Origin of the sequence: Halorubrum ruber, assembly GCF_018228765.1 — an archaeon.
GTDB lineage: Archaea > Halobacteriota > Halobacteria > Halobacteriales > Haloferacaceae > Halorubrum > Halorubrum ruber.
In genome coordinates, this window is the sequence record NZ_CP073695.1 from 339078 (window position 1) to 452803 (window position 113726).

Annotated in this window: 99 protein-coding genes, 2 tRNA genes and 7 pseudogenes (2 of these 108 cut by a window edge); 52 read left to right on the forward strand and 56 right to left on the reverse strand. The window is 66.6% G+C overall.

The features are described 5' to 3' along the window. The 5 genes from rio1 to J7656_RS01640 form a co-directional block, all read left to right on the forward strand. Positions 1-174: the final stretch of a serine/threonine-protein kinase Rio1 gene (gene rio1, locus J7656_RS01620; RefSeq protein ID WP_017343572.1), read on the forward strand. Its footprint begins 804 nt before the window's first position; only the last 174 of its 978 coding nucleotides appear in the window; its start codon lies beyond the left edge, outside the window; it ends in the stop codon at positions 172-174. Positions 175-277: 103 nt separating this feature from the next. Further along, entirely contained in the window at positions 278-820 is a 543-nt protein-coding gene (locus J7656_RS01625; RefSeq protein WP_017343573.1) for a KH domain-containing protein, read from the forward strand. A gap of 513 nt (positions 821-1333) precedes the next feature. Beyond that, entirely contained in the window at positions 1334-2986 is a 1653-nt protein-coding gene (gene thsA / locus J7656_RS01630) for a thermosome subunit alpha (protein WP_017343574.1), read from the forward strand. A 313-nt stretch (positions 2987-3299) separates the two neighbouring features. Beyond that, positions 3300-3956 (forward strand): lactate utilization protein, encoded by a 657-nt coding sequence (locus tag J7656_RS01635; RefSeq protein WP_211553874.1) that lies wholly within the window; start codon positions 3300-3302, stop codon positions 3954-3956. Positions 3957-4102: 146 nt separating this feature from the next. After that, a complete protein-coding gene (locus J7656_RS01640) occupies positions 4103-4924 on the forward strand; it encodes an alpha/beta fold hydrolase (RefSeq protein WP_211553875.1) in 822 nt (273 codons plus the stop codon). A gap of 321 nt (positions 4925-5245) precedes the next feature. Here J7656_RS01640 and J7656_RS01645 read toward each other — a convergent pair. After that, positions 5246-5319: transfer RNA gene (locus J7656_RS01645), tRNA-Lys, on the reverse strand. 105 nt (positions 5320-5424) lie between these two features. Between J7656_RS01645 and J7656_RS01650 the strand changes: the two genes are divergently transcribed. Then, entirely contained in the window at positions 5425-6774 is a 1350-nt protein-coding gene (locus J7656_RS01650; RefSeq protein ID WP_211553876.1) for a M20/M25/M40 family metallo-hydrolase, read from the forward strand. 14 nt (positions 6775-6788) lie between these two features. On the opposite strand, the gene J7656_RS01655 is transcribed toward J7656_RS01650, so the two are convergent. Further along, positions 6789-7457, reverse strand: coding sequence for a DUF7119 family protein (locus tag J7656_RS01655; protein WP_017343577.1), 669 nt, complete (start codon positions 7455-7457; stop codon positions 6789-6791). A gap of 90 nt (positions 7458-7547) precedes the next feature. Further along, entirely contained in the window at positions 7548-8252 is a 705-nt protein-coding gene (locus J7656_RS01660) for an SdpI family protein (RefSeq protein ID WP_211553877.1), read from the reverse strand. Positions 8253-8361: 109 nt separating this feature from the next. On the opposite strand from J7656_RS01660, the pseudogene J7656_RS01665 reads away from it, so the two are divergent. The 3 genes and pseudogenes from J7656_RS01665 (at position 8362) to J7656_RS01675 (ending at position 9926) form a co-directional block, all read left to right on the forward strand. Continuing rightward, positions 8362-9284 (forward strand): annotated as a pseudogene (locus J7656_RS01665) (tetratricopeptide repeat protein). Beyond that, positions 9285-9584 (forward strand): DUF424 domain-containing protein, encoded by a 300-nt coding sequence (locus J7656_RS01670; protein ID WP_211553879.1) that lies wholly within the window; start codon positions 9285-9287, stop codon positions 9582-9584. A 60-nt stretch (positions 9585-9644) separates the two neighbouring features. Continuing rightward, complete coding sequence (locus tag J7656_RS01675) at positions 9645-9926, forward strand: hypothetical protein (RefSeq protein WP_017343581.1); 282 nt, start codon at positions 9645-9647, stop codon at positions 9924-9926. A gap of 31 nt (positions 9927-9957) precedes the next feature. On the opposite strand, the gene J7656_RS01680 is transcribed toward J7656_RS01675, so the two are convergent. Then, positions 9958-11067 (reverse strand): pyridoxal-phosphate-dependent aminotransferase family protein, encoded by a 1110-nt coding sequence (locus tag J7656_RS01680; RefSeq protein ID WP_026046243.1) that lies wholly within the window; start codon positions 11065-11067, stop codon positions 9958-9960. 192 nt (positions 11068-11259) lie between these two features. On the opposite strand from J7656_RS01680, the gene J7656_RS01685 reads away from it, so the two are divergent. After that, positions 11260-13656 carry an amino acid permease gene (locus J7656_RS01685; RefSeq protein ID WP_211553881.1) on the forward strand — a complete coding sequence of 799 codons (2397 nt, stop codon included), beginning with the start codon at positions 11260-11262 and terminating at the stop codon, positions 13654-13656. Positions 13657-13720: 64 nt separating this feature from the next. Here J7656_RS01685 and J7656_RS01690 read toward each other — a convergent pair whose 3' ends face one another. From J7656_RS01690 to J7656_RS01705, 4 genes are all read right to left on the reverse strand, one after another. Next, on the reverse strand, positions 13721-13978 hold the full coding sequence (locus J7656_RS01690; RefSeq protein ID WP_017343584.1) for a DUF7561 family protein: 258 nt from the start codon (positions 13976-13978) through the stop codon (positions 13721-13723). Between the two features lie 514 nt (positions 13979-14492). Next, positions 14493-15677: an ABC transporter ATP-binding protein gene (locus tag J7656_RS01695; RefSeq protein WP_425490618.1), complete on the reverse strand. Its 1185-nt coding sequence runs from the start codon at positions 15675-15677 to the stop codon at positions 14493-14495. Further along, a complete protein-coding gene (locus J7656_RS01700; RefSeq protein ID WP_211553885.1) occupies positions 15658-17457 on the reverse strand; it encodes an ABC transporter permease in 1800 nt (599 codons plus the stop codon). Before J7656_RS01700 ends, J7656_RS01695 begins: the two co-directional genes overlap by 20 nt. 27 nt (positions 17458-17484) lie before the next feature. Further along, positions 17485-18732 carry a thiamine ABC transporter substrate-binding protein gene (locus J7656_RS01705; RefSeq protein ID WP_211553887.1) on the reverse strand — a complete coding sequence of 416 codons (1248 nt, stop codon included), beginning with the start codon at positions 18730-18732 and terminating at the stop codon, positions 17485-17487. Between the two features lie 111 nt (positions 18733-18843). Here J7656_RS01705 and J7656_RS01710 point away from each other — a divergent pair, with 111 nt between their 5' ends. The 4 genes from J7656_RS01710 (at position 18844) to J7656_RS01725 (ending at position 23261) form a co-directional block, all read left to right on the forward strand. Further along, positions 18844-19662 carry a DUF6517 family protein gene (locus J7656_RS01710; protein WP_211553888.1) on the forward strand — a complete coding sequence of 273 codons (819 nt, stop codon included), beginning with the start codon at positions 18844-18846 and terminating at the stop codon, positions 19660-19662. 781 nt (positions 19663-20443) lie between these two features. Continuing rightward, positions 20444-21184, forward strand: coding sequence for a 1-(5-phosphoribosyl)-5-[(5-phosphoribosylamino)methylideneamino]imidazole-4-carboxamide isomerase (hisA, locus tag J7656_RS01715; protein WP_017343589.1), 741 nt, complete (start codon positions 20444-20446; stop codon positions 21182-21184). A gap of 502 nt (positions 21185-21686) precedes the next feature. Continuing rightward, complete coding sequence (gene hisB, locus J7656_RS01720) at positions 21687-22283, forward strand: imidazoleglycerol-phosphate dehydratase HisB (protein WP_017343590.1); 597 nt, start codon at positions 21687-21689, stop codon at positions 22281-22283. A gap of 81 nt (positions 22284-22364) precedes the next feature. Continuing rightward, on the forward strand, positions 22365-23261 hold the full coding sequence (locus tag J7656_RS01725) for a YkgJ family cysteine cluster protein (RefSeq protein WP_017343591.1): 897 nt from the start codon (positions 22365-22367) through the stop codon (positions 23259-23261). A 58-nt stretch (positions 23262-23319) separates the two neighbouring features. Here the strand turns inward: J7656_RS01725 and J7656_RS01730 are convergent, their stop codons facing one another. The 7 genes and pseudogenes from J7656_RS01730 to larE form a co-directional block, all read right to left on the reverse strand. Beyond that, positions 23320-23619, reverse strand: a complete 300-nt coding sequence (locus tag J7656_RS01730; RefSeq protein WP_017343592.1) for a DUF7861 family protein — start codon at positions 23617-23619, stop codon at positions 23320-23322. Beyond that, entirely contained in the window at positions 23616-24266 is a 651-nt protein-coding gene (locus J7656_RS01735; RefSeq protein ID WP_017343593.1) for a GNAT family N-acetyltransferase, read from the reverse strand. The genes J7656_RS01730 and J7656_RS01735 overlap by 4 nt, the downstream gene beginning before the upstream one ends. Positions 24267-24334: 68 nt before the next feature. Next, on the reverse strand, positions 24335-25549 hold the full coding sequence (locus tag J7656_RS01740) for a Brp/Blh family beta-carotene 15,15'-dioxygenase (RefSeq protein WP_017343594.1): 1215 nt from the start codon (positions 25547-25549) through the stop codon (positions 24335-24337). Then, positions 25542-26380: pseudogene (locus J7656_RS01745) on the reverse strand (lycopene cyclase domain-containing protein). Before J7656_RS01745 ends, J7656_RS01740 begins: the two are co-directional and overlap by 8 nt. A gap of 105 nt (positions 26381-26485) precedes the next feature. After that, positions 26486-27136, reverse strand: a complete 651-nt coding sequence (gene serB, locus J7656_RS01750) for a phosphoserine phosphatase SerB (protein WP_211553890.1) — start codon at positions 27134-27136, stop codon at positions 26486-26488. Between the two features lie 64 nt (positions 27137-27200). Continuing rightward, complete coding sequence (locus J7656_RS01755; protein ID WP_017343597.1) at positions 27201-27404, reverse strand: hypothetical protein; 204 nt, start codon at positions 27402-27404, stop codon at positions 27201-27203. Positions 27405-27499: 95 nt separating this feature from the next. Further along, positions 27500-28483, reverse strand: a complete 984-nt coding sequence (larE, locus tag J7656_RS01760; RefSeq protein ID WP_211553892.1) for an ATP-dependent sacrificial sulfur transferase LarE — start codon at positions 28481-28483, stop codon at positions 27500-27502. A 132-nt stretch (positions 28484-28615) separates the two neighbouring features. Here larE and J7656_RS01765 point away from each other — a divergent pair. Then, a pseudogene (locus J7656_RS01765) lies at positions 28616-30654 on the forward strand (MutS-related protein). A 74-nt stretch (positions 30655-30728) separates the two neighbouring features. Here the strand turns inward: J7656_RS01765 and J7656_RS01770 are convergent. Next, a complete protein-coding gene (locus J7656_RS01770; protein WP_211553894.1) occupies positions 30729-31109 on the reverse strand; it encodes a RidA family protein in 381 nt (126 codons plus the stop codon). A gap of 118 nt (positions 31110-31227) precedes the next feature. Here J7656_RS01770 and J7656_RS01775 point away from each other — a divergent pair, with 118 nt between their 5' ends. Then, a complete protein-coding gene (locus J7656_RS01775) occupies positions 31228-31476 on the forward strand; it encodes a hypothetical protein (protein ID WP_004599322.1) in 249 nt (82 codons plus the stop codon). A 579-nt stretch (positions 31477-32055) separates the two neighbouring features. On the opposite strand, the gene uvrA is transcribed toward J7656_RS01775, so the two are convergent. Beyond that, a complete protein-coding gene (gene uvrA / locus J7656_RS01780) occupies positions 32056-35007 on the reverse strand; it encodes an excinuclease ABC subunit UvrA (RefSeq protein WP_211553895.1) in 2952 nt (983 codons plus the stop codon). 120 nt (positions 35008-35127) lie between these two features. Beyond that, positions 35128-37356: a twin-arginine translocase subunit TatC gene (gene tatC / locus J7656_RS01785; protein WP_211553897.1), complete on the reverse strand. Its 2229-nt coding sequence runs from the start codon at positions 37354-37356 to the stop codon at positions 35128-35130. Between the two features lie 202 nt (positions 37357-37558). Here tatC (J7656_RS01785) and tatC (J7656_RS01790) point away from each other — a divergent pair, with 202 nt between their 5' ends. Next, positions 37559-38896, forward strand: coding sequence for a twin-arginine translocase subunit TatC (gene tatC / locus J7656_RS01790; RefSeq protein WP_211553898.1), 1338 nt, complete (start codon positions 37559-37561; stop codon positions 38894-38896). A gap of 1067 nt (positions 38897-39963) precedes the next feature. After that, positions 39964-40119 carry a hypothetical protein gene (locus J7656_RS01795; protein WP_017343605.1) on the forward strand — a complete coding sequence of 52 codons (156 nt, stop codon included), beginning with the start codon at positions 39964-39966 and terminating at the stop codon, positions 40117-40119. Positions 40120-40170: 51 nt separating this feature from the next. Here the strand turns inward: J7656_RS01795 and argF are convergent, their stop codons facing one another. The 14 genes from argF to J7656_RS01865 all read right to left on the reverse strand — a co-directional run bounded on the left by argF (position 40171) and on the right by J7656_RS01865 (position 56356). Continuing rightward, positions 40171-41070, reverse strand: coding sequence for an ornithine carbamoyltransferase (gene argF / locus J7656_RS01800; protein ID WP_211553899.1), 900 nt, complete (start codon positions 41068-41070; stop codon positions 40171-40173). A gap of 71 nt (positions 41071-41141) precedes the next feature. After that, positions 41142-42305 (reverse strand): [LysW]-lysine hydrolase, encoded by a 1164-nt coding sequence (locus tag J7656_RS01805; RefSeq protein WP_211553900.1) that lies wholly within the window; start codon positions 42303-42305, stop codon positions 41142-41144. After that, positions 42305-43432: an aspartate aminotransferase family protein gene (locus tag J7656_RS01810; RefSeq protein WP_017343608.1), complete on the reverse strand. Its 1128-nt coding sequence runs from the start codon at positions 43430-43432 to the stop codon at positions 42305-42307. The genes J7656_RS01805 and J7656_RS01810 overlap by 1 nt, the downstream gene beginning before the upstream one ends. Beyond that, the gene (locus J7656_RS01815) at positions 43429-44382 is read right to left on the reverse strand and encodes an acetylglutamate/acetylaminoadipate kinase (RefSeq protein ID WP_017343609.1); all 954 of its coding nucleotides are present in this window, start codon (positions 44380-44382) and stop codon (positions 43429-43431) included. The genes J7656_RS01810 and J7656_RS01815 overlap by 4 nt, the downstream gene beginning before the upstream one ends. After that, a complete protein-coding gene (gene argC, locus J7656_RS01820) occupies positions 44379-45428 on the reverse strand; it encodes an N-acetyl-gamma-glutamyl-phosphate reductase (protein WP_017343610.1) in 1050 nt (349 codons plus the stop codon). Before argC ends, J7656_RS01815 begins: the two co-directional genes overlap by 4 nt. Next, complete coding sequence (gene lysX, locus J7656_RS01825) at positions 45425-46354, reverse strand: lysine biosynthesis protein LysX (protein ID WP_017343611.1); 930 nt, start codon at positions 46352-46354, stop codon at positions 45425-45427. Before lysX ends, argC begins: the two co-directional genes overlap by 4 nt. Before the next feature lie 78 nt (positions 46355-46432). Then, a complete protein-coding gene (lysW, locus tag J7656_RS01830) occupies positions 46433-46621 on the reverse strand; it encodes a lysine biosynthesis protein LysW (protein ID WP_004599337.1) in 189 nt (62 codons plus the stop codon). Between the two features lie 222 nt (positions 46622-46843). Then, entirely contained in the window at positions 46844-48367 is a 1524-nt protein-coding gene (gene argH, locus J7656_RS01835) for an argininosuccinate lyase (RefSeq protein WP_017343612.1), read from the reverse strand. Then, entirely contained in the window at positions 48368-49597 is a 1230-nt protein-coding gene (locus tag J7656_RS01840) for an argininosuccinate synthase (RefSeq protein ID WP_211553901.1), read from the reverse strand. Positions 49598-50392: 795 nt separating this feature from the next. Then, positions 50393-51730 carry a glutamate-1-semialdehyde 2,1-aminomutase gene (gene hemL / locus J7656_RS01845; protein ID WP_211553902.1) on the reverse strand — a complete coding sequence of 446 codons (1338 nt, stop codon included), beginning with the start codon at positions 51728-51730 and terminating at the stop codon, positions 50393-50395. Between the two features lie 146 nt (positions 51731-51876). Further along, positions 51877-53604, reverse strand: coding sequence for an ammonium transporter (locus tag J7656_RS01850; protein ID WP_017343615.1), 1728 nt, complete (start codon positions 53602-53604; stop codon positions 51877-51879). Positions 53605-54101: 497 nt separating this feature from the next. Beyond that, a complete protein-coding gene (radA, locus tag J7656_RS01855; protein WP_017343617.1) occupies positions 54102-55133 on the reverse strand; it encodes a DNA repair and recombination protein RadA in 1032 nt (343 codons plus the stop codon). A gap of 194 nt (positions 55134-55327) precedes the next feature. After that, positions 55328-55828, reverse strand: coding sequence for a TrpY family transcription regulator (gene trpY, locus J7656_RS01860; protein WP_017343618.1), 501 nt, complete (start codon positions 55826-55828; stop codon positions 55328-55330). Positions 55829-55882: 54 nt separating this feature from the next. Then, the gene (locus J7656_RS01865; protein WP_017343619.1) at positions 55883-56356 is read right to left on the reverse strand and encodes a histidine kinase; all 474 of its coding nucleotides are present in this window, start codon (positions 56354-56356) and stop codon (positions 55883-55885) included. A gap of 181 nt (positions 56357-56537) precedes the next feature. On the opposite strand from J7656_RS01865, the gene J7656_RS01870 reads away from it, so the two are divergent. Then, positions 56538-58763, forward strand: coding sequence for an ATP-dependent DNA helicase (locus J7656_RS01870; protein WP_211553903.1), 2226 nt, complete (start codon positions 56538-56540; stop codon positions 58761-58763). A 70-nt stretch (positions 58764-58833) separates the two neighbouring features. On the opposite strand, the gene J7656_RS01875 is transcribed toward J7656_RS01870, so the two are convergent. Together J7656_RS01875 and J7656_RS01880 are read right to left on the reverse strand one after the other, a co-directional pair. Continuing rightward, positions 58834-59193, reverse strand: a complete 360-nt coding sequence (locus J7656_RS01875; RefSeq protein WP_017343621.1) for a DUF7473 family protein — start codon at positions 59191-59193, stop codon at positions 58834-58836. A gap of 81 nt (positions 59194-59274) precedes the next feature. Continuing rightward, positions 59275-59835 (reverse strand): TATA-box-binding protein, encoded by a 561-nt coding sequence (locus tag J7656_RS01880; protein WP_017343622.1) that lies wholly within the window; start codon positions 59833-59835, stop codon positions 59275-59277. Positions 59836-59919: 84 nt separating this feature from the next. Here J7656_RS01880 and J7656_RS01885 point away from each other — a divergent pair, with 84 nt between their 5' ends. From J7656_RS01885 to rpiA, 3 genes are all read left to right on the forward strand, one after another. After that, the gene (locus J7656_RS01885) at positions 59920-61011 is read left to right on the forward strand and encodes a methyltransferase domain-containing protein (protein ID WP_211553905.1); all 1092 of its coding nucleotides are present in this window, start codon (positions 59920-59922) and stop codon (positions 61009-61011) included. A gap of 105 nt (positions 61012-61116) precedes the next feature. Then, on the forward strand, positions 61117-62241 hold the full coding sequence (locus J7656_RS01890; protein WP_211553907.1) for an ORC1-type DNA replication protein: 1125 nt from the start codon (positions 61117-61119) through the stop codon (positions 62239-62241). A 98-nt stretch (positions 62242-62339) separates the two neighbouring features. Further along, entirely contained in the window at positions 62340-63125 is a 786-nt protein-coding gene (rpiA, locus tag J7656_RS01895) for a ribose 5-phosphate isomerase A (RefSeq protein ID WP_211553909.1), read from the forward strand. Positions 63126-63211: 86 nt separating this feature from the next. On the opposite strand, the gene J7656_RS01900 is transcribed toward rpiA, so the two are convergent. Further along, complete coding sequence (locus J7656_RS01900; protein WP_004047560.1) at positions 63212-63379, reverse strand: DUF1931 family protein; 168 nt, start codon at positions 63377-63379, stop codon at positions 63212-63214. Positions 63380-63684: 305 nt separating this feature from the next. Between J7656_RS01900 and larB the strand changes: the two genes are divergently transcribed. The 3 genes from larB to J7656_RS01915 all read left to right on the forward strand — a co-directional run bounded on the left by larB (position 63685) and on the right by J7656_RS01915 (position 65118). After that, complete coding sequence (gene larB, locus J7656_RS01905; RefSeq protein WP_017343626.1) at positions 63685-64452, forward strand: nickel pincer cofactor biosynthesis protein LarB; 768 nt, start codon at positions 63685-63687, stop codon at positions 64450-64452. A gap of 133 nt (positions 64453-64585) precedes the next feature. Beyond that, entirely contained in the window at positions 64586-64738 is a 153-nt protein-coding gene (locus tag J7656_RS01910) for a DUF7563 family protein (RefSeq protein WP_008440770.1), read from the forward strand. A gap of 131 nt (positions 64739-64869) precedes the next feature. Continuing rightward, a complete protein-coding gene (locus J7656_RS01915) occupies positions 64870-65118 on the forward strand; it encodes a GIY-YIG nuclease family protein (RefSeq protein WP_017343627.1) in 249 nt (82 codons plus the stop codon). Between the two features lie 15 nt (positions 65119-65133). On the opposite strand, the gene hisG is transcribed toward J7656_RS01915, so the two are convergent. After that, the gene (hisG, locus tag J7656_RS01920; protein ID WP_017343628.1) at positions 65134-66024 is read right to left on the reverse strand and encodes an ATP phosphoribosyltransferase; all 891 of its coding nucleotides are present in this window, start codon (positions 66022-66024) and stop codon (positions 65134-65136) included. 564 nt (positions 66025-66588) lie between these two features. Between hisG and uvrB the strand changes: the two genes are divergently transcribed. The 3 genes from uvrB (at position 66589) to J7656_RS01935 (ending at position 69987) form a co-directional block, all read left to right on the forward strand. After that, on the forward strand, positions 66589-68643 hold the full coding sequence (uvrB, locus tag J7656_RS01925) for an excinuclease ABC subunit UvrB (protein ID WP_211553911.1): 2055 nt from the start codon (positions 66589-66591) through the stop codon (positions 68641-68643). Positions 68644-68789: 146 nt separating this feature from the next. Beyond that, the gene (locus tag J7656_RS01930) at positions 68790-69320 is read left to right on the forward strand and encodes a hypothetical protein (protein ID WP_017343630.1); all 531 of its coding nucleotides are present in this window, start codon (positions 68790-68792) and stop codon (positions 69318-69320) included. A 76-nt stretch (positions 69321-69396) separates the two neighbouring features. Then, on the forward strand, positions 69397-69987 hold the full coding sequence (locus J7656_RS01935; protein WP_017343631.1) for a hypothetical protein: 591 nt from the start codon (positions 69397-69399) through the stop codon (positions 69985-69987). 43 nt (positions 69988-70030) lie between these two features. Here the strand turns inward: J7656_RS01935 and J7656_RS01940 are convergent, their stop codons facing one another. Continuing rightward, positions 70031-70204 (reverse strand): hypothetical protein, encoded by a 174-nt coding sequence (locus tag J7656_RS01940; protein ID WP_017343632.1) that lies wholly within the window; start codon positions 70202-70204, stop codon positions 70031-70033. 339 nt (positions 70205-70543) lie between these two features. Between J7656_RS01940 and J7656_RS01945 the strand changes: the two genes are divergently transcribed. Both J7656_RS01945 and J7656_RS01950 read left to right on the forward strand, forming a co-directional pair. Further along, a complete protein-coding gene (locus tag J7656_RS01945) occupies positions 70544-71584 on the forward strand; it encodes a ribonucleotide-diphosphate reductase subunit beta (RefSeq protein WP_017343633.1) in 1041 nt (346 codons plus the stop codon). Between the two features lies 1 nt (position 71585). Beyond that, a complete protein-coding gene (locus J7656_RS01950) occupies positions 71586-73274 on the forward strand; it encodes a ribonucleoside-diphosphate reductase subunit alpha (protein WP_211553912.1) in 1689 nt (562 codons plus the stop codon). Positions 73275-73294: 20 nt separating this feature from the next. Here J7656_RS01950 and J7656_RS01955 read toward each other — a convergent pair whose 3' ends face one another. Further along, positions 73295-74515: an SPFH domain-containing protein gene (locus J7656_RS01955; protein ID WP_211553913.1), complete on the reverse strand. Its 1221-nt coding sequence runs from the start codon at positions 74513-74515 to the stop codon at positions 73295-73297. A 160-nt stretch (positions 74516-74675) separates the two neighbouring features. Here J7656_RS01955 and J7656_RS01960 point away from each other — a divergent pair, with 160 nt between their 5' ends. Beyond that, the gene (locus J7656_RS01960) at positions 74676-75977 is read left to right on the forward strand and encodes an O-acetylhomoserine aminocarboxypropyltransferase/cysteine synthase family protein (RefSeq protein ID WP_211553914.1); all 1302 of its coding nucleotides are present in this window, start codon (positions 74676-74678) and stop codon (positions 75975-75977) included. 6 nt (positions 75978-75983) lie between these two features. Here the strand turns inward: J7656_RS01960 and J7656_RS01965 are convergent, their stop codons facing one another. From J7656_RS01965 to J7656_RS01985, 5 genes and pseudogenes are all read right to left on the reverse strand, one after another. Continuing rightward, positions 75984-76460, reverse strand: a complete 477-nt coding sequence (locus J7656_RS01965) for a hypothetical protein (protein WP_155118204.1) — start codon at positions 76458-76460, stop codon at positions 75984-75986. Between the two features lie 566 nt (positions 76461-77026). Next, positions 77027-78166, reverse strand: coding sequence for an aminopeptidase (locus tag J7656_RS01970; protein WP_211553915.1), 1140 nt, complete (start codon positions 78164-78166; stop codon positions 77027-77029). A 530-nt stretch (positions 78167-78696) separates the two neighbouring features. Next, complete coding sequence (locus tag J7656_RS01975) at positions 78697-79110, reverse strand: winged helix-turn-helix domain-containing protein (protein WP_017343640.1); 414 nt, start codon at positions 79108-79110, stop codon at positions 78697-78699. Positions 79111-79492: 382 nt separating this feature from the next. After that, positions 79493-79969 (reverse strand): hypothetical protein, encoded by a 477-nt coding sequence (locus tag J7656_RS01980; protein WP_211553916.1) that lies wholly within the window; start codon positions 79967-79969, stop codon positions 79493-79495. A gap of 61 nt (positions 79970-80030) precedes the next feature. After that, positions 80031-80665: pseudogene (locus J7656_RS01985) on the reverse strand (IS6 family transposase). 816 nt (positions 80666-81481) lie between these two features. Here J7656_RS01985 and J7656_RS01990 point away from each other — a divergent pair. The 7 genes and pseudogenes from J7656_RS01990 to J7656_RS15220 all read left to right on the forward strand — a co-directional run. Next, positions 81482-82153, forward strand: coding sequence for a hypothetical protein (locus tag J7656_RS01990; protein ID WP_017343643.1), 672 nt, complete (start codon positions 81482-81484; stop codon positions 82151-82153). A 554-nt stretch (positions 82154-82707) separates the two neighbouring features. Further along, positions 82708-83055, forward strand: coding sequence for a Mov34/MPN/PAD-1 family protein (locus J7656_RS15215; RefSeq protein WP_394295097.1), 348 nt, complete (start codon positions 82708-82710; stop codon positions 83053-83055). Beyond that, positions 83048-83614: a hypothetical protein gene (locus tag J7656_RS02000; RefSeq protein WP_211553917.1), complete on the forward strand. Its 567-nt coding sequence runs from the start codon at positions 83048-83050 to the stop codon at positions 83612-83614. Before J7656_RS15215 ends, J7656_RS02000 begins: the two co-directional genes overlap by 8 nt. Further along, positions 83611-84117, forward strand: coding sequence for a hypothetical protein (locus tag J7656_RS02005; RefSeq protein ID WP_155118206.1), 507 nt, complete (start codon positions 83611-83613; stop codon positions 84115-84117). The genes J7656_RS02000 and J7656_RS02005 overlap by 4 nt, the downstream gene beginning before the upstream one ends. Positions 84118-84200: 83 nt before the next feature. After that, a complete protein-coding gene (locus tag J7656_RS02010) occupies positions 84201-87047 on the forward strand; it encodes a PKD domain-containing protein (protein ID WP_155118207.1) in 2847 nt (948 codons plus the stop codon). A gap of 333 nt (positions 87048-87380) precedes the next feature. Beyond that, entirely contained in the window at positions 87381-87755 is a 375-nt protein-coding gene (locus J7656_RS02015) for a hypothetical protein (RefSeq protein ID WP_155118208.1), read from the forward strand. A 721-nt stretch (positions 87756-88476) separates the two neighbouring features. Further along, positions 88477-88844 (forward strand): annotated as a pseudogene (locus J7656_RS15220) (DDE-type integrase/transposase/recombinase); the annotation flags it as partial. 74 nt (positions 88845-88918) lie between these two features. Here the strand turns inward: J7656_RS15220 and J7656_RS02020 are convergent. Then, positions 88919-90178 carry an RNA-guided endonuclease InsQ/TnpB family protein gene (locus J7656_RS02020; protein ID WP_026046245.1) on the reverse strand — a complete coding sequence of 420 codons (1260 nt, stop codon included), beginning with the start codon at positions 90176-90178 and terminating at the stop codon, positions 88919-88921. Between the two features lie 232 nt (positions 90179-90410). On the opposite strand from J7656_RS02020, the pseudogene J7656_RS15140 reads away from it, so the two are divergent. Next, positions 90411-90506, forward strand: a pseudogene (locus J7656_RS15140) (IS6 family transposase); the annotation flags it as partial. 18 nt (positions 90507-90524) lie between these two features. Here the strand turns inward: J7656_RS15140 and pepF are convergent. From pepF to J7656_RS02040, 4 genes are all read right to left on the reverse strand, one after another. Beyond that, the gene (gene pepF / locus J7656_RS02025; protein WP_026046246.1) at positions 90525-92324 is read right to left on the reverse strand and encodes an oligoendopeptidase F; all 1800 of its coding nucleotides are present in this window, start codon (positions 92322-92324) and stop codon (positions 90525-90527) included. A gap of 73 nt (positions 92325-92397) precedes the next feature. Next, positions 92398-92946: a ribosomal protein S18-alanine N-acetyltransferase gene (gene rimI, locus J7656_RS02030; RefSeq protein ID WP_017343647.1), complete on the reverse strand. Its 549-nt coding sequence runs from the start codon at positions 92944-92946 to the stop codon at positions 92398-92400. Positions 92947-93053: 107 nt separating this feature from the next. Beyond that, positions 93054-94706, reverse strand: a complete 1653-nt coding sequence (locus J7656_RS02035) for a PAS domain-containing protein (protein WP_017343648.1) — start codon at positions 94704-94706, stop codon at positions 93054-93056. 161 nt (positions 94707-94867) lie between these two features. Beyond that, entirely contained in the window at positions 94868-95674 is an 807-nt protein-coding gene (locus J7656_RS02040; protein ID WP_211553919.1) for a TrmB family transcriptional regulator, read from the reverse strand. Positions 95675-95956: 282 nt separating this feature from the next. On the opposite strand from J7656_RS02040, the gene J7656_RS02045 reads away from it, so the two are divergent. The 3 genes from J7656_RS02045 (at position 95957) to J7656_RS02055 (ending at position 100466) form a co-directional block, all read left to right on the forward strand. Beyond that, positions 95957-97759 (forward strand): COG1361 S-layer family protein, encoded by a 1803-nt coding sequence (locus J7656_RS02045; protein WP_211553921.1) that lies wholly within the window; start codon positions 95957-95959, stop codon positions 97757-97759. After that, positions 97760-100366: an efflux RND transporter permease subunit gene (locus J7656_RS02050; protein ID WP_211553923.1), complete on the forward strand. Its 2607-nt coding sequence runs from the start codon at positions 97760-97762 to the stop codon at positions 100364-100366. Between the two features lie 27 nt (positions 100367-100393). After that, a tRNA-Arg gene (locus J7656_RS02055) sits at positions 100394-100466 on the forward strand. A gap of 275 nt (positions 100467-100741) precedes the next feature. Here J7656_RS02055 and J7656_RS02060 read toward each other — a convergent pair. Then, the gene (locus J7656_RS02060) at positions 100742-100882 is read right to left on the reverse strand and encodes a hypothetical protein (RefSeq protein ID WP_017343652.1); all 141 of its coding nucleotides are present in this window, start codon (positions 100880-100882) and stop codon (positions 100742-100744) included. A gap of 28 nt (positions 100883-100910) precedes the next feature. Further along, the gene (locus J7656_RS02065) at positions 100911-101249 is read right to left on the reverse strand and encodes a hypothetical protein (protein WP_017343653.1); all 339 of its coding nucleotides are present in this window, start codon (positions 101247-101249) and stop codon (positions 100911-100913) included. A 93-nt stretch (positions 101250-101342) separates the two neighbouring features. Between J7656_RS02065 and J7656_RS02070 the strand changes: the two genes are divergently transcribed. The 3 genes from J7656_RS02070 to J7656_RS02080 all read left to right on the forward strand — a co-directional run bounded on the left by J7656_RS02070 (position 101343) and on the right by J7656_RS02080 (position 104133). Then, complete coding sequence (locus J7656_RS02070; RefSeq protein ID WP_017343654.1) at positions 101343-101657, forward strand: hypothetical protein; 315 nt, start codon at positions 101343-101345, stop codon at positions 101655-101657. 345 nt (positions 101658-102002) lie between these two features. Continuing rightward, a complete protein-coding gene (locus J7656_RS02075; protein WP_017343655.1) occupies positions 102003-103019 on the forward strand; it encodes a DUF7961 domain-containing protein in 1017 nt (338 codons plus the stop codon). A gap of 157 nt (positions 103020-103176) precedes the next feature. After that, positions 103177-104133 carry a restriction endonuclease gene (locus tag J7656_RS02080; protein WP_249191486.1) on the forward strand — a complete coding sequence of 319 codons (957 nt, stop codon included), beginning with the start codon at positions 103177-103179 and terminating at the stop codon, positions 104131-104133. A gap of 15 nt (positions 104134-104148) precedes the next feature. Here the strand turns inward: J7656_RS02080 and J7656_RS02085 are convergent, their stop codons facing one another. Next, complete coding sequence (locus tag J7656_RS02085) at positions 104149-105018, reverse strand: DNA adenine methylase (RefSeq protein ID WP_026046247.1); 870 nt, start codon at positions 105016-105018, stop codon at positions 104149-104151. A gap of 361 nt (positions 105019-105379) precedes the next feature. Between J7656_RS02085 and J7656_RS02090 the strand changes: the two genes are divergently transcribed. The 3 genes from J7656_RS02090 to J7656_RS02100 all read left to right on the forward strand — a co-directional run bounded on the left by J7656_RS02090 (position 105380) and on the right by J7656_RS02100 (position 109179). Continuing rightward, on the forward strand, positions 105380-106333 hold the full coding sequence (locus J7656_RS02090) for a DUF4268 domain-containing protein (RefSeq protein WP_211553925.1): 954 nt from the start codon (positions 105380-105382) through the stop codon (positions 106331-106333). 229 nt (positions 106334-106562) lie between these two features. Next, positions 106563-106880 carry a hypothetical protein gene (locus J7656_RS02095; RefSeq protein WP_211553926.1) on the forward strand — a complete coding sequence of 106 codons (318 nt, stop codon included), beginning with the start codon at positions 106563-106565 and terminating at the stop codon, positions 106878-106880. Positions 106881-107073: 193 nt separating this feature from the next. Further along, positions 107074-109179: a DUF262 domain-containing protein gene (locus J7656_RS02100; protein WP_211553927.1), complete on the forward strand. Its 2106-nt coding sequence runs from the start codon at positions 107074-107076 to the stop codon at positions 109177-109179. A gap of 58 nt (positions 109180-109237) precedes the next feature. Here the strand turns inward: J7656_RS02100 and J7656_RS02105 are convergent, their stop codons facing one another. Continuing rightward, positions 109238-109948: a metallophosphoesterase family protein gene (locus J7656_RS02105; RefSeq protein WP_249191487.1), complete on the reverse strand. Its 711-nt coding sequence runs from the start codon at positions 109946-109948 to the stop codon at positions 109238-109240. A gap of 113 nt (positions 109949-110061) precedes the next feature. Here J7656_RS02105 and J7656_RS02110 point away from each other — a divergent pair, with 113 nt between their 5' ends. Both J7656_RS02110 and J7656_RS02115 read left to right on the forward strand, forming a co-directional pair. Further along, complete coding sequence (locus tag J7656_RS02110; protein ID WP_006113927.1) at positions 110062-110271, forward strand: DUF8053 family protein; 210 nt, start codon at positions 110062-110064, stop codon at positions 110269-110271. A gap of 239 nt (positions 110272-110510) precedes the next feature. After that, complete coding sequence (locus tag J7656_RS02115; RefSeq protein WP_211553928.1) at positions 110511-110768, forward strand: DUF7386 family protein; 258 nt, start codon at positions 110511-110513, stop codon at positions 110766-110768. Between the two features lie 39 nt (positions 110769-110807). Here J7656_RS02115 and J7656_RS15145 read toward each other — a convergent pair whose 3' ends face one another. Continuing rightward, positions 110808-111542: a type IV pilin N-terminal domain-containing protein gene (locus J7656_RS15145; protein WP_321169246.1), complete on the reverse strand. Its 735-nt coding sequence runs from the start codon at positions 111540-111542 to the stop codon at positions 110808-110810. On the opposite strand from J7656_RS15145, the gene J7656_RS02125 reads away from it, so the two are divergent. Beyond that, complete coding sequence (locus tag J7656_RS02125; protein WP_211553930.1) at positions 111432-112208, forward strand: hypothetical protein; 777 nt, start codon at positions 111432-111434, stop codon at positions 112206-112208. The genes J7656_RS15145 and J7656_RS02125 overlap by 111 nt on opposite strands. Before the next feature lie 18 nt (positions 112209-112226). Here the strand turns inward: J7656_RS02125 and J7656_RS02130 are convergent, their stop codons facing one another. After that, on the reverse strand, positions 112227-112403 hold the full coding sequence (locus J7656_RS02130; RefSeq protein ID WP_211553932.1) for a hypothetical protein: 177 nt from the start codon (positions 112401-112403) through the stop codon (positions 112227-112229). A 37-nt stretch (positions 112404-112440) separates the two neighbouring features. Here J7656_RS02130 and J7656_RS15225 point away from each other — a divergent pair. Next, positions 112441-112674: pseudogene (locus J7656_RS15225) on the forward strand (hypothetical protein); the annotation flags it as partial. Positions 112675-112855: 181 nt separating this feature from the next. Here the strand turns inward: J7656_RS15225 and J7656_RS02135 are convergent. Further along, positions 112856-113386: a DUF8154 family protein gene (locus J7656_RS02135; RefSeq protein ID WP_211553933.1), complete on the reverse strand. Its 531-nt coding sequence runs from the start codon at positions 113384-113386 to the stop codon at positions 112856-112858. Then, positions 113379-113726 carry the 3' portion of a nucleotidyltransferase domain-containing protein gene (locus J7656_RS02140; protein ID WP_026046248.1) on the reverse strand. The gene runs 345 nt beyond the window's last position, so the window shows 348 of its 693 coding nt (coding positions 346-693); the start codon falls outside the window, past its right edge — the gene reads right to left on this strand; its stop codon occupies positions 113379-113381. Before J7656_RS02140 ends, J7656_RS02135 begins: the two co-directional genes overlap by 8 nt.

Genomic DNA, 113726 nt, shown 5'->3' on the forward strand with positions numbered 1-113726 from the left:
TTCCTGAAGCGCGACTGCGAGAACGTGGCGACCTTCTTCACGCGACAGGGGATCGACGTCGACCCCGACGACCTCCGGGCGTACGTGACGGAGCCGGAGCCGGACCCGACGGGGGAGCCGGAGGGGAAGTCGGGCGAGCCGGAGCGCGAATCTGACGGGCCGTCTGACGAGTAGATCGGAGCCGCGTCGCCCGAAAGCGGCCGGAGGACACCGTCACGCGGCCACACACCGCCCGCGGCGGAACACTCTTAAAAGGCTCCGCCGGGTACTCCGTGATATGCAACACGTGACGGTTCCGCAGGACCGTATCGGCGTCGTCATCGGCGCCGGCGGCGAGACGATGCGGGAGATCGAAGAGCGGGCGAACGTGCGGCTCGACATCGACTCGGAGTCGGGGAGCGTCGCCATCGAGGAGCGCGACGACCCCGTGGCGGCGATGGTCGCGCCTGACATCATCAAGGCGATCGGCCGCGGGTTCAAGCCGGAGACGGCGCTGTCGATCCTCGACCACGACCTCCGGACGCTCGACCTGATCGACCTCTCCGAGCACACCCGCAACGACAACGACCTCCAGCGCAAGAAGGGCCGGATCATCGGCGAGAACGGTCGGACGCGGGAACTGATCGAGGAGCTGTCGGGCGCGAACGTCGTCGTCTACGGCTCGACCGTGGGCGCCGTCGGCCAGCCCGAGGAGCTCGAAGTGGTCCGGCGGGCCGTCGGGATGCTGCTCGACGGCGCCCCGCACGGCGCGGTGTACTCGTACCTAGAGCGCATGTCCAACGAGCTCGACGACGACGTGAGCTTCAACGCGCCGCAATAAGTGGTGTTCTGTGCTGGCGTCGCCGCCGTCGTTCGTTTATAAATCGTCGTTACTAGCGATGTGGTAAACGCCTCCAAAGCCCCAGCCGTGAGGCGGGCGCACGCTCGCTGCGTTCCTCGGTCGCTCACTTCGTTCGCTCCCTGCGGTACTTGCGTCGCCTGCGCCCGCCTCACGGCTGCCCCTTTGAGTCCCGCCCCGCACGGCAGCCTCACGCCTCCCCAGCCTCGTCGCTGGCACCCTCCGCTTCGCTCCGGGAGCCAGCGACTCCCTCGCGCGGTGCTGCTCGGCCGCAAAGCGGCCTCGCAGGCACGCGCCACCGCGGCTGTTTATAAACAATGTACGCCCAGCAGTTGATCTGGAGTTCTATATAAAGAGCCGTGTGAACGCACCCCATACCGGCCGATACTCCCCCACCGTGTTGCGGTTTCGCACGACCCGAGCGAAGGGTTTATATAGAATCACAATCAATCAATGGCTGTAATGTCACAGCGTCAGCGGATGGGCAATCAGCCCATGATCGTACTTTCTGAAGAGTCGCAGCGTACCTCCGGAAAGGACGCGCAGAACATGAACATCACGGCCGGCAAGGCGGTCGCGGAGTCCGTCCGCACCACGCTCGGCCCGAAAGGGATGGACAAGATGCTCGTCGACTCCGGCGGGTCCGTCGTCGTCACGAACGACGGCGTCACCATCCTGAAGGAGATGGACATCGACCACCCGGCGGCCAACATGATCGTCGAGGTCTCCGAGACGCAGGAGGAGGAGGTCGGCGACGGCACCACCTCCGCGGTCGTGGTCGCCGGTGAGCTCCTCGATCAGGCCGAGGAGCTCCTCGACCAGGACATCCACGCGACGACCCTCGCGCAGGGGTACCGACAGGCCGCCGAGAAGGCCAAGGAGATCCTCGACGAGGAGGCCATCGACGTCTCCGCGGACGACCGCGACACGCTCGTCGAGATCGCCGAGACGGCGATGACCGGCAAGGGCGCCGAGAACTCCAAGGACCTCCTCGCCGAGCTCGTCGTCGACGCCGTCCTCGCGGTTCAGGACGACGATGGCATCGACACGGAGAACGTCTCCGTCGAGAAGGTCGTCGGCAGCTCCATCGACGAGTCCGAGCTCGTCGAGGGCGTCATCGTCGACAAGGAGCGCGTCGACGAGAACATGCCCTTCGCGGTCGAGGACGCCGACGTCGCGCTGTTCGACGGCGCCATCGAAGTGAAGGAGACGGAGATCGACGCCGAGGTCAACGTCACGGACCCCGACCAGCTCCAGCAGTTCCTCGACCAGGAGGAGGCGCAGCTCCGCGAGATGGTCGACCACCTCACCGACATCGGCGCCGATGTCGTCTTCGTCGGTGACGGCATCGACGACATGGCGCAGCACTACCTCGCGCAGGAGGGCATCCTCGCCGTCCGCCGCGCGAAGTCCGGCGACCTCAACCGCCTCGCCCGCGCGACCGGCGGCCGCGTCGTCTCCAACCTCGACGACATCGAGACGGACGACCTCGGCTTCGCCGGCTCCGTCGCCCAGAAGGACATCGGCGGCGACGAGCGCATCTTCGTCGAGGACGTCGAGGAGGCGAAGTCCGTCACGCTCATCCTCCGCGGCGGCACCGAACACGTCGTCGACGAGGTCGAGCGCGCCATCGACGACTCGCTCGGCGTCGTCCGCACGACGCTGCTCGACGGGCAGGTGCTGCCCGGCGGCGGCGCCCCCGAGGCCGAGCTGGCGCTGCAGCTCCGCGACTTCGCCGACTCCGTCGGCGGCCGCGAGCAGCTCGCCGTCGAGGCGTTCGCCGACGCATTAGAGGTCGTCCCGCGCACCCTCGCCGAGAACGCGGGTCTCGACCCCATCGACTCGCTGGTCGACCTCCGCTCCCGCCACGACGGCGGCGAGTTCGGCGCCGGTCTCGACGCCTACACGGGCGACGTGATCGACATGGAGGCCGAGGGCGTCGTGGAGCCGCTCCGCGTCAAGACCCAGGCCATCGAGTCCGCCACCGAGGCGGCCGTCATGATCCTCCGCATCGACGACGTCATCGCGGCCGGTGACCTCAAGGGCGGCGGCACGGACGACGGCGGCGACGACGGCGGCCCCGGCGGCGCGCCCGGCGGCATGGGCGGCGGCATGGGCGGCATGGGCGGGATGGGCGGCGCGATGTAAGCGTCCGATAGGACAACTACACTCACCCACGCCGACCGCAGTCGCTTCACCGAACCGTCCGCAGACCGACCGTCGCGCGCCCCTTCGGGCCCCGACGACACGCGATTTTTATGACGACCCGACCCGCGTAGCGTTCCGCTCGTCGTCCGACCGAACGTCCCGTTCGCCTCCGACCACGTGCCGCGTTACTACATCCCACATTCGGCTCGCGCGACACGAGGGTAACACCGGCGTAACCACCGGACGGCGGTGTCCGCGAGCGGTTAAGTGACTCCCGGCCCTCCGATCTCCCGACGAGGTTCTCACGTTCACCATGCCACAGCAGAAAGCCGACTACGCGGACGACGCCGAGATCGACGCGGAACTGGACGAGCTGCCCGACGACGAGACGGTTGAGGCGACGGTCGCCAACTTAGAGGAGCGCGGCTTCGACGTGGTCGTCGTCGACGACGCCGACGAGGCGCTGGCGGCCGTGAAGTCCCAGATCCCCGCGGGGGTCTCGGTGATGAACGGGCACTCGACGACGCTCGAAGAGATCGGGTTCGACGAGTTCCTGAGCGGGGGCGACCACGAGTGGGAGAGCCTCCCGGACCAGATCTGGGGCATCGACGACGACGCGGAGCGACAGACCGCGCGCCGCGAGTCGCAGACGGCCGACTACTTCCTCGGCGGGATCAACGCGGTCGCGCAGACGGGCGAGCTCGTCGCCGCCGACCTCTCCGGCAGCCGCATCGGCGCGTACCCGTTCGCCGCGGGCAACGTCGTCATCGTCACCGGGATCAACAAGATCGTTCCGACGCTCGACGACGCGCTCGACCGGCTGGAGTCGGTCGCGTACCCGCTTGAGAACGAGCGCGCCCAGGAGGCGTACGGCGTCGAGTCAGCCATCGCGAAGCAGCTGATCTACCGGCGCGAGACCGAGGAGGGCCGGACGACGGTCGTCCTCGTGCGCGAGCAGCTCGGGTACTGAGCGGTTCGCGTCACGCGCAGGCGCGTCACACGTCGACGCTCCACACGCTTTCTTCCCCCTTTCGACGACCGTTAGCGTCCGCCACGCGCCGCCCGACACCGCAACCCGTTTTCCCCTCCTCTGAGAACCGCAGCGTAGGTCCCGCTATGATGCCCGACCCAGCGCAACTCTCGACGGACGCGTGTACCCTCTCGGACGGACGCATCCTCTCGTACGCGACCGGCGGCGACCCGGACGGGGTCCCGGTCGTCGTCCACCACGGCACCCCCGGATCGCGGCTGTTCGGTGCCCTGCTGTCGGAGCCCGCAGCCGAGGCCGGCGTTCGGCTCCTCGTTCCCGACCGTCCCGGCTACGGTCGCTCGTCGCCGCCGCCGGCCGAGTGGACGTGGAACGACTGGCCGGCCGACCTCGGCGCGCTCCTCGATGCGGAGTCGGTCGACCGGGCCGGCGTCCTCGGCTTCTCCGGCGGCGGCCCGTTCGCGCTCGCCGCCGCGAGCGACGACCGCGTCGCTCGGGTCGGACTGGTGAGCAGCGTCGTCCCGCCGGCCGAGAACGCCCTCGCGACGCTCGCGTCGGTCCCGTTCGCGCTCCGCGCCGTGTTCCGAATCTCCGATGTGGTCGCGTCGATCTCCGGACCGAGCGCGGTCGTCTCGCAATACACGGACCGGTCCGTCTCCGACCCGGTCGCCGAGGCCGTGGCGGCCGACTTCCACGAGGCGCTCGACCGCGGCGCCCGGGCGGTCGAACGCGAGAACCGGGTGTTCGCGAACGCGTCGCTCGACGCCGACTCGGTCGGTGTCCCGGTCCGCGCGTGGCACGGCACGAGCGACGAGAACACGCCGCTTCCGCCCGTGCGCTCGCTCGTTCAGGAGATGGACGGAACGCTGGAGACCGTCGAGGCGGACCACCTCGGGACGCTGCTCGACCGTCGGGCGGCGGCGCTGGAGTGGGTCGGTCGGGAGGTATGACCGGGGTTCGAATCTCTCCCTCCGCACAGCACTGCCCATCGCGATTTTGCTCGCGGCGGTGACAGCGGGCCGGGAGGGATCCACACGAACGAAGTAAGAGTGAGTCAGTCGCGCCCGTGACCGAACGAAGTAGGGAACGGATGTGACGGGATTCGAACCACGGTCGCTTCCGTTCGCTCGCTGCTCGCGGCTTCGCCGCTCGCTTTTCGAGGCGCTCGCTTCGCTCGCGCCTCGCCCCGCTCGCTCACCTCCCGCTCCCTGGTTCGAATCCCTCCCTCGGCACAGCACCGCCGCTCGCGGTTTTGCTCGCGGCGGTGACAGCGGGCCGGGAGGGATTCGAACCCCCGACCGTCCGGTTAAAAGCCGGACGCTCTCCCTAACTGAGCTACCGGCCCAGACGACTCCGGATAAGGTCAGCCGAGGGATAAACGTTTAGAACCGCGGCAGGGGTCGGCGCCGCCACCCGAAACGGTTTCCGACCCCCCGCCGTCGCCGCGAGCATGGCATTCGACATGCGCGCGTTCGCCGCCGAGCTCTGTCGGCACCGATCGACCGCCGGCGAGGAGGCGGCCGCGGCCGCGTTCGTCGCGGAGCGACTCGCCGACCTCGGCTTCGAGACGTACGCCTGGGACGCCGACCCCGCCGTCCTCGCCGACCACCCCTCCTTCCCGGACGATCTCGACGCGGCGGCCGTCGAGGGGCGGCGCAGCGTCGCGGGCGTCCTCGAACTCGGCGGCGCGAGCGACGCCGCCATGCCCGACGACGATGGCGGCGACGACCCGGCCCCCACGCTCGTCTTGAACGGCCACCTCGACGTCGTCCCGGCCGAGCCGTCCGAGTGGTCGAGCGACCCCTTCGAGCCGGTCTGGCGCGACGACGCGGAGGGGGCCGCGTCCGCGGACGCCGACGGCGACGAGAACGGCGAGACCCTCACCGCCCGCGGTGCGGCCGACATGAAGTCGGGGCTGGCGGCCTGCGTCGGCGCCGCGGTGGACGTCCGCGAGGGGGTCGCGGACGGGTCGATCGACCTCCCGCCGTCCGGGCTCCGGCTCGTGGTCGAGGCCGTCGCGGGCGAGGAGGACGGGGGCTACGGCGCGGCGACCGCCGCGCTCGCGAACCCGTATCCCTTCGAGCGCGACGCGGCGATCGTCGCCGAGCCCACCGAACTGCGTCCCGTCGTCGCCTGCGAGGGGTCGCTCATGGCCCGCTTAGAGATCGACGGGCGGAGCGCGCACGCGGCCACCCGGTGGCGCGGCGAGGACGTACTCCCGCGGTTCGAGGCGATCCGCGAGGCGTTCATGGAGCTGGAGACGGAGCGTAGCGAGTCGGTCTCGCACCCGCTGTACGGGGAGTTCCCGGTGCCGTGGCCGGTCGTCTGCGGCCGCGTCGAGGCCGGCTCGTGGGCGTCGACGGTGCCGGCGACGCTCGAAGCCGAGTTCCGGATCGGCGTCGCGCCCGGCGAGACGGTCGACGAGGTGGAGGCGACGTTCCGCGAGCGGTTAGAAGCGGTCGTCGCGGACGACTCTTGGCTGCGCGACCACCCGCCCCGGTTCGAGCGGTTCTCGGTCCAGTTCGAGCCCGCCGAGATCGCCGTCGACGAGCCGGTCGTCGAGGCGGTCCGCGCCGGCCTCGTCGCGACCGGCCTCCCGGACGTCGAGCCGCGGGGGGCGACGTACGGCGCGGACTCGCGGCACTTCGTCGCGGCCGGGATCCCGGCGGTACTGTTCGGTCCGGGCACCATCGACGAGGCGCACTACCCGGACGAGACGATCGCGTGGGGCGAGGTGGTCCGAGCGCGGGCGGCGATCGCCGCGGCCGCGGAGCGGTTCGCGACCGGCTACGCGGCGTAGTCGATCGGCGGTTCTCAGTCTCCCCGGTCGTCCGCGAGGTACTCGTCGACCGCGTCGGCGACGATCTCGCCCGGCTCGACGTTCTCCATCGACGCGCGGCGACGCAGTTCCACGTACGTCTCGGGCGGGAGCCGGAGCTGGAGCCGGCCGAGCTCGACGCCCGCCTCGCGGACCGCGGCCTCGATGTCCGCCCCCTCGTTGACCGCGGAGGCGATGGCGCGCACCTCACGGACGGTGAGCTCGCCGTCGATCGCCGCCCACGCGAGCAGGTAGCGGTCCCGCCCGCCGAGCCGCGCGACGTGCTTGGCGGCGCTCGGCGCGATCCGCCCGTTGGCGACCTGCCTGCGGATCGCCTGCGGGAGGTCGTGGACCCGCGCCCACTTGCGGATGAACGCGACGGAGACGTCCTCGCCCGCCCGCTCTGCGGCCTCCTTGTACGAGCCGACGCCGCGGACGAGCGCCGCGCAGGCGGCGGCGCCGCGCAGCATGAGGACGTTGTCGCCGTCGCCGACGTCGCCGGCCGCGAAGCGGGCCACCGTCTCCGCGGCCTCGGCGACGCTGTCGGGGTCGTTCGGGTCGAACCCCACCGCGTCCGCGGCCCGGTCGCCCGTCACCGCCGGGTCCGACCGGACCACCGGCTCGCCGACGGGGGACTGCCGGTCAGCGCGTGACTCCTCGGTCATACCGCTTCCTTCGGGGCCGCGGATATAAACGCCGGGCACCGGGGCGGAACTCGCCAGCGCCTCGGAGCGCCGACGCCGAGCGTCGGATCTCTACTCCGCGGCCCGAGACGCGGCCTCGCCGTCGTCTCCGCCCTCTCCGTCGGCCCGTCGCGCGTACAGGACGTACGAGTACGCGACGGTGATCGCGGCGGTCGCGAGCGCCGGGCCGACGAGGAAGTACACCGCGTACTCGCCGACGAGGAGGCCGGCGACCGCGATCAGCGCCGAGAGCTTGAACAGCCGGGCGCCGAGCGCGTGGGTGCGGTCCCAGACGGCGTCGTCGCTGAGCGTCCACGGCGTCCGGATCCCGAGGAACCAGTTCGGCTCGACGTGCGGGAGCAGCGTCCCGACGTAGTAGAACAGCGCGGCGCCGCCGGCGACCGCGACCGTCGTCACGTCGACCGCGTAGCCGAGGTTGACGGCGAGCACGGAGAGGTGGACGGCGACGAGGAACGCGGTGAGAACGACGACGAACCGGTCGTAGTGGACCCGGAACGCCGAGATATTTTCGCCCAAGGGGTCGATCCGCGGGAGCAGCGCGAACAGGCCGATCAGCCCGGCCGCGAGCCCCGGCACGAGCCACATCCCGAGGGTTCGGGAGAGCGTCCCCGTCGGCTCGCCGGCCGCGTCCCACCGCGTCACCATCCGCTCCGGGAGGTCCGGCGCGACCGCGAGGCTGGCGGCGGCGCCGACGGCGACGAGGAGGGCCGCGACGCCGAACCGGAGCCGCGTGGAGAGTCGAGGGTCGGAGGGCATGCGGCCGGGGACACGGTCCCCAGCGGTAAAAGCGTCTACCCGTGGGAGTCTCCCCCGCGGGACGCGGTGCGACGCAACCCTTACGCGTCGTGACCGCCAATCCGCGGGTATGACCGACGAACGCGACGACGACGGCCACGAGTTCTCCTCGGGGCAGGGCGTCGACGCCGACTACGACGCGTTCACGCTGGACCCGCCGGAGCTGGGCGAGGACCCGAGCCGCGTCGACCCCGTCGACTCCCGCGTGCTGACCGAGGAGCTTGACCGCCGGAACATCGGCAGCGAGGACGTCGACGTCGAGCAGCTGATCGACGTCGGCCTCTCGTACATGGGGATCAACCGCTTTGAGGAGGCGACGGAGACGTTCGAGCGCGCCGCCAACTTCGCCGAGGAGGACTCGCTTGCGGCCCAGGAGGCGTGGGTGAACAAGGGCGCCGCCCACGCCCAGCTGGAGGAGTTCGACCAGGCGATCGGCGCGTATCAGGAGGCGCTCCGCATCGACGAGGAGTCGGAGCACGCCGCGACCGCCGAGACGAACCTCGCGTACGCGCTCTGGGAGTCCGGCCGGAGCGAGCAGGCGCTCGAACACGCCGAGCGAGCCGTCGAAGCCGACCCGCGCTTCGCCGAGGCGTGGTACAACCGCGGGTTCCTGCTGGTCGAGCGCGGGCTCGCCGAGGACGCGGTCAAATGCTTCGACAACGCGATTCGGCTCGGCTACCGCGACGCGGGCGTCTTAGAGGAGAAGGCGCGGGCGCTCGAAGAGGCGGGCGAACACGAGCAGGCCGAGGAGGTCGCCGATCAGGCCGAGGAGCTCCGCCGCGAGACCGAAGAACAGATGATCGAAGAGCAGACCGGGCAGGCGCCCGGCCCCGGCGGGCAGGCTCCCCAGGGCGGCCGCGGCGGACAGGGCGGCGCCGGCGGCCCCGGGGGCCAGCCCGGCGGTCGCGGCGGACAGGGCGGTCGTCGCGGGGGGACGGTGAGGCCGAAGGCCCGGAGCGAGAGCTTCAGGGCGAGGGGCCCGAGGGCTTCTGAATGCTCCTCCGCGAGCGCGAGACCGCCGAGGGCCGGCTCGTCTCCGTCTGCGACCCCGACTGCCTCGGCGAGACGTACGAGGACGGGCCGGTCACGCTCACCGTGAGCGAGGAGTTCTACGGCGGCGACGACGCCGTCGAGGCGACCGCCGAGGAGGTCGTCGCGGGCCTTCAGCGCGCGCAGGTCGCGAACATCGTCGGCACCGAGTCCGTCGGCGTCGCCGTCGACGCGGGGCTCGTCGACGAGGAGACCGTCCTGGAGTTCGAGGAGACGCGGCACGCGCAGCTGCTCTGGCTGTAGCGGGCTCCGATTTCGCCGGATTCCGAACCGGCTAAGGGCGCGCGCGACGATTCGAACCCGATGAGACGACTCACGCGGAGCGAGCTGGCGTCGCGGGTGGGGCCGCGGCCGCCCTCGGACGCCTTCTGGCGGCGCGCGATCGACCGAGGAGCGGCCGCGCTCGCCGTCGGCGCGGACGCGGTCGACGGTGAGGCGGAGAGCGAAACGAGCGAGGAACCGCTCGCCACCGGCGACATCGTCGACGTCGGCGACCGCGCGTTCGTCGTCGTGGGCGCGGAGCGGACGGAGAGCGGCGGTCGAATCTATCGGATCGAACTCGTCGCCGACCGCGACGAGGGCTGAAGCGGCTCGAATTCGGTCGGTGGGGGCCGGATTACAGGTCCGCCACGTCCTCGATGGCGTCGGTGAGCTCTTTCACGCTCTCGACGGTGTGCTCGCCCATGTGGCCGATCCGGAACGTCTCCTCGCCGAGGTCGCCGTAGCCGTTCGAGAAGGCCATGTCGTACTTCTCGTTCACTTCCTCGATGGTCGCGGCCACGTCGATCCCCTGCGTGTTCTCGATGCAGGCGACCGTCTGCGACTCGTAGCCCGCCTCGGGGAACATCGCGAAGTGCTCGGCGGCCCAGTCGTGGACGTACTCGGTCATCTCGCGGTGGCGCTCGTCGCGGGCGCGGTGACCCTCGTCGAGCATGCGCTTCATCTGCTTGCGGTACGCTAACATGATGGGGATCGCGGGCGTGGAGTGGGTCTGGCCCTTCCGGTCGTAGTAGTCGATGGTGCGGCGGAAGCCGCCGTACCACGAGGAGTCGCCCTTCTCGACCTCGCGGTCGTAGGCGTCTTCGCTGACGACGCAGACGGCGAGTCCGGGGGGCATCGCGAACGCCTTCTGGGTGGACGCGAAGATCGCGTCGATCCCGTGGGCGTCGATGTCGACGTAGTCGCCGCCGAGCGAGGAGACGGCGTCGACGGCGAAGTAGGTGTCCGGGTACTCTTTGAGAACGTCGCCGATCTCCTCGACGGGGTTCCGGACGCCGGTCGAGGACTCGTTCATCACGCCAGCGACCATGTCGTACTCAGCGTCGGCGGTCTCGATCGCCTCGCGGACGTCCTCGGGCTTGACCGCCTCGCCCCACTCGTACTCCAGCCGGTCGACGTCCTTGCCGAGGCGCTCGGCGACGTTGGCGTAGCGCTCGCTGAAGGCGCCGCAGGTCGGGACGAGGACGCGGTCGTCGACGAGGTTCAGCGTCGTCGCCTCCCAGAACTCCGTGCCGGAGCCGGTTAAGATTACGACCTCGTTGTCGGTGCCGAGGAACTCCTTCGTGTCCTCGACGATGGTCGTGTACAGGTCGGTCATCCGGTCCATCCGGTGGCCGAACATCGGCTCCGCCATCGCCTCGATGACGTCGTCGCGGACCTCCGTCGGGCCGGGGATGTACAGCGTCTTCTCGTCGTAGTCGTCGCGGTATTCGCGTTTCTTCGTCACGGGATCCACCTGTTGGATCGTACCGGGGCGCGTGAGGGTATGGACCTTGTGTTCCGTTCAAAAGGCGCGACCAGCTCGCCTTCGCTCCCGGAACGGCGCCGTCGCCCGGATCAGCCGACTTTATACGAACGGAGGAGAGAAAGGAGGTATGATACACGCCCGAAGAGTCACAACCGTCCGAGGTGGTCCGCCATGAGCGGCGACGAGGAACTCGCGAAGGACCTCGGGCCGCTCGCGGCGCTCACCATCGGGATCGGGACGATGATCGGCGCGGGGATCTTCGTGCTCCCCGGCACCGCGGTCGCCCGCGCCGGGCCGCTCGCCGCGTTCACCTTCGTCCTCGGCGGCGTGATCGCCTTGTTCACCGCGTTGTCGGCCTCCGAACTGGGAACGGCGATGCCGAAGTCCGGCGGGGCGTACTTCTACGTCAACCGCGCGCTCGGGCCCATGTTCGGCTCCGTCGCGGGGTGGGCGAACTGGCTCGGGCTGGCGTTCGCGTCCGCCTTCTACATGTACGGGTTCGGCGAGTACGTCAACGCCCTCGTCGGCCTCGGCCCGGTCGGACTCGGTCCGGTGACGCTGGAGGCGGCGCAGGTGATCGGGCTCGCGGGCGCGCTGCTTTTCATCGCAGTCAACTACTTCGGCGCGAAGGAGACGGGCGGGCTCCAGATCGTTATCGTGATGTCGCTTTTGGGCATCCTCGCCGTCTTCACCGTCGTCGGCCTGCTGAACGCCGACATGGAGTCCCTGCGTCCCCTCGCGCCGCCGGGCACGACGAGCCAAGTGCTGCCGGTGACGGGGATCATCTTCGTCTCGTATCTCGGGTTCGTCCAGATCACTTCGGTGGCCGAGGAGATCAAAGACCCCGGACGGAACCTCCCGCTCGCGGTGCTGGGATCGGTTATCATCGTGACGGTCGTGTACGCGCTGTTCCTCGTCGTGCTGCTCGCGGCCGTGCCGAACGAGCTGGTCGCGAACAACGAGACTGCGGTCGTCGACGCCGCCCGGCTCCTGTTCGGACAGTACGAGGTGTTCGGCTTCTCGCTCGGCGCCGTCGGCGCCAGCATGCTCCTGATCGGCGGGCTGCTCGCGACCGCCTCCTCGGCGAACGCGTCGATCCTCTCGTCGTCGCGGATCAACTTCGCGATGGGCCGCGAGAAGATCGTCACCCCGAAGCTGAACGAGATCCACGAGCGGTTCGGCACCCCGTACAAGTCGATCGCGCTCACCGGCGCGCTCATCCTCGTGTTCCTCGTCGCCGGCGGCGTCGAGTCGCTGTCGACGATGGGCTCCGTCCTCCACCTCATCGTCTACGGACTGCTCAACCTCGCGCTGATCGTGATGCGCGAGTCCGAGGTCGAGGGGTACGACCCCGACTTCGAGGTCCCCTTCTACCCGCTCGTTCCGATCATCGGGACGGTGTCGTCGTTCGCGCTGATAATCTACATCGAGCCGACGATCATCCTGATCTCGTTCGGGCTCGTCGCCTTCGCCCTGCTGTGGTACCTGCTGTACGCCCGCGGGAAGGTGGAGTCGCGCGGCGTGCTCGGCACGTGGATCCTCGACCGCTCCGAGGACCTGCCCGAGCAGGCCGTCTCGGCGGCGACCGCGGTCCAGCCGAGCGGCGACGACTACCGCGTGATGGTGCCGCTCGCGAACCCCAAGACCGAAGAGCACCTGATCACGCTCGCCTCGGCCATCGCCAAGCAGCGGAACGGGACGGTCGTCGCGGTCAACATCGCGAACGTCCCCGACCAGACCTCCCTTGAGGCGGCGCGCGACCGCGGCGCCCACGAGGCGGCCCACGGCCTCCTCGACCAGGCCCGCGCGGACGCCGAGACGTTCGGCGTCGACGTGGAGACCCACGTCGTGCTCTCGCACCGCGTGTTCGAGGAGGTGTTCGACGCCGCGCGCACTTACGGCGCGGACATGACCGTGATGGGCTGGGGCGAGGACTCCCACGGGGCGCCCGGGCGCGCCGAGTCCGCGATCGACGAGCTGGCGTACTCGCTGCCCTCGGACTTCCTCGTGTTCCGCGACCGCGGGTTCGACGCCTCGCGCATCCTCGTGCCAACCGCGGGCGGTCCGGCCTCGGACCTCTCCGGCGCCGTCGCGAAGATGCTCCAGACCGAGTTCGACGGCGAAGTGACGCTGCTCCACGTCGCGGAATCGGGAGAGGAGGACGAGGGCCGCGCGTTCCTCGCCGACTGGGCCGACGCCCACGACCTCTCGGACGCGACGCTCCGGATCGAGACCGGCGACGTGGAGGCCAGCATCGAGCGCGCCGCCCGCGACGCCACGATGCTCATCGTCGGCGCGACCGAGAAGGGGCTGCTCTCGCGGCTGGTCAGCGGCTCGCTCGTGTTGGACGTGCTCAACGACGTGGAGTGCTCCGTCCTGCTCGCGGAGAAGCGCAGCGACCGCGGTCTCTTCGGCCGGCTGTTCGGGGCCGGCGCGCGGGCGAACGACGTCGCCGACGCGACCGCGACCCCCGCCGAGACCGGCGTCGAGCCGGAGCCGTCGACGCCGGAGATAGCGGAGGGCGCGGACGAGGAGTCAGGCGCGGACGAGGAGTCGAAGTCGGACTGACGCGGCGGTTTCTTTTTAAACGGTGAGGAAATTGCGGTGCGGGAGCCGGGCGACCTGCTCCGCGTTAGCCCCAGTGCCAGAAGTGGTTGCCGTCGTCCTCGACCGGGTCGGTGCGCTCCCGGAGGTCGGCCACGTCCTCGGCGGTCGGCTCGTGGTCGTCGGGCAGTTTCTCCATGCAGTCGAAACAGAGGAAGAACTCCGAGCCGTCGGTGAGTTCGAGCGTGAGTCCCTGCGTCGACTCGAACGCGAAGTTCCACAGGTCGCCGATCCCGCCGGCGATCCGCACGGACCGCTCGCAGACGTCGCACGCCTCGGAGGCCATATGTGTGTCCTACTGGGTCCGCGGGGTAAGGCGTGTCGCCTCGATACGTTTACGAGGTGGATGGATTCGGTGGGATGGTCCGGTAGCTCGTAATCGCGGGCTGAACGGTGACTGCTTTTTAAGAATGAACCGTTTATTTATAAATAGCTGCTACTAACTCGACGGACGACACCTCCAAATCCCCAGCCGCTTACTTATAAATAGCTGCCAGCAAGCCGACGGACGACACCTCCAAAGCCCCAGCCGCGAGGGCGGCGTACGCTCGCTGCGCGCTTCACTCGGTCGCTCACTGCGTTCGCTCCCTCGTTCCAGTGCTTACGTCGCCTACGCCGCCCTCGCGGCTGCCCCTTTGAGCCCCACCCGACGGCGACCGCACGGCACCTCACGCCTCCCCAGCCTCGTCAGTCGCCGTCGCTTCGCTCCGGCGACTGACTCCCTCGCGCGTGCTGCTCGGCCGCGGGGCGGCCTCGCAGGCACGCGCCACCGCACCGCATTTATAAACAAACGTCGTCGCTCACCGCGATTCGACCTCGATCACGTGCGCGTCGCCCGGGTCGAATCCGACTGTGACCGCGCCGTCGAGGGGATCCACGGCCCGGACGAGCAGTTCGCGGTCACCCCAGTCGAGCGTGACGCGCGTCGTCTCGCCGAGGAACTCCGCGCTCGCGACGGTCGCGCGGAGGGCGTTCTCGCCCGCGGGGGCGGCGGGCTCGTCGCCCGCGGCCTCGCCCGCGCTTGCGACGCGGAGGTGTTCCGGACGGACGCAAAAGACGGCACGGTCGCCGACCGACGTGGCCGTGCCGGCGTCGATTCGCACGCGGAGCGTCTCGTCGCCGCCGTCGACGTCGACCGCGATCGCTCCCTCGGCGGGCGTGTCGACGACGCTCCCGGCGAACACGTTGTTGTCGCCGACGAACTCGGCGACGAACCGGGTGGCGGGCTCGCGGTAGACCGTCCGCGGGGGCGCCACCTGCTCGGGCGTCCCGCCGTTCATCACCGCGACGCGGTCCGAGACGGCCAGCGCCTCCTCCTGGTCGTGGGTGACGTATATCGTGGTGATTCCCAGCTCGGACTGAATCCGCTTCACCTGCGCGCGGAGCCGCTCGCGGAGGCGCGCGTCGAGCGCGCTCATCGGCTCGTCGAGCAGCAGGACGTCGGGGCCGGGCGCCAGCGCCCGCGCCATCGCGATCCGCTGCTGTTGCCCGCCCGAGAGGCTCTCGGGGTCGCGGTCGGCGGCGTCGGGGAGGTCCACCAGTTCGAGCAGCTCCGCGACGCGCTCGTCGCGCGTCATCCCCTCGGGCGGGTCAGCGAAGTTGAGCCCGTACGCGACGTTCTCGCCGACGGTCATGTGCGGGAACAGCGCGTAGCTCTGGAACACGACGCCAACGTCGCGGTCCTCGGGCGGGACGCCGGACATCGACTCGCCGGCGAACCGGACCGTCCCCGAGGTCGGCTCCTCGAACCCCGCGATCAGCCGGAGCGTGGTCGTCTTCCCGCAGCCGGAGGGGCCGACGAGCGTGAAGAACTCCCCCTCGCGCACCCGGAGGCCCACGTCGTCGACGGCGGCCGTCTCGCCGTAGCGCTTCGTCACGCCGTCGAGTTCGACGGCGACCGCGGGGTCCGTCTCGTCGCCGTCGAACTCCGCGTCGCCGCCGTCGCCGTCGAACTCCGCGCCGCGCTCAGAGCCCACGGTGGTCACCTCCGAGGCGCTCGATGACGACGAAGCTGAGGCCGGTGACGACAAGCAGGACGACGCCCATGGCGGTCGCGGGTCCGAGCCGCCGCCCGATGAACCGTTCGATCGCGACGGGCATCGTGTACGCGTCGGCGCCGGTCGCCAGCACGACCGTCGACGTGAACTCGCCGATCGAGATGGCGAACGCGAACGCCGCGCCCGCGACGACCGCGGGCCAGACGAGGGGGAGCTCCACGTCCCGGATCACCCGCGCCCGCGACGCGCCGAGCGCCCGCGCGGACTCGACGAGCGAGCGGTCCAGCCCGTCGAGCCCGGGCGACACGGTGCGCACGACGAACGGGTACCCCGAGACCGCGTGCGCGACCACGACCGCGACCGCGCCGCTCGCGGCGATCCGCCACCCCGCGATCTCGACGCCGAAGACGAGCCCCCGGAGGAGGCCGAGCCCGACGATGATCCCGGACACCGCGAGCGGCGCCATCGCGGCCGCGTCGACCAGCGTCCGCCCGCGGTACCGCCGCGTGGTCAGCACCGCGACGACGACACCCATCGGGAGCGCGAGCAGCGTCGCCCCCGTCGCGAACACCAGCGAGTTCCGGATGGCGGGCCACGGACGAACCTGAAACGCCGCGCCCGTCTGCTGGCGCTCGACCAGGAACCGGTAGTGGTTGAGCGTGAGCGCGCCGTCGCCGCCCGTGACGCTCGCGAGGATCATCGACGCGATCGGCGCGAGGAAGATGACCCCGGCCACGACCGCATAGGCGGCCAGCCCCGCCCGCGGCAGCAGTTCGCGGAGCGTCGGGGCGGTCGGAACCAACGGGCGCCGCGGAAGGGGTCTCGCGCCCCGCGTGTTCGTCGACTGTCGGGCCTCGTACCGGAGGTACGCGAGGAGAACGCCGAGCGAGATCACGAGCTCGACGATCGCTAACGCGGCGGCCTCGGCGTAGCTCAGGTCGCGGACGAGTCGGTAGATGAACACCTCGACGGTCGCCAGCTGGAACCCGCCGAGCGCGAGCACGATGGGGAAGGTGCCGAAGGTGAACACGAAGGTGAGCGCCGCGCCCGTGAGGACGGCGGGGTACACCTGCGGGGCGACCACGTCGACGAACGCCCGGACCGGGCCGGCGCCGAGGCTGCGGGCGGTCTCGACCGCGCTCGCGTCCACCGACTCCCACGCCGCGGTCGTCACCCGCGCCACGAGCGGCGCGTTGTAGAACGCGTGGGCGATCACCACCGCTTCGAGGGTGAACAGCAGGTCGACCGGCGGGAGTCCGATGGCCGTCAGCGCGGCGTTCAGCGTGCCGTTGTCGCCGAACGTGGCGACGAACCCGACCGCGACCATGATCGACGGGAGGACGAACGGGACGATGGTCAGCGAGCGCAGCGTCTTCCGGCCGGGGAACTCGAAGCGCGCGAGCAGGTAGGCGGCCGGGAGCCCGAGGGCGACGCTCGCGATAGTCGAGAGGACCGCCTGGTAGGCGGTGAAGCCGACGATCCCGAGCCGGCGGTCCGGCGAGGCGAGCGAGCGCGCGACCGCCGCTGGCGACTCGCCCGATAGCAACCGCGCCAGCTCGCCGAAGTAGAACGGGTCGGTGAGCACGTCGGCGAAGACCGCGAGGGTGACCGCGCCGTCGACGACGACCGCCTCGATCAGGACGGTCGCGGTCGGGTAGTAGAAGGCGACGACGAGCGCGGCGCTGGTGAGGACCGCGAGCGCGGTCAGCGCGTGCGACTCGACGCCCTCGCGGAGGCGGGTCAGCCGCTGGGTATCGGTTCCCGTCACGCGCTCGGTCCCACGTCGGCCACGGGGTTAGTTCCCGGCGAACTGCCGCTCCCAGGCCTCGACCCACGCGTCGACCGAGCCCTGGAGCTCGTCGTAGGTGAACGTCACCGGGTCGGCCGGCTCCTTCGCCAGCTCGGCGTAGTCGCTCGGGAGCTCGGCGCCGTCGGTCGCCGGGAACGCGACGTTGCGCTGCGCGATCTCGCCTTGGACGTCGGGCTCCAGCATGAACGACATGAACTCGCGGGCGAGGTCCGGCTCGTCGGCGTCGGCGAAGACGGCCATCCCCTCGGGGTTCGCGTACGCCTGGTCGTTCAGGAATCGGATCTGGTGTTTCTCGAGGTCTTGGCCCTCCATATCCGCGAACACCTGATCGGTGGAGTAGGAGACGACTATCGGCGCCTCGCCCTCGCTCCAGGCCGCGTACGCGTCGTCCCACGAGCCGAGGACGCGCACGTCGTTCTCCTGGAGGTCCGTCCAGTAATCGAGGTAGTCGTAGTCGGGGTCGCCGTCCTCGCCCTCGATCGCCTCGCCGTCGCCGTCGCTCGCGACGCCGCCGTCGCCGAAGCGGTTGATCGTGTGAAGGAGGAACGCGCGGCCGGTCGAGGAGGCGCCGGGGTTCTGCGCGATGAGCGCGCCCGCGTGCTCGTCGTCGAGCAGCCCGTCGAACGTCTCGGGCGCCTCCATCGTCGTACCGTCGTACACGAGGCTCACGTAGCCGGTGTCGTACGGGACCGCGCGGTCGAACGGGTCGAACCGGAGCCCCTGCTTGACCGCGTCGCGCCCCTCGATCTCGCCCGCCTCGGCGAAGAGGTCCCCGTCAAGCTCCTCGTCGACGCGCACGAGGTCCTCCGTCGTGAGGCCGACGTAGAGGTCGGCGTCGATGCCCGCGCCCGAGGCGGCGCGCTCGACGTAGTAGTTCACCTCGTTGTCGGGGGTCGCCCACTCCAGCTCGGCGTCGACACGGCTCTCGAACTCCTCTTTGAGCCATTCGCCGGGGCTCACGGAGGGGGCGTCGATGAAGCTCGTGTAGGTCGCCACCGTCAGCGTCGGGGTCTCGTCGTCGCCGCCGTCTCCCTCCCCGTCGCCGTCGTCGGTGTCGGTTCCGTCGCCCGTCCCGTCGCTCCCGGAGCCGTCGCCGCCGTCGCTCCCGTCGGTCCGCTCGGCGCTACAGCCGGCGAGCGCGACGGCTCCCGCCGTCCCGGCCGCCGTCAGGAACCGTCGTCGGGTGCGTGACCGGGCCGATCGCCGCCGCGTCTCGCTCTCGTCGGTAGTCATCACTCGGTTGTTGTACTCGGTGGTTACATAAGGGATCCGTCCGCGTCCCGGTTTCGTGTCTGAATACCCTCCCGCCGACACCCATTTACTCCGGGACGACCACCCGGATCCATGGACGAGTACACCGGAGCGCGGTCGACGCGGACGACCCGGCGGCGGCTGCTCGCCGGCGGCGCGGCGGTCGGGGTCGCCGGCCTCGCGGGCTGTCTCGGCGGGCGCGACGGGCCGGTGCCGGCCCCCGAGGTGACGAGCGACCGGATCGAGGACTGGCGCCAGACCGACGAGTCGGAGAGCACCGTCTTCGAACAGTCGTACGGTCCGGTCACGGTCCGGGCGCTCGAACGCACGCGGATCTTCGAGTACGCGCCCGTCGCGGACGCGCTCGCCGAGACGGTCGACGCGTCGGGCTCCCCGGTCGTCTTCTTCGCGACGCGGATCGACCTCCGCCCCGCGATCGATCAGCTCCCGGCCGGGGTCGGCCGCGACCGGGTGATGAGCGAGGTGGAGACGGCCGCCACCGACGCGTTCCGCGCGCAGCTCCGGAACGCTGGCATCGAGAACGTCGAGGTCGCCGAGGAGATGACGACCACCGTCCGGTCGGGCCACACCGCCACGGCGTGGCGGCTGACGGGCGAGTACGCGCTCGACGGCGAGATCCCGCTCCCCGACGGCTCCACCACCGACGTGGAGGGGGTGCTCGACATCGGGGCCCGGCTCGGCGTCTGGCACGATGGGACCGACGTCATCGTCGCCGGCGGCGCGTACCCGACCGAGCCGCTCATCGGCGTCCTCGACGAGGCGCTCCCCAATTTCGTCGACGCCGAGACGGTCGTGCGACAAATCGCGGACGCGGAGACCGCCGAGACGCTCGCGACCGACCCCACGAACTTCGACGAGGACGTCTCGCAGCTGCTCATCTCGGTGGCGTGAGCGGCTAGCGGATCCGGACTTTCGACTTCGTTGAAACGCTATCGTTTATAAGTGAATGCGGTGGCGCGTGCCTGCGAGCGGCCGCCGAAGGCGGTCGCGAGCCAGCACGCGCGAGGGACGCGGTGAGCGCTCGGAGAGCGCGAACCGCGAGGCTGGGGAGGTGTGAGGTGCTGTCGCTGTGCGGGGCGGGGACTCAAAGGGGCAGCCGCGAGGCCGCAGTAGGCGACGTAAGCACTGGAAGGAGCGAACGGAGTGAGCGACTGAAGCGCGCAACGAGCGTACTGCGGCCTCGCGGCTGGGGCTTTGGAAGTGTTCGCCGTCGTTCTGCGGTCAATCACGTATCGCCGAGCGGCTGGGGCTTTGGAAGTGTTCGCCGTCGTTCTGCGGTCAATCACGTATCGCCGAGCGGCTGGGGCTTTGGAAGTGTTCGCCGTCGTTCTGCGGTCAATCACGTATCGCCGAGCGGCTGGGGCTTTGGAAGTGTTCGCCGTCGTTCTGCGGTCAATCACGTATCGCCGAGCGGCTGGGGCTTTGGAAGTGTTCGCCGTCGTTCTGCGGTCAATCACGTATCGCCGAGCGGCTGGGGCTTTGGAAGTGTTCGCCGTCGTTCTGCGGTCAATCACGTATCGCCGAGCGGCTGGGGCTTTGGAGGTGTTTCACCGGCGATCCACAGTCAGCCATTTATAAGCAAATGACTGCGTCTTTGGAGACGTCCGCCGCGTAACCCTCTGTTTCATCTCGAATCGACCGGTTTAATCACCGGCCGCGACTCCCCTCCCGTATGAGCCAGTTCCCCGAGTTCGAGGTGATCCCCGCCGTCGACGTGCAGGACGGCGAGGTCGTCCAGTTGGTCGGCGGCGAGCGCGGGACGGGCAAGCGCTACGGCGATCCGGTCGCGGCCGCCGAGCGGTGGATCGAGGCGGGCGCCGGCACGCTCCACCTCGTCGACCTCGACGGCGCGTTCGAGGGCGAGCGCGTCAATGCCGCCGCGATCGAGTCAGTCGTCGAGAGCGTTCCGGACGCGGTCGGCCTCCAGCTCGGCGGCGGCATCCGGACTGCGGAGGGCGCGCGGGACCTGCTCGACCTGGGGCTCGACCGCGTCATCCTCGGCACCGCGGCGGTCGAGACGCCCGAGATCGTCGCCGAGATCGACGAGACGCATCCCGGGGGCGTCGTCGTCAGCCTCGACGCGAAGGACGGCGAGGTCGTCGTCTCGGGCTGGACCGAGGGGACCGGGCTGGACCCGGCCGAGGCCGCGGCCCGCTACGAGGAGTTGGGCGCGGGCGCCATCCTCTTCACGAACGTCGACGTGGAGGGGCAATTAGAGGGGATCGACCGCGAGGCGGTCGCGAGCGTGGTCGAGGCCGTGGACATTCCGGTTATCGCCTCCGGCGGGGTGGCGACGGTCGAAGACGTCGTCGACTTAAAAAAGGCCGGCGCGGCCGCCGTCGTCGTCGGCACCGCGCTGTACGAGGGCGAGTTCACGCTCCGAGAGGCGCAGAACACGGCTGACGAGATTTAAATAGTGAAATCTTGGCATGCCGCAGTTCATTTATAAATAGATCTCGCTGGATCGGCGGTGAACACTTGCTTGGCCCCAGCCGCTTGCTTATAAATAGCCACCTGTCGCTTGCCGGCGAACACCTCCAAAGCCCCAGCCGGGAGGGCGGCGCACGCTCGCTGCGGTCCTCACTCGGTCACTCACTGCGTTCGCTCCCTCATTGCGGTCCTTACGTCGCCTGCGCCGCCCTCCCGGCTGCCCCTTTGAGCCCCGCCCCGCACGGCACCGCACCTCACGCCTCCCCAACCTCGCCGCTCGCTCGGGGCTCCCTCCGGTCGCCCGCGTCGCTCGCGGCGTCCCTCGCGCGGTGCTGCTCGGCCGCTTCGCGGCCTCGCAGGCACGCGCCACCGCACCACCATTTATAAATGAACTCTCGACTCCCGCACCGCGTCCGCTCTCTTTTCACGAACTCGAACGCCCTCACACCCGCAACCGACTTACGAATCCCCCGCGACGAGCCGGTATGAGCGAGCACGACCGGACCGCGGCCGTCACCCGCGAGACGAGCGAGACGACGATCGAACTCACCCTCGCTATCGACGGCGACGGCGACAGCGAGGTCTCGACGGGGATCGGCTTCTACGACCACATGCTCGAATCGTTCGCCAAGCACGGCCTCTTCGATCTGACGGTCCGCTGTGACGGCGACCTCGACATCGACGACCACCACACCGTCGAGGACGTGGCGATCTGCCTCGGCGAGGCGTTCGACGAGGCGCTCGGTGACAAGCGAGGAATTCGGCGGTACGCCGACCGACGCGTCCCCCTCGACGAGGCGGTCGCGAGCGTCGTCGTCGACGTCGCGGGACGCCCGTACTACGAGTTCGAGGGCTCGTTCTCCCAGGAGTCCGTCGGGGAGTTCACCAGCGTCATGGCCGATCACTTCGTGCTCTCTTTGGCCCACAACGCCGGGCTGACGCTCCACGCGACGGTCGAGAAAGGGGACAACGCCCACCACGAGGTCGAGGCGCTGTTCAAGGCCTTAGCGCGCGCGCTCGACGACGCGACCCGCCTCGACGAGCGCCGCAGCGACACGCCCAGCACGAAGGGGGAGCTCTGAGCGGGCCGAATCCCCTCGTCCCGGCCGAACCGCGCCGCCCCGCCGATCGCTTATCCGCGCGCGAACCGTTCTCACGGACGCATGGAACTCGACTGCGAGGGCTGCGCCGGCTGCTGCGTCGACTGGCGCCCGCTCGATCCGGCCGCCGCGGGCTCGGACCGCACCGGGCCGCGCCCCCCGCTCGACGACGCCTACGACCTCGTCCCGCTCACTCGCGACGAGGTCGCCCGGTTCGTCGACGACGGCCTCGGCGACGCCCTGATCCCCCGGCTGTTCGAACCTGCCGAACGGGACGACAGCGTCCGGATCGACGGGGTCGACCTCGCCGCGGTCGACGGCCGCCCTGTCTTCGTCGTCGGGCTCCGGAAACCCCCGAAGCCGGTCGCGCCGATCGGGACCGACGAGCCGCGCTGGCTCGACGCGTGCGCCTTCCTCGACCCGACGACGCTCCAGTGCCGGATCCACGACACCGACCGCTACCCCCGGACCTGCTCGACGTACCCCGGGCACAACCTCGACCTCGGCGCCGAGACGGAGTGCGATCGCGTCGAGGCCGCGGGCGGCGGCGACCGACTCCTCGACGACGAGCCGCCCGAGGACCTCCCGGCGCCCGCGTTCGGCCCGCAGGCGCTCGGCGCGACCGTGTTCGCCTACCCCGATCCCGACGCGCTCGACGGGGTCGTCGCGCGCCTCCGCGACGGCGCGGGGACCGCCGACGACCGCGCCCGCTTCGCCGGCGCCGCGGTCGGCTCCCGCCCGGGGTCGCTGTCCGTGACCCGCGACCGCATGGCCGAGGCCCGGGAGCGCGCCCGCGAGGCCGACTCGTGGGTCGGCCGAGCGATCGGGGCGTGGACCGAACGCGCCGGCGACGACGGCGAGCGTGTCGCCCTCGACCGCGACGCGCGCGACCGGCTCGTCCGCGAGATCGAGGACGACGGGGGCGCACCCGGCACGCCGGGCTGGAACTCGGAAGTCTAACGCCGGCCACATGCGAAGCCGAGTCGACCGGCGACCGCTCGCTCCTCTCCCGCTCCCCTCAGCCGCCCCGCTTCCGGTACCAGACGCGCTCGCCGACCGGCGACTCCCCCTCCTCGATCGGCAGCCGGCTCACGAACAGGTCTCGCACGGCGAAGGTGATCGTCAGTTTGACGAGTTCGGCGTCGGGCTCGTCCGCTCCGCGCTCGCCCGCCCCGCGCTCGTCTCCGTCCCCCGACGCGAGCGGTCGCACCGTCACGACGCAGTGGCCGTCGCGCTCGCCGATCGACTCGACGACCCCCTCAGACCACCGGTCGACGTGATGCGACGGCGCTCGGGCGTGGACACGGTCGTGGTTCACGACCGGGTCGCCTCCGCGTCCCTCTCGTCGCCCCCGTCGTCCCCGACCCGCCGGACCGCGAGCGCGCCCGCGCAGACGCACTCCCCCTCGCACTTCGGGCACTCGTCCGCCGACCGCTCGATCGGGTCGCGGTGGACCGTCTCGTACCCGTGCGCGTCGAACAGCTTCTCCGGGGAGTCGTCGCCGCCGTGGTACCACGAGTCCGCGAGGAACAGGTCGACGCCGCGCGCCGCGCCGACCGCGTGGAGCCGTTCGAGCAGCCGGCTCCCGATCCCGCGGCCGGTCGTATCCGGCCGGACGTACCCCATCTCCAAGTGGCCGTACAGCGTCGCCGCCGGAAGCAGCTCCGGGTCGTCGAAGAAGTACATCTCGTCGGCGACGGCGGCCGGGTCGTCGAGTTCGCGGAGCGCCATCACGCCGAGGATCGCGTCGTCGCGGTCGCTCTCGCCGTCCTCGCGGGGTTCCTCGCCGCCCGCCTCCTCCGCCTCCTCCGCGCCGCACTCGACCGCGACCAGCACGTGGTACGCCGGGTCGCCGATCCCGAGGTCGACCCCGTAGGCGCTCCCCTCGCTGAAGTGCGAGGTGATGAGCGCCTCCAGCGGCTCGGCGTCGCTCGGCCGCGGGTCGCGGATCGCGATCTCGTCCATTATGGGAGGGACGCGGCCGCCGACAAAGAGCGGTGCGGTGTCGGAGCCGGGAGGCTCGCGCTCCCCGGTCAGCTCCCGGTGCCCGGCCGCCAGACGCCCTGTCGCCGGTCGAGCCACGCGACCACGACGACGTGGGGGAGCGTCATGGCGGCGATGGCGACCAGCGACACGGCCAGCAGGTCGCCGGGCGCCGCGACGCCCGCGGGGACGCTCGCGCCGACCGCGGCCACGACGAGAAACCCGCCGAGCGTGAGCGGCGCGGCGTCGCGGCCGAAGCGGGCGAGCGCCCCGACTGCGTTGCCCGCGGACGCCGCGCTCGCGGCCTCGGGATCGACGAGGACGAGCCGCCCGACGTGTCGGAGCGCGTGCCACAGCGCGAAGTACACCCCGATCGCGAACACGGGCGCGGCGAGCAGGAACCACGCCCACAGCACCGCGAGTTCGCCGACGTCGCGCCGCCAGCCGCCCGGGTCACGCCGCCGGCCGTCCGGGTCACGCCGCCGGCCGTCCGGGTCACGCCGCCGGCCGTCCGCGTCGCGCCCGTCCCGGACCCGGCGGTAACCCAGCCCGACCGACGCCAGCGTCGCCGTCGCCATCCCGACGCCGACCCCGATCCGGACCGCGGGCGCAAAGAGGGGGTCGACCGCGGTCGCGGCCGCACCGGCGTCGACGAGGAACAGCCCGACGATCCACTCGGCCACCAGCCGGTACTCCTCGGGGTGCGCGAGGAGGGGGACGCCCATCGGGAGGCCGCCGCGGACGACGAGCGCCAGCCACCGCTCCCCGGAGGTTGGCAGGTGGTCGACGCCGGCGATCGCGAGCGTCGCCACGTCGCCCTGTCCCCAGTGGAGCCACGTGAGCGCGATGAACCCGACGAACGCCGCGACGGGCGCGGCGAAGAACGCGGCGACGACCGCGCCGCCGAGGACCGCGTACACGACCGAGACGACCGCGATCGACCGCCGGAGCGACACGCCCGGCGCGCCCCGGAGGGGAACGAGATGGTCGACCGCGCCGTGGGCCATCCCGACGGCGAGGGTGCCGAGCGCGAACGTCGCGACGCCGAGTTCGACCGGAAACAGGGGGGTCACGGCGCCGATCGGCAGCAGCGCGGCCAGCGCCAGCGCCGGGCGGCGCGCGAACCAGCGGTCGACCCGTTCGCTCGCGGCGTCGGCCGCCGATTCGGGCCGCGCGTCCGCGGGGGCCGCTCCGGCGTCGCGCCCGCGAGTCTCCGCGGAACCGGACTCGGTCGCCCTCGCCGACGTCGAGGACGCCTCAGTCATCGACCACGTCGGGGTCCGGGTCGGCCGGCGCGTCGGGGCCGGCCACCTTGCGGTCGGACGCCTCCGACCCGGGGCCGGTGACCGCGTCCGCCGCGGTCGGCCGGCGTTCGTTCCAGTCGAGCACCCACTCGAACAGGACGAGGCCGTTGATCGTCATCAGCCCCGCGGCGACGAAGAACAGCATCTCCTCTATCGGGAGCCCGAGGACCGCAATTCCGGTCGTCAGCTCCGGCGACAGGTACCAGGTCCCCATCCCGATCGCGATCCGGTCGACGACCCAGAAGTACGCGGCGGGGAGCAGCGTCGCCGTGACCCACAGCCGAGGCGTGCGCGCGAGGTACCCCCGCCCACGCTCCACTGGAGCGCGAGGACCGGCCCGACCCACGCGATCAGCCCGCCGAGGTACAGGAACGAGGGGTCGAGCCGAACGAGCCCCAGCCCGACCGGCACCATCGCGAGGCCGACGGCGACCCCGGCGGCCCGCGGCGCGCGGTCGAAGTCTCCCTCCCGGAACGTCGGGTCGAAGCCGACCCGGTGGAGCGCGAACGCGACGACGACCGTCTGTACCGTGAAGAAGAGGTACTCCCCCAGCGGGATCGACAGCGCCCGCGCGACGACGGCGCCGTCGGCGTATCCCCACGCCCCCCGTCGGATCATGTAGCTGATCCACGGCGTGGTGTAGGCGTACGCGATAGCGACGAGGATCGCGATCCCGGCGATCGCCCGGCGCTGGCGCTTCGGCTCGTACCGCGGGGCGACGTACCACAGCAGCGCCAAGACGGGGAGACTGAAGACGAGATGAAACTGGAGATACGTCAGCGTCGGCAGCATCGGACCACCCCAACGAGGACGCTCATACCTATGTGTACTCTCTATTTCTCTTTAACCCTTCAGCCGAACGTGGTCAGGTATCTCCGGCCCGAACCGGTTCGGGGATCACGCTTCGGCGGCGAGCACGCCGTGCGACTCCAACACCTTTCCGAGCCGGTACATGGAGGCGACGACCGAGTCGCAGACGGGGCGCACCGCGGACTTGGGGACGAAGCCGACGGCGAGCCCAGCGACCTCCAGCATCGGCAGGTCGTTCGCGCCGTCGCCGACCGCCACCGTCTCCGCCATCGGCACGCCCGCCTCGGCCGCGAGGTCGGCGAGCGCGTCGTCTTTCGTCCCTTCGATCAGCGGCCCCTCGGCCTCGCCGGTGAGCGCGCCGTCCGCGTCGGTCGGCAGTCGGTTCGCGACGATCGTGTCGACCGAGACGCCCTCGCGGGCGAGCGCCGCCTCGACGCCGCGCTCGAACCCGCCAGTGAGCACGGCGACGTGGTGGCCCTCCGCCCGCAGGCGCTCGATGAGACGCGCCGCGCCGGGCCGGATCCGGACCGCGTCGAACGCGTCCTCGACCTCCGTCGCCCCGAGGCCCTCCAGAAGCGCCGCGCGCTGATAGAGGCTCTCGGCGTAGCTGAGCTCGTCGTTCATCGCCCGCTCGGTGATCTCGGCGACCTCGTCGGCGACGCCGGCCCGCTCGGCGAGTAAGACCGTCATCTCCGAGTCGGAGAGCGTCCCGTCGAAGTCGAACGCGATGAGGCTCATGGCCCCCGTTCGTCGCGGCGGGGTCTTGAAGCGCGCGGTCGACGGCGGTTCTCGCCCGCTCCCGTCACTCCCCGTCCGCGTCGGCGAGGAATTCCACGTCGCCGGCGATCACCGCGCTCGCGATGACGCCGACCCCGACGAGCGTCGCGACCCCGAGGGTGGTCAGCGTCACCGAGAGCGCCGACCCGCCGACCGCGACGCCGACGAACGCCCCGACGGAGCCCCCGACGCCGCCGGCGATCACCGCCAGCGTCTGTGCCTCGCGCATAGGTGTCGATTCAGTAACACGGTTTATAAGCCTTCGCGCCGGGTTCTCTCCGGTGATAACGCTGCGAGCGCCGGCCGAATCCGTCCGGCCCCGTTTCAACGCGGGTAGCTCCGACCGAGGTCGACGCCGCCGGAACCATCGTCGTCCGCGCCGTCGGCGTCGCCGGAATTGTCGGGGCGTTCGTTGACGTCGTCATCCGCGCCGCCGACCCCCTCGTCGGAGCCGCTTTCCTCGCCGCCCGGGCTCACGCTCCCGGTCCGGTAGCCGGCCATGTCGAGGGTGACGTACTCGAAGCCGAGGTCGGTGAGGTGCTCGTGGACGGCGTCGGCGAAGGCGGGGTCGAGCGCGCGCTCTAACTCGTCCGGCGCGATCTCAACGCGCGCGAGCCCGTCGTGGTCGCGGACGCGGAACCCCCCGAACCCCCACTCGCGGAGCACGCGCTCGGCCTTCTCCACGCGGGTCAGCCGCTCCTCGGTCACTTCGAGGCCGGTCGGGATCCGCGAGGAGAGGCACGCCATCGAGGGCTTGTCGGCCACGGAGAGGTCGTACGAGTCGGCGATCGCGCGGACCTCGTCCTTCGAGATCCCGGCGTCCAGGAGGGGAGAGAACACGTCGAGCTCCTCGACCGCGCGGAGCCCGGGCCGGTGCCCCTCGCCCGGGTCGTCCGCGTTCGTCCCGTCGCAGACGGTGTCGATGCCGAGCTCCTTTGCCGTCTCGTACATCCGGCCGAGCCGCATCGTCCGGCAGTGGTAACAGCGGTCGCCGTCGTTGGCGACGAAGTTCGGGTCGTCGAGCTCGGAGAAGGTGACCGTCTCGTGGTCGATTCCGATCTCGTCGGCCACGCGCTTCGCGTCGTCGAGCTCCGCCGCGGGGAGCGTCTCGCTGCGGGCGGTACACGCCACGGCGTCGTCGCCGAGCGCGTCCCGCGCCAGCGCCGCGACGACCGCGGAGTCGACGCCGCCCGAGAACGCGACGAGGACCCCGTCGCGCTCGCCGAGCGCGTCGCGGGCGCTCGCCGCCTTCGCCGCCGTCTCGGGATCGAGCGAGCCGTCGCCGACGGCCCGCGCGTTCTGACTCATGGCCGGCGTTCGCGGCGGGCGCGAAAAAGGGCGTCGCACGCGGAACCGGTGCCGTCGTCTCGCGCTTCCGAACCGCCGGACCCCGGGAGCGACCCGCACGCTTTAGACCGTTGCCGCGATACCGGCGGGTAGATGGAGCTGGAGGCGATCCCCGGCGTCGGCGCCAAGACGGCCGCGGCCCTGCGCGAGCTCGACGACCCGGCCGCGACCGTCGAGTCCGGCGACGTGGCCGCCATCGCCCGCGCGCCCGGCGTCAACGAGGCCCGCGCGGCCCGCATCGCACGCGGGGCGATCCGCCGCCGCCACGACGACGACGGACGCGTGCTGGCCACCGACCGCGCCCGCGAGCTGTACCGGGAGGCGATCGACCTGCTGCGCGAGCGCACCGTCACCGACTACGCGGCGAAGCGCTTGGAGACGTTCTACCCGAGTGCGTCCGCCTCGCGGGTCGCGGAGGCGCAGGCGTTCGCCGCCGAGGCGACCGACCGCGACCCCGATCCGGCGGTCCGCGAGGCGCTCGCCGACTGCGCGCCCCTCTCGGACCCGCCCACCGTCCGCGTCCGCGACCGCTGCCTCGCGACCGCCGACGCCGAGACGCTCGCCCGCGCCGAGGCCGAGGTGCCCGAACTCTCCGTCGAGACGGTCGAGGACGCGCGCGACGTCTCCGAGCTTGGCCGCTCGTACGCCTCTGTCATCGTCTTGGACGAGTCGTTCGCCGGCCTCGACGTGGAGGGCGACGTGAGCGTGCGGCCGGACGCCCTCGAAAACCCCGCCGAAACCGTCCCCGAGCGCCTGCTCGCGTTCTTCGCTGAGAACCGCGAGCGGTTGGAAGCGGCCGCGGCGGTCCACGAGGCGGCCGCGGCGGCCGGCGACCCCGTCTCGGGAGTGATCCGGATGACGGGGGCGACGCCGACCCCCCGGTCGACCTCGACCGCCTGCGCGACGCGCTCTCGCGGCTCGACGACGACGGCACGATCGCCGGCGACGCGGAGTTAGACCGGCTCACCGCCGCCGTCGACGACCTCGACGCCGCCGTGTCGACGGCGGCCTCGGTCGCCGACGACCGCCTGCGCGAGGCGATCCGCGAGCGCGACGTCACCATCGAGGGGACCGACTTCCTCTCCCTCGTCGAGCAGGGCGCTCGCGTCGACTCCCTCTTGGACCGCGAGTTGGCGGATGAGTACGACGCGGCGGTCGACGCCGCCCGCGAGCACCTCGCCGACGCGCTCCGCTTGGAGCCCGAGGAGGCGGAGTTGGCGGAGCGGGTCTTCGGCGGTGACCCCTCATTTCCGGTCGACCACGACGAGAGCGCCGTCTCGCGGCTCCGCACCGAACTGTCGGCGGCCCGCGACCGCCGCGCGGCGAAGCTGAAGGCCGACCTCGCGAGCGACCTCGGCGACCTACGCGAGCCGGTCGAGGCGCTGGTGCGCGACGCTCTCGAACTCGACGTGGAGCTGGCGATTTCGCGGTTCGCCCGCGACTTCGACTGCGCGATGCCCGATGTGGTCGACCCGGAGGACGCCGACGCGGACGCGGGCTTCCGCATCGAGGGCGGCCGCTCCCCGCTGCTCGACGTCGACTTCGCGGACGTCGAGCCCGTCGACTACGCCGTCTCCGGCGCGACGCTTCTGTCGGGGGTCAACTCCGGGGGGAAGACCTCCACGCTCGATCTGGTCGCCCTCGTCGTCGTCTTAGCGCAGATGGGGCTGCCCGTGCCCGCCGAGTCGGCGACCGTCGAGCGGTTCGAGGAGATCCACTACTACGCCAAATCGCAGGGGACTCTCGACGCGGGCGCGTTCGAGGCGACGCTCCGGGACTTCGGCGACCTCGTCGACGGCGCGGACGGCCGGCTCGTCCTCGTCGACGAGTTAGAGTCGATCACCGAGCCGGGCGCCTCCGCGAAGATCATCGCGGGCATCTTAGAGGCGCTCGACGACCAGGACGCGACCGCGGTGTTCGTCTCCCACCTGGCCCGCGAGATCCGCGACGCCGCCGACTTCGAAGTCGCGGTCGACGGCATCGAGGCCGCCGGGCTCGTCGACGGCGAGCTCCGCGTGAACCGCTCGCCGAAGAAGGGGCACCTCGCGCGGTCGACGCCGGAGCTCATCGTCGAGAAGCTCGCGGACGACCGCGGCGGCGAGTTCTACGGCGACCTGTTGGAGAAGTTCTGAGCCGCGGTTCGTCTGTGCGCGGCTCGTCGCGTCGCCGGGTCGGTCGGGCTCAGTCGCCGTCAGATCGGTCGAGCTCAGTCGCCGTCGAGCTCCGCGGTGACCGTGATCTCGACGTCGAGCGGCGCCGGAAGTCGGGACACCTCGACGCAGGTCCGCGCCGGATACGGCGCCGAGAGGAACGACCGGTACGCCTCGTTGACCGCGTCGTAGTCGTCCATGTCGGTGAGATAGACGGTCGCCGACACGATCGCGTCCGGAGTCGTCCCGGCCGCCTCTAGGATCGCGGCGACGTTTTCGAGCGTCTGCGTCGTCTGTTCGGCGACCGACTCGGGGGCCTCGCCGGTGTCGGGGTCCACGCCCGTCTTCCCCGAGACGTGGACCGTGTCGCCGGAGACGATCCCCTGTGAGTACGGGCCGAGGGCCTCCGGCACGTCATCCGTCGTAATCTCTCGCATTGCTCGGAGGAGGACGCGCCGCGGTATCAAGATGCGGGTCGCGGGGGTCGGTTCGGTCGCTCCGGGCGTTCTTCGTCCCGCCGACATATTCATACAGACTCGGTCGGAATCGTGGGGCATGCCAGCTGTGTCCCCGTTCGGCGTCCTCCTCTTCGCGGCGCAGGTCGGCGTCGGTGCTCAGGTGTCCCGCTTGCTTTCGACCACCGACCGCGCTCGTCGCGCCGCGGTCGGGCTCGCGGTCGCGGTGCTCGGACTGTTGGTCCTGTTCCGCTTCGGTGCGGTCGCGGCGCTCACGGCCGACCTGATCGCGCTCCTCGTCGTTGCGAGCGCGACGGGATCGTCCGGTCGTCGCCCGACTGCGGGGTGACCCTCGGCAGGTGACCTCTCGGCTTCGTTCGCTTCTTATAGTGATCGCGACGGTCGATAGCGGGAGTAGGTGTAGTACATTTTTAGTGGGGCAGTTTATAAATGGAATCTCGACGTTGCCGTCGGTTGTTTATAAGTGATCGATGCTACTGCGGTGAGGGCTTCCAAAGCCCCAGCCGTCGAGGATGGTGTACCCTCGCTGCGCTCCTCACTCGGTCGCTTGGCTCCCTCATTCCGGTGCTTACGTCGGCTACACCATCCTCGACGGCTGCCCCTTTGAGTCCCACCCCACACCGCACAGCACCGCAGCCTCACGCCTCCCCAGCCTCGCCGCTCACGCCCTCCGGGCGTTCGCGGCGTCCCTCGCGGGCTGGCTCGCGGCCGCCGGTGGCGGCCGCTCGCAGGCGCGCCACCGCACTTTCTTTTTATAACTTCTCGTCGCTGTCGCTCACGGGTATTTAAATACGACATCGTAGCCGCCGATTTGCGATACCTCCTCTCAGTATCGCTCGACGACCGGAAATCTCAGTTGCGTCTCCGTTCGGTCCGAGGCACGGGATTTCGACGGAGCGCTCCCGCCTCAGTCGTCGTCGGCGATCGCGGGCTTCCGGCGGTCGTCGCGGGGCCCTTCGAGGTCGACCTTCGGGAGCATGTCTCGGAGGTAGCGCCCGGTGTGGGACGCCTCCTCGTGCGCGATCTCCTCGGGGGTGCCGTCCGCGACGAGCTCGCCGCCGCCGTCGCCGCCCTCGGGACCGAGGTCGATCACGTGGTCGGCGTTCTTCACGAGATCGAGCTCGTGCTCGATGACGACCACCGTGTTGCCGGCGTCGACGAGCCGATGGAGCACGTCGATCAGCTTCCGCTCGTCCTCCTTGTGGAGCCCCGTCGTCGGCTCGTCGAGGAGGTACAGCGTGTCGCCGGTCGCGCGCTTGCCTAACTCCTCGGCGAGCTTCACGCGCTGGGCCTCGCCGCCGGAGAGCGTGGTGGAGGGCTGGCCGAGCTCCATGTAGCCGAGCCCGACGTCCTTCAGGAGCTTCAGGCGGCGTTCGAGCCCGCGGTGGCTCTCGAAGAACTCGTGGGCCTCCTCGACGCTCATGTCGAGCACGTCGGCGATCGTCTTCCCCTTGTACTCGACGTCGAGCGTCTCGTCGTTGTAGCGGGCGCCGCCGCACTCCTCGCAGGGGACGTACACGTCCGAGAGGAAGTTCATCTCGATCTTGACGGTGCCCTGCCCGCCGCACTCCTCGCAGCGACCGCCCTTCACGTTGAACGAGAAGCGGCCCTTCTCGTAGCCGCGGCGCTTCGAGAGCTTCGTCTCCGCGAACAGCTCGCGGACGTGGTCGAACACGTCCGTGTACGTCGCGGGGTTCGAGCGCGGCGTCCGCCCGATCGGCGACTGGTCGATGAGCCGGACCGTCTCCACCTCGTCGAGTCCCTCGATCGCGTCGTGGTCGCCGGGGTCGACCGAGGTGTTGTCGTTCATCTCGCGGGCGAGTCCTTTATAAAGAATATCGTTGACGAGCGTCGACTTCCCGGAGCCGGAGACGCCGGTGACGGTCGTCAGCGTGCCGAGCGGGATCGGCACGTCGAGATCCTTCAGGTTATGCTGGCGGGCGCCCCGAACCGTCAGTTCGCCGTCGGGCTCGCGGCGCTCGTCGGGCACCGGAATCTCCTTCCGGCCCGCGAGGTAGTCGGCGGTCACCGACTCGTCGGTCGCGACCACCTCGTCGAAGTCGCCCTGCGCGACGACCTCGCCGCCGCGCTTCCCGGGGCCGGGCCCCATGTCGATGATCTCGTCGGAGCGCCGCATCGTCTCCTCGTCGTGCTCGACGACGAGGAGGGTGTTGCCGAGGTCGCGGAGGCCTTCGAGCGTGTCGAGCAGGCGATCGTTGTCGCGCTGGTGGAGCCCGATGGAGGGCTCGTCGAGGACGTAGAGGACGCCCACCAGCCCGGAGCCCACCTGCGTCGCGAGCCGGATGCGCTGGCTCTCGCCGCCGGAGAGGGTCGACGCCTCGCGGTCGAGCGTGAGGTACTCCAAGCCGACCTCCTCCATGAAGCCGAGCCGCGCGCGGATCTCCTTTAAGATCTCCTCGGCGATGGTCGTCTCGCGCTCGTTCAGCTCGTCTTCCATCCCCTCGAAGTGCTCGCGGGCCTCCGCGATCGACAGCTCGTTGACCTCGGTGATGGCGGTGTCCGCGACGAGGACGTGCCGCGACTGCTCTTTCAGGCGCGTCCCCTCGCACTCCGGACACGTCGTCACGGCCATGTACTCCTCGATGTGGTCGCGGGCGCGCTCGGAGTCGGTCTCGACGTGGCGACGCTCCAAGTTGGGGATCACTCCCTCGAACCGCTCCGTCTTCTCGCGGGTGCCGTTCTTCGTGGTCCACTCGAAGTGGACCATCTCGTCGGTGCCGTAGAGGAACTGCCGCCGAATCTCCTCGTCGAGCTCCTCGAAGGGCGTGTCGAGGTCGACGCCGAAGTGCTCCGCGACGTTGTCGAGCTGGCGGGAGTAGTAGGTGCGGTCGTAGCTCCACGGCTCGAACACGTGTTTGAGGGGTTTCGAGGGGTCCTCGACCACGAGCTCCTCGTCGACCTCCTTCGTCGAGCCGATCCCCTCGCACTCGGGGCAGGCGCCGTAGGGGCTGTTGAAGGAGAACGAGCGCGTCTCGATCGCGGAGAACTGGACGTCGGAGTTGGGGTTGCCGAGCTCCTCGGAGAACTCGACGACGAGGCGGTCGTCGCCGTCGGCGTCTGCCGCGAGCGACCCCGTCGAGCGCGCGTTCGACGCGAACGGGACGTCTTCGGGCGGGTCCGGGACGATCAGCTTGAGGGCGCCGTCGGCCTCTTCGAGGGCGGTCTCGACGGAGTCGGTGATCCGCGAGCGCGCGTCCGGCGAGACGGTGACGCGGTCGACGATCACGTCGATCGTGTGGTCGTAGTTCTCGTCGAGGTCGGGGTCGTCGAGGGTGAGGTCCACCGGCTCGCCGTCGACCTCGACGCGGCTGTACCCGTCCAAGACGAGCTCCTCGAACAGCTCCTCGAACGCGCCCTTCTGGTCGCGGACGACCGGCGCGGCGATCTTCGCGCGGGTGTCCTCGGGGAGGTCGAGGATCTGGTTCACCATGTCCTGGGCGGACTGCTCGCCGACCTCCTCGCCGGTGACGGGGTCGTACTGGGTGCCGATCCGGGCGTACAGCAGGCGGAGGTAGTCGTGGAGCTCCGTGACGGTCCCCACCGTCGACCGGGGGTTGTTCGCGGCGTTCTTCTGGTCGATGGAGATCGCCGGCGAGAGCCCCTCGACCGACTCCACCTGCGGTTTGTCCATCTGCCCGAGGAAGTTGCGGGCGTACGCGGACAGCGACTCGATGTAGCGGCGCTGCCCCTCGGCGTAGACGGTGTCGAACGCGAGCGACGACTTCCCCGAGCCCGAGAGCCCGGTGACGACGGTGAACTCCTCCCGCGGAATCCGGACGTCGAGGTCCTTGAGGTTGTGTTCCTCGGCGCCGCGGACCTCGATGTAGTCCTTGCTCATTTCTGTTCGTCCGTTGCGGGCGCGCGCGGGAATAGTCGTCGGTCGCGGGAACCGCGAGAGGCCGTTTCCGCCGTCGGTCGCCCCGAGTTCGGGGGGCTCTCTCCTCGACGAGCCCGGAACTCACTCCCCGATGAACTCCGCGGGCGGCGAGAGATCGCGGCGCCCGCCGAAGGTGACGAGGAAGAGGACGCCGACGCCGATCCCGTACGCGATCATCAGCGGGATCGTCGCGAGGAACATCGTGATCACGTCGGCGGGGGTGAACACGGCCGCGACGAGCAGGATCCCGATCGTCACCTCGCGCCAGCGCTCGCGGAACACGCGGTACGGGACGCCCGCGTTGTTCATGAGCACCATCGCGATCGGGATGTCCGCGAGGAAGCCGATCCCGATCGTGGTGTAGATGACGAGCCAGAGGAAGTCGCTCACCTGGTAGGTGATCACCATGTCGGCGAGGCGCGCGTCCGTGACGAGCCAGCCGATGATCCCGGGGGCGATGGTCGTGTACCCGAGCACGAAGCCGCCGATCATGCCGGCGCCGAGCGCGCCCGTCCACAGGTACACTTGGTAGAGCCGCCCGGCGACGAAGCCGCGCTCGCGGAGCGCGGGCCACGCGTAGTAGAGGACCACGGGGAACGCGGCGAAGATGCCGAGCATCACCGAGAACTTCACCATGAAGATGAGCGCCTCGACCGGGTGGAGGGTGATGATCTCGATCCCGCCCTCGATCTCCGCGGGCACGCGCCGTTCGAGGTCGCTCCGAACCGTACCCAGCCCGCCGAGGTACAGCCACGTGAACGCGGCCGCCATCACGACCCCGAAGACGGCGACGATCCGGAACGAGCGCGTGCGGAGCGAGTCGAAGATGAACTTGAGGTCCTTGTAGTAGCCGCCGATGTCGTCTTCGGCCGCCTCCTCCTCGCCGTCCGTGAGCTCGGCGAGGAACGTCGAGCCCGCGCGCGAGGTCCGGTTCTGGACGGAGCCGACCAACCCGTCCCCGCCGGCGTCGCCGTCGCCGCCAGCGCTTCCGGCGTCGCTCGCGTCACCGTCCGCGTCACCCCCCTCGCCGTCGCTCCCCTCGTTCGCCTCGTCGAAGCGGTCGAGGATCGCCTGCGCCTTCTCCGGGTCGTCGTCGTCGATCGCGGCCTGCGCGAGCGCGAGCGACTCCTCCTCGCCCATCTCGGCGAACGCGTCCGCGGGGGCCGCTCGGACGCCCGCGGCGTCGAGCTCGCTCACGTCGATGGCGGTCGGGTCGCCGTACTGAGCGCCCGCGCTCGTCGTGTCGAGGTCGGTGTACACTGCCCACAGCGTCCCGACGGCGGCGAACGCGAGCGCCCAGACGGCGGCGTAGATCCCGAGCGCGGTCGTCGGGTCGAGGCCGAGCCCCTCGCCCGGCGCGAGGAAGCGTCGGGTGCTCCCCGCGAGCCGCAGCAGGTCGTTGAGCCCGGTCCGGCCGCCGTACTCGTAGAAGCCGTACACCAGCGCGCCGCCGAGGACGGTCACGCCCCCGACGACGTTCCAGTGGTTCCGGACCGCGCCGAGCACGTCGATCCGGTCGGAGCTCCGCTTGGCCGTGACGACGAGCTTCGCGAGGTAGAGGCTGAACCCGTATAAGGCGACCAGCGGGAACGCCCACAGCAGCTGGGTGAACGGGTCCGGCGGGGAGAAGACGGCGCCGAACACGAAGATGGCGACGACCGCGTAGCGCCACTTGTCGCGGAACGTCTCGTACGGGACGATCTCGGCGTACGAGAGGCCGGTGATCACCATCGGCATCTGTCCGGCGAGCCCGAAGGAGAGCGAGAGGAAGACGATGAACTCCGTCCACATCACGATCCCGTAGGTCGGCTGGATGTCGGCCTCCAAGCCGAACTCCGCGAGGAAGCCGAACATCAGCGGGAAGAAGGCCAACACGCCGTAGGCGACGCCGGCGGAGAACAGGCCGGCGCCGAGCAGCCCGAGCAGCGCGAGCTTCCAGCGGGCGATCGGTGACTGCGGCCACATACCGCGGGCGCGGAGCTCGTCGCGGGTGACGTAGATCAGCGGCGGGATCGCGACGATCGCGCCGACGACCAGCCCGATCTTCGCTTGGAGGAGGATCACCTCGAACGGGGTCGTCGCGATGATGTCCGCCTCCTCAGCGACCGCGGCGCTCATGTTCGACTCCGTCACCTCCCGGAGTCGGTCCCAGATGTACGTGCGCAGCGCCCAGAACGTCGCGAGGAAACCGATCAGGAAGACGACGAACACCTTCTGGAGGTCCTTCTGGATCGACCGAAGGAACGCCTTTGCCGTCTCCTGGCCCTCCGCGATCGACCGTTGGGTGTCCTCGTCGAGGGCGCTCGCCATACGGAGGGCGAAGGCCGTCGCCGTTATCAACCTTTTCGACCGCGGGCGCTCTCGCCGTCGACCCTCCCCGTCGATCCGGCCACCCTCCCCGTCGATCCGGCGACCGACGCTCCCGGACGGGGCGGCGAACGGGGCCGACCGACCCCGCGCGGCGCCGCTATCCGAAAAGGTTGATAACCGCCCGGTCGCGTAGGGCAACTGAATGGACGACTCGGACCGGTCGCGCGACGACGACTCGGCCGCCGCCGATGGGTCGACCGACGAGGGCGAACCCGAAAGCGACGGCGCCGTCGACCCCGGATCCGAGAGCGGCGACTCCGCCGTCGAGGAGTCGTCAGAGAGCGTCGAGTCCGAGGTGACTCCCGAGGTCGACTCCGAGGTGGGAGGCGCCGAGAGCGACGCGGAGGAGTCTGCTGAGAGCGACGCGGAGGAGTCTGCTGAGAGCGACGCGGAGGAGTCTGCTGAGAGCGACCAAGCGGACTCCGACGAAGGCGACGAAGCGGAGGGATCCGACTCCGAGTCGTCGGACACGTTCTCGGACCCGGATGAGGTGGTCGAGGCCGAGGACGCTGGTCGGTCGGCCGCGCTTGACGACGGGAACGAATCCGACGACGCGGCCGAGTCCGACGCGGGAGCGGCGGACGAGGAGTCGGCAGACGAAGGTTCGGCGGACGACGCCGCTGCGGCGGACGACGCGACGACGGAGGGCGCCGAAGCCGCCGGCGACGGCGGCGCCCCGGCGACGACCGCCGACGCCGCGGACCCCGCGACCGCCGGCGTGCCGGCGACCGAGGACGACGAGCCGTTCGACGGGATCGAGGGCCCCGAGACGGACGAGGAGATGCCGCTGGCGGCCCACATCGAGGAGATGATGCGCCGGCTGGCGGTCGTCTTCCTCATCGGCGGCCTCGCCACCCTCGTCGTCGTCACCGAGTCGACGGAGCTCATCAACTACTTCTGGAGCTACCACATCCCGGCGCCGATGGAGAACCGGCCGCGGCTGTACGGCCCGCTCGAACTCCCGCTCACCCGGCTGAAGGTCGCCGGCCTCGCGGGCGTCGTGGTCGGGCTCCCGGCGTTCGTCTACGAGACCTACCGGTTCATGCGACCGGGGCTGTACCAGACGGAGCGGCGCTACTACCTCGCGGCGGTGCCGACCAGCCTCATCTTAGGCGGGATCGGGATCGCGTTCGCGCACTTCCTCGTGTTGCCCGCGATCTTCTCGTATTTCACCACCTACACCTCCGACGCGGCGACGATCGCCTTCGGGCTCGCGGAGACGTTCAACCTGATCGTCATCATGCTCGCGTTCATGGCGATCGTCTTCCAGATCCCGCTTTTCATCATGCTCGCGATCATGATGAACCTCGTCACCCGGCAGTGGCTGGAGGCGAAGCGGCTGATCTTCTGGGGGTCGTTCCTCGGGATCGCGTTCCTGTTCAGCCCCGACCCGACCGGGATGGCGCCGATCATCGTGACGCTGACGATGATCGCCCTCTTCGAGGGGACGCTCGCGATACTGCGCTGGACCGGGAACTAGATCCGGTCGGTGTTGTTTATTTATAAGTGATCGCTCGTGGATTGCTGGTGAACGCTTCCGAAGCCCCAGTCGCTCGTTTATAAATCGGTGGCTCTTTTGAAATCTTCAGCAAGTGATATATTAATAACCCAATCGCGGTCAGTACAGAGGTAGCGGCGAGCGATAACGGGAGTGGGTATCGCAGATCGGTAGCAGCGATTTGGTATTTAAATAGTCGCCAGCGGCGGCGACTGCCGCTTATAAATAGTCGGCGATGGCGTCGCCGGCGGCTGCGCCGCCGGCTGCCAGAGGCGCGTCGCGCCTCGCTGCGCCTGCGAGCGGCCGGAGCGAAGCGGAGGCCGCGAGCCAGCCCGCGAGGGAGTCAGTCGCCGGAGCGAAGCGGAGGCGACTGACGAGGTTGGGGAGGCGTGAGGTGCTGTGCGGAGCGGTGCGGGGCGGGACTCAAAGGGGCAGCCGCGAGGGCGAAGCACGCCGCAGCAAGCACCGCAGCGAGGGAGCGCGAGCGACTGAGCGAGGAGCACAGCAAGGCGCGCGAGCCGTCGCGGCTGGGGCTTTGGAGGTCGTCAGCGCAACGCGGTCGACCGTTTATAAATAGCCGACAGCAACTCCCCGGTTTCCCGTATAAATGGCCTCACTCACGACGTACGACACTGACTCCCGCTATCGATCAAGAAGCAGCTCTCATCGACCGGCTGTTTCAGGGAAGAATATGTCTGTAGAATCGGGTTTCAACAGAGCCAAATCGGTGTAAGTAACTCTACGACGGACCCCTCCAAAGCCCCAGCCGGGAGGCGGGCGCACGCTCGCTGCGCGCCTCACTCGGTCGCTATCGCTCCCTCGCTGCGGTGCTTACATCGCCTGCGCCCGCCTCCCGGCTGCCCCTTTGAGTCCCTCCCGGACCGCACAGCAACCGCACCTCACGCCTCCCCAGCCTCGTCGGCCTCCCTCCGGTCGGCCGACTCCCTCGCGCGTGCGACTCGCGGCCTCCGCTTCGCTCCGGCCGCTCGCAGGCACGCGCCGCCGCGGCGTCGATACGCATTTGTTTGCTGCGAAGCGAACGGCTCGGTATGGTCCTCGGTCTCGTCGTTCCGGCCGCCGTCTCGTTCGTGTTCGCCGCGATCGCGGCGTACGTGGGTTCCCTCCGCGCGCTGGAGGTCTACTTCGACCCGAATCAGGACAGCGTCTTCCTCATGGACGACCGCGACCCGCCGCAGCGTCCCTGACGCCGCGGTGACCGCGGTCGGCGGTTCGCACTCGTCCTCCGGACCGGCTCCTCACTCCTCGCCGAGCAGTTCGACGAGCAGCGCGTTCTGCGCGTGCATCCGGTTTTCCGCTTGGTCCCAGACGAGGGCGCGGTCGGATTCAAGCACGTCGTCGGTGACCTCCTCGCCGCGGTGCGCGGGCAGGCAGTGCATCACTTTAGCGTCGGTGCCGGCGAGCAGGTCCGAGTTCACCTGGAACCCGTCGAAGGCGGCGAGCTTCTCGTCGCGTACGTCCTCCTGGCCCATCGAGATCCACACGTCGGTGTAGACGACGTCAGCCCCCTCGACCGCGGCTTCCGGATCGGTTGTCGGCTCCACGTCCAGCCCGAACTCCGCGGCGCGGTCGAAGACGGAGGGGTTCATTCCGTAGTCGGCGGGCGTGGCGACCTCCACGTCGATTCCGGCCATCGCGGCGCCGACGACGAACGACTGGCCGACGTTGTTACCGTCGCCGACCCACGCCACCGTCGCGTCCTCGCTGACCGTCTCGCGGATCGTGAGCAGGTCCGCGAGCGTCTGGCAGGGGTGCGCCTCGTCGGTGAGCCCGTTGATCACGGGGCAGTCGGCGTACTCCGCGAGCACCTCGACGTCCTCGTGGTCGAAGAGGCGCGCCATCACGCCGTCGACGTAGCGGCCGAGGACGCGCGCGGTGTCCTTCAGGGGCTCGCCGTGCCCGAGCTGGATGTCGTCGGGGCCGAGGAACATCGCGTGGCCGCCGAGTCGGGTCATCCCCGTCTCGAAGGAGACCCGGGTGCGCGTCGAGGGCTTCTCGAAGATCATCCCGAGCGTCGCGTCCGCCAGTCGGGGGTCCGTCTCGCCCGCCTTCATCGCGGCGGCGCGGTCGAGCAGGGCGTCCAATTCGGCGGGCGTCACGTCGTCGATGTCGAGGAAGTCGTCGGTGGCGAGTGGCATCGTGTGTGGTGTGAGAGTGTGTGTCGTGGTATTGTTCGAAAACGAGCGGTGACGAGGGGCAACGAGGCGCGTTACAGTCGCTTCCGGCAGACCTCGGTCAGCACGTCCACGGCGCGGTCGAGGTCCGGCAGCGGGAGCCGCTCGTCTGGCGCGTGGTCGAGATCGGAGTTGCCGGGGCCGTAAGTGACCATCGGGCAGTCCCACGCGGCCGCGAAGAGGTTCATGTCGCTCGTGCCGGTCTTCCGGAGCAGGCGCACGTCGCCGTCCGCGCCCCGGATCGCGACGCGGAACGCGCGCGCGAGGTCGGTCCGCGGGCTCTCCATCACCGGCGGCATCGGCTCGCCCCAGTGGACGGAACCGGTCGACAGCTCCGCCTCCGCCAGCTCGTGGATCTCGTCGACCGGGCGCGAGGGCGGGATCCGGAGCTGGACGTCCATCGTCGCCTCCACGGCGAGCCCGTCGTCGCTCAGCCCGCCGTCGACCGAGATGGGCTTCGTCGTCACCTGGTCGAACACGGCGGTCTCGGAGTCGTCTGGGGTAAACGCCTCCTCGACGCCGTGCCACCAGTCGATCGCGTGCTGGATCGCGTTCGGCTCCGGCCGCGAGGAGTGGCCCGACTCGCTCGTGTTCACGTACGTCCCCTCAAGCAGGCCGCGGTAGCCGAGCGTGATCCCCTGCCAGCCCGACGGCTCGCCGTTGATCACCGCCTCGGGCGCGTCGCGGTCCTCGATGAGGGCGCGCGCGCCGCCGGAGTCGACCTCCTCGCGGACGACGCCGGCGAACGAGACCCCCGTCTTCACCGCCGCGACCGCCATCGAGACGAGCGGTCCCGTCGCGTCGACCGCGCCGCGGCCCCACAGCACGGGGTCGCCAGGCTCGCCGACGCGGACGTCCGAGGGCTCCGGCAGTTCGCCCTCGGCCGGTGCCGGCCGCACCTCGACCGGGATGTCGCCCGGGACGGTGTCGATATGCGAGGTGAGGAGGACGGCGTCGTTCGCCGGCGCCCGGACGTTCCCGACCTCGTCGATCCACGCCTCCCGGCCGTTCGCCTCGAAGAAGTCGACGAGGCGCTCGGCCGCCCGCTCCTCCTCGCCCGACGGCGAGGGGATGGAGACCATGTCGTACAGCAGCTTGCGGGCGGGCGTGTCGCAGGCCGCGGGGTAGCCGCCGCCGGCGACGACGTCGGTGCCGCCCTCGGATTCGGCGTCGGCTTCCCGCTCCGTGCCGGCCGCCATCAGCCGACCACCTCCTCGATCGCGTCGACGACGGCGTCGGCGTGCTCGCGCTCGATCGTCAGCGGCGGCAGCAGGCGCAGCACGGTCCGGCCCGCCGGGAGCGCGAGGATCTGGTGGTCGATCGCGAGGTCGCGCAGCAGGCGGTTCGACCCGCGGCGGACCTCGATCCCGACCATCAGCCCGTCGCCGCGCACGTCGCGGACGTCGTCGCCGAGGCGGTCGCGGAGCTCGCCGCGGAGGTAGCTCCCGATCTCCTCGGCGTGGTCGGCCAGCTCCTCGCGCTCGATCACGTCGAGGGTGGCGCCCGCGGCCGCGGAGACGACCGGGCCGCCCGAGAACGTCGAGCCGTGGTCGCCCGAATCGTCCGCGATCCAGTCGCGGCACAGCGTCGCGCCGATCGGGAGCCCGCTGCCGAGCCCCTTCGCGGTCGTGAGGATGTCCGGCACCACGTCGTGGCGGTCGGCCGCCCACATCGAGCCCGTGCGGCCGAGCCCGGTCTGGATCTCGTCGAGGATCATCGCGGCCCCGCTCGTCGCGGTCGCGACCCGGACGGCCTGGAGGTATTCGGTCGAGACGGGGTTGATCCCGCCCTCGCCTTGGAGCGGCTCGAGGATTACCGCGGCGGTGTCCTCATCGACCGCCTCGCGCATCGCGTCGGCGTCGCCGTACTCGACGAACTCCACGCCGCCGGCGAGCGGGCCGAACCCCTCCTTGTACTTCTCTTTCCACGTCGTCGCGAGGGTCCCCATCGTCCGTCCGTGGAACCCCTGCGTGGTCGCGATGATCTTCTCGCGGCCCGTTGCGTGCCGGGCGAACTTCAGCGCGGCCTCGTTCGCCTCGGTGCCGGAGTTACAGAGCCAGACGTTGTCGACGTCGCCGGGCGCGACCTCGGCCAGCCGCTCGTACAGTGCCGTCCGCGCCGCGTGCGGGTACGACGCCTGGACGTACATGAGCTCCTCCAGCTGGCTCGTCGCGGCGTCGACGACCTCGGGGTGGCAGTGGCCGACCGGCGTACACGCGTAGCTGGCGCCGAAGTCGAGGTACTCGGTGCCGTTCGCGTCGGTCACGTGGACCCCGTCGCCGGACGCGATCTCGATCGGCTTCTCGGAGAAGACGAAGCCGCTCACGCGGTCTCACCCCCGTCGGTCTCGACGGCGCCGCTCTCGTCGGCCTCCTCGGCCTCGCCGCCGTCCGCGCCGTCGCCCAGCGCCGACCGCTCGATCGCCGTCCCCTCGCCGCCGAGCGCGGCGACGACCGGGTCGCGGACGTTGGCGTCCGCGATCACGACGCGGCCGGATCCGCCTTCGAGCGCCTCTTTCGCGGCCATCACCTTCTTGCCCATGAACCCCTCGGCGGCGTCCTCGACGGCCGACAGCTGGTCGGGCGTCGCGGCCGCGTCGATGCGCGTCTCGGGGTCGTCCGGGTCGGCGTACACGCCGGAGACGTCGGTCAGCAGGACGAGGTCGGCGCCCAGAGCGCCCGCTATCGCGGCCGCGGCGCGGTCGGCGTCCGCGTTGACCGGGGTGACCTCGCCGTCGCCCTCGTCGCCAGCCATCGGCGGCGAGACGACCGGGGTGTAGCCGTCGGCGAGGAGCCCGCTGAGCAGGTCGGCGTTCACCGACTCGATCTTCCCCGAGTGGTCGCCGCGCCGGATCTTCCGCTTCCCGTCCTCGACGACGCGGACCGCCGACTTACGCGGGCCCGCGAGGAGCCCGCCGTCGATGCCCGAGAGGCCGACCGCGTCGACCCCGGCCGAGCGGAACTCCGCCGTCAGCTCGGTGTTGAGCTTCCCCGCCATCGCCATCGAGAACGCTTCCATCGTCTCCGCGTCGGTGAAGCGGCCGGTGACGCCCGACGCGGACTCGACGTACTCCGGCTCGATGCCGAGCCGTTCGAGCGTCTCGTCGACGACCGTCGAGCCGCCGTGGACGACGACGACCGCGCGCCCGTTGGCCGTCAGGTGCGCGACGTCGCCGACCGCGCCGGCCGGGTCGACCGCCTTCGCGCCGCCGACCTTGACGACGACCGGAGGCTCGTCCGCGGGCGCGTCGCCGGCGGCGGACTGCCCTCCCGTCATGGCGATCCCACCGGGTGGAGCCCGTCGAACTCGAGGCCGGCGGTCTCGGGCAGTCCGAGCGCGACGTTCGCCGCGTGGACCGCCTGGCCGGCGGAGCCCTTGGTCATGTTGTCGATGGCCGAGAAGACGACGACGCGCCGGTTCCCGGGGTCGAGCTCGAAGCCGACCTCGCCGTGGTTCGTCCCGGCGACCGACTTCGGCTCGGGGTAGCGGTAGACGCCGCCCCCGCCCGAGACGATCCGCATGAACGGCTCGTCGGCGTAGGCGTCGCGGTACGCGCCCCACAGGTCCCCCTTCGAGACCGGCTCGTCGGGGAAGGCGTGGCAGGTCGCGCTCGCGCCGCGCACCATGTCGACCGCGTGGACCGTGAAGGAGACGGAGAGCCCGAGGTACGCCTCGATCTCCGCCTCGTGGCGGTGACCGGTGGGCGCGTACGGGCGCACGACGCCCGAGCGCTCCGGGTGCGAGGAGGCCGCGCCGCCGCCGGCGCCCCCCTCCGAGGAGCCGACCTTCACGTCGACGACGACCTCGCCCACGTCGGGACCGAGCGCGCCCGCGTCGACCAGCGGCTTGAGGCCGAGGATCGTCGCAGTCGCGTTGCAGCCGCCGCCGGCGATCAGGTCGGCGCCGGGGAGGTTCTCGCGGTTCAGCTCCGGGAGCGCGTACTCGGCGCGTTCGAGGTACTCCGGCGACTCGTGGCCGTCGTACCACTCGTCGTAGGCGTCGGCCTCGGGGAGCCGGAAGTCCGCCGAGAGGTCGACGACGGTGTCCGCGGCCTCGAAGAACTCGTCTATCCGCTCCATCGAGACGCCGTGCGGCGTCGCCGCGAACAGCACGTCGACCGATTCGAGGTCGTCGGGGTCCGAGAAGCGCAGGTCGAGCCCGCGCAGGTTCGGGTGCGACCGTCCGACGGTCATGTTGTCCGCCGACCGCGAGGTGGCCTGGACGACCTCGAAGTCGGGGTGGCCGGCGAGGATCCGCAGCAGCTCGCCGCCGGTGAACCCGGTGCCGCCGACGACGCTCGCGGTGTAGGCGTCGTCGGTCATGCGCTCGCCTCCTCGCTTTCTTCGCTGCCGTCTCCCTCGGCCAGCTCGACCGCCTTCGCCTCCAGCCAGTCGACGACCCGCGCGGGGACGTCGACGTCGGTGGCCGAGTCGAGCGCCTTGAACTCGACGGTGTGGTTCACCTCGTGGACGGTGTAGTCGTCCGCGCTGGTCTCGGCGGGGTCGGTGTCCGGGTCGACGCCCACCTCCATCAGGTCGACGCCGAGCATGCCGCCGCCGACCGCGGCCGAGGCCTTCTCGACCAGTTCGGTCGCGCGCTCGTCGAGGTCGAACGACTTCGTCTCGCCGCCCTTCGCGGCGTTCGTGAGCCAGTGGTCCGACGACCGCGTCATCGCCGCGACCGGCTCGCCGTCGACCGCCAGCACGCGGATGTCGCGGCCGGGCTTGTCGACGAACTCCTGGACGTAGAACACCTTGTGCTCGTAGTGGCCGAGCGTCTCCTTGTGCTCTAAGATCGCTTCGGCGGCGTTGCGCGAGTCGATCTTCGCCATCAGGCGCCCCCACGAGCCGGTGACCGGCTTGAGAACGCACGGGTAGCCGAACTCCTCGATCGCCTCCAGGGCGGCGTCCTTGGTGAACGCGACCTCGGTCGCCGGGGTCGGGATGTCGGCCTCGGCGAGCGCGAGCGAGTTCTTCGCCTTGTCGGCGCAGATGTCGCCCGTCTCCGGGGAGTTCACGACGGGGACGCCGTAGCTGTCGATGAAGCGCGTCGCGTACAGCGACCGGCTCGTGGACAGGCAGCGGTCGACGACGATGTCGAGGTCGTCGACGGCCGCCGTGGTCGACTCTAAGCCGAACCGCTCCTTGCGCACGTCGATCTTCTCGACCTCGTGGCCCCGCTCGCGGAGCTCGTTGAGGAGCAGCTTCTCGTCCTTCCGGATCCGCGAGTAGAGGATTCCTACGCGCACGTCGACTCCCCTCCGTTCACGTCGGCGCTCACGCGCATGTCGACCACTCGCGTGTCGCGGCCGTGGCGGTCGTCGCCATTACTCGCCCCAGTCCTCCTCGAGCTCGGGCGCCTCCTCTAAGACGACCGGATCGAGCGAGATGACCTCCAGCTCGGTCCCGGTGACCGGACTGTCGATGATCTCGCCGACCTCGACATCGGCCGGGATCTCGATTTCCTCGCCCGTGATCGGGTCCTCCGCGGTCAGCGTGTCGGTGTCGCTCGTCATCGTGGCAGACACTCGTCCTCGAATAGGCATAAAGGCTTCGAACTTATTGGATAATTTACATAAGACGGATCGGCCGCTAACGGGATCAGTTCGACGAAATAGTTCCGTATCGAGATCGGATGTCAGATCTCGGTAGTAAATGTGTCCCCCTACGGGGACGGTCGTCGTCGTCGGTCGGGTCGGTCCCGACCGAGCCGACGATGATCTCGCGGTCGTCGCGGCTCAGACATAGCGATCGACCTCCGCGTCCAGTGCCTCGCTCGCGTCGGCGAGCGCGTCGCGCTCGGCCGCCAGCGCGGCGTTGTCTCCCTCGATGCCCGCCTCAGCGGCGGCGAGCTCGTCGGCGACCGCCTCGGGGGCCGGTCCGCCGGCGGAGTCGCGGCTCGCGACGCTTTCGGCCGGGTCGAGCGCCGACTCCACGTCTTCGCGGCTCACGTACGCGGAGAGGGGCTCGCCGGTCACCTTTCGAGTGGCCTCGTCAACTTTTGCGGCCGCCGCGTCCGGCGAGTCGCCGTCCGCGACCGTCTCCGCGGCCGCCGCGACGATCTCGTGGGCCGTCCGGAACGGCATGCCGCCCATCGCGAGCAGATCGGCGACCCCGGTGGCCGTCGAGAATCCCTCGCCCGCGGCGGCCGCGAGCGTGGCCTCGTCCCAGTCGGCGGTCGCGACCGCGCCCGCGGCGACCTCGGTCGCCTCGCACACGTCGCCCGCGATCTCAAAGACGCTCGCGTGGGAGCGCTGGAGGTCGCGGTTGTAGGCGCGCGGGAGCCCCTTCAGAAGGCTCAGCGTGCCGGTTGCCTCGCCGATCGCGTCGCCCGCGACGCCCCGGGTGAGCTCCAGCGTGTCGGGGTTCTTCTTCTGGGGCATGATCGAGGAGGTCGAGGCGTAGTCGTCGGAGAGCTCCACGACCCCCTTGTTCGAGAAGATGATCAGGTCCTCCGCGAGCCCCGACAGCGTCGTCGCGAGCGTCGCGAGCGCGCTCGCCGACTCCGCGAGGAAGTCGCGCGCGGCGGCGGCGTCCATCGAGTTGCGGACCGTCCCGTCGAAGCCGAGCAGCTCCGCGGTCCGGTCGCGGTCGACGTCGAACGGCGTCCCCGCGAACGCGGCCGCGCCGAGCGGCGAGCGGTTGACCCGGTCGTACGCGTCGAACAGGCGTTCCGTGTCGCGCGCGAGCCCGCCCTCGTACGACAGCAGGTAGTGCGCGACCGTCGTCGGCTGGGCCGGCTGGAGGTGGGTGTACCCCGGCATCACCGTCTCGGTGTGTTCGCTCGCGACGTCGACGAGCGCCTCGCGGGCGGTGAGCGTCGCCTCAACCGCGGCGAGCAGGTCCTCGCGCAGGCGGTAGCGGATGCAGGTCGCCACCTCGTCGTTACGCGAGCGGGCGGTGTGCATCCGCCCGCCGTCCGGGCCGCCCCGGTCGATGACGGCGGTCTCTATCGCCTCGTGGACGTCCTCGCCGTCGGGGAGTTCGTCGTGGCCGGCAGTCTCGACGTCGTCGAGCGCGGCGAGGATCTCGCCCGCGACCGCCTCGTCGACGATCCCCTGCTCCGCGAGCATGACCACGTGCGCGCGGTCGACCGCGAGGTCGGCCTCGAAGATGGCCTCGTCGGCCGCGAGGCTCGATAAGAACTCGCGGGCGGGGCCGCCGCTGAAGCGGTCGCGGCGGACGGCAGTGTCGCCGCCGGCCGACGCGCCGCTCGCTTCGATGTCGGCGTCCGTCGCTGCGTCGGGATCGTCGTCGGTCATCTATTCGGACGTGTCCGTTTCGCCGCTCCCGTCGGTGGCCAGCTCCGGCTTCGAGACGCTCGCCTTCACGTCGTTCGCGAGGCGCTCTTGGAGCCCGTGGTACTTCGCGACGCCCGTCGCGTCGGACTGGGCGATGCCGGCGACGTCCTCGGTGTTGAACGAGGCCATCTCCTCGGAGTAGACGGCGTACTCGGAGTCGCGCGCGACGACGCGGCAGTCGCCGCCGGAGACCTTCACCGTCGCCGTGCCGGTCACCACGTCCTGTGTCTCGTCGACGAAGGCGTCGAGCGCGTCGACGACGGGCGCGAACACGAGCCCCTCGTACGCCTTCTCGGACCACTCCTGCTCGATCCCTTTCTTGAACGAGCGCTCGTTCTTCGTGAGGACGAGGTCTTCGAGCGCCTGGTGGGCCGTCAGCAGAACGGTCGCGGCCGGGTGCTCGTAGTTCTCGCGCACCTTCAGCCCGAGCATGCGGTCCTCCATCACGTCGGTGCGGCCGACGCCGTAGCCGCCGGCGTACTCGTTGAGGTGCTGGATGAGCGGGACCGGATCCATCGCCTCGCCGTCGACGGCGACCGGGACGCCCTCCTCGAATGTGATCTCGATGGTGGTCTCGCCTTCCGGCTCCGCGGTCCACTCGTAGATGTCCTCCGGCGGCTCGTAGTCCGGGTTCTCCAGCTTGCCGCCCTCGACCGCGCGCGACCAGATGTTCTCGTCGATGGACCAGACGCCGCCGTCGCCCGCCTCGACGGGCAGGTCCTTCTCGGCGGCGTAGTCGATCTCCCACTCGCGGGTGAGGCCGAGTTCGCGCACGGGGGCGATCACTTCGAGGTCGGAGCCGCGCCAGACGGCCTCGAACCGGAGCTGGTCGTTCCCCTTCCCCGTACAGCCGTGCGCGATGGCGTCACAGCCCTGCTCCTCGGCGACGCCCAGAATGGCCTCGGCGATGACCGGGCGCGCGAGGGCGGTGCCGAGCGGGTAGCCCTGGTAGTCGGCGTTGGCCTTCACCGCGTCGAAACAGAGGTCCGCGAACTCCTCTTTCGCGTCGACGACGTGGATGTCGAGTCCCAGCGCTTCGGCGGTCTCTTCGGCCTCGTCGAACTCCTCCGTCGGCTGGCCGACGTCGACGTTGACGCCGATGACCTCGTCGTAGCCGTACTCCTCTTTCAGTAGCGGTACGCACACTGTCGTGTCGAGTCCCCCGCTGAACGCGAGTGCAACGCTCGTCATTACCAGAGTACACCCGGGCTATGCCCTTAAATTCAGCGGTTTTAATTTTGTAAGAAAATCAGAGAGCGGTCGCTCGTGGAACGCGGAGTCGAGACTCTTCGGAACGGAACGGCGCGAACGCGACGAGAGGTGAAGATTACTGGCCCGAAGGGCCTCGTCGTCGCGCCGCGCCGGAAGCCGGTCGCGGCGGTCGGACGTCTCGTCGCGGTCGCAGGGCTCGTCGGCCTCGGAAGAGGGCGGCGCCGGAACGAGCCGCTGCGGTCATCACCTGTACGTACCCGATCTCCGGTATAAAAGCGTTCCGTAATACGTGATTGGCAGCGGATCGGCGGCGGACTTCTCTAAAGCTCTAGTCGCTCGCTTATAAATGGCTGCTAGCGGATCGCCGGCGAACTCCTCCAAATCTCCAGTCGCTCGCTTATAATTGGGTAGCGATGAATCGACCGAGAACATCTCCAAAGCCCCAGCCGGGAGGCGCGCGCACGCTCGCTGCGCTCCTCGTCGCTCGTTTCACTCGCTCCTGCGGTGCTTACGTCGCCTGCGCGCGCCTCCCGGCTGCCCCTTTGAGTCCCGCCCCCGCACAGCGACCGCACCTCACACCTCCCCAGCCTCGTCAGTCGCCTCCGCTTCGCTCCGGCGACTGACTCCCTCGCGCGTGCTCCTCGCGGCCGCCTTCGGCGGCCACTCGGAGGCACGCGCCACCGCGCCGCTTTTTATAAGTAATCATCGCTACGACCCTTTTATTTAAAAACTATCTCGACGCGGCCGGTCTCGAACACCGGCTCCCGCCGTCGCTCAGATCGCCTCTCGGTACGCCTCCAGCGTCCGCTCGACGTCCTCCTCCGTGTGCGCGTAGGAGGTGAACTGGCACTCGAACTGGTTCGCGGTGAGGAACACGCCCCGGTCTTTCATCTCCTGCCAGAACACGCGCTCCCAGCGGTCGGTCGCGGCCGCGGCGACGTCGGCGCCCGTCTTCGGGCAGTGGTCGTACCGGGCGCAGTCGGGGTCCTGTCGGCAGCCGCCCGCACAGCAGTCGTCGACGTCGTCGGGCGCCTCGCGGGTGAAGATCGTCTTGAACATCGAGTCGGTGCCGACGACGGTGTACTCCGGCGCGCGCTCCGCGCAGATCTCGGCGATCCCCTCGCGGAGCTTCCGGCCGAGCCGGTTGACATGCTCGTACACGTCGTTCTCGGCCGCGTACTCTAATCCGGCCTTCCCGGCCGCCATCGTCACCGGGTGCCCGGAGAAGGTGCCGGACTGGAACACCTCGCCCGCGGGGGTGAACCCCTCGATGATGTCCGCCCGCCCGCCGATCGCGCCGACGGGGAACCCGCCGCCGATGATCTTCCCGAACGTCGTCACGTCCGGGGTGACGCCGAACTTCGACTGCGCGCAGCCGAGGCCGCCGACCCGGAACCCGGTGATCACCTCGTCGAAGACGAGGAGGGAGCCGTGGTCGTCACAGAGGTCCCGCAGCGTCTCGTGGTACCCTTCTATCGGCATGACGATCCCCTTGTTGGCTAAGATCGGCTCGACGAGGACGGCCGCGATCTCGTCGCCGTGTTCCGCGAACACTTCCTTCGCGGCCGCCTCGTCGTTGAACGGGATCGGGAGGGTGTGTTCGGCGAACTCCTCCGGGATCCCCGCCGTCGAGGGGCGGGCGTCGCCCGGCGACCCCTCGACGAGCGTCGACTCCTGCGCGCCGTGGTAGCCGCCCTGCATCACGACGATCTTGTCGCGGTCGGTGTGGCCGCGCGCCAGCCGCACCGCCGAGACGGTCGCCTCCGTGCCGGAGTTGACGAAGCGGATCGACTCCACGCTCGGGACGTGGCGGGCGACGAACTCGGCGTGTTCCACCTCGATCTCGGTCGGCGCGCCGTACATCGGCCCCTCCGCGACGTGCGACTGGACCGCGGCCTCGACCGGGTCCGGGAGGTCGTGGCCGTACAGTAGGGGGCCGTACCCCATCACCCAGTCGACGTAGCGGTTGCCGTCGGCGTCGATCACGTGGCCGCCGTCGCCGCGCTCGACGAAGAACGGGTGCGGCATCGTCGCCCGGACGGAGGAGTTGACGCCGCCCGGCATCACCGACAGCGCGCGGTCGTACAGGCCGCGCGAGCGCTCGTGGTTCATACCGATCGGTTGGAGCGTCGGGCTGAAAGTAGTTGCCGAACCGGGCGAACCGGTTCGGACGCCGAAAAGGGACCGCGTCGGTTCGAGCGCTACGCGCCTCCACCGTCTCCGGTCCGGTCGCTACACTGCCTCCGGGCCGGTCGTCGCTACACTGCCTCCGGGCCGGTCACGCCCGTGCGGACCTGGAGCGCGTCCTCGACCGGCATGATGAACACCTTGCCGTCGCCGGGCTCGCCGGTCTCGGCGGCGTCGGCGATCGCCTCCGCCACCTCGTCGGCCGGGATGTCGGCGACGACGACCTCGACTTTCACCTTCTGGTGGAGGTCGACGGTGAACTCCTCGCCGCGCCACTGGCCCTTCTTCGCGGGCTGGCTGCCGCGGCCGGAGACGTTCGTCACCGTCAGCGAGGGCGCGTTGATCTCCGCGAGCGACTGCTTGATGTCCCCGAGCTTGTCGGGGCGGACGACCGCGGTGACCATCTTGATCTCCGTGCCCGCCTCCGCGCCGCCGTCAGCGCGCGGGGACTCGCCGTCGGACTCGGTCGTGTCGACCACGGACGGACCGCCGTCGGTCGCGACGCGGTCGCCGCCGAACTCGGGGTAGGTCTCGACGCCGTGCTCGGAGATGTCGAGCCCCTCCTGCTCGTGTTCCGCGGTGACGCGCGCCTCGCCGGAGACCTTGAGGACGTACCAGACGGCGGCGGTCGCGGTGAGCGTCCAGCCGCCGATGATGACGACGCCGGTCAGCTGCGCGACGAAGTGCGCGCCGATGCCCGCGCTGAGCTCGCCCGGCGCGGCGACGAACGGGAACAGCAGCGTGCCGAGGACGCCGGCGCTCCCGTGGACCGGGAACACCGCGCAGACGTCGTCGATCTTCAGCGTGTCCGAGACGAACTCGAAGACGAGGGGGAGCTGTCCGCCGGCGAGGAGGCCGACGACCAGCGCGCCCCACCACGCCGTGGTGTCCGGGATCGCGGTGATGCCGACGAGTCCCGCAAGCAGCCCGTTGGCGACGTACAGCGTGTCGACCTTCCCGGTGCGGAGCCACACGACGGTCGCGGCGCCGATCCCGCCGGCCGCCATCGCAATGGTCGTCCCCATCGCGACGAGGTTGAGCGTCAGCGTGTTGAACACGCCGCCGCTGACGACGGAGGCCGTGCCGACGTTGAACCCGTACCAGCCGAACGCGAGGACGAGCGTCCCCAGCACGGCGAACGTCAGCGAGTGACCGGGGATGACGTTCGTCGAGCCGTCCTTCGCGTAGCGGTCCATCCGCGGACCGAGGACGGCCGCCGCCGTGAGGCCCGCGATCCCGCCCATGCCGTGAACGATCATGCCGCCCGCGAAGTCGTGGAACGCGGTCCCGGTCAGCTGCGCGACGAGCCCGTCGCCCGACGCCGACCAAGTGAACGCGATGACCATCGGGTAGATGACCGCGGCCAGCAGGAACGTGTACGTCACGTACGCGCGGAGCTTCGCGCGGCCGGCGACCGCCCCGGAGACGATCGTCGCGGCGGTCATCGCGAACACCGCGCCGTAGAGCCAGTTGACGTACGGGCCGACGACGCCCTCCTCGACGGCCAGTTCGCCGCCGGAGAACAGCGACCCGGCGGCGGAGGCGATCCCCGGCGAGCCGTTCACGAGGCTCGTGAACGCCGTGCCGATGAGGAAGAACACCGTCACCCCGACGCTCCACGTCAGGAGGTTCTTCGTCAGCTGGTTGGCGACGTTCTTCGACCGCACCTGCCCGGCTTCGAGCATCGCGAAGCCGGCGTGCATGAAGAAGATGAGGAACGTCACGACGAGGATCCACGTCCCGTTCATCGCGGACGCGAACGTGCTCGGATCGATCGTGGCGAGAACGCCGCCCGTCATGATTCCTCCACCTCTACTGAACGACTGTCCGGTTCACGCTTCGTTTCGCTCGTGTTCATGCGCTGAATCACGTTTCGACTCCCGGGAACGACTACATATAAACATTAGAGTTGAGTTTCACAAAAAAGAGAGTTGATAATACGATGCTCGTCCGATATAAGGAGATGTCTATGGAATATAAGGACGTTTTTTCGCGGATTTCGCGGCAATCGTTGCGCTCGAAGCGGACGAGCGTTGTGTAAAATTTCTATCTATTCAGCCGCGATCCCTCGCCGACGGCCGCTCTGCGCCCATGCGCGGCCGGTTCTGGCGAGTATTGCCACGCCGCCGTCTCGCGATTCGCCGCCGTACGGGGCGTCCTCCGCGAATTCGGACGGTTGGAGGCCTCTCGGTGAAAATTGACGTTCGTCAACCCGATCTCCCGTTTGCCGACCGATTCGATCGATCGGTGGCGGTTCGACGCGATCACCGGTCGACTAACGCCGGCGAAACCTCGCTTACTCCGGTTTCAGTCCCTCGTTCTGGACGCGCATCACGGCCTCGCCGTCGGCGAGGTTCGGCGCGTCGACGAGGCGGACGATCCGCTTGTCGCCCTTCGACTTCCGGAGGTAGATCCGGAAGGTGGAGGCGTGGCCGAGGATGTTGCCGCCGATCGCCTGGGTCGGGTCGCCGAAGTAGGAGTCCGGGTTCGATGCGACCTGGTTGGTGACGAGGATGGCGGTGTTGTACAGGTCGCCGAGCCGCATCAGGTCGTGGAGGTGCTTGTTGAGCTTCTGCTGTCGTTCGGCGAGCTCGCCCCGGCCGACGTACTCCGCGCGGAAGTGCGCGGTGAGCGAGTCGACGCAGACGATCCGGATCGGCCACTCCGTCTCCTCGTGTTCGCCAGCCAGCTCTTTCGCCTTCTCGGCGAGCAGGATCTGGTGGTTGGAGTTGAACGCCTTCGCGACGTGGATCTGGTCCAAGAACGCGTCGACCAGGTCCTCCAAGGCCGCCTCATCGTTCGGGGTGCCCTCGATCTCGCGGCGCTCCATCTCGTCGGCGAGGATCTCGTCGTCGAGCCCGCGGACCATGTCGTCGATCCGCTCCGGGCGGAACGTGTCCTCGGAGTCGACGAAGATGCAGCCGCCCTCTAAGCCGCCGTTCTCCTTCGAGAGCTGGACGTTGACGGCCATCTGGTGGGTGACCTGCGACTTCCCGGAGCCGAACTCGCCGTACACTTCCGTGATCGACTGGGTCTCGATGCCGCCGCCGAGCAGGTCGTCGACCTCGTCGATCTGCCAGGAGAGCTTGCCGATCTCCTGGCGGCGTTCGAGCACGGTCGCGCCCGTCTCGAAGCCGCCGACGTCGGCGGCCTCGCGGGCGGCGTTGATGATGTCGCTGGCGGACGACTCGCCGATGTCGGCGGTGTTGGACATCTCGCCGGGGCTCGCGACCGCGATCGACTGGTAGCTCTCGAATCCGTTGTCAACGAGCTTGTCCGCGGTCGCCGGGCCGACGCCGGGGAGGTCCTCGAGTTCGTCTTCAGGCATGTACACGTGGCTTGTTCCCCATCCCGTATAAAGACTGGTTTACACCCCAGTGAAAGTAAAAATCGCGTGGGGACCGCGCTCCGGAATGGCTCGGTGCCGTATAAATGGTCTCGGGCCGACGCGTGGACGCGGCGATCGGGCGAAACTGGTCGGTTCGGCCGATCGATCAGCGACGGCGCCGCGGCGCAAGCGCCTCAGAAGCCGACGCGGCGGACGTAGTCGAGGTCGCGGATCTCCACGAGCAGGTCGCCCGACAGGTCGGCGTCGGTGATCACGTACAGCTTCGGGTCGTCGGTGAACTCGGGGTCCTCGCTCAGCACCTGCCGGATCGAGACGCCGCGGTCGGCGAGGATGGACGTGACCTCGGCGACGATCCCGGCCTCGTCGGCGGCCGCGACCTCGATGGTGAGGACCGTCAGATCCAAGACCGGCGCGAGATCCATCAGGCTCGGGATCGACGAGATGTTGGTGAAGATGCGCTTCAGCTCGGGGTCCGCCAGGATCGCGTCCGTCGTCGAGTCCACGACGCGGCGGTCGACGTCGAGCTCGCGCGCGATGCCGGTGTAGGGGATCTCGATCCCGCCGGAGACGACCCGCCCCTCCTCGTTGACCGAGAAGCCGCGCTCCAGGAACAGCCGGATGACGGCCTGCTGGCTGGGTGACCCCTCGAACTTCTCGAGGATCTCGTCGAACATTCGTTGCTACGGTGGTCGTCGCCGAGGTGTTAAAAAACGGCGCACTGCCGCGCCTCAGTTCGCGACCGCCGAGTAGACGCCGCCGAGGACCGCGCCGTAGACGACGTGGCCGACGAGGCTCTCGACGCCGACGTTCGGCAGCGGCGGCGCGCCCGGGAAGCCGACGGCGCCCAGCCAGATCGGCATCGCGATCACCGCGAGCGCGACCCAGACGAGGAGGCCGTAGGCCGCCCCGACGCCGAGGCCCGTTCCGACCGAGTCGCCGAGCCTCGGCCGCACGCCCGCGATCGCGGCGAACCCGAGCCCGATGACCGCGCCGTGGGACATGTGGATCGCCCAGCCGACGGCGCCGGCGGGGCCTTCGATGCCGTACATCGCCGGGATCGCCATCTGTAATACGCCAGGAGTCATCGCCGACATCATCGCGCCGAAGACGAGCCCGCCGACCAGTCCGCCGGCCACGCCCGCCCGCCAGTTTCCGGTCTCCGTCGATACCCCCTCCGTCGTGGTCGCCGTTTCGGTTGCCATCTCGCCTCTGCTTTCGCGCAAGAACCGGTAGTATATGCCGGAATTATGTGGTAACGACGCACACGCCCGAAAGTTATAAATTTTCGAAACCAACTACCGTCAAAATTTGACCGCCGCCGGCCCGAACCACTTCCGCCCCGCCACCCGACTCCTTTTGGCCGGTGGCGCCGAACCCCACCCCGTGTCAGAGTCGCCGCACCTGCGGTTCTTCCCGTACGAGGAACCCTACCCGAACCAGCGCGAGGCGATGGACAGGGTCGCCAACGCGCTGGACCGGGGCCAGGACGTGCTGTTCGAGGGCGCGCCCGGGACGGGGAAGACCCTCTCCGCGCTCGTGCCCGCGCTCGAACACGCCCGCGAGCACGACCGCACGGTCGTCATCACGACCAACGTCCACCAGCAGATGCGGCAGTTCGTCGAGGACGCGCGCGCGATCACCCGCGAGGAGCCGATCCGCGCGGTCGTCTTCAAGGGGAAGTCGTCGATGTGCCACATCGACGTCGACTACCAGGAGTGTCAGACCCTCCGGGACACCACCCGCGAGATGGTGGAGACGGAGAGCGAGGTGCGCGAGCTGGAGTCGCGCCAGCGCGAGCTGCTGGCGGAGAGCCGCGAGGGTGACGCGGGCGCCGCGGAGGCGCGCGAGGCGATCATGGAGGAGCTCGACGAGCTCGAGGCGGAAGTCGACGAGTACGAGACCGCCAACGTCTGCGAGCACTACCGCAACAACCTCACCCGCGACACCGACGAGTTCTTCTCGTGGCTCTTCGACGACGTCCGGACGCCCGACGACGTGTACGAGTACGCCGACGAGCGCGAGCTGTGCGGCTACGAGCTGTTAAAAGAGGGGATGGAGGGGGTCGACCTCGTCGTCTGCAACTACCACCACCTGCTCGACCCGAACATCCGCGAGCAGTTCTTCCGGTGGATCGACCGCGACCCGAGCGAGATAGTCACCGTCTTCGACGAGGCGCACAACATCGAGGACGCCGCGCGCGACCACGCCACCCGGACGCTGACGGAGAACACCCTCGACGCCGCGCTCGACGAGCTGGCCGACAGCGACGACTCCCGCGCGGAGCCCGCGGAGAACGTCCTCCGCGCCTTCCGCGACGCCCTCGTCGAGACGTACGAGGACGGGCTCGGGTTCGGCGGGGTCGACGAGAGCTGGGAGGACGTCTCGATCGCCAACGACGACCGCCGCGACGACCTCACGCTGGCGTTCCTCCGCAACTACGAGGGGAAGGGGATCGACACGGAGGCGGAGCTCGCCGTCCAGCTCGGCCAGGCGATAGACGAGGAGTACGAGCGCCGCTACCGCGACGGGGAGGCGACGACCCGGTCGGAGTCGCAGACGCTCGCGGCCGCCCGGTTCGTCGCGACGTGGATGGACGAGGGCGCGGAGTTCGGCCAGTACCCGGTGGTCTCCGTCCGGCGCGACGCGGGTACTGACGAGGTGTACGGCCGCGCGGAGCTGTACACCTGTATCCCGCGGAACGTCACCAGCGAGCTGTTCGACGAGGTGGCCGCCTCCGTCCTGATGAGCGCGACGCTGCGCCCGTTCGACGTGACCGAGGACGTGCTGGGGTTAGAGGACGTCGCGTCGATGGCCTACGAGATGGGCTACCCCGAGGCGAACCGCCGGACCTTCGCCGCCGACGTGCCGCCGCTTTTCGCCTCGGACCGCAACGACCCGGAGACGCAGGAAGCGGTGTCGTCGCTGCTCCGCGACGCGATCCGGTTCACGCCCGGCAACACGCTCGCCTTCTTCCCCTCGTACGCCGAGGCCGAGCGCTACCACGAGCGTCTCGCCGGTGGGAGCGGGAGAAGCGCCCCGAGCGGCGGCGACGCGAGACGCGGGTCGGAGGGAGGGAACGACGCCCCCCTCGGCTCGATCCACCTCGACGGGCCGGGCGTCGACGAGGAGCGACTCCGCAGCGAGTTCGTCGCAAGCGACGGCGCCGCGCTGTTCACCTCGCTGTGGGGGACGCTCGGCGAGGGGGTGAGCTTCGACGGCGACGACGCCCGCACGGTCGTCGTCGTGGGCGTCCCGTACCCGCACCTCTCGGACCGCACCGAGGCGGTTCAGGACGCCTACGACCGGGCGTTCGCGGACCGCGACCGCTCCCGCGACCCGGGGTGGATGTACGCCGTCGAGATCCCGACGATCCGCAAGACGCGACAGGCGCTCGGCCGGGTGATCCGCGGCCCCGACGACTTCGGCGTCCGGATCCTCGCGGACCGCCGCTACACGACCGCCGACATGGGGAAGTACTCGGTCCGTTCCGCCTTCCCGCCCGAGGAGCGCGAGGAGCTGCTCGACGTCGACCCCGAGAAGCTGAAGTTCGCGATGCTGAACTTCTACCAAGATCACGACGCGTACGACGGGCCGCCGCCGTCACCGTGATCTCCGTCGAGCGCGAGAACTGCCGCCGCCGCCGCGACGCGGGAGCGCGCGAGGACCATCTCTGCCGATCTCACCCGGGCATCGACGCGAGCAGGATCGAGGCCACGAGCAGGAGCCCGCTGAGCAGCGTCGTGACCACGACGTGGATCAGCGTCATCACGGCCACGGCCCGCCGGGGCTGCTCGTAGCTCCACCAGAACATCGTCCCGTCGACGAGGAGCGCGGCGAGGAGGATGAGCGCCCCGGAGAGCTCGAACGCGTTCCCGACGACGCTTATCACCGCGGGCAGCGGGCCGACGTAGAGGGCGCGCCGCGGGTCGACGTCGCCGAGGACGTTCCGAGCCGCGATGTGCGCGGTCAGCGAGAGGAACAGCGCCAACAGGACGGTCGTCCCGAGCACGGAGACCGGCGTCACCGTCTGTAAGAGCATGGTCGGTCTACGGGACGAGGGGTAAAAGTGGCCGCGGAATGCGACCGCGGCAAGTCCGCGTTCCGTCTCCGTTCCGCCGCGTCACTCCAGTAGTCCGAGCCCATTCAGCTCCTCGACGATCACGTCGACGGCGGCCGCGGCGTCCTCGGGGCTCGTGCCGCCGGTGACGACCACCTTGCCGCTCCCGAACAGCAGCGCGACGACCTCCGGCTCGTCGAGGCGATAGACGAGCCCGGGGAACTGCTCCGGCTCGTACTCGATGTGTTCCAGCCCGAGGCCGATCGCGATCGCGTTCAGGTTCAGGCTCTTGCCCAGGTCGGCCGAGGTGACGATGTTCTGGACCGTTATCTCCGGGTCCTCGATCGGGATCTGGAGCGCGCGGAGCTCGTCGAAGACGATGTCGAGGCTCTCGTGGACCGCCTCGATCGAGTTCGCGCCGGTGCAGACGATCTTGCCCGAGCGGAAGATGAGGGCGGCCGACTTCGGGTCCGTGGTGCGGTAGACGAGCCCGGGGAACTGCTCGGGGTCGTAGTCGGCGCCCTCGAGGTCCATCGCGACGCTCTGGAGATCGAGCTCCTGTCCGATCCCCGTGGAAGCGACGACGTTCTCTACGGTGATCGTCTCCTTCGGGTCGGCCGTCATTACCTCTATTCTCGCCCGAACGCCGTAAAAAGGTGGCTGGTCGGAACCGCCACGCTATTGGCGCCGCCGCGCGGAGCCGTCGGCGTGTACTGGCTCGAACTCGCCGGCGAGACCGACGCCTTCGCCGCCCGCGAGGCCGCGACCGCCGCCGCCGGCGTCGACCTCCTCGCGCCGGGGATCGCGCGCACCGGCGCGATCGACCGCGCCCGCGTCCGCCGGCTCGCGTACACCCGCGCCGCCCACGAGGCGGTCGCGCGGACCGACGCCGACGTCGACGCCGCGGCCGCCGCGCTCCGGGCCGCGTCGCTCGACCGCGCCGGGAGCGTCGCGGTCCGCGCCCGCGACGTCCGGGCGACGTCCGCCGTCTCGACCGAGGCGGCCGAGCGGGCGCTCGGCGGCGTCCTCGTCGACCGCGGGTTCGACGTCGACCTCGACGACCCCGACCACGTCCTCCGCGCGCTGTTCGCGGCCGGCCCGCGCGCGGAACACGATGCGGTGGCCGGTGCCGATGGCAGCGACGCGGACCTGTGCGCGCTCGGCTGGGTCGCGGTCGAGGCCGCCCGCGACTTCGCCCCGAACCCCACCGAGCGCCCCTTCTTCCAGCCGGGGAGCATGGCGCCGGCGGACGCCCGCGCCTACGCCAACCTCGCGGGTGCCGCCCCCGGTCGGACCCTCCTCGACCCGATGTGCGGCACGGGCGGGCTCCCGCTGGAGGCCGGCCTCGTTGGCGCCGACGCCGTCGCCTGCGACGCGCAGGCGAAGATGGTCCGCGGCGCGCGTCGGAACTTCCGCGAGTACCTCGGTTCCCCCGGCATTGACGACTCGCCCGACTGGCACGTCGCGCGCGGCGACGCGACCGCGCTCCCCCTCCCGGACGACGCCGTCGACGGGGTCGCGTTCGACGCCCCGTACGGCCGGCAGTCGAAGATCGCGCGCCACGAGCTGGCAGACCTCGTCGGGGGCGCGCTCGACGAGGCGGCCCGGGTCGCGCCGCGCGCGGTACTCGTCGCGGACCGCGACTGGCGCGCCCCCGCCCGCGACGCCGGTTGGACCGTCGACGCGGCGTTCGAACGGCGGGTTCACCGGTCGCTGACGCGTCACGTGCTGGTGTTGCGCCGCGGGGACGTGGCGGGGAGCGGAGGTGTTGCGACCGAGATGTCGCCAGAGCGAGAGTGAACGAGCGATCGGCGGAATCGCTCTCATCGGCGGCTCGCGCGACAAGTTTCAGTTTCGCTTCGCCGCCGGGCAACGGTTAAGTGCGCGGCCTCTCGTGGTACTCGCATGACCGGGGACGCCGGGGACATGCTCTCGTGGGACGAGTCGGTGTTCCGCGACGAGTCGGTGTTCGAGATCGACCACGTCCCCGAGACGTTCCGCCACCGGGAGAGCCAGTTAGAGAACCTGAAGTACGCGCTCCGCCCCGCGGTCCGCGGCTCTCGCCCCCTCAACACGATGGTCCGCGGCCCGCCGGGAACGGGGAAGACCACCGCGGTCCAGAAGCTGTTCGGCGAGCTCGGCGCCCGGACCGAGGTGCGGACGGTGCGCGTCAACTGCCAGGTCGACTCGACGCGCTACGCGGTGTTCTCACGGCTGTTCGAGGGGATCTTCGAGTACGAACCCCCGTCGTCCGGCATCTCCTTCAAGAAGCTGTTCGGCCAGATCACCGACCGCCTCGTCGAGGAGGACGAGGTCTTGGTCGTCGCCCTCGACGACGTGAACTACCTCTTCTACGAGAACGAGGCGTCAGACACGCTGTACTCCCTCCTGCGCGCCCACGAGGCCCACTCCGGCGCGAAGATCGGCGTGATCGTCGTCTCCTCGGACCTCGGCCTCGACGTGATCGACGACCTCGACACCCGGGTCCAGTCTGTCTTCCGCCCCGAGGAGGTGTACTTCCCCGTCTACGACGCGACCGAGATCTACGACATCCTCGCCGAGCGCGCCAAGCGCGGCTTCCACGAGGGGGTCATCGGCGACGCCGAGTTGGAGCGCGTCGCCGACCTCACCGCCGACAGCGGCGACCTCCGGGTCGGGATCGACCTCCTGCGCCGGGCCGGGCTCAACGCCGAGATGCGCGCCTCGAAGACGATATCGGAGGAGGACGTCGAGGAGGCGTACGACAAGTCGAAGCACGTCCACCTCTCTCGGTCGCTCCGCGGGCTCTCGGAGTCCGAGCGCGACCTCGTCCGCGTCCTCGCCGAACACGACGGCGAGCGCGCCGGGGCGGTGTACGACGCGTTCAACGACGAGACCGACCTCGGCTACACCCGCTACTCCGAGATCATCAACAAGCTCGACCAGCTCGGCGTGATCGACGCGGAGTACGCCGACGTCGACGGCCGCGGCCGCTCGCGGGAGCTCTCCCTAGCGTACGACGCCGAGGCGGTGCTGGACCGGCTGGAGTGACGGCGAGGTCGGCCGCGCACGCCCTCATTCCCCTCCCTCATATCCTCGCGCCGCCCCTCCCCGACGCCTTTTCAACGCTCCCGCACGCAGTCGACGCCATGAAGACGAGCGGCGGGAGCGACGCGATGAAGCGACGCGCCGGCGAGTCGGCGGCCGCGGCGGTGAGCGACGGTGACGTGGTCGGGCTAGGGACCGGGTCGACCGCGGCCCACGCCATCCGGCGCCTCGGAGACCGGGTCGACGCCGGCCTCGACATTCGGGGCGTTCCCACCTCCTTCGCGAGCCGCGAACTCGCGGTCGAGGCGGCGATTCCCTGCCTCGACCTTCCGGACGCAGTCGGCCCGGACGGGCCCGGGATCGACGTCGCCATCGACGGGGCGGATCAGGTGGCGACGGGCGCCGGAGCGGCCGACGCCGGGCGCGGAGAAGCCGATGCGCCCGCCCCCGGGAGCGGAGTGTCCGATTCGCCCGCCCCCGGCGGCGCACTTATAAAAGGCGGCGGCGCGGCCCACGCCCGCGAGAAGCTCGTCGACGCCGCGGCCGACCGCTTCCTCGTCGTCGCCGACCCCTCGAAGGAGTCGCCGCGGCTGGACCGGTCGGTTCCGATCGAGGTGCTCCCCGCGGGGCGGACCGCGGTCGCCGCGGCGATCCGGGAGGCGGGCGGCGAGCCGACGCTGCGGCGCGCGGAGCGGAAAGACGGCCCCGTGGTGACCGACAACGGGAACCTCGTCCTCGACTGCCCGTTCGGCGAGGTCGCCGATCCGGCCGCGCTGTCGGCGACGCTGTCGTCGATCCCGGGGATCGTCGAACACGGCCTCTTCGTCGGGCTCGCGGACGAGATCCACGTCGGGACGGAGTCGGACGTCCGGGTCGACGAGGTCTGAAACCGCCGAATCACGGCGCCACGACCGACAGTGCCGCCGCTCGGCGGACAGCGTCCAAATAAAATGGAACGGAAACGAGTTCCGTTTTAGAGGTCGCGCGGCTGGACCGTCTTCCGGTCGTTGGCCTCGGCGCGGCGCGCGGCGTCTTCGAGCAGCTCGTCCACTTCGTCGTCCAGCGCGTCGTAGAAGTCCGAAGCGACGTTCTTGTCGTCCAGGGCTTCCTTGACGGCCGCTTTGACAATGAGGTCTGCCATGCGATCGGGCCTACCCGGTGATGGTTAATAAGAGTTCCTGAATTCGCCCGCGAGGGGCGCCGTGAAGCCGGTTCGCGGGGGGCTGCGAACACAGTCACTTATAAATCTTGTGAGATTATCGTCTGCGCGCCGGCTCGAACGCGCTCCGAACCCCTCTCGACACCGCCTCGGGCCCGCCTCGACCGGGCGCCGTCCCCGTCGCGTGACGCTCACGGGTGCGCTCCGACCCCGGCCGGCTTCGCTCGCGGCGCGCTCCCGGACGGCGAAGCGACAGGTTCGACCGGCTCCCCGGCCGACGGTCCGCCATGCGAGAGACGCTTGCGGCGCTCGAAGCGGGCGAGATCGGCGTCGAGGAGGCGGAGTCGCGGCTCGCGGGCTACGCGACCACCGACGCGGGACGGTTCGACGCCGCCCGCGAGCGGCGACGCGGGATCCCCGAGGCGATCCTCGCGGAGGGGAAGACGCCCGCGGAGGTCGCCGCGCTGGCGACGACGGCGCTCGAAACGACGGGGCGGGCGCTGGTGACGCGCGCCGACGAGGCGACGGCGGCGGCGGTCGCGTCGGCGGTCGGCGACGGCGACCCGGACGCGACGGTCGACCGGGACGACCGCACGGGGTCCGTCGTCGCGCGCGCCGGCGACTTCGAGCCCCCGTCGCTCGACGCCGCGGTCGCGGTCGTGGCCGCCGGCACCGCGGACGCGCCGGTCGCCGGCGAGGCGGCGGTCGTCGCCCGCGAGATCGGGGCGGCGGTCGATCGGGTCGACGACGTCGGCGTCGCCAACCTCGACCGGATCCTCGATCAGGTCGATCGGATCCGCGAAGCCGATGTCGTCGTGGTCGCGGCGGGCCGCGAGGGCGCCCTGCCGACCGTCGTCGCCGGCCTCGTCGACGCGCCCGTGATCGCCCTTCCGGTCTCGACCGGCTACGGCGTCGGCGGCGAGGGGGTCGCGGCGCTTCAGGGCGCGCTCCAGTCGTGTTCCGTGCTCACGACCGTCAACGTCGACGCTGGCTTCGTCGCCGGCGCGCAGGCCGGCCTGATCGCCCGCGCGGTCGACGCGGTGCGGGCCGAGTGAGGCGACCGGGCCCTGCCGAACGCTCCGCTCGGCGGATCGGCTCGAAGAGACGAATACCGGCAGCCGACGGGGTCGAAAAAGGGTATTAGTTCGTCGAGTTCGTATGGTAGTTGCCGACGCACGTCGGCAACACATGCCACGCTGTGACCACTGCGGGTCGCACGTCTCGGACCGCTTTGCGCGCGTCTTCGCGGACGAGCGCGGCGACCTGAACGCGTGCCCGAAGTGCTCCGCGAACGCGGGCATCGCAGAGGTGTCTCGCGAGCGGACGCGAACCGGGGACTGACCGGCGAAACGCCGATCGGAGACCGAGCGCACGGAGAGCCGCAGCTCCGTCTCGTCTTCGGTTCGGGCACCTCCCCGATCCGACCCGGGCACATCCGTACCCACTTTGCGCTCGCGCCCGGACGGCCGGTCGTGGCCGACCACCACGTGTACGTCATCGAGTGCGCCGACGGCACCCTCTACACCGGGTACACGACCGACGTCGAGCGCCGCGTCGCCGAACACGACGCCGGGGAGGGCGCGAAGTACACCCGCGGTCGGACCCCCGTCACCCTGCGGCACGTCGAGTCGTTCGACTCGAAGTCGGCGGCGATGTCGAGAGAGTACGCGATCAAGTCGCTGTCGCGCGCGGAGAAGGAGCGGCTGATCGGCGACGGGTAGGACCCTGTCCCGGAGTTATTCGACGAGCCGCTCGATCTCCGTGACGAGGATACCGGTCGCGCCGACCGAGCGCAGCTCCGAGATGGTCTCGAACACGTCGCGCTCATCGACGACGGCGTGGACCGCGACCATCCCGTTGCCGTCCTCGTCGGCCTCGACGTCCATCACGGTCGGGCCGCCGAGCCCGGGGATCACGTCCTTCACCTCGTCGAGCCGATCTTTCGGCGCGTTCATCATCAGGTAGCGGCGGCCGTCCGCCGCGAGGACGGACTCGAAGGCGGTCAGCACCTGCTCGACCTTCGCGTCGTCGACGACGTCCGGGCGGGCGAACAGCCGCACGGAGGAGTCGAGCACGTCGTCGATCACGGCTAAGCGGTTCACCTTCAGCGTCGTCCCGGTCGAGGTGATGTCGACGATGGCGTCGGCCATGTCGACGTGCGGCGTGAGTTCGGTCGCGCCCGTCACGGTGACCACGTCGGCGTCGACGCCCACCCGGTCGAGGTAGTCGCGGGTGACGTTCGGGAACTCGGTGGCGACCGTCTTCCCGGCGAGGTCCTCGACGGCCGCCACGTCGCCGTCCTCCGGTGCCGCGAGGACGAGCTTACAGGAGCCGTAGCCTAAGTCGAGCAGGTCGACGAGGTCGTCGCCGTCGGCGGACGCGGCGTCGTCCGCCACGCCGCCCGACTCGGCCGCCTGGTCGAGGCCGGTGACGCCGAGGTCGGCCGCGCCGTCGCGGACGTACTCGGGGATGTCGGCCGCCCGCGCGAACAGCACCGTCACGTCCTCGTCGACGGTGTCGGCGTACAGCTGGCGGTCGGCGGTCTCCTCGACGTGGAGCCCCGCGCGCTCCAACAGCGAGAGCGTCGGCTCGTGCAGGCGGCCCTTGTTGGGGACGGCGATGCGCATACGGAACGCGTCGCGGGGACAGGGGGAAACGTTTTCGTCCGGGGAGCGACCCGGGTGTCGACGCGAGACCGTTTATAAACAAACGCGGTGGCGCGTGCCTCCGAGCGCCCTGTGGGCGCGAGGAGCACGCGCGAGGGAGTCGCGAACGCCCGCAGGGCGTGAGCGACGAGGCTGGGGAGGTGTGAGGCGCGGTTGCTGTGCGGGGCGGGACTCAAAGGGGCAGTCGCGAGGCGGGCGCAGGCGACGCCAGCACCGCAGCGAAGGAGCGAGCAGGGCGAGCGACTGAGCGAGGCGCGCAGCGAGCGTGCGCCCGCCTCGCGACTGGGGCTTTGGAGGTGTTCGCCGACGATCCACTGTTGATCATTTATAAGCAAGCGACTTGGGCTTTGGCGGTGTTCTCTCCAACGGTAACCTTGTACGTCCGAGCGACTGCTGTTTCAGGAGCCTCCGTCGCGCCACTGGGAGCAATCGGGTATTCACAGCCGGCCGAACCGCTGAGATTTCCGGCGGTATAAACGACGTAGTCGCGCCGCTCAAGTGCCTCGCCGCCCAACGAGGCGTATCGTGAGCGACGCCGACTCCCCCCTCTCGGAGGACCGCCCGACCGTCGACCGTCCCCTTCGCGTCGACGCCCCGTTCGAGCCCGCGGGCGACCAGCCCGAGGCGATAGAGCAACTCGTCGAGGGGTTCGAGTCGGGCGCGAAGAAGCAGACGCTGCTCGGCGTCACCGGGTCCGGGAAGACGAACACCGTCTCGTGGGTTGCCGAGGAGTTGGACCAGCCGACGCTCGTCTTGGCCCACAACAAGACGCTCGCGGCCCAGCTGTACGAGGAGTTCCGCGAGCTGTTCCCGGACAACGCCGTCGAGTACTTCGTCTCCTACTACGACTACTACCAGCCGGAGGCGTACGTCGAGCAGACGGACACGTTCATCGACAAGGAGATGTCGATCAACGAGGAGATCGACCGACTGCGCCACTCCGCGACGCGCTCGCTCCTGACCCGCGACGACGTGATCGTCGTCGCCTCGGTCTCGGCCATCTACGGGCTCGGCGACCCCCAGAACTACCGGGACATGGCGCTCCGCCTCGAAGTCGGCGAGGAGGTCGGTCGCGAGGAGCTTCTCACCCGCCTCGTCGACCTGAACTACGAGCGCAACGACGTGGACTTCACGCAGGGCACCTTCCGCGTCCGCGGCGACACCGTCGAGATCTACCCGATGTACGGGCGGTACGCCGTCAGGGTCGAACTCTGGGGCGAGGAGATCGACCGCATGATCAAAGTGGATCCGATGCACGGCGAGGTCGTGAGCGAGGAGCCCGCCGTCATGCTCCACCCTGCGGAGCACTACTCGATCCCGGACGACAAGCTCGAACAGGCGATCGCGGAGATCGAGGACCTGATGGAGAAACGCGTCAGCTACTTCGAGCGACAGGGCGACCTCGTGGCCGCCCAGCGGATCGAGGAGCGCACCACCTTCGACTTAGAGATGCTCCGCGAGGCCGGCTACTGCTCGGGGATCGAGAACTACTCGGTCCACATGGACGACCGCGAGTCCGGCGACGCCCCCTACACCCTGCTGGACTACTTCCCCGACGACTTCCTCACGGTCGTCGACGAGTCCCACCAGACGATCCCCCAGATCAAAGGGCAGTACGAGGGCGACAAGTCTCGGAAGGACTCGCTCGTCGAGAACGGGTTCCGGCTCCCCACGGCGTACGATAACCGCCCGCTCACCTTCGAGGAGTTCGAGGCGAAGACGGACCGCACCCTCTACGTCTCGGCGACGCCGGGCGACTACGAGCGCGAGACCTCCGACCGGATCGTCGAACAGATCGTCCGCCCGACCCACCTCGTCGACCCGAAGGTGGAGGTGACGGGCGCGACGGGGCAGGTCGACGACCTCTTAGAGCGCGTCGACGACCGGATCGAGCGCGACGAGCGCGTCCTCGTCACCACGCTCACCAAGCGGATGGCCGAGGACCTCACGGAGTACCTCGAGGAGGCGGGCGTCGACGTGGCGTACATGCACGACGAGACGGACACCTTAGAGCGCCACGAGATCATCCGCGACCTCCGCCTCGGCAACATCGACGTGCTCGTCGGCATCAACCTGCTGCGCGAGGGGCTCGACATCCCGGAAGTGAGCCTCGTCGCCATCCTCGACGCCGACCAGGAGGGATTCTTACGCTCCACGACGACGCTCGTCCAGACGATGGGGCGGGCCGCGCGCAACGTCAACGGCGAGGTCGTCCTCTACGCCGACAAGGTGACCGACTCGATGGAGGAAGCCATCGAGGAGACCCAGCGCCGCCGCGAGATCCAGCTGGAGTACAACGAGGAACACGGCTACGAGGCGACCACCATCGACAAGCCCGTCAGCGAGACGAACCTCCCCGGGTCGAAGACGGACACCTCGAGCGTGAGCGTCGGCGACGTCGAGAGCGAAGACGAGGCGAAAGCGCAGATCGAGGCGCTCGAAGACCGGATGGACGAGGCCGCGAGCAACCTGGAGTTCGAGTTAGCGGCGGACATCCGCGACCGGATCGCGGAGCTGCGGCGCGCCTTCGAGCTCGACGCGGGCGACGAGGGCGTCCCGGCGCCGGCGATGGAGGAGTAGCGCGCGTCGCGGTCGGCGACCGCCGCCTTCGGCGTCCGCGCCCGCCGCCTCCAGCGTCGTCGCCCGCACCGCGACCGCGACTCCAATTCTCAGTCCGCGTCACCGTGACGACGGGGTTTTTACCTCGCTGCGTCACACTCCCGGCCGTGTACCGTCGCGCGGTCGTCGCCGGAACGCTCGCCGTCGCCACCGGCGGGTGCGTCGACCGCCTCCACGACGTCGCCGCCTCGACCCCCCGCGACCTCGGCGTTCGGAGCCGGTACGTCGACGGCAACCCGATGGTCGACAGCCGCAGCGTCCTCGCCCGGCCCGAGGAGCTGCTGACGCACGCGGCCTCCTTCCGCTCCGCCGACGCGGCCCGCGGCGCGCTCAAGCCGGAGGCGACCGAGTCCCGCGAGTTCGTCGAGCGCACCGAGTTCGTCGACGACGGCGGCGACGCGATCCTCCTGATCGCCCAGCGGCTCACCGCCGACGAGGTGCGACTCCGCCTCGGCGGGATCAGCCGCACGGGCGACCACTCGCTCCGGATCGCCGTCGACCAGTCCGGCGTCCGCGGCGAGATCGAGACGGACGAGCCGGTCGTCAAGACGCTCCTGTTGCGGCTCACCGACGAGCGGGGCCCGCCGGAACGGGTGATCGTCACCGTCGGCGACGGGCGCGCCGGAATTACAGTGTGAGCGCGGTCGGTCCGAGGCCCCCCGCCCCCGACTCGGTCCCGCGATCGTTTTGTGATCGGAACGCGTCCGACCGTCCATGTCACTCCGTAGTCGACTCCTCGGATCGGCCCTCCTCGTCGTCGGCGTCGCGGCGCTCGGTTTCGCCGGAACGGTCGCGCCCGGGTTCGTCCCTTCGCCATCCGCGCCCGACGGAATCACGTTCGTCAGCCCTTCGCCCGTCTCACTCCTCGCCGCCCCCGCGCTCCTCGCGGCCGGCTCGGTCCTGCTCGTCGGCGGCGCGGCCGCCGCGGGCGGTACCGACCGCTCCGCCCGCGCCGCGCTGGTCGCGCCCGCGCTCGGCGCTGCCGCCGCGTTCGCGTTCGGCGTCGGTCTCGCACTCGCGCCCGCGTCGGTCCCCGAGACAGCGACAAATCCAGCGGCGCACGCGATCCTCATCGGACGGGGCAGCGGGATCGCCGCCGGCGCCGTCGTCGGCGCAGCTCTGGCCCCGGTGGTTCAGGCGACGATCACGGAGGACACCGCCGCGCTCCTCGCCGGCGCGGTCCTGTTATTGGTGGCGATCGCGTCGGGAGCGTCCCTTCCCCTCTCGCTGGTCGCCGGCGGCGTCGGCGGTGCGGTTGCGGTCGGGCTCCTCTGGGCGGTCGACCCCGAGCGCTGGCGGCCCTGAGCGCCGGCGGCCCTGAGTCCGGGTTCCGTCGGTCGCCCGCCTATCAGCTTCCCGGCCGCTCGCTTTCGGTCTCTAAGTCGGTGTTGCGGTCGGCCTCGCGGGTCGCCGCCTCCTGCTTGGCGAGGCCGACGTTGTCCGAGTTCCGGGTCTCGTCGGTCTCCCTCGCGCCCAGCTCCGGGTTCGCGCTTCTCGCCGAACCACTCGGCGGATCCCTCACAATCGGACTAACGCGGGGGCTTGCCGCCGCCAGTTGGGCGCTGTCGCGACCACCCGTACCCGGAGATCACCGCGCAGTCCCCGTCTCGGCACCGCCCGTTCGCGGATCGGGAGACCGACCTCGATCCCTCGTTATGAAAGTGAAATTGTTATACTACAATTCTGTTGGTAATACTTATGCCAGTGGAGTCTGTGTGGTCCGATACGGTTCACACGGCTACACACACGGTACGCTGTGAGACCGTCTCCCGAGCGACACGACTGCGGTCGGACTCACCGAACTGACGACAGACAGTGGCAGCGGCAATCCAACGCAATCGGTCACGTTCGAGACGGCCAAATGAGTGAAAGCGAAAACGCGAACACCAACGCGAACACCGACGCGAGTACAGACACAGAAACAGAGACGGACATCTTCTCGGAGCGAACACAACTGAAGCCCTACGAGTACAGCGAGTTTCTCGACTACGTCGAGGCGATCCGGAACAGCTACTGGGTACACACGGAGTTCAACTTCGACGGCGACGTCCAAGATTTCAAGGTCAACACGACTCCCGCCGAGCAGACCGTTATCAAGCGGACGATGCTGGCTATCGCGCAGATCGAGGTGCAGGTGAAGACGTTCTGGTCGGATATCTACGAGGAGATGCCCAAAGCCGAGGTCGGGAACGTGGGCATGACCTTCGCGGAAAGCGAGGTGCGGCACATGGACGCCTACAGTCACCTACTGGACGTCTTAGGGATCACGGACGACTTCGAGCAGGTGACCGAGGAGCCGGCGATCAAAGAGCGGATCGAGTATCTCGACGAGTACCTGGAGAAGAGCGAGAGCGACGACGAACGGGAGTACGTGATGAGCATCCTGCTGTTCAGCGCGTTCGTCGAGCACGTGTCGCTGTTCAGCCAGTTCCTCATCATGACGAGCTTCGACAAGCACGAAAAGAAGTTCAAAGGGATAGCGAACGCCGTCGAAGCGACCAGCAAGGAGGAGCAGATCCACGGGCTGTTCGGAGTCGAGCTGGTGGAGACGATCAGAGCGGAGAACCCGGACCTCTTCGACGACGACTTCGAGGCGGACGTCCAAGAGGCCTGTCGGCAGGCCTACGAGGCGGAGACCGAGATCCTGGATTGGATATTCGCCGACGACGAGCTGGATTTCCTTCCCAGGGCCCATGTCGACGCGTTTCTGCGAGACCGGTTCAATCAGAGCCTCGAAAACGTCGGCGTGGAACCGATATTCGAGACGGACGACGACCTGCTCGAGGAGACGCGCTGGTTCGACGAGGACATCATGATGACGAAGGATAACGACTTCTTCAGCAAGCGGTCGACCACGTACAACAAACACACGCAGAGCGTTACCGCGGAGGACATGTTCTAAGATGGCACAGACAGCACTCGACGGCGTCGCGGAACAGCACGACGAACCGTTTTACTGGCTGAACGAGGACAGTCGGGAGTTCCTCAGAGAGGGATACCTGCTCGAGGGGGTCGAAGCCGAAGAGCGAGTCAGACAGATCGCGGAGCGCGCCGAAGAGATCCTCGACGAGGAGGGGTTCGCGGACAGGTTCTACGAGTACATGAGCCGCGGCTTCTACAGTCTCGCCAGCCCGATATGGTCTAACTTCGGCTTAGACAGAGGTCTGCCTATCAGCTGCTTCGGCAGCCACATGGAGGACAGCATCGAGAGCATCCTCCACACCCAGGCCGAGGTGGGCGAGATGACCAAGCAGGGCGGCGGCACGAGCGGGTACTTCGGTGAGCTGCGCCCCCGGGGCAGTCCGATAACGGACAACGGCAAGAGCAACGGGAGTTACAGCTTCACGGAGCTGTTCGACACGATCATCAACGTCATCAGCCAGGGCGAAACCCGCCGAGGGCAGTTCGCCGGCTACATCGACGTCGAACACGACGACTTAGAGGAGTGGCTCAACATCAAAACCGAGGGGGACCCGGTACAGGACATCTACTACGGCGTCATCGTCGGTGACGACTGGTTTCAGGCGATGATCGACGGCGACGAGGAGAAGCGAGAGACCTGGGCGGACATCATCGAGACCCGGATCAACATCGGCGTTCCGTACATCATCTTCCGGGGGAACATGAACGAGGGGAAGCCGCAGGTGTACAAGGACAAGGAGTACCAAATAAACGCGTCCAACCTGTGTACCGAGATCGCGCTGCCGGCCACCGCCGACGAGAGCTTCGTCTGCTGTCTCTCGAGCATGAACGCGCTCCACTACGACGAGTGGAAGGACACCGACGCGGTGGAGACGCTGACCCGGTTCCTCGACGCGGTGATGGAGGAGTTCATCCAGCGCACGGAGGGCGTCCGGTTCATGGAACGGGCCGTGCGGTTCGCGAAGCGACACAGAGCGATCGGGATCGGCGTCCTCGGATGGCACAGCTACCTCCAGCGCAACATGATCCCCTTCGACAGCATGGAGGCGATGGAGAAGAACGAGGAGATATTCCGGACCATCAAAGAGCGGAGCTACGAGGCGAGCGAAGCGCTCGCCGACGAGTTCGGGGAGCCGGAGGTTCTCGAGGGGTACGGCAGGCGGAACACGACGACGATGAGCGTGGCGCCGACGAAATCGAGCAGCGTCATTCTGGGGCAGGTCAGTCCGAGCATCGAGCCGCTGAAATCGAACTACTTCGTGCGAGACGGTGCGAAGCTGAAGTCGACGCAGAAGAACAGATTCCTTCAGTCGCTACTGGCGGAGCGGGGCAAAGACACGCGCGACGTCTGGGACAGCATCGCGAATAAGGACGGGAGCGTTCAGCATCTCGACTGTCTGACGGACGAAGAGAAAGAGGTGTTCAAGACCTTCGCCGAGATACCCCAGATGGCGATCATCAATCAGGCGGCACAGCGACAGAAACACATCGACCAGGCACAGAGCGTGAACGTCTCGATCGACCCGAGCGAAGTGAGCGTCAAGGAGATCAACCAGCTCTACATCGAAGCCTGGAAGAAAGGGGTCAAGAGCCTCTACTACCAGCACAGCGTGAACGCCGCACAGAAATTCAGTCGGGATATTCTCGAGTGTCGGGCCTGTGAGAGCTGACCGCTAACCCGTAGTCGGGCTCACGTCCCCGGCCGCTCGCTTTCGCTCTCTAACTCGATGTCGCGGTCGGCCTCGCGGGTCGCCGCCTCCTGCTTGGCGAGGTCGACGTTGTCCGAGTCCCGAGTCTCGTCGGTCCGCAGGTCGCTGTCGGCCACGGTGTCGAGCTGTTCGAGGGCGCTCTCGATGTCCTCTAACCCGAGCAGCTTCTCTGTCTCCTCGTCGAACTCCTTGCCCTCCAGTCCCTCCATCTGCTGGACGTCGGAGCCGGAGAGGGCCTTGCCGTAGCGCCCCACCAGACTCGTGAGCTCCTGCGGGAGGACGAAGGTGGTCGACTCGCCTTTCCCGATCTCTTCGAGCGTCTCCATGCCGCGCTCGATGATGGCGCGCTCACCCATCGACTCCGCGGAGCGCGCGCGGAGGACGGTCGAGATGGCGTCCCCCTGCGCTTCGAGGATCTGGCTCTGTTTCTCCCCCTGCGCGCGGATGATGTTGGACTGCTTGTCACCCTCGGCCTGCTCGACGGCGGAGCGGCGTTCCCCCTGCGCTTCGAGGATCATCGCGCGGCGGCGGCGCTCGGCGCCGGTCTGCTGCTCCATCGCGCGCTGGACCTCCTGGGAGGGGCTCACCTCGCGGACCTCGACGGCCTCGACGCGGATCCCCCACTCGTCGGTGGGCTCGTCGAGCTCCTCGTTGATCCGGTCGTTGATCAGCTCCCGCTGTGAGAGCGTGTCGTCGAGCTCCATGTCGCCGATGACGGCGCGGAGGGTCGTCTGCGCGAGGTTCGAGACGGCGTTCTTGTAGTCGTCGACCTCCAGAAAGGCCTTCTTCGCGTCCATCACCTTGATGTAGACGACCGCGTCGGCGGTCACCGGGGAGTTGTCCCGGGTGATCGCCGACTGGCTCGGGACGTCGATCGTCTGGGTCCGCATGTCGAACGCGTACGTCCGCGAGACGAACGGCGGAATGATATGGACGCCCGGCTGGAGCAGCTTCCGGTACTCGCCGAAGACGGTGAGCGCCTCCTTGTCGTAGGCGTCGACGATCTCGACGGCGCTGACGACCGTGACGGCCGCGAGCAACACCGCGAGCGCCGCGACGCCGAAGACGAGGCTCTGCCCGAGGAGGGCGACCCCGACGAGGAGGGCGACGCCGAGCGCGAGGTACTGCCAGACCCCGTCCGGGATCTCCGACAGCACGTCCTCCAGCTCGGCGGACTCGCCGCGCGGACCTTGTGTTCCCATACGCGAAGTTACGGCCGAACGCTGTTAACGGTTGGCACGAGTTCGGTACCGCTGGGCGCGTCGCGGGCTCGGCCCGCCGCCTCGGGGGCGATATCAGAGATAGCGGAAACGCCCGCGTATGCCGGTCGGGTTTAACTACGCGGCGGCGGAACACCGACCCATGCCATCCGACGAGGACGACGACCGGAAATTCAGCACGCGAAGCGTCCACGCCGGCTCGGAGCCGGACCCGGCGACCGGCGCCCGCGCGACGCCCATCTACCAGACGACCGCCTACCAGTTCGACGACGCCGACCACGCCGCGGACCTGTTCGCGCTCGAAGAGGCCGGCAACGTCTACTCGCGGCTGATGAACCCGACCAACGCCGCCCTCGAGGAGCGGATCGCCTCGCTGGAGGGGGGCGTCGGCGCGGTCGCGACCGCCTCGGGCATGGCCGCGCTCGACGTGACGACGTTCCTGCTCGCCTCGGCGGGCGACAACATCGTCACGTCGTCGGCGCTGTACGGCGGCACCTACACCTACCTCACCCACTCCGTCGAGCGCCGCGGGGTCTCGACTCGCTTTGTCGACCCCCTCGACTACGAGGGGTACGCCGAGGCCATCGACGAGGACACCGCCTACGTCCACCTCGAAACGATCGGCAACCCCGCCCTCGTCACGCCCGACATCCAGCGGATCGCCGACATCGCGCACGACCACGGCGTCCCGCTGTTCGTCGACAACACGTTCGCGACCCCGTACCTCTGCCGGCCGCTCGAACACGGCGCCGACCTCGTCTGGGAGTCGACGACCAAGTGGCTCACGGGCAACGGCACCACGGTCGGCGGCGTCGTCGTCGACGGCGGCTCGTTCCCGTGGGCCGAGCACGCCGAGAAGTACCCGGAGATCGCGCAGGACAACCCCGCCTACCACGGGATCAACTTCGCCGAGCGGTTCGGCGACGCCGCCTTCACCTTCGCGGCGGTCACCCGCGGCCTGCGCGACCTCGGCGACCAGCAGTCGCCGTTCGACGCGTGGAACACGCTCCAGCAGACGGAGTCGCTCCCGCTGCGCATGGACCGCCACTGCGAGAACGCGGGCGTCGTGGCCGAGTACCTCGCGGACCACGACGATATCGCGTGGGTGAACTACCCCGGCTTAGAGAGCCACGAGACCCACGAGGAGGCCAGCGAGTACCTGGACGGAGGCTACGGCGGAATGCTCACCTTCGGGCTGGAGGCCGGCTACGAGGCGGCGCGGGCGACCGTCGAGGAGGCGGACCTCGCCTCGCTGGTCGCGAACGTCGGCGACTCGAAGACGCTCGTCATCCACCCGGCGTCGACGACCCACCAGCAGCTGACCGAGGAAGAACAGGAGGCCGCGGGCGTCACCGACGACATGGTGCGGCTGTCGGTCGGCATCGAGGACCCCGCGGACATCGTCGCCGACTTAGAGGCGGCCATCGAGGCGGCAACGCAGTAACCGCGGTCACTCTGGGGACCGACATTCGATGAGTTTCCCGTTTTCCGGGGCTGAATCCGTAGACTCTGTTCGCCGAACTGCGTATTCTGTGACATAATACAGAATTTCTTCCTCCCAAAGACCGCCATCAGAGGTCGCTATCCTGAATTCGAGGAGTACGGGTGTCCCCTCGACATCGAAATATGCGTATTCCGGCCCGCCTGAAGAGGATTCGATGGTCGAGGCATCCGGCGAGAGAGCCGCGATCAACTCAGAATATTGTTCTATCTTCGAGTCATCGACAGAATCCGCCTCAACTCTATTGACTGCGGCTGACTCAAGCAATCCGCGGAGAAGTTGATCATCAACCTCCTCAATTGGGACGTAGGTCGGATCGCCGGGTAGGTCACTGCTCTCCAACCGGTCGGTAATCTTCGGAATGCCGTCCGAGTCGACTTCGTATGCGTTCAGGCTCCCCGATGCCTCATAAACGTCAGCACTCACAACCAGCGTTACTCGATACCCGTCAGCAACTCGCTCTGGTTCTCGTTCCACTCTGGCAGAATAACTGGAAGAGGACCATGGAGGCTGTAGATCGCTATTATGGGATCGATACGCCACTTCGTACGTTTTAGCAAAATCGGCGACGGCATCTGCGTTCAGATTTTGTGGCCACTGGACATCCAGATTCTGCGACGTGGGGCACTGATCCGGGAGCTCGTCTTCGCTTGGTGGTTGCGAGTTGCCAGACGCAGTACAGCCGGCAAGGCCGACACTAGCGAGACTCACCAATACGGCACGTCGAGTATGAGATGTCATTAACAGAAAAATCCTTGCCGGCTGATAAGTCTCTTGTGTGAATCCGCTCAAGTGTTCTCAACACCGGAGACCGTACGACCCGTACGAGGTGTCCACGTATACTGAGCGACCACTCTCTCCCGTGGGTCGGCCTCGGTCTATGTCGCATTCGCGCTCTGTATTCAGCACGCCTCTAAGAACATATCACCGGTTATGGATTTCAACGGCGCCGCCGGTCCCTCTTTCTCTCGCCGAGCTATCGTCCTCCCGACCTACTCTTCGAACCCGTCCTCCCACCGGAACGTCCCGTTCCGCTGGACGACCTCGCCGTCGACTTCCATCCGGGAGCGCTCGCTCACGTCCGAGATCATGTCGACGTGGACCGCGCTGTCGTTGCCGGACTCGCCCTCCGGGAGGCAGGCGTCGTAGGCGCGGCCGACCGCGAGGTGGACGGTGTCGCCCATCTTCTCGTCGAAGAGGATCGAGTCGGTGAAGCGGTCGATGCCGCGGTTCATCCCGATCCCCAGCTCGCCGAGTCGCCGGGCGCCGTCGTCGGTGTCGAGGATGTCCGCGAGCGCGTCCTCGCCCGCCTCGGCCGAGAAGTCGACGACCTCGCCGTCCTCGAACGCGAGGTGGACGTTCCGGACGCGCGTCGCGTCGATGGTCATCGGCACGTCGAAGAACGCCTCGCCCTCGGTGTCGTAGGGGGCGGTGAACACCTCGCCGCTCGGGAGGTTGTGCGAGTCGTACGCGACGGAGGCCGCGGAGTTCACCGCGGTGCGGCCCGCGATCGACATCGAGACGTCGGTGTCGGGCGCGTCGTCGCGCTCGGTGACGATCCGGACCTCGTCGCCGGCGTCGAGGACGTCTTTCATCTGCGCCATCTCCTCGGCGAGCGACTCCCAGTCGCGGAGGACCGCGTCGTAGACGAACTCCTGGTACTCCTCGTATGCCATCCCCGCCTGCTGAGCGAGCGAGCGCGTGGGGTGGACCGTCGACACCCAGTCGGTGTCCATCCGCGCCTCGCGGACGCCCTTGCGGGCCTTCGCGTACGCCTGCCGCGTCGGGCGGTCGACGTCGGCGGTCGCGGTGGTGTTGCGCCCGCCCCCGATCCGGAGATAGGCGTCGGCGGCCTCGAAGACCGCGCGGTCGACGGCGGGGTCCGCGTCGAAGTCCTCTGCGTCGACGTCGCCGTCGGTTCCGGCCTCGATGCCTTTTAAATAGGCGCGGGAGAGTTCGCTTGACCCGTACAGCGTCGTCACGTTCGCGCCCCGTTCGCCGAGCGCCTCGGCGACCGCGACGCCCAGCTCGTGGGCGTCCTCCGCGACGCTCACGACGACGTCGTCGCCGGCCTCGACCCGTGCGCTCCAGTCGACGAGCACCTCGGCGTGCTCGCGTACGCGTTCGTCCATTACGCTGTGTGTGTTCGGGGAAGCGTAAATCGATGCCGGGACGGTGATTGTTTATAATCGGTCGGCGCCGTATCGGGAACGAGTCCCGCTGGCTGCTGAGTTGGTGGTTTATAAATGGCGGATCGGGGATCGGCGGCGACCACCGCCAAAGCCCCAGTCGCGAGGCGGGCGCACGCTCGCTGCGCTCCTCACCCGGTCGCTACCGCTCCCTCGTTGCGGTGCTTACGTCGTCATCAGAACGCTCCGCGTTCTGATTGGCTCACGAGAGCTCTGCTCTCGTGAACGCCTGCGCCCGCCTCGCGACTGCCCCTTTGAGTCCCACCCCGCACGGCACCGCCCCGCACCTCTCACCTCCCCAGCCTCGTCGCTGGCGGCTGGCGCCGCCAGCGACTCCCTCGCGCGTGCTGCTCGCGGCCTGCCGGCCGCTCGCAGGCACGCGCCACTGCGCTATTTAAAAGCTCGCGGGAGAGGCGAGGAGTCCGTTACGGAAGTGTAAGGAGAAAGCTCCGCCCTTCAGCGCGGGGAGGATGTCAATCCTCGGTCGAACTGTCGTACATCGCTTCGAACTCCGCTTCGCCGCGGATCAGTTCGTCGACGCCGCTCGTGAGCGTTACCTCGCCGAACACCGTCGCTCGGTAGTACGTGTAGAGGCCGTCCGCTCCTCGCTCGGTGTGTTGGCGCTTTTCGACGAGGCCGGCGTCGACCAGTTTGTTGAGGTGGTAGTGGAGGGTACTGTCGTCGACCTCGATAGCGTCCTCCAGTTCTTTGGGGCTCATGTCGTCGCTGTGGACGAGTCGATAGAGAATTTCGTACCTGGTGCGGTGTCCGACCGCTGCGTGCATCGCCAGGTACTCGTCGAGGCTGAGGACGCTGTCCTCGGGCAGCAGGTCTTCGGGATCCTCCGGGAATCCTGCGCCGGCGGGCTGCGAGTGATTCGTCGCCATCGTAGTGTTTCGTACGAGGGAGGGATGCTTAGGCTCTTTTAAGCCAAAGTTTCTCAAAAAAGCCGTCTTTTAAATACTGACGGAAGATCATCGGTGAAGACCGCCAAAGCCCCAGCCGTGAGGCCGGCGTACGCTCGCTGCGTTCCTCAGTCGGTCGCTAGCGCTCTCTCCTTGCGGTACTTGCGTCGCCTACGCCGGCCTCACGGCTGCCCCTTTGAGTCCCACCCCGCACAGCACAGCGCCTCACACCTCCCCAGCCTCGTCGCTCGCGCTTAAAAGCGCTCGCGACTCCCTCGCGCGTGCGACTCGCGCCCTGCGGGCGCTCGTCGGCACGCGCCACCGCGGGTCGTTTAAAAACCCTCGTTGGGAGACGACGAGACCGTCACTCGGACTCCCGATGGACGGTCGCGAGGAGCCCGGCCGCGAGCAGTGCGACGCCGCCGACGCCGCTTCCGAGTTTCGCCAGACCGAACAGAGGCGTCCGGTCTAGCCGCTCGCGCGAGTACCCGCCGAGGACCCTGTACGACTCCCCGTCGACGCGCAGGTTGTCGACTCCGGCGAGCCGGTTCGCGCAGTTCGCGTCGCCGAGGGCCCACTCTCCGGAGGTTGAGGCGCGTTCGATCAGGAGGTCGACGGACTCGGGAGCGATCCGGTACCCTCGGATCGAGACGTTGTTGCCGTCCGCGAGGGCGACCGCGGCGTCGGCGCACCGCGCGGGGAGGTCGGTTGCGTTCACGACTTGGTGTTGGTCGAGTCCCGGTCCCGGGTAGAACGTCGCCCGCCAGCCGACGACGCTCACGTCCGCGATCAGGAAGCCGAGCAGGAGGGCGCCCGGGACGGCGAGGAGCCTGCGGTCCATCTCGCCAGACGGATAGATCCGAGCGAAATATAGTCCTTGTGCGGGTCGTGCGCCGTAGTGTTCAGATAAGCTGGTTCCATGCGAAAGCGAACGATCTGAGCCACTCATCAGCAGTTTCTGCTTTGGCGTTTCTAAAACAGTTTGAGAAACTGATAGTTCTGCGTTTTATATTACGAAAGACATGTTTGACGCTGTTCCGATTTCCATGTCGTTCATATTTGAAATCGAGGTCGTGTTTGCGACAGGCTCGCTGAAGTGAAGCTGATCCATCGACGAGAACGGTTGCGTCATCCACGTCGTGTTTGTCACGGAGATCAGCGAAAAATCGATCTGCGAGAGCGTTATTTGTCGTCGGCTCAAGCTGTGTGTGAAGCAGATCATTCGTTTCGGATCAACAGCAGCGTACAGCCAATATTGTTCATCGTCAAGCCGAATCACCGTCTCATCAACCGCAACGTGATTCGGGCTCCGGCCAGACTCCGGCTGTAGATCGGCTTTGTGAACCCAGTTATGAACGGTGGAGCGCACTCGTTCAACACCGAATACCTCAAGAAACAAGATAGTATTCGAAAGCGATAATCCTGCTAAATGAAGCTGAATACTGAGCTTCATCAACAGCCGCGGTGTTGCCTCTCGCTCCACAAAGTCTAAGTTGATCTCGTCTAAACAGCCGCCGAGGCGGTTGTTTTCGGGCATAGATACTTTGAAAACGTACCGCCTCACATTTCAATTCTTATCTGAACACCGCCCTATTTTTGGCGAGTAGGACCAAATACGCGGGCCTCAGTACCGGAGGGGTCAGAGTATATCTCAGAAGGTCCCCAATTTACGCACCGGTTTAAGCAAGCTGGTCGACACACGGTTGAGGTTCTAATTACTTATGGAAATAATATTGTCTATAGTGGTGAAGCATTTCCAAATACTAGAGTCGGCTATCAGCACGAATCTGACGTAGCCCGTGCCAGTGAAATTGTTAATGTTCAGCCACTACCGGAAGATCCGATTAACTTAGATAATACGGATGTAACTATTTCGTTAAAGCCAGAGCAACAGGCTGTCTCTGTTGGAAATCCTGTATATCTAACACTTAGTATCACGAACACAATTGGGGATGGTCCAGTTTCAGCGCAACTCATTCTCGAAGTTCCAACTGGACTAACTGTATCCGAGACATCATTTAATCAAGGTGGAGGTCAATACACATCAACCTTTGAAATCGATCCCGGTGACACAGCCAATGAGCAGATCGCTGTCCGTGCTACCGAGTCAGGCCCATACCAACTAACAGGGTACGTCGTTTACGAATTTGATGAGAGTGACACTACCGAACAAACACAGACTAGTGAAATTCAACTTCGATTCTATGAGTAAACGAGCGGATCATGCCTCTTAGGACACTTGGACTGGCGTTGAATAGATTATAGAGGCTCTGGAAGATAGTACGAATAACCAGTACGAGTAACACTTACGAGTAAAGCTTAAGTTGGTGGGGTGTCATGTCCTAGTTGCGTCATGGCATCTCACAAATCGCAGACGGCGATCGTGCTCGTGGCCGCGATCGTTCTGGGCAGCGTCATGCTCCCCCTCGCGGCCGGGCCCGCAGTTGCGCAGGAGAACAACTCGACCGCAGACAACACGACGACGACGCAGGTTGAAGAGTGCGAAAACCCGCGGACTCCCGAGATGGATCAGGCACGGCTTTACGCGCCTGAAACGGTGATCACCTCTGGGGATGCGGGGCGCATCGACGGGGGCTTCCAGCTCGACAATACTGTCGAGTGCCCAGTGAAGGTCGCCGTTACGCTCCGGGTTCCCTCGGGAATGTCGATCTCCGGCGGCAGTGACTGGGGGAGCGCCGGTGCTGGGATGGTGACCTCCACGTTCACGATGCAGCCGGGATCCGGCATCATGGACCTCTCGGGGAATGTCTACAGCGAGCGTACCGGTGAGCTCCGGGTTACCGGAGACATCGAGTACTGGCCCGCTGGCCATCCGGAGATGTCTCAGGAGATCGATGGGCTCACGTTTAACTTCGACGTCCAGGAGCCCAACACCGGTGACGATGAGCCCGGGATCGGCATCCCCGATGTGAGCAATAGCACCCTGCTCATCTTACTCGTGGCGTTGGGGATGATTGGGATGATGTACGTCGCGCCGAAAGTGGGGGTTAATTTCCGCCAATAACCACGTCAGCGTCCGTTTGGTCGAACATCGGTACATTGTTGGCTAAATGGCTTTGCTGACGGATTTGAACCTTACAAACCATGTTTGGAAACCTATTCGGAGGTGATGACGACGACGATCAGGGCGGTGACAACGATGACTGGGAGGTTGATGTATCGATCAACACCGGGTTTACGAAATCCAATACGAGCGAGAACAGTGGCTCCGCAAGCGGATGGTTCCGGACGCATACGATCGATCTGAGCTCTGACGTGGACCAGCCGTCTGGAAGTGGCTCAGATGCCCCGTCAGGCCCCACGAGTCCCCCAACCCCTGATGTCGATCCGGGAGACTCATCGACGGCCCACGATCGTGGTACATTCGTCTTCCCGACGGGTCGGGACTTCCTTCAAAAGCTGGAAGCCCGCGGTCTCAACGGAGCTCACCAGCGTGTTGAGACTGTGTACATCCTGGCTGGACCAACGTACACTACTCCCACCGACCTCTTCCGCGTCGACAATCCGGAATACTACGCGTCAGCGACTCGTCGGAGTGTCACGTCATACGGGCGAAAGATGGCGCGTAAGGTCGCAGCGCTGTATCCAGACGGCGAAGCACCCAAGCTACTGGCACGCTTCCACACACATCCAGGTGGGTCGACGCGCCCGAGTGATACTGACCGCGACAGTGCTGAGCAGATCGCTTCACAGTTCTCGGATGCGCTGGGTACCTCGGACTTTGAGTTCTTCCAAGGAATCCATGCGTACAAAGACCACAATGGGAATCCGGGCCCGTCGGAGCGCCATGACCCGGTTGTCCGAAGCAACAGCGTCTCGTGGCGCGGTGAACAGTATCGGCATGAGCTAGCGCTGTACGGACCAGCATTCCGTAACCCACGACGGGTGGTGACTGGCGATGACTGATGCTGATCTGGACCCGCGCCTGGCTGAGGCGCTTGCGCAACTCGATGAGAGCACAGTCGAGGGGATCTCTGATCTCGCCGCGAATGATCCCGAACTGCTCGAAGAGTTACTCGCTGACGTCGGGTACCTGCCGACGAGTAATGCTGAGTCCGACTCTGAGGAGATAGCTGAAAACTTGTCTCCCCCGCAGCGCCGACTGTCGGAGGCACTCACTGATATGGGGTCTCCCCGGACTACCGATGAGATCATTGAACTCCTACAGAACGACCACCCCGATGTCATCGAAGAATACCAGTCGGCAAAACATCGGCCGTGGCTCTCAACGAAATTAAACGAACTCGTTGATAAAGGTGCCTTCGGACGATTTCGGGATGGGCGGACTGTTCGCTACGTCCCGTCCATTAGCGAGGCTGTTCGTCATTGGGCGCTTCATAATAACAGGTTCGTTGAGGACCTTGAGCGGAGCGACGCACGCACCATCGCTGATGATACGGGGATGCCGACCTCTGCGATTCGCAACGCCATCGAGGAGATGACCAACGGAGATGAGCAATTATGAGTGACAATACGACAGAACCAGACAATCAGAAGTCCGCCGAAGAGCGCGCTAACTGTGAGGGTGACTCGCCTCTCACCCCTGAAACTGAGCGTAACGCGACGACGGACGAGCATACCCCGTCGTCCCCTGATGTCGAGGTGACGGCCGCGACCGTTGCAGAACTACACCGGCGATTGCTCGACGCCGATAACACGGTGAATGATGCGGAGACCCACATTACTACGCTTTCGGAGTTAGTTGGGACAGAACCGACGGATTCGAGATCCAGGTCAGCCAGTGTTTCCGCCGAACTCGATGCGGCAATTGCGAAGCTGGAAGAGACTGCGGACCATATTGATGCGGCCATCAATGGGGCACGAGAGCTTCAAGAATCAGCTAAAGCCACATCTGGTCCAACTGGTGATGAAGGCGAAAAAGAATCAGAGGGTCAGCCATCGATGTTTGATAAAGACGAGTACGTTCGGAACACTTCTGACGAGTGTTCAGATCAAGACCACGTTTGATTGCCGCTAGCAAATTTTTCGCGGAATAATAAATAACAACTGAAAGACAGATTAATAAGAGATAATCTACAACTACTGTACAAATGCTCAAGGGGGGTGGCCATATCAAAACGGCACTCGTTGCTTCGATTGTTATTGTAGCTTGTTTTACGTTATTTCTCACAGGACCTGTATCTGCTACTGACAATTTAGACGAAACTAGAGAAATCGGTGGACATGGCGAGGCTGTCCACCAATCAGATTCCACAGAATTCATTGTCAAAACCATTGCCGACTCCAGCGTTGTACAAGGAGACACATTTGAATTAGAAATTGAGGTAACTAATGAGGGGGACGCAGCTGGCACCCAGACTATTACTTATGAAGTAGGTTCTATATATCGGGAGAATGAAATGTACTTGGAGCCTGGAGAAACAGATACGTGGTTCCTTACTGTCGACAGCGATCCGCTGTCGCCCGGCGAATACACGCATTATATCGAGAGTCCTTCAAGCACTGATGACCTTCCGTTCCTTGTCAAAGCTGGTGAGCCGAACTTCATCGTAGGTAATCTCCGTATTGAGAAAGACGGAGAAGTAACTTCACGGATTGAAAAAGGCGAATCTGCGAAGATAATGTATGCTATCCTCAATGATGGAGAGGGGCTCGGAACTCAGTATGCGAACTGCTATCTTGCTAACGAAAATGTGGGCGGTGAGTTCCTTGAACTAGAGGCCTCAGAGATCCGAGACGACATGTCCTGTACGATCGACACAGGCGACCTTTCACCTGGGACCTACGAGTTCGGCGTTGAGACTGACGATGATTCATGGTACAAGGAGGTGGTCATCGAGAAGCCTCCGCAGCCGCCGACAATCGATTCGGCATTCCCATCTGGTAATGTGAGGCTCAATGTTGCGACAGACGATTCCGAGGAATTCAGTGTCGACGCTTCTGACCCTGACTCTAGTCCTGGGGCCCTCTCGACGGAATGGCTCATTGACGGTGAGAGCTATGGTACCGCTGACCGGTTTACTGTCTACGCTGATGATCTTTCTCCGGGGACTCATACACTGAAAGCCGTCGTTAACGATAATCAAGCCGAAACCGAGGCAGCAACTCGTGAGTGGACGATCGATGTTGTCACGCCGCCACGGATTGCTGAACAGACACCAGAAAGCGAGTCGGTTGATATCGAGCCAGATCAATCCACATCGTTCAGAGTAACTGTTGAGGACGGCGATACACCGAATTCAGACCTCGATATCTCATGGCGAGTAGACGGAGATCAAGTCGGGACAGGCGCGTCGTTTGATCTTGACAGGAGTATCTTGACTCCTGGAACCCATACGTTGAGTGTCAGAGTTTCTGATGACAGCGACCTCACCGAAGATACCTTCGCTGAGTGGACAGTGAAAGCCCTCGCTCGCCCCTCTATCTCTGAAATAACACCAGACCGCTCTACCGTCACCCCGGGTGAGTCAGTTACATTCTCTGTCGACCCGACTGATCCAAACGGTAGGGGGATCACTGACGTCCAGTGGCAAATAGCTGGTAATGAGTTTACTGGACGGTCTATCCAGCATACCTTCGCGCAGGTTGGAACAGTTGAAGCCGTTGTTGAGGTCACAAATGAAGCTGGTCTCGTGGCAACCGAATCAACTGAAATTACCGTCGAATCAACACCACCACGGCTCGAATCTGCTGGTCCAGAACAACCAGTAGTGGCGGTTGGTGAACCGGTTGAATTCGACGTAGAAGCTTCAGATCCCAAAGACCGGTCGCTGTCTTTCGATTACCAGTGGCGTTCCGACACGGGGGAAACCGATGACCAACAGTCGACAACCATGCGCTTCGACGAAGTCGGCAAGCATGAGGTCACTCTCACGGTGACCAACAAGTACGGTGCTGAAACGACGCAGACCTATACGGTTAGTGTCCAGAACGATGAGCCCTCGATAGTACGTCGGAATCCCTCTGAAGACTCTGAATCTATTCTTTCACAAAGGACCGCTCGCTTTGCTGCTGTTATTACCAACCGTGATTCGTCACCAGCAACGGTCCGGTTCCAGATAGATGGAGACACAGTTGAAACGCAACGAATGACGGGTGATGAAGAACTCGTCAGCTTCCAGCAGGCGTTCTCAACTCCGGGGGAAAGGACAGTTGAGATATCGGTCGTAGATAGTCATGGTGCCGAAAACCAAGTCACGTGGGACATGGAGGTCGAAAGTAGACCTCCCGAAATTCGTGATGTCTCACCAGGTGAGGATAGCCTTACCGTGATGTCTGGCGAAACTCGCTCATTTGATGTATCAGCTGTCGATCCGGAAAAACAGGGTGTGGAGTACCAATGGTACCGAAACAGCAGCATAATCGGTGCTGGACCGTCAGTAACAGAGACTTTTGATGAGGGAGGTACATACGATCTGACCGTAGAAGCGAGTGATCCACAGGGTAGTACCTCTACCCGGTCTTGGTCAGTTAATGTCCGTAGCTTCCGTGAACCGCCTACAGAGAGTACACACCTATCCAACATCGAGATCGACCCGGAGAGTGAGCGGGTTACGAAAACGTTCTTGACTACCTCACTAGAGAACCCGTCGTCAAATGATCGAACTGTCGTCGTGGAATTCATCATTGATACGCCCGATGGCCTTGAGGTAGTTCGACAGCGAGGCGTGAGCGAAGCGAATAACGCTCAGATTACTGGGATCGGACGAATTGAACCCGGAGCTCAGCGATCAATGCGTGTTGGTCTACGAATTGCTGATGAATCTATCATCGGATCAGATGTTCCCATTGATGTAACAATTCGATATTATCCTGCCAGCCAACCAGAGGACATAAGTTATGTTCGTCAGTCAAACGAGGAGGTCACGATTCAACGACCAGGAATTATCCCGCAGGTTACGACTTGGATTGACTCCCTAATTGATGATATTCTATAGAGGATGAGAGACTGCGTCATTGTTTTTAGACTCGTCCATTTTTGAGTAGCCATCATGATTAGTAGTGCCCGTACACACATTGCTTTTGTCTGTGTACTCGCAGTGCTGGTTGTCTGTACTGGCGTTGTGGCTGCAACTCCGCAGACGGCGATGTCGGGCGCAGATGTAACTCTCACCAATGCGACGAATTCTGAGACGTGTTCGGGGAATGTCCAAGAGAAAGCGAGTATTAGCCAGACCTCAATCCAAGCAGTTGATGATCAAATCACTACAAATCAGCCTGCTCTAGTTTCTGGACAAATCGTTACACCTCAATCGAATCAGTGTACTGTCGTGGTTCAGATCATTCTAACTATCCCGTCGGACATGTACGTCTCGGGTACCGATGGTGTGGGAAGCAGTGGTCAGGGCAAATTGAGTGCGACGTTCAGATTATCTCCGGGAGAGACCCAATCGATGTCAGCACAAGTGTATGCGAGCTCTACAGGGACACGCGTAATAATCGCGGACTTCCTCTATTACCCAGCTGGACACCCAGAAGATGAACGCCAGCTAACTGGCTTCTCGATGGAAATCGAGGCACTCGAATCGAATCTACCTGGAGAGAATGTTAACGGCTCAACAGCCTCCAGCCTCATAACTGAATTCATACTTGTTGGAATTTCCGGCTTGTTCCTTCTCGTCGTCGGGATCAGATTACTCCAGTAGTATCCATTAATAATCTCTATGGATGTCCATTTGGTCGTGTTAAGTTAGAGGATGAGGCGGACGAGTTCTGAGTGTCTATGGCAGAATTCGACCGCCTCAGCGAACGTATCGCGTGGATCGACTTGTCGTTTGTGGAGCGAGATCGAACTCCGCGCTGGGCGATTGAAATAGGGATCCGCTGTCACTTGGCCGGTATGTCACTACGTGAGGTAAGTAAACATCTTGAACTATTTGGGATCAAGCGGGGTCATGTTGCGATCGGCTCTGTTGAAATCCTTAGGAAGTGACACATTCTGTCCCGGGTGTGGTCAATATAGTAGGTCTTTGTCGAAAAACAACGTACTGACACTCTTCAGTCAGTGCCAATTGAACCACAGTTTTCACATTTCCATCGTACTTTTCCGGCTATACTGTACAGACGGCTACTCTTAAGAACAAGAAGTTCATCGTGTTCATGCCCACACTCCCAACACGTGACATTGGAGACTTCTGACTCATACCAATCGCTCACCTCAAGATCTGTGTCACGCTCAATCTCGCTTCGTTTCATATCACATGTCATTATAGTAACTATAAAAAAGTTATTATAACATTATGTATATTCCACAGTAAGCAATTGATTCTTTTACAGGTTGATCCGCACCTTGCGCCACATTCGCAAGCGCATTCTATCGGCTGTTTCAGCCGATGATGTGTCCGAATAATAGGATTTCAACAGAGCCTTGCGATCCATAATTGGGTTCACAAAGCCGATTTACAGCCGATCTCGACCGTCTCAGAGGATCAACTCGCGGTTGACGAAAAGATGCTCCGCCTCCACGGCCAGCAGTTCTGGCTGTACGGCGCGGTTGATCACAGACGAACGAGATCCTCCATGTGAGCCTCTATCCAACCGCAAATAAACAGACGACGCGATGGTTTCTGACCGATCTACATCAGCGCTATCAGCTGAATAATATCGAATTTCTCGTCGATGACGCGGACTATCTCGGATCAGTACTCGCTGAAGACGGCTATCGATTTCAAGTCATTCGACATGGAAATCGGAACGCCATCGAACGTGTCCTTTGGGAGATAGAACAACAAACTTGACCTCCTCCTCCGCGTGAACGCGGAGGAATCCCACCACGGGATTTCAGGCCGAGCGAAGCGGCCTGTTGATTTCAAGACGCATACGTTCCAAGCGTCGTCTGCTGGTTTTCAGCATCGGCTTGGCTGTCTTGTGGCCCGGTCAAAGAGGCCCCATCCGTAGCCGAGTCATCGTCACCAGCCTTCTGCCGGGAAGCCCAGTCGCTTTGGCGGTGACTCTCTCCACTACGGTAGCGGTCTGCAATGTTTATCGCCCCGTTCACGTCGGCTTGATACTCACCGACCCAACAGCCGTCGTTCGAGCATCTAAACGTCGCCTGTCGTGGCCGGTAACCGTGTTCACCGCAGGCGTGACACGCCTTCGACGTGTTCCGGGGATTCACCGTCTCGACGGGAATCCCCTTCTCGGTGGCTTTGTAGCGAATCTGTGCGTGGAGCTTGGCAAAGCCCCACCCGTGTAACCGCCGATTCATATACTCACCGTAGTCCATGTTCTCGCGGATGTACCTCAGGTCTTCCAGCACCAACACTGGGTTGTCGACGGACTCGGCGTAGTCCACGACCTCGCTGGTCACACGGTGAAAAACGTCGTCAATCTGGTCCCACAGTGCGTCACCGTAGGACTCTGCGATTCGCTCACTACCACGCTTCTGAAGCCGTCTTGTGGCGGTGAAGTAGGTTTTTCGGAGCCGACGAACGGCTTTGCCGTCGTCGGCCCACAGGCGGGGGCGAACCGGAGAACCGGAGCCGTCGCGGTGACACACCGTGACGAGGCTCGCTTCTCCGATGTCCACACCAACCGGCGTCCGCTTATCGGCGGACGCCTCAGATTCGTCCTCCACGTCGCGGGTAGCGGTGATGTGGAGGTACCACGTTCCATCCCGCTCGAACAGCCGACTTTCACCCATCTCGGCGTCGTCTGCGTTTAACGCTTCAAGCCAATCCCGCTGGTCGGGATTGGCGCGTGCCGGTATCCAGAGGTGGTAATCCTCGTGGTGCGGGACTTTGGCGTACCACTCGATAGCGTTCTGTGGCTGGTGGTCGAGTTGTAGGCCCTCGTTTGTGAACCGCACTGGGTGGTCGTCGTGGATCTCGTTGGCGTCGTAGCTGTTCCCACAGAGTTGTGGGACGTACTTCTTGAGAGCATTTTTCGCGTAGCCGCTCAGGTCGTACTCGACAACCACATCGTTGGTTGCTGACTGCGTGTCACAACCAGTGTCAAAGGCGGCCTGAAGCGCCCGTTGATAGGCGTCGCGTGTCTCACGAAGTTTCTGTCGCTTATGGAGGTTCGGGTCCACAAGCTTCAGTTCGAGGGTTTTCGTGAGTTCGCCCATCGTCACCGTACGAAGATCCATCGTCACCGTACGAAGATTTTGGTTGTGGCAGATATATATCCCAGCCATCCGGAGTGGAAGTGAACCCGTGGGAAATCCGGCACTACAATAGAACGGTGGGTTGTCACACTATGATGTCCGCTCGACCCCCGCCTGTTCGTTCCTCGGTTCCGACACTCTGTCGGAACACTCGTCACTCACGGCAAGGCGGGGGTATGCGCTCGTATCTCTATCATCGTTTGCGAATAATTTTAGCAATGTCGCGTTAGAGACAGCTCAAAACTGGCTCGAAGCCTTCGCCGTCTACCACAATTCACGTCAAACTTAACGCGAGGATACTCCGCCGTTACTCTAAGTCGAGCAGCGTCGCAATCTCGTCAAGGTAGCCGTCGTACACGCCGACGGCGGACTCGATCGGGTCGGGCGAGGCCATGTCGATGCCGGCGAGCTCGACGACGTCGAGGGGGTACTCGGAGCCGCCCGCCTTCAGCATCTCGCGGTAGTCGGCGGCGGCGGAGTCGCCCTCGTCGAGGATCCGCTCGACGATGGCGGCCGCGGCGGAGATACCGGTCGCGTACTGGTAGACGTAGAAGTCGTAGTAGAAGTGGGGGATGCGCTGCCACTCGCGCTCGATGCCGCCCGTCAGCTCGGCGGGCGCGTAGTAGTCGCCCTTCAGATCGCCGTACATCTCGTCGAACGCGTCGGGCGTGAGCGCGTCGCCGGCCTCCACGCGCTCGTGGATCTGCTGTTCGAACGTCGCGAACATCGTCTGCCGGAAGAGGGTTGAACGGAAGCGTTCGAGGTACTCGTCGAGCACGTGCGTGCGGAGCTCGTCGTCCTCGACGGTGTCGAGCAGGTGGTGGGTGAGCAGCGTCTCGTTGACGGTGGAGGCGATCTCCGCGACGAAGATCTCGTAGCTCGCGTCGTGCCACGGCTGGGCGTCGCCCGCCAGCTCGGAGTGCATCGAGTGGCCGAGCTCGTGGGCCAAGGTGAACATCGAGGCGATGTCGTCCTGGTAGTTCATCATGATGTACGGCTGGGTGTCGTACGTGCCGGAGGAGAACGCGCCCGAGCGCTTCCCGCGGTTCTCGTACACGTCGACCCACCGCGAGTCGAGCCCCTCGGCCAGCCGCTCCTGATAGGCGTCGCCGAGCGGCGCGACCGCCTCGATCACCCACTCGCGGGCCTGCTCGTACTCGACGTCCGGCCCCTGGTCGCCCGTCAGCGACATGTAGAGGTCGTGGCTCTGTAGCTGGTCGACGCCGAGCGCCGCCTCCTTCAGCTCCGCGTGGCGGTGGAGCACGTCGAGGTTGTCGTCGACCGTGTCGACGAGGGTGTCGTACACCTCGACCGGGACGTTCGAGTCGTCGAGCGCGGCGGCGCGCGCGGAGTCGTAGTCGCGGATCTCGGCGCTCGTCACGTGCTCGCGGACGGCCTTCTCTAAGGAGGTGCCGACCGTGTTGCGCACGTCTTCCCACTCGTCGTAGAACGTCTCGTGGACGCGCTCGCGGAACTCGCGGTCCGGGTTCGTCTGGAGCTTCGTGAAGTTCGCCTGCGTGATCTCCACGTCCTTGCCGTCGGGGTCCTCGACGACGCCGTACGTCATGTCGGCGTTCGTCAGCATCGAGTAGATCTCGCTCGGCGCGTCGGTGACCTCCGAGAGGTCCGCCAGCACCTCCTCGACCTCGCTCGACCGCGTGTGCGGCTTCTTCCGGAGCACGTCGTCGAGGTAGTGCTCGTACTCGGCGAGGGCGGGCTCGTCGTCGAGGAAGGCCTCCACGTCCGACTCCGTCAGCGACTGGATCTCCGGTTCGAGGTACGAGACCGCGCTCGACGCCTCGGAGCCCAGCGACGACGCCTTCGCGGACATCGCCTGGTACTCTTGGTTCCGCGTGTCCTCGGCGCTGCGCAGGCGGGCGTAGGTCATCACCTGCTGGAGCTCGCGGAAGATCTCCTCGCGCAGTTCGAGCAGTTCGAGGAGCGTGGCGGCGTCCTCGGTCGCGCGCCCCTCGTAGGCGGCTAACTCGTCGATCCGCCCGGACACCTCCTCGTAGGCCGACTCCCACGCCTCGTCGTCGGCGTAGATGCCGTCGAGGTCCCACTTGTACTCGGCGTCGATCTCGGACCGCTCGGGAACCGAACTCATACCGTTCGGGTCGGCCTCGCGCACACTAAGCCTTGTCAAACCCCGTGCGGCGGGCCGATATGCGTGCGGTGCGTTACCGCTCACCTGTGTCGCCGCCGGCGTCGCCGGCCTCGCTGCCGTCCGCGCCAGACCCGCCGCGACTGTCCGCCGCCTCCCCCTCGGCCCAGTCCGCGAGGTCGACGACGAGCACGAGCGCGTCCTCGCCGTCGCGGTAGTAGCCGCCCACCCGCCGGATCGGCTCGAACCCCTCGTCGGCGTACAGCGACCGCGCGGGGTCGTTCCCCTCGCGCACCTCCAGCCGGGCCACCGCCACGCCGGTCGCGCGGAGCCGGGCCAGCGCCGACCGGAGGAGGGTCCGGCCGATCCCCTCGCCGCGGGCGTCGGGATGGACGGCCAGGTCCTTGATGTGGCCGATGTCGCGGCCGTGGTTCGGCGTCCGGTCGGCGACGACGAACCCGACGACCGCGCCCGCCCGCTCCGCGACGAGGAACGCCGGCTCGTCCAGCAGCCGCTCGAAGGCGTCGTGCGGCCACGGGTCCGAGAAGCAGGCGCGCTCGATCCGCACCACCGCGAGCAGGTCGGCGCGCTCCGCCCGCCGGACCGCGACGTCGGGGACGCTCACGGGTCGGCTTGCGGGCCGCGGAGAATAAACGCCTCGGGTCGGCGGAGAGGTGCTGAGAGGGAACGCGCCGGGTCGACGAAGGCCGCGGCGACGACGCGTCGGCCCCCTCACGCGTCGATCCAGGGCTCGTCCGGGTCGGCGCCGGCGGGGTCGGGTGCGCACACCTCGAAGCAGGCGCCGTCCGGCGGCCGGAGCCGCCGCCCGTCAGGGAGCCCGATGGGGTCGTCCGCGGGCGCACGCAGCTCCACGCGCCACCCGTGCGACTCGACGACCTCGCGGACGATGTCGAGCCCGTACCCCGTCCCGTCCGCCCGCGTGGTGAACCCGGAGTCGAACACCGACTCTCGGTGGTCGGGGTCGATCCCCGTCCCGTCGTCGGCGACGAGGAACCCCTCGTCGGTGGCGGTGACGAGGACGGTGAGGTCGTCTCCGTCGGAATCGTCCCCGCTCGCCTCGGCCGCGTCCGGCATCCCGTGCTCCGTCGCGTTGCGGAACAGGTTCTCCAGCGCCTGCCGCATCCGGCCGCGGTCGCCGTACATCCGGGCGTCGCGGGCGACAACTAACTCCGCGTCGTCGCCCTCGGCGGCGGTCTCCCAGGCGTCGCGGGCGACGCTCGCGAGGTCGAACTCCGCGGGCTCGTCCATCCCGGTTCCCTGCCGCGCGAGGGTGAGCAGCTCCGAGACGAGCCGGTCGATCCGGTCGACGGCGCGCTCGCCGCGTTCGAGCGGCTCCGTCTCCCCGCGCAGCCGCGCCATCTCGATGGAGCCGCGAATCACGGAGAGGGGATTCCGCAGGTCGTGCGAGACGATGCTCGCGAAGCGGTCGAGCCGCTCGTTCCGGTCGGTGAGCCGCCGCTCGCGCTCTTTCCGCTCGCTGACGTCGCGGGAGTTGATGAGCAGTTCGCCGACCGGGCTGTCGGCCGGCAGTGACCGCGTGCGCGACTCTAACCACACCCAGTCTCCGTCGGCGGCCCGGTAGCGGTACTCCAGCGTGGGCGCCGCGTCGGGCTCGGTGAGCGCGCGGTAGAACCGCTCGGTCACCCGGTCGCGGTCGTCCGGGTGGACGTAGCCGAGCGGGGAGCGCCCGACGGTCGACCCCTGCTCGTAGCCGAGTACCTCCTCGACGGAGGGGCTCTCGTAGACGACGAGCCCCTCGCCGTCGACGACGGTGACGAGGTCGCTGCCGTACTCGAGGAAGGCGCGGTAGCGCTCCGGGAAAGTGCGGTCCGCGTCGACCCGGCGGACCGTGACGATCCGCCCGCCGAAATCCGGGGCGAGCTCCTCGTCGACGACGGACTCGACCCACGCGTATCCCCCGCTCGCGCGGCGGATCCGGTGGGTGACTGTCCGGCTCGTCGCGACCGCCGACAGCGCGTCGGCCACCGGCTCGCGGTCGCTCGGGTGGACGCGGTCGAGGAGATCGCTCCCGACGAGCGCCTCGCGCTCGACGCCGACGACGTCGGGCACCGACGGCCCGGCGAACAGCACCTCGCCGTCGACGGCGACGGCGAGCAGGAACCGGTCGGGCTCGATCGGGCGCGACCACCCCTCCGCGGGCGTCGCGCCGAGGCCTCCCGACCCCTCGTCGGCGTCGGTCGGTGACGGCGGAGAGCCGTCGGCATCGGCGCGCTCGTCCGACCGACCCGGCCGCTCCGCGTCGGCGGTCGGCGCGTCGGTCGCGGCTCGGTCGTCGGGGTCGGGGGCGTCGCCCTCGTCAGCGCCGCGGACCGGCGTCGACGTGTCGGATGGCCGGAGGGTCACGGTGAGTTCTGATCCGTCGTACGGACGCGGGGTGATAAAACTGCGCGGCGGGAAAATCAAACGCGATAACTCGGTTCGGGCGTCGGACCGATCCAGGCCCGGCGCGACCCTCGGGCGCCGTGGACTTCTCGCGGCTCGCGAGATGTCGCCCTCGCGGGCCGTCACACTTCGTCGACGACGGTCCCCTCCGCCCACGCGGCCTCGAAGCCGTCGCGGACGCGGGCGGCGAACCCGCGGTCGCGTAAGTCGAGCATGCCGAACAGCCGGTCGGGCGCGAGCGGGTCGGCGACCTCTAAGCACACCTCCTCGCCGTCGATGAGGTAGAAGTTCCCGTACGCGTCCTCGGTGATCCGCAGCTCGAAGGGGCCCTGCGCGATCGTCAGCGTCGCGCGGTCCTCGTCGACGGCGGCGCGGGCGTCGTCGAACACGCTCGGCGAGAGCAGCACGGAGACGTCGACGCCGCTCCGAATCGCCGCGAGGAGGCGGTCGAGCAGCTCCGGCCCCTCGCGGTCGACGTCGAACTGCGCGGAGACGTCGGTGGCGACGACGACAATCGACTCCTCGGCGGCGTCGATGCGCTCGAAGAGGAGGTCGAGCGAGTCGTCGGCGCCGACCGCGGCGGTCCAGAACTCGTCGTCGGTCGCCTCGGCGTCCGCCAGCCGGTCGATCAGCTCCGACTTGCCCGACTCGTACGTCTCGATCCGCTGTCGCAGCTCCCGCCGCTTCGCCTCGACGAGCCGGTCGACGGCGACCGCGGGCTCGACGGGCGCGTACCGCTTCGGCTCCCGGTCGGTCTGGACGCGGACCAGCCCGCGCGACTCTAAGCCGCCGAGCGCGTCGTAGATGCGCCCCTTCGGCACGCCGCTCTCCTCGGCGGCGGCCGCGGCGGTCCCGGTGCCGAGCGCCAGCAGCGCGCGGTACGCCCGGTCCTCGTAGCTCGACAGGCCGAGGTCGCGGAGCGACTCCATGCCTTCCCGTAGGCCCGGCCCCCACAAAGCGTCGGCGCTCTCCGCCGCACGAGTATATAAAAGAACGCGCGTACAACGTCCGACCGTTTCGCTGTCGCCCCGCGACGGTCGGCCGCGGATCCGCTCTCGGAACGATTCAACGCGTCCACAACCGGTGAAATTCCGGTCTCGGCGAACTTCAATCGCCACCGAACTCTGTGGTTCATCTACGAAAACAGATACGTTGTTGTCATAGGTTCCCGAAGGGTATTACGTCGCAGTCCCGTACCCGTTCGCAGTTACATGAGTCGAATCCGGACGGCCGCCGTCCTCCTCCTCGTCGCGTCCCTGCTCGCGACCGGCACGGCGGTCGCGCAGACGGCCAACGACACGGTGCGCGGCGACCCCGACATCGAGGCGTTCGCGCCGGAGACGGCGTTCGTCCCCGGCGAGGAGTCGACGCTCCAGGTGAGCCTGAACAACCGCGGCGACATCGACGCGCAGGGGGCGGACAACCTCGAGAGCGAGGTGGTGACCGCCCACGAGACGACGGCGCGGATCCTCACCGGCGACGCGGCCAACCGCGAGGTCCCGTTCGACGTGCGGACCGGCGAGCAGACCGTCGGCGACGTCGCGCGCGGCGTCACCGGGCCGATCGAGTTCACCGTCGTCCCGGACAAAGACGCCGAGCCGGGCGTCTACCGCGTTCCGATCCGACTGGAGTACCGCAACGTCGAGAGCGCCGAGGTCGACGACGGCTCCACCGTCCGCGACGAGGAGATCGTGACGGAGACGGTGTACGTCTCCGTGGAGATCACGGACCGCGCGCAGTTCGCGGTCGTCGACGTCGACGGCGTCGTCCAGGCCGGGGACAACGGCCTCGTCGACGTGACGCTGCGGAACGTCCGGAACGAGACCGCCCACGAGGCCAGCGTGGCGGCGAACCCGATCGACCCCGACCTCTCCTTCGCCACCGACGCGGGCACGACCGAGACGTACGTCGGCGCGTGGGAACCGGGCGAGAACCGCACGTTCACCTACCGGCTGGCCGCCGCGGGCCAGGCGACCGCGCGAGCGTCGACGCTGGAGTTCGACGTCGACTACCGCGACGCCGAGCGCGCGAACGCGGCCGCGCGGACGGTCCGGACGGGCGTGACGCCGCTCTCGCGGCAGGCGTTCTCCGCGGAGGGGTTGAACAGCACGCTGCGCGTCGGCGAGGACGGCTCGTTCACCGTCGAGGTTCGCAACCGCGGCCCTCGCGACATCGAGAACGCGGTCGTCGTCTTCAGTAACGAGGCGCCCGCGCCCGAGGGTGTCGGGCAGGAGACGGTCCAGTCCGACCCGAACATCGTCCCGCGCTCGACGCGGGACACGGTCGGCGACCTCGCGGTCGGCGAGACCGCGACCGCGACGTTCGACGCCGGCCTCCGGACGGACGCGAACCCCGGCGCGCGGACGGTCAACGTGGCGGTCCGCTACCGCGGGCTCGGCACCGACGAGGGGGTGAGCGCGAGCGAGGGCGACGACGGCACCGTCTCGCTCGTCTCGACGGGGTCGGCCGGCGACGTCATCGTCTCCGACACGCTCGACGTGGTCGTCGACGTCGCCCCCGAGGCGGACGTCTTCGCCGTGTCGCCCGCCGAGCCGAACGCGACCGACCCCTCGTCGGTGACGCCCGGGTCGACGGTCCGGTACGACGCGGTCGTCCGCAACACCGGGCCCGAGCCGATCTCGAACCTACAGGCGAAGCTGTTCGTCGACTCGCCGCTCTCCTCGTCCGACGACGAGGCGTTCGTCACCTCGCTCGACCCGGGCGAGGAGACGACGGTCAGCTTCGAGGTCGCGGTCGACGGCGGCGCGACGCCGAAGACGTACGCGGCCGCGGTCGACTTCCGGTACGACGACGCCGACGGCGACGAACAGCTCTCCGACACCTACCGGCTCCCGGTCGAGGTGACGACCGCCGACGACAGCGGGGCCCTCACCTCACCGCTCGGGATCGTCGCCCTGCTCGGCGTCGTCGCGGTCGGCGGCGCCCTGGTCTGGCAGCGCGGCCGGGTGAGCCGGGCGATCGCTCGGCTTCGAAGCCGGCTCCGCTCCCGATAGATGGACCCCGTCACCCGGCTGTTCGGCGCGATCACCGACCGGGTCATCGAGCAGCCGCGCCGGGTCGTGATCGCCTGCCTCGTCGTCACCGCCCTGTTCGCGCCCGGCATGGCGCTGCTGGAGGCGAGCGCAGGCAGCGACCAGTTCACGGACGGGATCGAGGAGGCGGACGCGCTCGACCGCGTGAACGAGCGGTTCGAGCCCGCGTTCGGGGGTGACGACCCGACGACGCAGCTGATCCAGCGCGACGTAAACGTGCTCGACCGCCGCGGCCTGCTCGACATGCTGGCGACCGCCGAGCGGTTGGACGAGCGCGACGGGTTGCGGGTGACCGACTTCTCCGCCCCGGCGATGGACGTCGCGGCCGAGCTCGACGAGGACGCCGACACCCCCGAGGACGCCCGCGACGCGATCGAGCGCGCCAGCGACGGCGAGATCGACGACGCGGTCGACGCCGCGGCAGAGGACCCCGGCTTCGCGACGCTGCTGTCCGACGATTTCAACAGCGAGTCCGGCACCGCCTCTGCGTCGCTCGGCGTCGTCTCCCACTCGTTCCCGGCCTCGGCGGACACCCAGGCGATCCAAAGCGAGGCCCGCACCGTCGCCGAGGAGGCCCCGGGTGACATCACCGCGTTCGGCGGGGGGATCGTCGATGATGAGTTCGAGCGCGTCATCTTCGACTCGCTGTCGATCGTCGTGCCCGCGGCGCTCGCGGTCATCCTCGGCCTCTTGGCGTACGCCTACCGCGACCCCTTCGACTTCGTGCTCGGCGGGATCGCACTGTTGATGACGGTCGTGTGGACGTTCGGCTTCACGGGGTACGCGGGGATCGCCTTCTCGGAGGTGCTGATCGCGGTGCCGGTCCTCCTCTTAGCGATCGGGATCGACTTCGGGATCCACACGGTAAACCGCTACCGCGAGGACCGCGCGGCGGGCGCGCCGCCGGAGACGGCGATGCGCGGCGCGCTCGGCCAGCTCGTGGTGGCGTACTCGATCATCGCCGGCACGACGATCATCGGCTTCCTCGCGAACCTCACCAGCTCGCTGCCCCCGCTCCGGGAGTTCGGGTTGGTCGCCGGGCTCGGGATCTGTTTCACCCTCGTCATCTTCGTCGGCTTCCTCCCGGCCGCCAAGCTGCTCTTAGACCGCTGGCGCGCAAAGCGCTCGCTGCCCGAGTTCGGCTCCCGCCCGCTCGGCGCCGAGGACTCCGCGCTCGGGCGGCTCCTCCCCAAACTGTCCGCGATATCGCGGCCCGCACCCGCGGTCTTCCTCGTCGTCGTCCTGCTGATCACGGCCGGCGCCGCGGGCTACGGCGCGGGCGTCGACACAACCTTCGAGCAGGACGACTTCCTGCCGCCGAGCGAGGAGCCGGCGTACATCGACTACTTCCCCGGCCCGCTCCAGCCCGGCGAGTACACCGCGACGGAGACGATCAACTTCCTCTCCGACAACTTCGCCACGAGCGAGGACGACACCGTCACCATCTACGTGGAGCGGCGCATGACCAGCGACAGCGCCCTCCGCAGCCTCGCGCGCGCCGAGCGCGACCCGCCCGACTCGTTCGTCACGGTCGACGGCCGCGCCAGCGCCGACAGCGTCCAGAGCGCGATCGACGCCTACGCCGCCGAGGACCCAGAGTTCGAGCAGCTGGTCGAGGAGTCCGCGCTCGACGACGGGCGGCCGAACCGGAACCTCGACCGCATCTACGCCGAGCTGCGGAACTCGCCGTACGACGACTTCACCGGCGAGTACCTCGCCGACGACAGCCGCTCGACGCGGATCGTGTACGCCGTCGAGTCCGACGCCAGCGACGCCGAGATCACCGCCGACGCCCGGCGCGTGGCCGACCGCTACCGCGGCGACGCGACCGCGACCGGCCAGATCGTCGTGTTCCAGGCGGTCGCGGACACGATCTTCGACTCCGCGATCGTCTCGCTGGCGGCCGCTCTCGGGCTCTCGGCGGTGTTCCTCGTAATCTTGTTCTGGCTGCTGCTCGGCAGCCCGACGCTGGGGCTCGTCACGCTCGTCCCGGTCACGGTCGCCGTCGCGACGCTCACCGCCACGATGCGGCTCGGCGGCATCCCGTTCAACGCGATCACCGCGACGATCCTCGCGATCACTATCGGGCTCGGGGTGGACTACACCGTCCACGTCGCGCACCGGTTCCACGACGAGTACCCCCGCGGCGGCGACGTCGACGCCGCGGTCGTCACCACGCTCCGCGGCACCGGCGGCGCGCTCACCGGCACGTGGGCGACGACCGCGCTCGGCACGGGCGTCCTCGTCTTGGCCATCACCCCGATCCTCGGCCAGTTCGGGCTGCTCACCGCCGCCAGCATCACGCTCGCGTACCTGGCGTCGCTGATCGTGTTGCCGCCGGCGCTCGTCGTCTGGGTCGCCGTCGTCGAGCGCCGCCCCGGACTGCTGTTCGTGGGTCGCTTCCTCGACGCCGCGGGCGCCATCGACGCCGACGCCGAGGGCGACGCGACCGACCGAGCTCGGACCGACGGCGGGACGGCCGACTCCGGCGTCGCCGACGACGCCGACGCGTTCGAGTGGCAGACCGACCCACGGCCGCCCGCCGAGGACCCGAGTCAGAAGGATTAAACGCTCGCCGCGGATACCGGCTCGTGAGGGCGCGTAGCTCAGCGGACAGAGCACTTGGTTCCGGACCAAGATGCCGCGGGTTCAAATCCCGTCGCGCCCGCTATCTGCGAACGAAGTGAGCAGTAGCGGCGCATGCGGGATTTGAACCCTGCCAGTCGCAGCCCGCGCAGCGAACGGAGTGAGCGAGCAGGACCGTCTGGCTCTGGTTCAAAGTCCCGTCGCACCCGTGTTCTCGCGTCGCTTCGCTCGCTCGAACACGGGTGCGACTGGCTCCACGCTCGCTCCCTTCGGTCGCTCGCGTGGATCCCGTCGCGCCGTATCGTTCTACCCGACCGATAGCAACAGCGTAGAACTGTGAAACCGTAACAGCGCCGACTACTCGTCTTCGAGGGCGTCGTAGATGTCTCGGTTCGCATCGCGGTCGTCTGCCGCGACCCGTCGAACCAGTTCCTGCCAACTATCCTCCATCACACCGTCAAGCGGCGAGGTCAGTTCTGCGCCTTCCTCTGTGACCATATCCGAAGAGACGCTTTGAGGGTCGTTACTACTCGCCGACGCTGTTGAGCGCGCTGTTCAGCTCGAAGAGTTCGCGGACGGCATCGCTGTCCGCGACCCGGTACCGACGCGGTGACGTGTTCGGAACCTCCTCGATGAGTTCGACCTCGATCAGGAGATCGGTGTAGTTACCGACGGTTTGGCGCGTGACGCCGGCGTGTTCTGCGAATTCGGTTTTGTTGAACTCGCGGTTCGGCGGGAGATCGAGCAACGCGTCTACGAGAATTGGGATCGCATCGTGCTGCGTGAGGTACAGCCACCCGCTCGGGTGCTCCTTCCGGAGCTCTTTCTTCGCCCCGCGGTCGTCCGCCTGTTCCAGACTACTCATACAGAGAGACACCATCTGTATGTGTATAAGCGTTCCCACTAGCGTTAACTGTCATTAACAGCCTTTATGTATGAATGGATTCATCCCTCCGCTATGGAGAAGCCGTCGGTGAAGTGTGCCCTCCTGGCGACGATGATAGCGAAACACAAGTGGGGCACACCGATCACGGAGGAGGCGCTCCTCAATCTCTCAGCGATCGACGGCGACTACCCGACTGCGCGTGACGTCTATGCGGACCTTCGACGCGAACCCTACATCACTTACCGCGGAAACCGCGGTATCGAGCTCAACAAGAGTCGCTTCGACAAACTCGCCGATGTTCTCTACCACGAATGCGGCTGGGAAGCCTGGGAGATCGATAGTCGCCTGAAACACTACGAGGGCATCGAGGAGCATGATTGGAAGTGAGTCCTCTATACAGACCGACCAAATCCACACTGAGCCCCGACGCGAGATATCCGTTCTGTATCTCGCACGGATGGCACATACTACTAAACCAGTTGTCAGAAACGGCAGTTTTGAAACGGCCGAATTCAGCCGCCTCACACCTGGAAGGTCTCGTCGTTCGACGGCCGAACCAGCGCCCGTCGCGCTGGTCGAATATACTTCTGACCGACCCATCGACATTCAGAGAATACCCAGTGGACTGACTGAAGTCATCAGCGAGTAAATCTCGATATGGCTTCCTCTTCCGGTTCTTTGATTTGATATCTCATACTAAAAATATATTTATCCGGCGTTTGATATTCGGGCATGTATCGGTTCACGCCGGACGAAATTGACTACGAGCGGGCCAACCACCAAGCGGTCATCCAAGGGGCGGACGACATAGACGTGAAGCGAATCGGCAACCTCGGCGAGCTCGCGTTCGAGCAGTTCTGTCGCGAGTATCTCCCCGTCGAGATGTGGGAGTGGGAAAACGAGGAAGCAATCCGGCGGTGTAACTCCGAGAGCTTCTCTGGGCATGACTTCGAGGTTTTCGGCTACACGGTCGACGTGAAGTCATCGCGGGACGTCTCGGCCTTCCTTCCCGAGTCGCTCGTTGAACGCGATCCCGATGACGACATCGTAGTAATGGTCTGGCATCGAGATAACGAGGATAGTCTGATGTTGCTCGGGTGGGAACGCCTCGAAACGCTGAAATCGAAGGTCGAAACGGAGAAGGCGTTCTCGGGCGAGTCCCCGGAAAAACTCGACCACCTCGCGGCCCGCCCGATGAACGAACTGATCGACCTCGGTCCTAACACCGCTCACATGAACCAGAAGCCGGAGAATCCGTTCTCACCAGGGGATCGGGTGGTGAAGGCTGGCGACTCGGAGCCGTCGGTGGGAATCGCCGTCGAGGTACTACCGCCGGAGCAGAACACCGGCGCGTTCGGACACGAAATGGACGGGGAAGCGGTGCGGGTCGCGTTCCCGAGTTCGCTCGATGAGGGACCAGGTGCGTGGCGGGACTACCACCCCGCGATCCTCGCGTCGTACTGTGACGATCAGGACATCAAACTCTGGACGTACAAACACGAGAACCTCGCGTTCGCGGAGAATCCGTACGTGGCAGGTGACAAGGTAATTAAGACCAGCCACAGCGACCCGAACACGGCCGTCGTGGTGGAAGGCTCCGAGGAGCGTGAGGACGACAACGTGACTGTCGCATTTTTGGGTGACTTCGAGGAGGAGGACATCTTGCCGGGAGAGCTTGCGACGCACTGTGAGGCGAACGGGATCAAGTGTTACACGTACGAGTATTCGGAATTGGATTTCTCAACATAAGCCTCATCCAGCTACCGAAACGGACTGGTTGCTCTGGCGAGTGGATTTTTATTCAGCGGCGAAAACTTCGATCTTGAATGAAAGCATCGACCGCGAAGGAGGAACTGCTTGATAAGGGTTACAGATCGATCACGAGCAGTTTGAACAGCTCTGTAAGATGGTGATCGAGCGTGCGGAGCCAACTCGTGAACTTGAGCTAACGCCCTTCCGTGGCGATGGCGGGATCGATATTCACGCCGTTATCGATCGAGAACTGTTCCACGCTCGGCTCGGCGTACAAGCGAAACAATATGCTACCGGGAACAGCGTCGGCGCCCGCACCCTCCGCGGATTTAAAGGCGCTCTCTCGGAGCAACAGTATCACATCGGAACGGTGATCACGACCTCCTCGTTCACCTCTGGAGCCGAGACAAGCGCAGACCAAGATTTCATCCGATTGATCGACGGTGACCGTCTCACAGACATCATGGTTGAGAGCGGCATCGGTGTCGTTACAAACGACGAATCCTACGAACTTGACCCCACGTTCTGGAGTGCGTTCGAGAAGCCGGAGCGCACCGATACCATCCCATCTCTAGAGGTACCACAGGCGGACAACTTTGAGGTGATTCGCACTGTCATCCAAGCGGTCGGAGTGGGTTCTGATATTAAACCCGATATCGCAGAATACGTTCGAAGACGGACGGATTCAGACAGCTTCGATCCACGGCAAGCGGATTACTACGGTATTGCTGCGTGGCTTCTCCAGTTCCTCCACAAAGAACAGGAGGTCGAGATTGACAACCACACGATCCGCCGCTGGGGACTCACCCGCCTCGGCGAGGAATATCTCACGTATCTCGATCGCGGCAATCGAGAATCTGCGGACGCCCTCCTCACACAGCAGATCCGTGATGTCGAGATCATCTCCCGTGTATACGCTCAACTCGAAGAAGACGGTACTCTCTCCCGACGCGATATTACGGAGATCCTCGCAGACGAGACCACTCTCTCGGATTCAACCACGCGTCGACGCGCCCGAACCGTTGGCGAGTGGCTCGTTTGTCTCCCTGAAATCACGACGAGCGGCCGGGGATCTGAGCAACAATACGTGCTGGACTCAACGCCACGTTGAGCGGTCTCCGACAGCTCATTCAGTAAAATCCGAGAGAGTCTTTCTCCGCTGCGCCTCTGCTGGAACGTTTGTAATGAGAACTTCTGAGACCTCTCCGCGACTACTGGCATCGCTGTTTATCGCACGAGTAGCATCTACATATCTGATCGAGAACATGCCGTGGTCCTCGTATAACTCCGTGACTGGCGGGGAGTTAGAGAGGATCACGGAAACATCCATTTCCGTGAGTTCCACCACGACATCGCGAAGTCGGCGTTGATCCTCTCGGTCGAATCCCTCTGCTTGGTACGAATTGAAATCCGCGGTTTTCGACACCGGTTCGTACGGCGGATCAAAATACACAAGATCGCCGCTGGAAGCCTCATCGACGACGTAGCTGAAATCCGTATTGAACACGGCCGTGCCTTGGAGGACGCGCGATGCCTTTCGGATCCGCTGTTCTTGTACCCAGTCTGGGTTTGAATACCGGCCGAAAGAGACGTTAAATTCGCCGTCACTGTTCTCTCGGTACAATCCGTTGAAACAGGTCCGATTCAAATATAAAAGCAAACTCGCCTCTCGGACTCGCTCGTCCCGCGTTAGATTCGACTGTGAGAAGAGCGCATTAAACTCCGAGCGAGCGTTATAGTAGTATTCTTCCGTGTGTTCGTGCGTCTTGTTTTCGTCTATAAGTGCGTCTGGTTGATATCGAACGATCTCATAAAAGGTAGTCAACCGCGTGTTCAGATCGTTGATCGTTCCATCGTCAGGATCTTGATCAAAAAAGACAGCGCCACCTCCCACGAACGGTTCGTGATACGCCTCATATGTGGTTGGAAACAGCGCCGTGATTTCTGAGAGAAGCTGGCGCTTTCCACCTGCCCATTTTAAGATCGGCTCTACCATTCAGTGTAGATCTCCTCGGTATTCGCAAAAAACTGTCCCGTTGGGGTAGTATGGACACTTGAGATGTGGTTTAGAGATCCGTCAGCCGCAGCACGACTGTATTGTACTCTATCGGGCTTTGAGTGGAAGAGACGGACGGAGGGGGGTGCGTCCAGCAAACTACAGAGGTACTCGACTGCGATTCCAGTGTCGTAACACGAGACACGATCCCAGAGTCGCCTCTGTATCGAATTCGACACTCGTATTCATCTCTTCAGGGTCATCTTCGCCGGGAGGGGGGTGCGTCCGGCAACGAATCGCAGCGCACGACGCTCCGGGACGGCCCACAACCATTTATCAAAACTCCCGGCGACGCCTGTCTATGGACCACAACGTCTCGCGAATCCACGAGCACGACCTCCGCTCGGTGTGGGAGAACGAAGAGCGGGATTTCACGCAATGGTTGACAGAGAACATCGACCTGCTCGCGTCCGAGTTGGGGATAGAAATTGAAGACGCACGAGCTGAGGAAGCCGTCGGTGACTTCTCGGCCGACATCGTCGCACGAGAGATGAACACCGGTGAGACCGTCGTTATCGAGAATCAATACAATCGGACGGACCACGACCACTTGGGGAAGCTCCTGACGTACTCGTCGGGAAAGAACGCTGGGTTCACGATGTGGCTCGCCGAGGAATTCCGGCCGGAACACCGGAGCGTCCTCGAATGGTTGAACGAAACCGGGCCGAAAGGTGCGAAATTCTTCGCGATCAGACCCCGCGTCGTGAGTATCGAGGGATCCGAGGAGCGTGGGTTCGAGTTCGAAGTCGTTGTCGAGCCCAACGAATGGGAACGCGAGGTGAGCACCGAGTCGCTGTCCGACCTTGAGCGTAGCTACCGGCAGTTCTTCGCCGAGATGGTCGAGGCGTACTCGCAGCGACGGCCGACTTGGTACAAACTCAAGCCCGGACCTCGGAACTATCTAACGTTCAGTGCCGGTATCGGGGGCGTCCGATTCGGCTGGGTGTTCCACCAGGGGCCGGAGTTCTCCGTTGAGCTCTACATCTCCACGTCGGATAAGGAACGCAACGAGGAGATATTCGAGGCGCTGAAACGCGACCGAACGGAGATTGAGAGCAATTTAGGCGTCGAGTTAGAGTGGGAACGTTTGCCTGAGAAACAAGCATCCCGGATCAAACAGCCTGAAGATATTGATCGGACCATCACCGATCTCACCGCAGACCAGCGAAATCACTTGGTCGAATGGGGGGTGGATGCGATGGACGAATTCCAGGAGGAGTTCGAACCACGTCTTTCCGCTCTCGGCTCCAACTGATCGCTGCTTCTACCGGTGTAACGAACTCGCTGCGTAGGTGCCTTCCATCCTCCCCGTCTTGTCGGACGCACCCCCCTCCCCCACTATCTAGTTTGAACTACAGCTCCGATGAGATTCCCTACTGAGACTCGTTTCAGGAGTATACGGTATACACAGCGCAAAATTTGAAAGATACCGCCCTAAGAACTCATCTACAAATTATTTCATGACAGCGGCCCCAGCGTGTCACATGGAGTTTATTCGGTCTGACTCGAAGGACGTTCGAATCCGTGTTCATCTCCGTGCCGGCAGTATGGATGGTGATGACGTGGTTGCCTACGAGGATGTAGATGAACTCCCCGACGACGCAGCGACTCGAATACCACAGATTCTCGATGATCACCCTCTCGAACGGTATCCAGTGGGAGCATATATTGGAACATTATCCCCACCAGGACTCGAATCGAGACAGATCCGCGATCCAGATGAGGTTCTCTCAGAGCCATATCCAAGAGATATTGAATTAGCTGAGTTTCCACCTGAAGAAGACCAACTGTACAAGTGGTAGAACGCCGAATTTTATCCATTACGTCCTATCTGTGGAGCCAACTATCACACACACTTCTGCTGACAGTGGGTGAGCGTGATAGCGGGTCGCAGCAAACCTGTGGGATGAGTAGCTCAACCTACCTGCGATCAATCTGAGCCACCCAGAACGTGACAACCACGATTTATACGGGCCGGCACACCACCCTATCAGCATGGAAACCCGCACGGTCCATCTCGATTCCCTGTTGACGGACGGGTTGTTCGATATTCCGAGCTACCAGCGCAGCTACTCGTGGACCGAGCCCCAGCTCACGGACCTGTTTGAGGACCTCCTATACCTCCCAGAGGCGAAGTCGCACTTCTTCGGGAACATCATCCTCCGCAAGCAGGACACCCAGTTCGAGACGGACCGCCGCCGTCGGTTTGACAAGTACGACGTCGTGGACGGCCAACAGCGGCTAACATCGGCGATTATCTTTCTCTACGTCGCGTCGAAGTTCGACGACACGATCGCGGCGACACTCGACGAGGATAACCTCCTCTTCCCCGTCAAGGAGCGACCGCGATTACTTCCACAGGATCAGGACTCCGAGTACTTCCGTGACGGACTCCTCGGCTCCGCATCCATCGACCCGGAAACGCCGTCGCAGACGCGGCTCAAGGCTGCCGCGGACTTCTTCACAGAACAGTTTGAGGAGCTCGATGATCCTGAAGCCGTAGCCGATCTCGCAGAGACGCTCCGGTACGACTGCCGGATCAACGTTGTCGAGATCGATGACGGCTCCGAGGCAGCCTCGATCTTCGAGAGTCTCAACGATCGCGGCCGACCACTGTCGACACTCGACAAAACGAAGAGCTTCCTGATGTATATGGACGACCGCTCCAGCAATCAGGGCGCTCTCGAAACCAAGATCAAACAACGCTTCGGGAGTATCTACCGGGACCTGTTCGTTTTCAACACCGGTCATAATCGGGTGAATGACTTCGATGAAGACAGCTTCCTTCGGTTCCACTGGGGCATCTATGACGGCTATAACTCTGATGAGTATTTCAACGGGTTCGAGACGCTGAAAGATCGACTCCGTGAGCGGTTCCGCGCCGGCGAACTCGACGCCGTCCAGTCGGAAATTGACGCGTACGTCCAAGACCTCCGTGAGGCCGCGACGGCGTTCTCAGCGATACTCCAGCCGGATGTCCCGGATTCCGTTGAACTCTCCCTTACACGACTCCTAGAGCTCGGACGATTGGCGAACGTTCTCCCCGTCCTGATGGCGTCGTATCTGAACTTTGCCGACGATGATCCCGAGGGCTTCGCTGCCGTCGTCGACGCATGTGAAACGCTCGTGTTCCGGATGTACGCAATTGACTCACGGCGATCGGACACGGGCCGGGGACGACTCGTTCGACTCGCTCACGACGTTCACACGACACCGTCGATCGATCCCGAGACAGTCGTCGAACGACTCGACTCGATCACACAGCGATACACGGACGACGACCGGTTCGAGCGCCAACTCCGCGATCCGGACTTCTACCAGAGCACGTCGAGTCGAGACACGAAGTACCTGCTCTATCACTACGGGCAACAGGTCGAATCCGAGGCCGGCGAGGAGGTCCTGACAAGTCCCGGGCATATTCTATCGACCGAGTTCCAAGTCGAGCACATCCTTGCTCGGAAGCTCCCCGCCGATGCGATCCCCGAGAGCCTCGTCGACGAGTTCGATGAGCACGTCCACCGTCTCGGGAACCTCACGCTCGCCAGCCGGTACTGGAACAGTTCGTACGGTAATCTGCCGTTCGCCGAAAAGAAACACGCGAGCGGCGGACGCGAGAAGGAGTACGCCTCCTCGTCCTTGCGCGTCCAGCGGGAACTCGCCGCGTTCGACACGTTCGGGAAGTCGGCCATCGATGAGCGGACCGACACGCTCGTCGAATTCGCGCTCGATCACTGGTCTATCGATCCCGCGTCCCCCGAGCCGGATTCAACGGATGTCCCCGCTGAGTTCACCGGGTGGTTCCCGTCCGACTTCTTCGACCGCCTCACCAGCAAACAGGAGGCGATGTTTCGGGTTCTGTACGCCGCCGAGGAGCCCTTGCTCACCGACGACCTGATTGAACGGATGGAAGACGAGTACGGTGAGACGGTTGGTGGCAGTAGCGGTCTTTCAGGCATTCTCGCGGGACTGACGTCGAAACACTCCAAGGAGTTCCGCCACTCGATCATGTCCACGTCGTGGGTAGGAGATCAGTTCGAATGGGTTCTCACGCTCGATTCTGCTCAACGGGAGCAGTTCGAAGCAGAAATGGATCTGAAGTGATCTCGCCTCCCGTTTGAGGAATGTCGGAAACATACTACAGTAGACTCATAGAGTCGGATCATACCAACTGCTGCCGCTCGACCTGAACCTCACCGTTCAGTACCGTCACCAACCAGGTAGAGGGGGCGGTCTCCTGTGTCGATGTGCTAATTTCCGCAGTCGGACCAGTGACGATGAGGGGTGTCTCGTAGCCCGCTATGGAAGCGCGACTCCCGACGTGTAGATGCCCCGAGACGATTAGGTCCAACCACCCCTCGGCCGAGTCGAGGAACTCCCTGAGATCTAGATGATTCGGATCAGTTCGATGGATCGGCGACCCATTCTCGCCGACTGCCGGATACGGCGTGTCGTGTAGGACGAGGATCGATACCGAGCCCCCATCGTCGCCGGGCTTCTCCGGCGGCGGACTCGAAAACTCTCCCGCCCCGTAATCAAGTCCAGAAAGTCGGACGGTACCGTCGCCAAACACCACGGTCTCACCACCGATATGGATTCCTGGACCCTGACGTAACGTTCTGTTACCCGCTTTGTTGTCGTGGTTCCCGTGGATGTAGTACACCGAAACCCCCGCGTCGTGGGTGCGTCGGATCTCCTCGCGAACGTGGCCTCTGTCTTCTCGGGTTATCTCGTGGTCAAACACATCGCCTGCGTGGACGACCGCGTCGATGTCGAACAGTTGGAACGATGCGATACCGACGAGCATGAACGCCGAGGCAAGTCCCGCCACTACGAGGGCGGCGTCGACGGCGTCGAATTCCATTTTCGCCATGCGAGCGGCCGGGCCACGGTGATCCGCATATACTCCCGCATTCAGTACGGTCTGTGCCCGTTCCGTGTCACTTTGAGGTACATTTAAGTGAACCACCGTGCCCGCGAGGGTCGATGGGATTCAAAAGTCTCGTCGACCGCGACGGCAGCGGAACCGTAACGATCGACAAACAGCACCTCGAACTCGACGGATTAGTCGCCGAGGACGGATCGATCAAGGAAGCCGACGCGCACACTCAGCGCGTCGGCGAGCGCGCGTACCTGGTGCGCTTCCCCGAGGACGGCGAAGTTCCGACGCTGTTAGAACTCGTGGGGCGAGCGTGAAACCTCGTGGAAAGGGGTTCTCGACGCGACCCCGTGGGGTCCGACGTAGATGTATTCACGATCCGCGATCTATGTACTTCGCTCAGCGCGCTCGCCACGTGAGGTACATAGAAATCGGTTGGGTTGCGGGTGGCGGCCGCGGTGATCGTGGTCGATCCGTGGGTACTACTTCAGCACGGATCAGTTCAGTCACTCCAGAACGACGGGATCGTGACCCCCGTACATACGATGTGGTATAAATGAGCCGTCGAACCAGCCTCAAACTCACCGATGAACGCGAACGGCAGCTCGAAAAGGCGAGCGAAATTGTGGCGAGCGGTCCCGACGACGACCCGCCCATGAGCGTGGTGATCGACGCCGCGCTCGCGCATCTGATACAATCGGAGGCTAATATCCACAAGGCTCGTGACGAACTCGATCCGGGCACAATTCAGCAGTTCAACACGGACGTTATCGGGTTGCGGTACAGGATAAGAATAGAAAGCCGCTGGCGGTAGATTTACGCCAGATAATTGAAAGAGTGTACAGCTAAAGAATTAGCTTGAGCTTTTAACCGTGGCCGTATCCTCGTAGATTGCGTTACCGCTCGGGTCGTGAATAAGTCTAATTGTGATAGAATCATCGGCAGATGCGGTCCCAACGCCCTCTACAACTGCTGTGGTTCCGCTTTGCCACGTGTCTGTGAGAGTGGAATTGCTCGCAACTGTACCGCTCCTATCACCATCAACAACGATTGTAACTTCTCTCGGGTCGATGTCCTGACCACCGGTCTTAGTAATCTCCACATCTACACCAGTACCATTGTCAGTTACATCATCTATACTGAAACTCGCCTGTGGCGCGGTGTCTCCTAACTGATCGCCGAGTCCGAGGACGAACGTCCCGATGACGGCGGCCAGAATGACGGTAATCGCGACCATGAGTATGACCCCGATAACGGGGCTGACAGCACGGTCTTCTCCTTTGGACGGGTTGCTTGGTTTCATGATTGAACCCAGCTGGGGCCGAGGACTCGTTCCCGAGACTGATGTCGGACCAAGTCCTTCGGATTGCTGGCTACTCGGAAAGACGCTGATCTGGTATATGTACTTAATGGCGTGGGTATCACGGGTGAAAATTTGAGGCATGAGTTCAAATCCTGTTGTCACAAAATCACGTGTATGGTCCCCACGGCAGTCTCTCTCGCTCGCACATATAGCGATCGTGAGTATCCGGATCCTTGGGAGAAGGTACTCGACTATCGGCGGGTTCGAGAGTATGCGGCCGAACATCCTAACCACGGCCGAATCCGAGTCGGGAAGGCTCTCGATCTTCCGTCGGGTCGCGTTCGAGGATGGCTCGACGGAGGGATGCCGGACTCCGTCCGTGGGATTCAAACTGCGATTGATCACGGCTGGCTCGACCCGGACCCCGAGAGTGAGACGGCCGCCGCGCTCGTCGAGCTGCTCGCACACGTCCTCGCGGGCGGGAGCATCGCGACCGAGAGCTACGGCCCTGCGGTGACGCCCGGGAAACGAGTGAGCCCCACGGAGGTCCGGAACGCCTTCGAGTGCGTCGGCGTGGAGACGCGCACCCGCAACGCAGACACTCCGAACCGGGCGACCGAGATTGTCCCCACGTGTGCCGGGACTGTTCTCGGTCGGTGCCTCGTTGCGATGGGCGCGCCGACCGGCGCGAAAACGTCGCTCGATCACCTCCCTGCGGTTGTGTGGGATGTCCCTCGATCGGTCCGGCGGTCGTTCGCGCGGATATACGTTCGACACCGCGGACTGAACTACGCCGACAAATCGACGACTCGCGTTCAGGTCGAACGACCGAGTTCGTTCATCGAAGAACTGCGCGAGGTACTCGACGACGTGATCGACGAGCGTGTTACGACGGCCGACGCCGGGCTCACCATCTCTGCGGCCGCCGCCCGCGAACTCGGTGTCGAGTAGCGCCGTCGGTTCAGTTCACTACTCTTCGAGGTCGTCCGCGTCGAGGTCGCCAGGGAGGTAGGCCCGCCCGCGTTCGGTGATCCGGTTGTACCCTCGCTTCTCGGAGGTCTTCTCGACGAGTCCATGCTCGTCGAGGATCGGGAGCCGTCGATTCACCGTCGGGTGAGAGACGCCGTCGACGTTGTGAGAAATCACCGCTGGGGGAAAGTCGTGTAAGTTCGCGACGTTCCGCCACGTGAGCGGGTGTCCGTCCGCTCGGTCGCCCCACGACGCCCGCAAGGCGCGGGTGACCAAGTATCGGAACGACGGCGTCCCTCGGGGCGTCGTTTCGGACCAGCTCAACGCGAGCGAGGACGTTCTCGACAAGCACTACGACCGCGCTTCGGAGCGCGAGAAGGCAGACCGCCGCTGGCGGATTATACAACAACGAGTGTCACACAAATTCAAGCTGATTACAGCGGGATAATTACGGGACCCAAATCCAGTCGCGCCGTATCGTTCTACCCGACCGATAGCAACAGCGTAGAACTGTGAAACCGTAACAGCGCCGGCTACTCGTCTTCGAGGGCGTCGTAGACGTCCCAGTGAGCATCGCGATCATCCGCTGCGACCCGCCGAACCAGTTCCCGCCGGATGTCCTCCATCACCTAGTCGTCACCTCTCGGCTGTCGGGCGTCGCAGACACAGACGCCGCCTTCCCGTATCTGGTCCGTGACGTGCTGGTGAACGCTGCGAGAAAGCGCATACAGACTATCCGCTTGCTTCTCGGTGGGCCGCTTGCCGCCGTAGTAGCTGTCTGTCCTGTTGTCGTCGTACAGTCCCCGAAGCTCCCGTGTCGCCGTCCGGGAGAGCAGGCCGAGGTCGGCAGCTCGGTCGTAACAGTGCGTGTGGTCGTGGAAGTCGTCCAGTTCATCACCACCGACTGCGAGGGCATAAGCCTCGATAGACCGCTCGGTTGCCCCGAAGCAAAGTTCGATGACGGCGGTGTAGTGCCCTTGCCCGTCGATTCGTGCGACTGCGTCTAGCAGCCGACACGCCTTCGTGAGCTGTGTCTTCCAATCGTCGCCGGTCGCGATCGCATCCTCGCGGTTCGGGACGCCGAACCCCTCCTCGTTGAACGCGTCGATAGCCGCATCGAGAGCCGTCCGGATATCCCGCGGATCGGACCCTTCACTCATCGAGATCACCGTGGAAAACCATATTTCGGACCGTCTGGAACTTCTCCGTCCCGTGGATCACGATCCCGTCGCTGAGCACCTCCCGTATCTCGGCGATGTACTTCGGGACCGCCTGAAGCGCCTCGATGTCGATCTCGTATTCGTACCGGCCGTTCTCGAACTCCTCGTCTTCGAGCCCTTGTTTGACCTGATTCGCCGCTCGCTGGTTCGCCATCCGATCTTCCTCGACGAGCACCCAGAGATCGATGTCGCTCCGCCGGTCCGCTTCGCCTCGCGCGACACTGCCGTACAGAACGACCCCGATCACGCCGTCGAGTTCGCCGCGGAGTTCGGTTGCTGC

What these genes read in the sequence shown, in the direction of transcription:
- J7656_RS01625 (WP_017343573.1), top strand. Translation starts at nt 278, where the DNA reads ATGCAACACGTGACGGTTCCGCAGGACCGTATCGGCGTCGTCATCGGC.
- thsA (WP_017343574.1), top strand. Translation starts at nt 1,334, where the DNA reads ATGATCGTACTTTCTGAAGAGTCGCAGCGTACCTCCGGAAAGGACGCG.
- J7656_RS01635 (WP_211553874.1), top strand. Translation starts at nt 3,300, where the DNA reads ATGCCACAGCAGAAAGCCGACTACGCGGACGACGCCGAGATCGACGCG.
- J7656_RS01640 (WP_211553875.1), top strand. Translation starts at nt 4,103, where the DNA reads ATGATGCCCGACCCAGCGCAACTCTCGACGGACGCGTGTACCCTCTCG.
- J7656_RS01650 (WP_211553876.1), top strand. Translation starts at nt 5,425, where the DNA reads ATGGCATTCGACATGCGCGCGTTCGCCGCCGAGCTCTGTCGGCACCGA.
- J7656_RS01655 (WP_017343577.1), bottom strand. Translation starts at nt 7,457, where the DNA reads ATGACCGAGGAGTCACGCGCTGACCGGCAGTCCCCCGTCGGCGAGCCG.
- J7656_RS01660 (WP_211553877.1), bottom strand. Translation starts at nt 8,252, where the DNA reads ATGCCCTCCGACCCTCGACTCTCCACGCGGCTCCGGTTCGGCGTCGCG.
- J7656_RS01670 (WP_211553879.1), top strand. Translation starts at nt 9,285, where the DNA reads ATGCTCCTCCGCGAGCGCGAGACCGCCGAGGGCCGGCTCGTCTCCGTC.
- J7656_RS01675 (WP_017343581.1), top strand. Translation starts at nt 9,645, where the DNA reads ATGAGACGACTCACGCGGAGCGAGCTGGCGTCGCGGGTGGGGCCGCGG.
- J7656_RS01685 (WP_211553881.1), top strand. Translation starts at nt 11,260, where the DNA reads ATGAGCGGCGACGAGGAACTCGCGAAGGACCTCGGGCCGCTCGCGGCG.
- J7656_RS01690 (WP_017343584.1), bottom strand. Translation starts at nt 13,978, where the DNA reads ATGGCCTCCGAGGCGTGCGACGTCTGCGAGCGGTCCGTGCGGATCGCC.
- J7656_RS01705 (WP_211553887.1), bottom strand. Translation starts at nt 18,732, where the DNA reads ATGACTACCGACGAGAGCGAGACGCGGCGGCGATCGGCCCGGTCACGC.
- J7656_RS01710 (WP_211553888.1), top strand. Translation starts at nt 18,844, where the DNA reads ATGGACGAGTACACCGGAGCGCGGTCGACGCGGACGACCCGGCGGCGG.
- hisA (WP_017343589.1), top strand. Translation starts at nt 20,444, where the DNA reads ATGAGCCAGTTCCCCGAGTTCGAGGTGATCCCCGCCGTCGACGTGCAG.
- hisB (WP_017343590.1), top strand. Translation starts at nt 21,687, where the DNA reads ATGAGCGAGCACGACCGGACCGCGGCCGTCACCCGCGAGACGAGCGAG.
- J7656_RS01725 (WP_017343591.1), top strand. Translation starts at nt 22,365, where the DNA reads ATGGAACTCGACTGCGAGGGCTGCGCCGGCTGCTGCGTCGACTGGCGC.
- J7656_RS01735 (WP_017343593.1), bottom strand. Translation starts at nt 24,266, where the DNA reads ATGGACGAGATCGCGATCCGCGACCCGCGGCCGAGCGACGCCGAGCCG.
- J7656_RS01740 (WP_017343594.1), bottom strand. Translation starts at nt 25,549, where the DNA reads ATGACTGAGGCGTCCTCGACGTCGGCGAGGGCGACCGAGTCCGGTTCC.
- serB (WP_211553890.1), bottom strand. Translation starts at nt 27,136, where the DNA reads ATGAGCCTCATCGCGTTCGACTTCGACGGGACGCTCTCCGACTCGGAG.
- J7656_RS01755 (WP_017343597.1), bottom strand. Translation starts at nt 27,404, where the DNA reads ATGCGCGAGGCACAGACGCTGGCGGTGATCGCCGGCGGCGTCGGGGGC.
- larE (WP_211553892.1), bottom strand. Translation starts at nt 28,483, where the DNA reads ATGAGTCAGAACGCGCGGGCCGTCGGCGACGGCTCGCTCGATCCCGAG.
- J7656_RS01770 (WP_211553894.1), bottom strand. Translation starts at nt 31,109, where the DNA reads ATGCGAGAGATTACGACGGATGACGTGCCGGAGGCCCTCGGCCCGTAC.
- J7656_RS01775 (WP_004599322.1), top strand. Translation starts at nt 31,228, where the DNA reads ATGCCAGCTGTGTCCCCGTTCGGCGTCCTCCTCTTCGCGGCGCAGGTC.
- uvrA (WP_211553895.1), bottom strand. Translation starts at nt 35,007, where the DNA reads ATGAGCAAGGACTACATCGAGGTCCGCGGCGCCGAGGAACACAACCTC.
- tatC (WP_211553897.1), bottom strand. Translation starts at nt 37,356, where the DNA reads ATGGCGAGCGCCCTCGACGAGGACACCCAACGGTCGATCGCGGAGGGC.
- tatC (WP_211553898.1), top strand. Translation starts at nt 37,559, where the DNA reads ATGGACGACTCGGACCGGTCGCGCGACGACGACTCGGCCGCCGCCGAT.
- J7656_RS01795 (WP_017343605.1), top strand. Translation starts at nt 39,964, where the DNA reads ATGGTCCTCGGTCTCGTCGTTCCGGCCGCCGTCTCGTTCGTGTTCGCC.
- argF (WP_211553899.1), bottom strand. Translation starts at nt 41,070, where the DNA reads ATGCCACTCGCCACCGACGACTTCCTCGACATCGACGACGTGACGCCC.
- J7656_RS01805 (WP_211553900.1), bottom strand. Translation starts at nt 42,305, where the DNA reads ATGGCGGCCGGCACGGAGCGGGAAGCCGACGCCGAATCCGAGGGCGGC.
- J7656_RS01815 (WP_017343609.1), bottom strand. Translation starts at nt 44,382, where the DNA reads ATGACGGGAGGGCAGTCCGCCGCCGGCGACGCGCCCGCGGACGAGCCT.
- argC (WP_017343610.1), bottom strand. Translation starts at nt 45,428, where the DNA reads ATGACCGACGACGCCTACACCGCGAGCGTCGTCGGCGGCACCGGGTTC.
- lysW (WP_004599337.1), bottom strand. Translation starts at nt 46,621, where the DNA reads ATGACGAGCGACACCGACACGCTGACCGCGGAGGACCCGATCACGGGC.
- argH (WP_017343612.1), bottom strand. Translation starts at nt 48,367, where the DNA reads ATGACCGACGACGATCCCGACGCAGCGACGGACGCCGACATCGAAGCG.
- J7656_RS01840 (WP_211553901.1), bottom strand. Translation starts at nt 49,597, where the DNA reads ATGACGAGCGTTGCACTCGCGTTCAGCGGGGGACTCGACACGACAGTG.
- hemL (WP_211553902.1), bottom strand. Translation starts at nt 51,730, where the DNA reads ATGAACCACGAGCGCTCGCGCGGCCTGTACGACCGCGCGCTGTCGGTG.
- J7656_RS01850 (WP_017343615.1), bottom strand. Translation starts at nt 53,604, where the DNA reads ATGACGGGCGGCGTTCTCGCCACGATCGATCCGAGCACGTTCGCGTCC.
- radA (WP_017343617.1), bottom strand. Translation starts at nt 55,133, where the DNA reads ATGCCTGAAGACGAACTCGAGGACCTCCCCGGCGTCGGCCCGGCGACC.
- trpY (WP_017343618.1), bottom strand. Translation starts at nt 55,828, where the DNA reads ATGTTCGACGAGATCCTCGAGAAGTTCGAGGGGTCACCCAGCCAGCAG.
- J7656_RS01865 (WP_017343619.1), bottom strand. Translation starts at nt 56,356, where the DNA reads ATGGCAACCGAAACGGCGACCACGACGGAGGGGGTATCGACGGAGACC.
- J7656_RS01875 (WP_017343621.1), bottom strand. Translation starts at nt 59,193, where the DNA reads ATGCTCTTACAGACGGTGACGCCGGTCTCCGTGCTCGGGACGACCGTC.
- J7656_RS01880 (WP_017343622.1), bottom strand. Translation starts at nt 59,835, where the DNA reads ATGACGGCCGACCCGAAGGAGACGATCACCGTAGAGAACGTCGTCGCT.
- J7656_RS01890 (WP_211553907.1), top strand. Translation starts at nt 61,117, where the DNA reads ATGACCGGGGACGCCGGGGACATGCTCTCGTGGGACGAGTCGGTGTTC.
- rpiA (WP_211553909.1), top strand. Translation starts at nt 62,340, where the DNA reads ATGAAGACGAGCGGCGGGAGCGACGCGATGAAGCGACGCGCCGGCGAG.
- J7656_RS01900 (WP_004047560.1), bottom strand. Translation starts at nt 63,379, where the DNA reads ATGGCAGACCTCATTGTCAAAGCGGCCGTCAAGGAAGCCCTGGACGAC.
- larB (WP_017343626.1), top strand. Translation starts at nt 63,685, where the DNA reads ATGCGAGAGACGCTTGCGGCGCTCGAAGCGGGCGAGATCGGCGTCGAG.
- J7656_RS01910 (WP_008440770.1), top strand. Translation starts at nt 64,586, where the DNA reads ATGCCACGCTGTGACCACTGCGGGTCGCACGTCTCGGACCGCTTTGCG.
- hisG (WP_017343628.1), bottom strand. Translation starts at nt 66,024, where the DNA reads ATGCGCATCGCCGTCCCCAACAAGGGCCGCCTGCACGAGCCGACGCTC.
- J7656_RS01935 (WP_017343631.1), top strand. Translation starts at nt 69,397, where the DNA reads ATGTCACTCCGTAGTCGACTCCTCGGATCGGCCCTCCTCGTCGTCGGC.
- J7656_RS01945 (WP_017343633.1), top strand. Translation starts at nt 70,544, where the DNA reads ATGAGTGAAAGCGAAAACGCGAACACCAACGCGAACACCGACGCGAGT.
- J7656_RS01950 (WP_211553912.1), top strand. Translation starts at nt 71,586, where the DNA reads ATGGCACAGACAGCACTCGACGGCGTCGCGGAACAGCACGACGAACCG.
- J7656_RS01955 (WP_211553913.1), bottom strand. Translation starts at nt 74,515, where the DNA reads ATGGGAACACAAGGTCCGCGCGGCGAGTCCGCCGAGCTGGAGGACGTG.
- J7656_RS01960 (WP_211553914.1), top strand. Translation starts at nt 74,676, where the DNA reads ATGCCATCCGACGAGGACGACGACCGGAAATTCAGCACGCGAAGCGTC.
- J7656_RS01970 (WP_211553915.1), bottom strand. Translation starts at nt 78,166, where the DNA reads ATGGACGAACGCGTACGCGAGCACGCCGAGGTGCTCGTCGACTGGAGC.
- J7656_RS01975 (WP_017343640.1), bottom strand. Translation starts at nt 79,110, where the DNA reads ATGGCGACGAATCACTCGCAGCCCGCCGGCGCAGGATTCCCGGAGGAT.
- J7656_RS01980 (WP_211553916.1), bottom strand. Translation starts at nt 79,969, where the DNA reads ATGGACCGCAGGCTCCTCGCCGTCCCGGGCGCCCTCCTGCTCGGCTTC.
- J7656_RS01990 (WP_017343643.1), top strand. Translation starts at nt 81,482, where the DNA reads ATGGCATCTCACAAATCGCAGACGGCGATCGTGCTCGTGGCCGCGATC.
- J7656_RS15215 (WP_394295097.1), top strand. Translation starts at nt 82,708, where the DNA reads ATGGCGCGTAAGGTCGCAGCGCTGTATCCAGACGGCGAAGCACCCAAG.
- J7656_RS02000 (WP_211553917.1), top strand. Translation starts at nt 83,048, where the DNA reads ATGACTGATGCTGATCTGGACCCGCGCCTGGCTGAGGCGCTTGCGCAA.
- J7656_RS02005 (WP_155118206.1), top strand. Translation starts at nt 83,611, where the DNA reads ATGAGTGACAATACGACAGAACCAGACAATCAGAAGTCCGCCGAAGAG.
- J7656_RS02010 (WP_155118207.1), top strand. Translation starts at nt 84,201, where the DNA reads ATGCTCAAGGGGGGTGGCCATATCAAAACGGCACTCGTTGCTTCGATT.
- J7656_RS02020 (WP_026046245.1), bottom strand. Translation starts at nt 90,178, where the DNA reads ATGGGCGAACTCACGAAAACCCTCGAACTGAAGCTTGTGGACCCGAAC.
- pepF (WP_026046246.1), bottom strand. Translation starts at nt 92,324, where the DNA reads ATGAGTTCGGTTCCCGAGCGGTCCGAGATCGACGCCGAGTACAAGTGG.
- J7656_RS02040 (WP_211553919.1), bottom strand. Translation starts at nt 95,674, where the DNA reads ATGGAGTCGCTCCGCGACCTCGGCCTGTCGAGCTACGAGGACCGGGCG.
- J7656_RS02045 (WP_211553921.1), top strand. Translation starts at nt 95,957, where the DNA reads ATGAGTCGAATCCGGACGGCCGCCGTCCTCCTCCTCGTCGCGTCCCTG.
- J7656_RS02050 (WP_211553923.1), top strand. Translation starts at nt 97,760, where the DNA reads ATGGACCCCGTCACCCGGCTGTTCGGCGCGATCACCGACCGGGTCATC.
- J7656_RS02060 (WP_017343652.1), bottom strand. Translation starts at nt 100,882, where the DNA reads ATGGTCACAGAGGAAGGCGCAGAACTGACCTCGCCGCTTGACGGTGTG.
- J7656_RS02065 (WP_017343653.1), bottom strand. Translation starts at nt 101,249, where the DNA reads ATGAGTAGTCTGGAACAGGCGGACGACCGCGGGGCGAAGAAAGAGCTC.
- J7656_RS02070 (WP_017343654.1), top strand. Translation starts at nt 101,343, where the DNA reads ATGGAGAAGCCGTCGGTGAAGTGTGCCCTCCTGGCGACGATGATAGCG.
- J7656_RS02075 (WP_017343655.1), top strand. Translation starts at nt 102,003, where the DNA reads ATGTATCGGTTCACGCCGGACGAAATTGACTACGAGCGGGCCAACCAC.
- J7656_RS02080 (WP_249191486.1), top strand. Translation starts at nt 103,177, where the DNA reads ATGGTGATCGAGCGTGCGGAGCCAACTCGTGAACTTGAGCTAACGCCC.
- J7656_RS02085 (WP_026046247.1), bottom strand. Translation starts at nt 105,018, where the DNA reads ATGGTAGAGCCGATCTTAAAATGGGCAGGTGGAAAGCGCCAGCTTCTC.
- J7656_RS02090 (WP_211553925.1), top strand. Translation starts at nt 105,380, where the DNA reads ATGGACCACAACGTCTCGCGAATCCACGAGCACGACCTCCGCTCGGTG.
- J7656_RS02095 (WP_211553926.1), top strand. Translation starts at nt 106,563, where the DNA reads ATGGAGTTTATTCGGTCTGACTCGAAGGACGTTCGAATCCGTGTTCAT.
- J7656_RS02100 (WP_211553927.1), top strand. Translation starts at nt 107,074, where the DNA reads ATGGAAACCCGCACGGTCCATCTCGATTCCCTGTTGACGGACGGGTTG.
- J7656_RS02105 (WP_249191487.1), bottom strand. Translation starts at nt 109,948, where the DNA reads ATGGCGAAAATGGAATTCGACGCCGTCGACGCCGCCCTCGTAGTGGCG.
- J7656_RS02110 (WP_006113927.1), top strand. Translation starts at nt 110,062, where the DNA reads ATGGGATTCAAAAGTCTCGTCGACCGCGACGGCAGCGGAACCGTAACG.
- J7656_RS02115 (WP_211553928.1), top strand. Translation starts at nt 110,511, where the DNA reads ATGAGCCGTCGAACCAGCCTCAAACTCACCGATGAACGCGAACGGCAG.
- J7656_RS02125 (WP_211553930.1), top strand. Translation starts at nt 111,432, where the DNA reads ATGGTCCCCACGGCAGTCTCTCTCGCTCGCACATATAGCGATCGTGAG.
- J7656_RS15145 (WP_321169246.1), bottom strand. Translation starts at nt 111,542, where the DNA reads ATGTTCGGCCGCATACTCTCGAACCCGCCGATAGTCGAGTACCTTCTC.
- J7656_RS02135 (WP_211553933.1), bottom strand. Translation starts at nt 113,386, where the DNA reads ATGAGTGAAGGGTCCGATCCGCGGGATATCCGGACGGCTCTCGATGCG.